This is a genomic window from Paenibacillus sp. JT22N15, from assembly GCF_059383755.1.
On record NZ_JBXENV010000005.1, the window covers coordinates 230,686 to 346,028 of the forward strand.

The 115,343-nt window shown below is 49.5% G+C and carries 111 protein-coding genes and 2 pseudogenes (2 of these 113 only partly in view); 89 read left to right on the forward strand and 24 right to left on the reverse strand.

Features of this window, described 5'->3' with window-relative positions; genetic code table 11:
- Positions 1–128: the beginning of a polysaccharide deacetylase family protein gene (locus tag AC50X8_RS11820; RefSeq protein ID WP_494879897.1), read on the reverse strand. It extends 724 nt beyond the left edge of the window; 128 of the gene's 852 nt are visible here — the first part of the coding sequence; its start codon is at positions 126–128; the stop codon falls past the left edge of the window.
- 141 nt (positions 129–269) lie between these two features.
- Here AC50X8_RS11820 and AC50X8_RS11825 point away from each other — a divergent pair, with 141 nt between their 5' ends.
- The 3 genes from AC50X8_RS11825 to AC50X8_RS11835 all read left to right on the forward strand — a co-directional run bounded on the left by AC50X8_RS11825 (position 270) and on the right by AC50X8_RS11835 (position 2,661).
- Positions 270–1,244 carry an alpha/beta fold hydrolase gene (locus tag AC50X8_RS11825; RefSeq protein ID WP_494879899.1) on the forward strand — a complete coding sequence of 325 codons (975 nt, stop codon included), beginning with the start codon at positions 270–272 and terminating at the stop codon, positions 1,242–1,244.
- Entirely contained in the window at positions 1,237–2,040 is an 804-nt protein-coding gene (locus AC50X8_RS11830) for a (2Fe-2S)-binding protein (protein ID WP_494859633.1), read from the forward strand. Before AC50X8_RS11825 ends, AC50X8_RS11830 begins: the two co-directional genes overlap by 8 nt.
- 201 nt (positions 2,041–2,241) lie before the next feature.
- Entirely contained in the window at positions 2,242–2,661 is a 420-nt protein-coding gene (locus AC50X8_RS11835) for a hypothetical protein (protein ID WP_056039207.1), read from the forward strand.
- Positions 2,662–2,784: 123 nt separating this feature from the next.
- Here AC50X8_RS11835 and AC50X8_RS11840 read toward each other — a convergent pair whose 3' ends face one another.
- Together AC50X8_RS11840 and AC50X8_RS11845 are read right to left on the reverse strand one after the other, a co-directional pair.
- Positions 2,785–3,687, reverse strand: coding sequence for a TIGR03943 family putative permease subunit (locus tag AC50X8_RS11840; RefSeq protein WP_494879901.1), 903 nt, complete (start codon positions 3,685–3,687; stop codon positions 2,785–2,787).
- On the reverse strand, positions 3,684–4,751 hold the full coding sequence (locus AC50X8_RS11845; protein WP_056039214.1) for a permease: 1,068 nt from the start codon (positions 4,749–4,751) through the stop codon (positions 3,684–3,686). The genes AC50X8_RS11840 and AC50X8_RS11845 overlap by 4 nt, the downstream gene beginning before the upstream one ends.
- A gap of 446 nt (positions 4,752–5,197) precedes the next feature.
- Between AC50X8_RS11845 and trpS the strand changes: the two genes are divergently transcribed.
- Positions 5,198–6,187 carry a tryptophan--tRNA ligase gene (trpS, locus tag AC50X8_RS11850; RefSeq protein ID WP_056039218.1) on the forward strand — a complete coding sequence of 330 codons (990 nt, stop codon included), beginning with the start codon at positions 5,198–5,200 and terminating at the stop codon, positions 6,185–6,187.
- Here the strand turns inward: trpS and AC50X8_RS11855 are convergent.
- Positions 6,184–6,366 (reverse strand): DUF5325 family protein, encoded by a 183-nt coding sequence (locus AC50X8_RS11855; protein WP_046228554.1) that lies wholly within the window; start codon positions 6,364–6,366, stop codon positions 6,184–6,186. The genes trpS and AC50X8_RS11855 overlap by 4 nt on opposite strands.
- A 137-nt stretch (positions 6,367–6,503) precedes the next feature.
- Between AC50X8_RS11855 and AC50X8_RS11860 the strand changes: the two genes are divergently transcribed.
- Positions 6,504–6,710 carry an alpha/beta-type small acid-soluble spore protein gene (locus AC50X8_RS11860; RefSeq protein ID WP_056039221.1) on the forward strand — a complete coding sequence of 69 codons (207 nt, stop codon included), beginning with the start codon at positions 6,504–6,506 and terminating at the stop codon, positions 6,708–6,710.
- A 159-nt stretch (positions 6,711–6,869) separates the two neighbouring features.
- Here the strand turns inward: AC50X8_RS11860 and AC50X8_RS11865 are convergent, their stop codons facing one another.
- Entirely contained in the window at positions 6,870–7,856 is a 987-nt protein-coding gene (locus AC50X8_RS11865) for a metal-dependent hydrolase (RefSeq protein WP_056039224.1), read from the reverse strand.
- 178 nt (positions 7,857–8,034) lie between these two features.
- On the opposite strand from AC50X8_RS11865, the gene AC50X8_RS11870 reads away from it, so the two are divergent.
- Positions 8,035–8,253: a hypothetical protein gene (locus tag AC50X8_RS11870; protein ID WP_494879903.1), complete on the forward strand. Its 219-nt coding sequence runs from the start codon at positions 8,035–8,037 to the stop codon at positions 8,251–8,253.
- 47 nt (positions 8,254–8,300) lie between these two features.
- Here AC50X8_RS11870 and gerQ read toward each other — a convergent pair whose 3' ends face one another.
- On the reverse strand, positions 8,301–8,846 hold the full coding sequence (gene gerQ, locus AC50X8_RS11875; protein WP_494859745.1) for a spore coat protein GerQ: 546 nt from the start codon (positions 8,844–8,846) through the stop codon (positions 8,301–8,303).
- Between the two features lie 53 nt (positions 8,847–8,899).
- Complete coding sequence (locus AC50X8_RS11880; RefSeq protein ID WP_056039230.1) at positions 8,900–9,322, reverse strand: cell wall hydrolase; 423 nt, start codon at positions 9,320–9,322, stop codon at positions 8,900–8,902.
- 212 nt (positions 9,323–9,534) lie between these two features.
- On the opposite strand from AC50X8_RS11880, the gene cyoE reads away from it, so the two are divergent.
- From cyoE to AC50X8_RS11895, 3 genes are read left to right on the forward strand one after another with little or no spacing between them, the layout of a single operon-like run.
- A complete protein-coding gene (gene cyoE / locus AC50X8_RS11885) occupies positions 9,535–10,434 on the forward strand; it encodes a heme o synthase (protein WP_081418958.1) in 900 nt (299 codons plus the stop codon).
- A 40-nt stretch (positions 10,435–10,474) separates the two neighbouring features.
- Complete coding sequence (locus tag AC50X8_RS11890) at positions 10,475–11,095, forward strand: SCO family protein (RefSeq protein ID WP_056039236.1); 621 nt, start codon at positions 10,475–10,477, stop codon at positions 11,093–11,095.
- A gap of 2 nt (positions 11,096–11,097) precedes the next feature.
- A complete protein-coding gene (locus AC50X8_RS11895) occupies positions 11,098–12,042 on the forward strand; it encodes an AEC family transporter (RefSeq protein WP_056039239.1) in 945 nt (314 codons plus the stop codon).
- On the opposite strand, the gene AC50X8_RS11900 is transcribed toward AC50X8_RS11895, so the two are convergent.
- Together AC50X8_RS11900 and AC50X8_RS11905 are read right to left on the reverse strand one after the other, a co-directional pair.
- Complete coding sequence (locus AC50X8_RS11900) at positions 12,039–12,395, reverse strand: ribonuclease M5 (RefSeq protein ID WP_056040085.1); 357 nt, start codon at positions 12,393–12,395, stop codon at positions 12,039–12,041. The two genes, AC50X8_RS11895 and AC50X8_RS11900, sit on opposite strands and share 4 nt — an antisense overlap.
- A 266-nt stretch (positions 12,396–12,661) precedes the next feature.
- Positions 12,662–13,828 (reverse strand): MFS transporter, encoded by a 1,167-nt coding sequence (locus AC50X8_RS11905; RefSeq protein WP_494879905.1) that lies wholly within the window; start codon positions 13,826–13,828, stop codon positions 12,662–12,664.
- Positions 13,829–14,055: 227 nt separating this feature from the next.
- Here AC50X8_RS11905 and AC50X8_RS11910 point away from each other — a divergent pair, with 227 nt between their 5' ends.
- The 16 genes from AC50X8_RS11910 to AC50X8_RS11985 all read left to right on the forward strand — a co-directional run bounded on the left by AC50X8_RS11910 (position 14,056) and on the right by AC50X8_RS11985 (position 30,493).
- Positions 14,056–14,517, forward strand: coding sequence for a hypothetical protein (locus AC50X8_RS11910; protein WP_237163324.1), 462 nt, complete (start codon positions 14,056–14,058; stop codon positions 14,515–14,517).
- A 53-nt stretch (positions 14,518–14,570) separates the two neighbouring features.
- Positions 14,571–15,746, forward strand: coding sequence for a transglutaminase domain-containing protein (locus tag AC50X8_RS11915; protein ID WP_494879907.1), 1,176 nt, complete (start codon positions 14,571–14,573; stop codon positions 15,744–15,746).
- Positions 15,747–15,764: 18 nt separating this feature from the next.
- On the forward strand, positions 15,765–17,825 hold the full coding sequence (locus tag AC50X8_RS11920; protein ID WP_494859647.1) for a peptidoglycan D,D-transpeptidase FtsI family protein: 2,061 nt from the start codon (positions 15,765–15,767) through the stop codon (positions 17,823–17,825).
- A 196-nt stretch (positions 17,826–18,021) separates the two neighbouring features.
- The gene (locus AC50X8_RS11925; RefSeq protein ID WP_046228565.1) at positions 18,022–18,990 is read left to right on the forward strand and encodes a metal ABC transporter solute-binding protein, Zn/Mn family; all 969 of its coding nucleotides are present in this window, start codon (positions 18,022–18,024) and stop codon (positions 18,988–18,990) included.
- Positions 18,991–19,018: 28 nt separating this feature from the next.
- On the forward strand, positions 19,019–19,798 hold the full coding sequence (locus AC50X8_RS11930; RefSeq protein WP_056039250.1) for a metal ABC transporter ATP-binding protein: 780 nt from the start codon (positions 19,019–19,021) through the stop codon (positions 19,796–19,798).
- 7 nt (positions 19,799–19,805) lie between these two features.
- Positions 19,806–20,744, forward strand: coding sequence for a metal ABC transporter permease (locus AC50X8_RS11935; RefSeq protein WP_056039253.1), 939 nt, complete (start codon positions 19,806–19,808; stop codon positions 20,742–20,744).
- The gene (locus AC50X8_RS11940; RefSeq protein ID WP_046228568.1) at positions 20,741–21,613 is read left to right on the forward strand and encodes a metal ABC transporter permease; all 873 of its coding nucleotides are present in this window, start codon (positions 20,741–20,743) and stop codon (positions 21,611–21,613) included. The genes AC50X8_RS11935 and AC50X8_RS11940 overlap by 4 nt, the downstream gene beginning before the upstream one ends.
- A gap of 188 nt (positions 21,614–21,801) precedes the next feature.
- On the forward strand, positions 21,802–22,554 hold the full coding sequence (locus tag AC50X8_RS11945) for a Cof-type HAD-IIB family hydrolase (RefSeq protein WP_056039255.1): 753 nt from the start codon (positions 21,802–21,804) through the stop codon (positions 22,552–22,554).
- A gap of 7 nt (positions 22,555–22,561) precedes the next feature.
- Positions 22,562–23,044, forward strand: coding sequence for a DUF456 domain-containing protein (locus AC50X8_RS11950; RefSeq protein ID WP_056039258.1), 483 nt, complete (start codon positions 22,562–22,564; stop codon positions 23,042–23,044).
- A 329-nt stretch (positions 23,045–23,373) separates the two neighbouring features.
- Positions 23,374–24,096, forward strand: coding sequence for a ThuA domain-containing protein (locus AC50X8_RS11955; RefSeq protein ID WP_494879909.1), 723 nt, complete (start codon positions 23,374–23,376; stop codon positions 24,094–24,096).
- A gap of 34 nt (positions 24,097–24,130) precedes the next feature.
- Entirely contained in the window at positions 24,131–25,792 is a 1,662-nt protein-coding gene (locus AC50X8_RS11960; RefSeq protein WP_494859657.1) for a putative polysaccharide biosynthesis protein, read from the forward strand.
- Positions 25,793–25,889: 97 nt separating this feature from the next.
- Complete coding sequence (locus AC50X8_RS11965) at positions 25,890–27,488, forward strand: copper amine oxidase N-terminal domain-containing protein (protein WP_494859659.1); 1,599 nt, start codon at positions 25,890–25,892, stop codon at positions 27,486–27,488.
- 17 nt (positions 27,489–27,505) lie between these two features.
- Entirely contained in the window at positions 27,506–27,856 is a 351-nt protein-coding gene (locus tag AC50X8_RS11970) for a thioredoxin family protein (RefSeq protein WP_494859661.1), read from the forward strand.
- Positions 27,857–28,023: 167 nt separating this feature from the next.
- Positions 28,024–28,950 (forward strand): COX15/CtaA family protein, encoded by a 927-nt coding sequence (locus tag AC50X8_RS11975; protein WP_056039274.1) that lies wholly within the window; start codon positions 28,024–28,026, stop codon positions 28,948–28,950.
- A 25-nt stretch (positions 28,951–28,975) separates the two neighbouring features.
- On the forward strand, positions 28,976–29,683 hold the full coding sequence (locus AC50X8_RS11980) for a Cthe_2314 family HEPN domain-containing protein (protein WP_056039277.1): 708 nt from the start codon (positions 28,976–28,978) through the stop codon (positions 29,681–29,683).
- Between the two features lie 36 nt (positions 29,684–29,719).
- The gene (locus tag AC50X8_RS11985; RefSeq protein ID WP_494859748.1) at positions 29,720–30,493 is read left to right on the forward strand and encodes an SDR family oxidoreductase; all 774 of its coding nucleotides are present in this window, start codon (positions 29,720–29,722) and stop codon (positions 30,491–30,493) included.
- A gap of 123 nt (positions 30,494–30,616) precedes the next feature.
- On the opposite strand, the gene AC50X8_RS11990 is transcribed toward AC50X8_RS11985, so the two are convergent.
- Complete coding sequence (locus AC50X8_RS11990) at positions 30,617–30,862, reverse strand: NifU family protein (RefSeq protein WP_046228577.1); 246 nt, start codon at positions 30,860–30,862, stop codon at positions 30,617–30,619.
- Between the two features lie 85 nt (positions 30,863–30,947).
- Between AC50X8_RS11990 and AC50X8_RS11995 the strand changes: the two genes are divergently transcribed.
- A complete protein-coding gene (locus AC50X8_RS11995) occupies positions 30,948–31,220 on the forward strand; it encodes a YuzB family protein (RefSeq protein WP_056039283.1) in 273 nt (90 codons plus the stop codon).
- Here the strand turns inward: AC50X8_RS11995 and AC50X8_RS12000 are convergent.
- Positions 31,217–32,284 (reverse strand): NAD(P)/FAD-dependent oxidoreductase, encoded by a 1,068-nt coding sequence (locus AC50X8_RS12000; protein ID WP_056039286.1) that lies wholly within the window; start codon positions 32,282–32,284, stop codon positions 31,217–31,219. The two genes, AC50X8_RS11995 and AC50X8_RS12000, sit on opposite strands and share 4 nt — an antisense overlap.
- Before the next feature lie 125 nt (positions 32,285–32,409).
- Positions 32,410–33,513, reverse strand: a complete 1,104-nt coding sequence (gene mqnE, locus AC50X8_RS12005; RefSeq protein WP_494859665.1) for an aminofutalosine synthase MqnE — start codon at positions 33,511–33,513, stop codon at positions 32,410–32,412.
- Positions 33,514–33,945: 432 nt separating this feature from the next.
- Here mqnE and AC50X8_RS12010 point away from each other — a divergent pair, with 432 nt between their 5' ends.
- A complete protein-coding gene (locus tag AC50X8_RS12010) occupies positions 33,946–34,308 on the forward strand; it encodes a HesB/IscA family protein (protein WP_056039292.1) in 363 nt (120 codons plus the stop codon).
- 197 nt (positions 34,309–34,505) lie between these two features.
- A complete protein-coding gene (locus AC50X8_RS12015; RefSeq protein ID WP_494879911.1) occupies positions 34,506–35,420 on the forward strand; it encodes a serine/threonine protein kinase in 915 nt (304 codons plus the stop codon).
- Positions 35,421–35,575: 155 nt separating this feature from the next.
- On the opposite strand, the gene AC50X8_RS12020 is transcribed toward AC50X8_RS12015, so the two are convergent.
- The gene (locus AC50X8_RS12020; protein WP_494879913.1) at positions 35,576–37,489 is read right to left on the reverse strand and encodes a vWA domain-containing protein; all 1,914 of its coding nucleotides are present in this window, start codon (positions 37,487–37,489) and stop codon (positions 35,576–35,578) included.
- Between the two features lie 572 nt (positions 37,490–38,061).
- On the opposite strand from AC50X8_RS12020, the gene AC50X8_RS12025 reads away from it, so the two are divergent.
- The 26 genes and pseudogenes from AC50X8_RS12025 to AC50X8_RS12150 all read left to right on the forward strand — a co-directional run bounded on the left by AC50X8_RS12025 (position 38,062) and on the right by AC50X8_RS12150 (position 67,705).
- On the forward strand, positions 38,062–40,230 hold the full coding sequence (locus AC50X8_RS12025; RefSeq protein ID WP_494879915.1) for a transcriptional regulator: 2,169 nt from the start codon (positions 38,062–38,064) through the stop codon (positions 40,228–40,230).
- 131 nt (positions 40,231–40,361) lie between these two features.
- The gene (locus tag AC50X8_RS12030) at positions 40,362–40,787 is read left to right on the forward strand and encodes a hypothetical protein (RefSeq protein WP_056039302.1); all 426 of its coding nucleotides are present in this window, start codon (positions 40,362–40,364) and stop codon (positions 40,785–40,787) included.
- A gap of 135 nt (positions 40,788–40,922) precedes the next feature.
- Positions 40,923–41,390: a J domain-containing protein gene (locus AC50X8_RS12035; RefSeq protein WP_056039305.1), complete on the forward strand. Its 468-nt coding sequence runs from the start codon at positions 40,923–40,925 to the stop codon at positions 41,388–41,390.
- 39 nt (positions 41,391–41,429) lie between these two features.
- Positions 41,430–42,002 carry an FHA domain-containing protein gene (locus AC50X8_RS12040; RefSeq protein ID WP_494879918.1) on the forward strand — a complete coding sequence of 191 codons (573 nt, stop codon included), beginning with the start codon at positions 41,430–41,432 and terminating at the stop codon, positions 42,000–42,002.
- Between the two features lie 113 nt (positions 42,003–42,115).
- Entirely contained in the window at positions 42,116–42,643 is a 528-nt protein-coding gene (locus tag AC50X8_RS12045; protein ID WP_046228588.1) for an FHA domain-containing protein, read from the forward strand.
- A gap of 13 nt (positions 42,644–42,656) precedes the next feature.
- Positions 42,657–43,517, forward strand: a complete 861-nt coding sequence (locus AC50X8_RS12050; protein ID WP_494880001.1) for a PP2C family protein-serine/threonine phosphatase — start codon at positions 42,657–42,659, stop codon at positions 43,515–43,517.
- 33 nt (positions 43,518–43,550) lie between these two features.
- Positions 43,551–45,434, forward strand: a complete 1,884-nt coding sequence (locus AC50X8_RS12055; protein WP_494879920.1) for a PP2C family protein-serine/threonine phosphatase — start codon at positions 43,551–43,553, stop codon at positions 45,432–45,434.
- Between the two features lie 54 nt (positions 45,435–45,488).
- On the forward strand, positions 45,489–46,781 hold the full coding sequence (locus AC50X8_RS12060) for a normocyte-binding protein (RefSeq protein WP_494859678.1): 1,293 nt from the start codon (positions 45,489–45,491) through the stop codon (positions 46,779–46,781).
- Entirely contained in the window at positions 46,772–47,467 is a 696-nt protein-coding gene (locus AC50X8_RS12065; RefSeq protein WP_494879921.1) for an iron-dependent peroxidase, read from the forward strand. The genes AC50X8_RS12060 and AC50X8_RS12065 overlap by 10 nt, the downstream gene beginning before the upstream one ends.
- A gap of 801 nt (positions 47,468–48,268) precedes the next feature.
- The gene (locus AC50X8_RS12070) at positions 48,269–51,025 is read left to right on the forward strand and encodes a molecular chaperone (protein WP_494880002.1); all 2,757 of its coding nucleotides are present in this window, start codon (positions 48,269–48,271) and stop codon (positions 51,023–51,025) included.
- Positions 51,026–51,098: 73 nt separating this feature from the next.
- Entirely contained in the window at positions 51,099–51,989 is an 891-nt protein-coding gene (locus AC50X8_RS12075) for a DNA and RNA helicase (RefSeq protein WP_494879926.1), read from the forward strand.
- Positions 51,990–52,032: 43 nt separating this feature from the next.
- Positions 52,033–52,611 carry an RDD family protein gene (locus tag AC50X8_RS12080; RefSeq protein WP_494879931.1) on the forward strand — a complete coding sequence of 193 codons (579 nt, stop codon included), beginning with the start codon at positions 52,033–52,035 and terminating at the stop codon, positions 52,609–52,611.
- A 113-nt stretch (positions 52,612–52,724) separates the two neighbouring features.
- Positions 52,725–53,324 (forward strand): hypothetical protein, encoded by a 600-nt coding sequence (locus AC50X8_RS12085; protein ID WP_494879932.1) that lies wholly within the window; start codon positions 52,725–52,727, stop codon positions 53,322–53,324.
- Positions 53,321–55,219, forward strand: coding sequence for a contractile injection system protein, VgrG/Pvc8 family (locus AC50X8_RS12090; RefSeq protein ID WP_494879933.1), 1,899 nt, complete (start codon positions 53,321–53,323; stop codon positions 55,217–55,219). The genes AC50X8_RS12085 and AC50X8_RS12090 overlap by 4 nt, the downstream gene beginning before the upstream one ends.
- Positions 55,216–55,902, forward strand: coding sequence for a hypothetical protein (locus AC50X8_RS12095; RefSeq protein ID WP_494879934.1), 687 nt, complete (start codon positions 55,216–55,218; stop codon positions 55,900–55,902). Before AC50X8_RS12090 ends, AC50X8_RS12095 begins: the two co-directional genes overlap by 4 nt.
- Positions 55,902–56,426, forward strand: coding sequence for a hypothetical protein (locus AC50X8_RS12100; RefSeq protein WP_494879936.1), 525 nt, complete (start codon positions 55,902–55,904; stop codon positions 56,424–56,426). Before AC50X8_RS12095 ends, AC50X8_RS12100 begins: the two co-directional genes overlap by 1 nt.
- A 102-nt stretch (positions 56,427–56,528) precedes the next feature.
- Positions 56,529–56,924, forward strand: a complete 396-nt coding sequence (locus tag AC50X8_RS12105; protein WP_494879938.1) for a DUF4280 domain-containing protein — start codon at positions 56,529–56,531, stop codon at positions 56,922–56,924.
- 33 nt (positions 56,925–56,957) lie between these two features.
- Positions 56,958–59,699: a deaminase domain-containing protein gene (locus AC50X8_RS12110; RefSeq protein ID WP_494879939.1), complete on the forward strand. Its 2,742-nt coding sequence runs from the start codon at positions 56,958–56,960 to the stop codon at positions 59,697–59,699.
- Positions 59,680–60,153: an SMI1/KNR4 family protein gene (locus AC50X8_RS12115; protein ID WP_494865700.1), complete on the forward strand. Its 474-nt coding sequence runs from the start codon at positions 59,680–59,682 to the stop codon at positions 60,151–60,153. Before AC50X8_RS12110 ends, AC50X8_RS12115 begins: the two co-directional genes overlap by 20 nt.
- Positions 60,154–60,566: 413 nt before the next feature.
- Positions 60,567–60,908 (forward strand): annotated as a pseudogene (locus tag AC50X8_RS12120) (SUKH-3 domain-containing protein); the annotation flags it as partial.
- Between the two features lie 133 nt (positions 60,909–61,041).
- On the forward strand, positions 61,042–62,475 hold the full coding sequence (locus AC50X8_RS12125; RefSeq protein ID WP_494879940.1) for a contractile injection system protein, VgrG/Pvc8 family: 1,434 nt from the start codon (positions 61,042–61,044) through the stop codon (positions 62,473–62,475).
- Positions 62,472–63,170: a hypothetical protein gene (locus AC50X8_RS12130; RefSeq protein ID WP_494879941.1), complete on the forward strand. Its 699-nt coding sequence runs from the start codon at positions 62,472–62,474 to the stop codon at positions 63,168–63,170. Before AC50X8_RS12125 ends, AC50X8_RS12130 begins: the two co-directional genes overlap by 4 nt.
- Positions 63,170–63,694, forward strand: coding sequence for a hypothetical protein (locus tag AC50X8_RS12135; RefSeq protein ID WP_494879942.1), 525 nt, complete (start codon positions 63,170–63,172; stop codon positions 63,692–63,694). Before AC50X8_RS12130 ends, AC50X8_RS12135 begins: the two co-directional genes overlap by 1 nt.
- A gap of 119 nt (positions 63,695–63,813) precedes the next feature.
- Positions 63,814–64,209, forward strand: a complete 396-nt coding sequence (locus AC50X8_RS12140; RefSeq protein WP_494879943.1) for a DUF4280 domain-containing protein — start codon at positions 63,814–63,816, stop codon at positions 64,207–64,209.
- 33 nt (positions 64,210–64,242) lie between these two features.
- Positions 64,243–67,179, forward strand: a complete 2,937-nt coding sequence (locus tag AC50X8_RS12145; protein WP_494879944.1) for a CdiA C-terminal domain-containing protein — start codon at positions 64,243–64,245, stop codon at positions 67,177–67,179.
- A gap of 1 nt (position 67,180) precedes the next feature.
- Positions 67,181–67,705: a hypothetical protein gene (locus AC50X8_RS12150; RefSeq protein WP_494879945.1), complete on the forward strand. Its 525-nt coding sequence runs from the start codon at positions 67,181–67,183 to the stop codon at positions 67,703–67,705.
- 614 nt (positions 67,706–68,319) lie between these two features.
- Here the strand turns inward: AC50X8_RS12150 and AC50X8_RS12155 are convergent.
- Positions 68,320–68,523 (reverse strand): hypothetical protein, encoded by a 204-nt coding sequence (locus tag AC50X8_RS12155; RefSeq protein ID WP_494879946.1) that lies wholly within the window; start codon positions 68,521–68,523, stop codon positions 68,320–68,322.
- 19 nt (positions 68,524–68,542) lie between these two features.
- On the opposite strand from AC50X8_RS12155, the gene AC50X8_RS12160 reads away from it, so the two are divergent.
- Entirely contained in the window at positions 68,543–69,715 is a 1,173-nt protein-coding gene (locus tag AC50X8_RS12160) for a hypothetical protein (RefSeq protein ID WP_494879947.1), read from the forward strand.
- 1 nt (position 69,716) lies between these two features.
- The gene (locus AC50X8_RS12165; RefSeq protein WP_494879948.1) at positions 69,717–70,232 is read left to right on the forward strand and encodes a hypothetical protein; all 516 of its coding nucleotides are present in this window, start codon (positions 69,717–69,719) and stop codon (positions 70,230–70,232) included.
- 385 nt (positions 70,233–70,617) lie between these two features.
- Here the strand turns inward: AC50X8_RS12165 and AC50X8_RS12170 are convergent.
- A pseudogene (locus AC50X8_RS12170) lies at positions 70,618–71,407 on the reverse strand (IS3 family transposase); the annotation flags it as partial.
- Between the two features lie 233 nt (positions 71,408–71,640).
- Here AC50X8_RS12170 and AC50X8_RS12175 point away from each other — a divergent pair.
- The 6 genes from AC50X8_RS12175 (at position 71,641) to AC50X8_RS12200 (ending at position 76,362) form a co-directional block, all read left to right on the forward strand.
- The gene (locus tag AC50X8_RS12175) at positions 71,641–72,819 is read left to right on the forward strand and encodes an IS110 family RNA-guided transposase (protein ID WP_056042052.1); all 1,179 of its coding nucleotides are present in this window, start codon (positions 71,641–71,643) and stop codon (positions 72,817–72,819) included.
- A 136-nt stretch (positions 72,820–72,955) separates the two neighbouring features.
- Entirely contained in the window at positions 72,956–73,183 is a 228-nt protein-coding gene (locus AC50X8_RS12180) for a hypothetical protein (RefSeq protein WP_494879949.1), read from the forward strand.
- Between the two features lie 33 nt (positions 73,184–73,216).
- Positions 73,217–73,417 carry a hypothetical protein gene (locus tag AC50X8_RS12185; RefSeq protein ID WP_494879950.1) on the forward strand — a complete coding sequence of 67 codons (201 nt, stop codon included), beginning with the start codon at positions 73,217–73,219 and terminating at the stop codon, positions 73,415–73,417.
- Between the two features lie 246 nt (positions 73,418–73,663).
- Positions 73,664–74,818 carry a suppressor of fused domain protein gene (locus AC50X8_RS12190; RefSeq protein ID WP_494879951.1) on the forward strand — a complete coding sequence of 385 codons (1,155 nt, stop codon included), beginning with the start codon at positions 73,664–73,666 and terminating at the stop codon, positions 74,816–74,818.
- 44 nt (positions 74,819–74,862) lie between these two features.
- Positions 74,863–75,294, forward strand: a complete 432-nt coding sequence (locus tag AC50X8_RS12195; RefSeq protein WP_494879952.1) for an immunity 22 family protein — start codon at positions 74,863–74,865, stop codon at positions 75,292–75,294.
- A gap of 579 nt (positions 75,295–75,873) precedes the next feature.
- The gene (locus tag AC50X8_RS12200) at positions 75,874–76,362 is read left to right on the forward strand and encodes a hypothetical protein (protein ID WP_494879953.1); all 489 of its coding nucleotides are present in this window, start codon (positions 75,874–75,876) and stop codon (positions 76,360–76,362) included.
- Between the two features lie 57 nt (positions 76,363–76,419).
- On the opposite strand, the gene AC50X8_RS12205 is transcribed toward AC50X8_RS12200, so the two are convergent.
- Both AC50X8_RS12205 and AC50X8_RS12210 read right to left on the reverse strand, forming a co-directional pair.
- Complete coding sequence (locus tag AC50X8_RS12205; protein ID WP_494864136.1) at positions 76,420–77,487, reverse strand: outer membrane protein assembly factor BamB family protein; 1,068 nt, start codon at positions 77,485–77,487, stop codon at positions 76,420–76,422.
- A 44-nt stretch (positions 77,488–77,531) separates the two neighbouring features.
- Complete coding sequence (locus AC50X8_RS12210; protein WP_494864135.1) at positions 77,532–78,383, reverse strand: helix-turn-helix transcriptional regulator; 852 nt, start codon at positions 78,381–78,383, stop codon at positions 77,532–77,534.
- Between the two features lie 149 nt (positions 78,384–78,532).
- Between AC50X8_RS12210 and fabF the strand changes: the two genes are divergently transcribed.
- On the forward strand, positions 78,533–79,777 hold the full coding sequence (fabF, locus tag AC50X8_RS12215) for a beta-ketoacyl-ACP synthase II (protein WP_494864146.1): 1,245 nt from the start codon (positions 78,533–78,535) through the stop codon (positions 79,775–79,777).
- A gap of 134 nt (positions 79,778–79,911) precedes the next feature.
- Here fabF and AC50X8_RS12220 read toward each other — a convergent pair whose 3' ends face one another.
- Positions 79,912–80,802, reverse strand: coding sequence for a LysR family transcriptional regulator (locus AC50X8_RS12220; protein ID WP_056039393.1), 891 nt, complete (start codon positions 80,800–80,802; stop codon positions 79,912–79,914).
- Positions 80,803–81,022: 220 nt separating this feature from the next.
- Between AC50X8_RS12220 and AC50X8_RS12225 the strand changes: the two genes are divergently transcribed.
- From AC50X8_RS12225 to AC50X8_RS12255, 7 genes are all read left to right on the forward strand, one after another.
- Complete coding sequence (locus AC50X8_RS12225; protein ID WP_494879954.1) at positions 81,023–82,243, forward strand: aminotransferase-like domain-containing protein; 1,221 nt, start codon at positions 81,023–81,025, stop codon at positions 82,241–82,243.
- A gap of 102 nt (positions 82,244–82,345) precedes the next feature.
- Positions 82,346–83,455, forward strand: a complete 1,110-nt coding sequence (locus AC50X8_RS12230) for an aliphatic sulfonate ABC transporter substrate-binding protein (RefSeq protein ID WP_494879955.1) — start codon at positions 82,346–82,348, stop codon at positions 83,453–83,455.
- Positions 83,456–83,478: 23 nt separating this feature from the next.
- Positions 83,479–84,822, forward strand: a complete 1,344-nt coding sequence (locus AC50X8_RS12235) for an LLM class flavin-dependent oxidoreductase (RefSeq protein WP_056040097.1) — start codon at positions 83,479–83,481, stop codon at positions 84,820–84,822.
- A gap of 6 nt (positions 84,823–84,828) precedes the next feature.
- Positions 84,829–86,178, forward strand: a complete 1,350-nt coding sequence (locus tag AC50X8_RS12240) for an LLM class flavin-dependent oxidoreductase (RefSeq protein ID WP_056039403.1) — start codon at positions 84,829–84,831, stop codon at positions 86,176–86,178.
- Positions 86,175–86,945: an ABC transporter ATP-binding protein gene (locus AC50X8_RS12245; RefSeq protein ID WP_056039406.1), complete on the forward strand. Its 771-nt coding sequence runs from the start codon at positions 86,175–86,177 to the stop codon at positions 86,943–86,945. The genes AC50X8_RS12240 and AC50X8_RS12245 overlap by 4 nt, the downstream gene beginning before the upstream one ends.
- A gap of 38 nt (positions 86,946–86,983) precedes the next feature.
- The gene (locus AC50X8_RS12250; RefSeq protein ID WP_056039409.1) at positions 86,984–87,748 is read left to right on the forward strand and encodes an ABC transporter permease; all 765 of its coding nucleotides are present in this window, start codon (positions 86,984–86,986) and stop codon (positions 87,746–87,748) included.
- Between the two features lie 111 nt (positions 87,749–87,859).
- Positions 87,860–89,332, forward strand: a complete 1,473-nt coding sequence (locus AC50X8_RS12255; RefSeq protein ID WP_056039412.1) for a gluconokinase — start codon at positions 87,860–87,862, stop codon at positions 89,330–89,332.
- Between the two features lie 125 nt (positions 89,333–89,457).
- Here AC50X8_RS12255 and AC50X8_RS12260 read toward each other — a convergent pair whose 3' ends face one another.
- Positions 89,458–90,654, reverse strand: a complete 1,197-nt coding sequence (locus AC50X8_RS12260; RefSeq protein ID WP_494879956.1) for a copper amine oxidase N-terminal domain-containing protein — start codon at positions 90,652–90,654, stop codon at positions 89,458–89,460.
- 226 nt (positions 90,655–90,880) lie between these two features.
- Here AC50X8_RS12260 and AC50X8_RS12265 point away from each other — a divergent pair, with 226 nt between their 5' ends.
- From AC50X8_RS12265 to AC50X8_RS12285, 5 genes are all read left to right on the forward strand, one after another.
- Positions 90,881–91,684 carry an alpha/beta hydrolase gene (locus AC50X8_RS12265; protein ID WP_494879957.1) on the forward strand — a complete coding sequence of 268 codons (804 nt, stop codon included), beginning with the start codon at positions 90,881–90,883 and terminating at the stop codon, positions 91,682–91,684.
- A gap of 244 nt (positions 91,685–91,928) precedes the next feature.
- Positions 91,929–92,792 carry an SDR family oxidoreductase gene (locus AC50X8_RS12270; RefSeq protein ID WP_235533244.1) on the forward strand — a complete coding sequence of 288 codons (864 nt, stop codon included), beginning with the start codon at positions 91,929–91,931 and terminating at the stop codon, positions 92,790–92,792.
- Between the two features lie 37 nt (positions 92,793–92,829).
- The gene (locus AC50X8_RS12275) at positions 92,830–93,648 is read left to right on the forward strand and encodes a substrate-binding periplasmic protein (protein ID WP_056039422.1); all 819 of its coding nucleotides are present in this window, start codon (positions 92,830–92,832) and stop codon (positions 93,646–93,648) included.
- Positions 93,649–93,673: 25 nt separating this feature from the next.
- Positions 93,674–93,814, forward strand: a complete 141-nt coding sequence (locus tag AC50X8_RS12280; protein WP_494879958.1) for a hypothetical protein — start codon at positions 93,674–93,676, stop codon at positions 93,812–93,814.
- Entirely contained in the window at positions 93,815–94,222 is a 408-nt protein-coding gene (locus AC50X8_RS12285; RefSeq protein WP_494879959.1) for a hypothetical protein, read from the forward strand.
- Positions 94,223–94,405: 183 nt separating this feature from the next.
- On the opposite strand, the gene AC50X8_RS12290 is transcribed toward AC50X8_RS12285, so the two are convergent.
- Positions 94,406–95,557 carry a metallophosphoesterase gene (locus AC50X8_RS12290; RefSeq protein WP_494879960.1) on the reverse strand — a complete coding sequence of 384 codons (1,152 nt, stop codon included), beginning with the start codon at positions 95,555–95,557 and terminating at the stop codon, positions 94,406–94,408.
- 152 nt (positions 95,558–95,709) lie between these two features.
- On the opposite strand from AC50X8_RS12290, the gene AC50X8_RS12295 reads away from it, so the two are divergent.
- The 3 genes from AC50X8_RS12295 (at position 95,710) to AC50X8_RS12305 (ending at position 99,572) form a co-directional block, all read left to right on the forward strand.
- A complete protein-coding gene (locus AC50X8_RS12295; RefSeq protein WP_099521380.1) occupies positions 95,710–96,030 on the forward strand; it encodes a YnfA family protein in 321 nt (106 codons plus the stop codon).
- A gap of 96 nt (positions 96,031–96,126) precedes the next feature.
- The gene (locus tag AC50X8_RS12300) at positions 96,127–98,292 is read left to right on the forward strand and encodes a DNA topoisomerase III (RefSeq protein ID WP_494879961.1); all 2,166 of its coding nucleotides are present in this window, start codon (positions 96,127–96,129) and stop codon (positions 98,290–98,292) included.
- 254 nt (positions 98,293–98,546) lie between these two features.
- Positions 98,547–99,572, forward strand: coding sequence for a dienelactone hydrolase family protein (locus AC50X8_RS12305; protein ID WP_494879962.1), 1,026 nt, complete (start codon positions 98,547–98,549; stop codon positions 99,570–99,572).
- A 214-nt stretch (positions 99,573–99,786) separates the two neighbouring features.
- Here the strand turns inward: AC50X8_RS12305 and AC50X8_RS12310 are convergent, their stop codons facing one another.
- Entirely contained in the window at positions 99,787–100,656 is an 870-nt protein-coding gene (locus AC50X8_RS12310) for an AraC family transcriptional regulator (protein WP_494879963.1), read from the reverse strand.
- A gap of 139 nt (positions 100,657–100,795) precedes the next feature.
- Between AC50X8_RS12310 and AC50X8_RS12315 the strand changes: the two genes are divergently transcribed.
- The 3 genes from AC50X8_RS12315 to sda all read left to right on the forward strand — a co-directional run bounded on the left by AC50X8_RS12315 (position 100,796) and on the right by sda (position 103,962).
- On the forward strand, positions 100,796–102,703 hold the full coding sequence (locus AC50X8_RS12315; RefSeq protein ID WP_494879964.1) for a beta-L-arabinofuranosidase domain-containing protein: 1,908 nt from the start codon (positions 100,796–100,798) through the stop codon (positions 102,701–102,703).
- A gap of 126 nt (positions 102,704–102,829) precedes the next feature.
- The gene (locus AC50X8_RS12320) at positions 102,830–103,504 is read left to right on the forward strand and encodes a YheC/YheD family protein (RefSeq protein ID WP_056039434.1); all 675 of its coding nucleotides are present in this window, start codon (positions 102,830–102,832) and stop codon (positions 103,502–103,504) included.
- A gap of 314 nt (positions 103,505–103,818) precedes the next feature.
- Positions 103,819–103,962 (forward strand): sporulation histidine kinase inhibitor Sda, encoded by a 144-nt coding sequence (sda, locus tag AC50X8_RS12325; RefSeq protein ID WP_056039437.1) that lies wholly within the window; start codon positions 103,819–103,821, stop codon positions 103,960–103,962.
- 4 nt (positions 103,963–103,966) lie between these two features.
- On the opposite strand, the gene AC50X8_RS12330 is transcribed toward sda, so the two are convergent.
- On the reverse strand, positions 103,967–104,206 hold the full coding sequence (locus AC50X8_RS12330; RefSeq protein ID WP_150131491.1) for a hypothetical protein: 240 nt from the start codon (positions 104,204–104,206) through the stop codon (positions 103,967–103,969).
- Between the two features lie 116 nt (positions 104,207–104,322).
- Positions 104,323–105,324 carry an NAD(P)/FAD-dependent oxidoreductase gene (locus AC50X8_RS12335; RefSeq protein WP_494879965.1) on the reverse strand — a complete coding sequence of 334 codons (1,002 nt, stop codon included), beginning with the start codon at positions 105,322–105,324 and terminating at the stop codon, positions 104,323–104,325.
- A gap of 294 nt (positions 105,325–105,618) precedes the next feature.
- Between AC50X8_RS12335 and AC50X8_RS12340 the strand changes: the two genes are divergently transcribed.
- Both AC50X8_RS12340 and AC50X8_RS12345 read left to right on the forward strand, forming a co-directional pair.
- Entirely contained in the window at positions 105,619–106,812 is a 1,194-nt protein-coding gene (locus AC50X8_RS12340) for an NAD(P)/FAD-dependent oxidoreductase (RefSeq protein WP_056039442.1), read from the forward strand.
- Positions 106,812–107,078, forward strand: coding sequence for a hypothetical protein (locus AC50X8_RS12345; RefSeq protein WP_494879966.1), 267 nt, complete (start codon positions 106,812–106,814; stop codon positions 107,076–107,078). The genes AC50X8_RS12340 and AC50X8_RS12345 overlap by 1 nt, the downstream gene beginning before the upstream one ends.
- A gap of 97 nt (positions 107,079–107,175) precedes the next feature.
- Here AC50X8_RS12345 and hemQ read toward each other — a convergent pair whose 3' ends face one another.
- A complete protein-coding gene (gene hemQ, locus AC50X8_RS12350; protein ID WP_056039448.1) occupies positions 107,176–107,922 on the reverse strand; it encodes a hydrogen peroxide-dependent heme synthase in 747 nt (248 codons plus the stop codon).
- Positions 107,923–108,084: 162 nt separating this feature from the next.
- Between hemQ and AC50X8_RS12355 the strand changes: the two genes are divergently transcribed.
- The 6 genes from AC50X8_RS12355 to AC50X8_RS12380 all read left to right on the forward strand — a co-directional run.
- Positions 108,085–108,372, forward strand: coding sequence for a YuiB family protein (locus tag AC50X8_RS12355; protein WP_056039452.1), 288 nt, complete (start codon positions 108,085–108,087; stop codon positions 108,370–108,372).
- Positions 108,373–108,717: 345 nt separating this feature from the next.
- On the forward strand, positions 108,718–110,226 hold the full coding sequence (locus AC50X8_RS12360) for a replication initiation and membrane attachment family protein (RefSeq protein WP_056039456.1): 1,509 nt from the start codon (positions 108,718–108,720) through the stop codon (positions 110,224–110,226).
- 19 nt (positions 110,227–110,245) lie between these two features.
- On the forward strand, positions 110,246–111,202 hold the full coding sequence (gene dnaI / locus AC50X8_RS12365) for a primosomal protein DnaI (RefSeq protein WP_056039460.1): 957 nt from the start codon (positions 110,246–110,248) through the stop codon (positions 111,200–111,202).
- A gap of 630 nt (positions 111,203–111,832) precedes the next feature.
- Positions 111,833–113,503: a peptide ABC transporter substrate-binding protein gene (locus AC50X8_RS12370; protein WP_056039463.1), complete on the forward strand. Its 1,671-nt coding sequence runs from the start codon at positions 111,833–111,835 to the stop codon at positions 113,501–113,503.
- Positions 113,504–113,681: 178 nt separating this feature from the next.
- Positions 113,682–114,617 carry an ABC transporter permease gene (locus tag AC50X8_RS12375; protein ID WP_046228634.1) on the forward strand — a complete coding sequence of 312 codons (936 nt, stop codon included), beginning with the start codon at positions 113,682–113,684 and terminating at the stop codon, positions 114,615–114,617.
- 2 nt (positions 114,618–114,619) lie between these two features.
- A protein-coding gene (locus AC50X8_RS12380) for an ABC transporter permease (protein WP_494879967.1) crosses the window boundary here: on the forward strand, positions 114,620–115,343 show its 5' portion. 194 nt of this gene lie beyond the right edge of the window; 724 of the gene's 918 nt are visible here — the first part of the coding sequence; it begins with the start codon at positions 114,620–114,622; its stop codon lies beyond the right edge, outside the window.

Sequence of the window (115,343 nt, forward strand, 5' to 3'; positions counted from 1 at the left end):
CCGCTGCTGTCTGTTATGGCCGCCGTCTGTACGCTTGCCTTGGAGCTGGCGTTCAGCTCTTCCGCAGATGTCAGGAAGGTGGCGATAACCAGCAGCAAAATCAACAATTTGTTCAGGCGTTGGAGCATTACATGACGTCCTCCATTCGGTCTGGCAAACAGCCGGAATAAACGTTATTTTCCCCTAAATAACGCCTTTCATCCGCTTTACAAGTGAAGGGCACAGGCTTAAAATTAACGGGATAAGAAGATAAGATGGAGGATGAAATAATGCCGCTATTAGATATGCCTGTTCATGAATTACATAAATATCAAGGCAGAAGTCCAAAGCCAGCGGATTTCGAGGCTTATTGGGATCGCGCGCTTGCCGAGCTCAATGCAACAGATGCGAATGTTGAAATGGTCCCGAGCGCTTTCCAGCCAGCTTCAGCGGAATGCTTTGACCTGTATTTTACAGGGGTGCGCGGCGCGAGAATTCATGCCAAATATCTTCGCCCTAGACAAGGCTCTCAGCAGCCTCACCCAGCAGTCGTTATGTTCCACGGCTACTCGGGTTCTTCAGGAGACTGGGCAGATAAGCTGAGCTTCGTATCGCTTGGCTACTCGGTGCTGGCGATGGACGTACGTGGACAAGGCGGCTACTCGGAGGATACAGGCGGCGTCAAAGGAACGACGCATAATGGGCATATTGTTCGCGGGCTTGATGGCGAAGCGGATAATATGCTGTTCCGTCATATTTTTCTGGACACGGCACAGCTCGCTCGTATCGCCATGGATTTGCCAGAGGTGGATGCAAATGAGGTATATGCAACGGGCTGGTCGCAAGGCGGTGCGCTCACGATTGCTTGCGCCGCACTGGAGCCGCGCGTGAAGAAGCTTGCTCCTGTTTATCCATTCCTCAGCGACTATCGCCGCGTGTATGAGATGGACTTGGCGATTGATGCCTATGCTGAACTGCGTACGTATTTCCGCCATTTCGATCCGCAGCATAAGCGCGAGGAAGAGATTTTTACAAAGCTCGGTTATATTGATATTCAATTTCTTGCGGAGCGGATTCGCGGAGAAGTGCTGCTTGGCGTAGGCCTCAGTGATTCGATTTGCCCGCCTTCGACCCAGTTTGCGGTCTATAATAAAATTCAGTCACCGAAGCGGGTGGAAATTTATCCGGATTTTGGCCACGAGGGTTTGCCAGGACTGCATGATCAAATTATGAATTTCTTCGTTCCGGGTTCAACAAATGGCTGAAGACATATATCGGCTGTTAAAGGAGCGGTTTAATCTTTGCGTAGTTGAGCCTGATGAAGTGGTTTACACAAGTGCTGCTGCTGCCTTGCTTGAACAGCCTGTGATGGAGGAGCTGCTTGCCGTATACCAGCCGCTTGTGATGGGGAAGGAGCAGATAGTGGCTGAAGTTTATGCAGCCTCCTGGTTTCGCAGGCCGATGCTGGCCCTCATTTATATGCTGGCGAAATACCGTATGGCACCAAATATGTCGCTGGATAATTTGACGCTTTATGTGTGCAAAGCGGACGGTTATTATAATGTGTATTTCAGGTTAAATAAGGCTGAGCTGCTCCAATCTCCGTCTACGGAGGAGGCGGCTGGCGAATGGGTGCGTGCACAGCTTGAAACGTTTTTTCATGAGACGATCGCTCCGTTTTTTCATAGCATAGAGCGTGCTGGATCGGCCAAAGCAAGCTTGTTATGGGGGCAGCTGCCCACTTCGCTGGAATATGAGTATGGCGTCATCATGGCTTCCTCGGAAAGCGAAGCGGTGAAGGAATCCATTGACTCGCTGTATAAAACGGCGAAGGCGCTTGATCCTGCGATTTTTCATCGCAAAAGAAATCCTTTGGATGTTAAATTCCAATATACGGAAGCTATTGATGACCCAGAGAAACAGATGCGCATTAAATATGCCTGCTGCCACTATTATAAAGTTGAAGGCGGCCGTTATTGCTATACGTGTCCGCGCAGCAGCGAGACGGAGCGGGTTCAGCGCCGCATGGAGCATCGGGCAAAGCTGAATCGAACAATTTGATTTTGAAGGATCATTGCTGCCCTTTCATAAAGGGCCCGCAATGATCTTTTTGGTTAAATTTAATTAACTGAAAATTGCGAATTTTCTTATTGTAACTTCATGATTTTTGAACTATAATGAGTCCCAAGAACTACACATATAGAGATATTTAGGGAAACGCTTATATATAATGACTATTTTACAACCAGGAGGAGTATGGGTATGGAATTGGAATCAATGTCACTAGCAAGACAAGTTGATTTTGTATTTCGGCAATTGGAAGAGGAATTAATGAATGCGATTGCAGGAACGGTATGTATACATATCCGCAACAATGCGGTTGGGAAATTTGGCATGAGGCATAATCCTCTAGAGACGAGAAACGGCCAATTTGAAAAGTTGAACTCAGGCATGACCGCTAAGCAGGTGCAGGATTTCAGAAAGATGGCGATCGAAGGCCTTAAATATAGACGCAATTGGACGCATGGCGAGATTATGTACGATTTTGCCGTAAAGCAAGGGGCGGGATCATGGTCGGCAAGCGTCTGCTATGAGTCAAATTACAATACGTCGAACTGGAGCTACCGCTACAAGCAGCCGCGCCAATCGAATTTGCGCGAGCTGTACCCAGGTGCCGAATAAAGCAGGGTGTAGCGCTGAAATTGAAGCAGCTGATGGCGATAGCTTGAAGAAGCCTCCGGAACCGCTGTTCGTGTAGCGGAATGAGCCGGAGGCTTCTTTTGATATTATTCGCATGCTGGATGGCTAAAAATCAAAATTCGCATAGACATAAGGCGACTCGGGCGCTTCAATACGTTTAATCGTGTTCAGCTTTAAGGTCAATATTTCGTTGCCGTTATACATGGAGGTCATCAGCTTGCCCGAGACGCTTACCCAATCATCCGCGGCAAAATCCTTATAATCGTCTGCATGGCTGACTTGAACCATTAATCCATACGGCACGGCATCCGCCGAGCAGCAGGTCATGGCGAAACGGCTAACGGCAAAACGCTGTTCTCCCATGTCATCCTCTTTGTAAATAAACCCGCTAATGTCAATTGTTTTGTCCATAAAATTATCGCGATACAAATCGAGTGTTGTCAGCGTCTCGATGTAGGTCGTTTCCGGGACGGCAATTTTCTGCTTCTGATACAGCTTCATGCCGTATTCGGCGTGAGCCTTCGTGTATTCATCGTAAGGGAAACGCTCCTCCAAAGTCAGCGGCTTCGGTGCAAGGGAAGAAGGCGGTTCAGGCAAGGAGACGGCGAGCTGACTAGGCTCGGTGCCGAGCGGCTGAACCGTAGTAGAAGCGGCAAAGCTTACGCCCTTTTTCGATGCGGCCGTACTGCCCAAAGCACCAGCAGGAGAGAGGAAGCCGAGCGCTAGCGGAAAAATAAAAAGGCTGTAGATGACCGTGTTTTTGAATACGGATGGCGATGGAGCGTGCACACAGCCGCATTCAGCCGTATGCTGATGCTGCTGGCGCCGTATTTTCAAGGCTAGAAACAGCTGATGGATGGCTGCAGCATACAATCCGAGAGCAGACAGCTTTACATAGAGCTCCATCCTTGGCGCAATATACAAGGAGAGCTGATTGGAACGGGATAAATAAACGATAAGTAGAGCAAATGCAGTCAAAATGAAAGCTCTAAGCAGGTGATGCTTCATAACGATACCTCCATAATCCAGGAGCCAAGCCCAATTAAAATGAAGCAGAGAAGGGCGAGCGCCAGTACAATTTTGAGCCGAAAAGCGGATAGCAGCATGAGCATATTTTTGAAATCAATCATCGGGCCAAATACGAGAAAGGCAAGCAGCGGGCCGCTTGTAAACACATTGCCGAAGGAAGCGGCGATAAAGGCATCCGATGTAGAGCAAATTGATAAAATAAAGGCAAAGGCCATCATAGCTATATAAGAAAGCATAGGCTGATCAGCTACAGAAGCAAGTACGCTTCTGTCCATAATGGTTTGAATTGCCGCAGTAATCAGAGCGCCGAAAATTAAATATTTTCCCATCTCAAAAAATTCATCCGAAGCATGTCCAAGCATGGCGGACAATCGGCTGCCGAGACTGCCTCGTTGCTCCTGATGATGATGTTCGTGAGAGTGGCTGTGATCATGCTTATGTGTGTGATGCCCGTGATGATCTCCATGACTGGAATGTACAGCAAGCTGCGGCGTGTGTTCGTCGCGAAGAGGGCTTTTGCGCATAAATAAATGCATAATCAGCCCAATAATGACTGCTACCGCAAACGCAAGAATAAGGCGGGCATAGGCCATTTCCGGAGCTGAGCGAAAAGCGGTAAAGGTAGCCGTGAACACAATCGGGTTGACGACGGGTCCGGCAAGCAAATAAACAATGCCAATGTAAGCGGGCATGCCTTTGCGGATAAGCCGCCTGACGACGGGAATCATGCCGCATTCGCACAGCGGAAAAGCAAGCCCGAGCAAGCCGCCGAACAGCACACCGGCAATGGGATTTTTAGGCGTAAATTTACGAATCATCTCATCTGTCACGAATACTTGAAGCAGACCGGAGAACAGCACGCCAAGCAGAATAAATGGTATCGCCTCTAAAATAATGCTCAGAAATGTAATTTTGAACGACTGGGCATGGGCATAATCGAGAAAGGTGAAAGCTGATGGGCGATTAAAAGCAAGGACGGCGAATATTCCGGCACAGCCAAGCGCCAATAGCACGGTTATGTAGCGAAATCTAATAATCGGCATAAAAAAACCACACCCGCTTTTCTTATAGTAATAATTACGATTATATCACAGTTTATGCGCCCGAAAAGCAGAATAGGACAACTTTATGAGCCAAAAGCGGATGCCCTGCAGCTTGACATTGGCTGTTAGGGCTGTATAATCATTGTAAATGCGATGACGGGAACAAGTACGTGCAGGTAAATTGCGTCCAGAGAGCCGGTGGTTGGTGTGAACCGGTGCAAGCCTGAAGCCGAATGGGCCCCCGAGCCGAAAGCGGAACGTAGCGACTCGCGCTGCCGATGCTTCTCCGGAAATTCCCCGTTATGGAATATTGAAGGCTAGTCCGATTGTTAAGTCGCCCTATAATGGCGGCTGCGGATAGCGAATTAGGGTGGCACCACGGTCCCTCGTCCCTTGCGGCGGGGGATTTTTTGCGTTGATTTTTAAATTGGAGAGGAAGATTGAAGATGAAAAAAGTATTATCAGGCATTCAGCCAAGCGGTCAGCTGACACTAGGCAATTACATTGGCGCGATGAAAAACTTCGTCAAATTGCAGCATTCCGAGCAATGTTTCTTCATGATTGTTGACCTGCATGCTGCTACGCAGCTGCCAGATCCAGCCGCGCTGCGCGAGCAGACAGAAGCGGTAGCCGCTTGTTATATTGCTGCCGGCATCGATCCGGCGAAAGCGAGCATCTTCGTCCAGTCGCATGTGCGGTCACATGCTGAGCTGGGATGGATTTTCACAACGCTTTCTTATATGGGCGAGCTGGAGCGCATGACGCAGTTTAAAGATAAGTCCCAAGGCAAGGAGTCGATTCCGGCAGGGCTGTTCGTATACCCATCCTTGATGGCTGCGGATATTTTGCTGTATAACGCTGATCTAGTTCCAGTAGGTGACGATCAGAAGCAGCATTTGGAGCTGACGCGCGATCTTGCGGGCAGATTCAATAACCGTTTCGGCGAATATTTCACCATTCCAGAGCCTTACATGCCGAAGCATGGCTCGCGCATTATGTCACTGGACGACGGCAGCAAAAAAATGAGCAAGAGCAATCCGAATGCCGGAAGCTTCATTGCCCTGCTTGATCCGCCAGATGTCGTTCGCAAAAAAATCAGCCGTGCGACAACGGATTCTGGCCGAGAAGTGAAATATGATGTAGCCAGCAAGCCTGAAATCAGCAATCTCATGAGCATCTATGCCAATTGTGCAGGCTTGACGATTGAAGAGGTTGAGGCGCGTTACGAAGGGCAAGGCTATGGACCGTTCAAAAAAGCGTTGGCCGAGCAAGTTGTCTCCGTGCTGGAGCCGCTGCAAACGAGATACCAAGAAATTCGCGCTTCGGGCGAAATCCATGATATTTTGAAGCAGGGTGCTGAACGAGCAGCGGAAATTGCAGATCGTACACTAGCCGATGTAAAAGAAAGAATGGGCTTCCTAGCGCCGAAGCGCTAGTTGTTTTGCTGCTTGAGCCGTCTAAGTCTCGCTTTCACAATGAAGCCTGCGCCGATTGAAAATAACGTAAGGACAGCAAATAGCAGGGCTAGCCAAGCATTATAGCTCATGGAAATGGCGGTAGCGCTCATCAAAAGTACAGCAACGACGGCAAAAAGCAGCGATAAAGGCTTGGACATAATGAGGGTCTCCTCTAGGGCAGTAACCGCCCGATAATATTTTTTTGAAAATCCGAATAGTTTCTTGACTCGTGCACATAATAAGCTTGCAAGCTTGCAACATATCACAGTGCCCATACTGAAAGGAGAAATTCCTCATGTCAAGTAACACATTGGTGGTACCACAAGCAACGCAAGCTCTGAATCAATTGAAACTAGAAGCAGCTCAAGAGCTTGGTGTACAACTTCCGGCAGACGGTTACTACGGCAATATTTCTACTCGCGATGCAGGTTCGTTGGGTGGATATATTACGAAAAAACTAGTTCAAATTGCCGAACAACAATTGTCTGGCGGTTACCGTTAATCGTTTTTTCTATACACAAAGCAATACAAACAGGAGCTCAGGGGAAACCCTGGGCTTCTTCTTTGTCCATTTGACATGCGGCCGCAAAAAAAAGGAAAGCTCTTTCCTTCTATTGTGAAGGAAGGAGCTTTCCGCCGTCAACCCATAAAGACTGGGCTGTTAATAAGTATTCATTCGCAGCCGCTTCATTAGCCGTTCGTCGCTTAGCCAGCCAACGTAAGAGCCTAAGGTTTTGTACTCCTTGTCCATTAATAAGACGCCGAGAAAAGGGTATTGCTTGCGATGCCTGTAGCGGACATCGGACCAGCGCACCTCATAGCCCCACTCATGCTCAGTAACATCGGCACAGGCAAACTTGGTTAAATAAAGGAAGGAGCGAATGGCGGGATCGCTTTTGGACCTGGCAGCTGCGGGATGATCCGAGCATTTGACCCGATCGACCCAGCGGAGCGAGCTATTACGCAAATCGCCAACTGCGAAGCTGCCATCCTTCATCAGCTTGACCACATTCCATATGCTGAGCGATACGGTCGGAATGAGCAAATATCCGTCTGCCGAAAGATTTTCTTTATCCAGCGTAGGCAGCTTCCGCATGATTGTCCGCTGGGCAAGCGTCCGCCATACAAAATAAGCGGCCGTAAATAAATAAAGAATCGGAAAAATGATGGTTGGGCTGAAGGCCCCGATTGCCCATAATAAAATAGCAATGATGTGGGTAATGAAGATTACGGGGTCAAAAATGTGTATAATGTTCCATGAAATCCATTTTTCCGTGAATGGCCGCATCGCTTGTGTGCCATATGCATTAAATAGATCGCTTAGCACATGGACGCATACGGCAAGCAGTACCCAGCCTCCTACATGGAGCCATGGCAGGCTGCCACGATAAAATAGCTCCAATAATCCGGTAATAACGACAGTCCAAATGGCTATGGCTGGAATCGAGTGGGAAAGGCCGCGATGATTGCGGATATAGCTGGCATTGCCCTTCAGCCGCAGCAGCGTATCGGAGTCAGGTGCTTGCGACCCAACAACCGTTCCAATCAAGACTGCCGTATGCAGCGTTTGATCAGCTGCAATAACGGGGTCAATGGTGGCAAGGCCCGCAAGGCCAATGCCTATAACTAGATGTGTTCCTGTATCCACGGTAGCAACCTCCTGTATCTTCATTCAAGCGTCCGTATACGGTAGTATCGACGGCTGAAAGCTGATTTATGAAGGAGAGTTTAGGAAATGAAAAGGGGACGTAACGATGTATATTTGCTTTGCGGAATATCGCATAAAATCCGAAAACAAAATCGAGTATTTACATTATATAGAGCAAATGAAAGCAGCAAATGCCGAACTCCGTGTTTATGAAGGAACAGATCAGCCTGATTTATTCGTTGAGGTATGGCAGGCAGAAAGCGCAGAGGAGGCGGAGCAAATAAAAAAAGAACGCCTGAATGAGCGTTCTTCTTGGGGCCAGATGGCCGATTGGGTGCCGGGAGGCGCAGCGAAGGTGCATGTGTGGACGTTTAAGCCAGTCGCTGCGCCGCAATAAAAGAAGCGTGATAATAGATGACTGCCATTAGCGGCGGCTTGTTAGCCTTATTCGCGGCTGGTGCTCAGCGGTGTAGTGTTTGTAATTTTGCCGCCTTGGAATGGATATTCATAATTGATTGGGCCATCAAAGGTGACATAATCAAGATTAATGGAAAGCAGCAGATAACGCATGCCTGTTGTTGGATCGCTAATAATAATATGGTCACGGCCAGCTGCCTCTATAATGCCGCGGAACGTTTTGGCGTTCCACTCGCGGTTGTTCTCATATGTCATATAGAAGGTAGCCATTTTGCCGCGGTTAAGCCGTAAAATATTTTCTACGTATGATTCCTCTACGATCGGAACAGTAACCACATTGCCTCCGGATGGTGTTACGAAGGAACCGCTAGGAACGTTAACCGGCATTGGCTGCATCGCCTGCATGCCCGCTACCTGCTGCATGGCAGGCATTTGGCCACCCATCATTGCCGGCATCGGTGTTGGCATCGGCGTTGGCATTGGCATCGGCTGCGCGCCCATCTGATAAGGGTAGCCGTAGCCCCCTGTGTTTGCCGGACTAACCGCTGTTTTGTAACCATAACCATTCGTCATGTGAAATTCCTCGCTCTCCAAATAAAAAATCAGTTGCTGCATTTGCGATGATGCTAATACACACTTGGACAATCAGCTGCTGTAGGTACGAAGAAGCAGTGGGCTTTGAAGCGGCCGCTGTTCGATTGATTGTACCAGGTGCCAGGACAGCCTGCGGCCGGCCTAAAAAACCACAGCGCATTCGACGCCGGATGCTGCCGTTCCCCGCCAATGACGCGCTCGGCGAGCCGGATGTCGCGATCGCGCGCTTTTTGATAGAAATATCCCTTCTGTGTAGCTTCAAAGCCTCCGGGGCTTTGAAACACCATCTGCGGAATGGAACGAATATTTCTAAAGTCGAGACAGTTGCCCAGAACGCGGTTGACGCCAACGTTGCCTACCATCAGCATGCCAAGCTCGCCTTCCCCTTCCGCTTCTGCGCGCATCAGCCTAGCCAGCATTTTCGTATCCTCTGCATTTGTCTTGATGACTGCCACAGGCAGGCTCCTTTCAACCCTCAATGACGCTCCGCCGATCGATAGGCGAATGATCATGGGCGTTAAACTACATACTTAGTGTATTGTGAGCCCAGAGAAAGGGTTCCAAAATTATTGTCACATTTTGAGTGGCAAATTGATGAATTATAAGCTTGAGCGTTGTCATAACGTGGTTTTTTCTGTATGATTAAGAACGATTGACCAATGAATGTATGGGCGCAACGTGCGCCGTGTCACATACCTGGGAGGCTCGCTTCGTGTTTAAAGACTTGATAGCATTGACAAAACCAGGGTTGCTCCGGCTCAATATGTTTGCAGCTGTTGGCGGCTTTTGGGTAGCTTCCAAATGGCATATTGCCTGGTTTGATCTGCTTTGGATGCTGATTGGCTCCACGCTCACAATGGCGTCTGCATGCGTCATTAATAATTATTGGGATCGTGAGCTGGATCAGAAGATGGAAAGAACGAAAGGACGCGCCTTGCCAACAGGCAGAATGAGCCCGATGTTTGTGCTTGGTTATGGCCTTGTGCTTGGCATCATAGGGGAATTGGTGCTGTTTATAGCGGTCAATCCGCTTACAGGCTGGCTTGGACTTTTAGGATGGTTCGTATATATCGTGATTTATACGATTTGGTTGAAGCGCAGCTCCACATGGAGCACGTCGGTTGGCGGAATTTCCGGTGCGATGCCTCCAGTTATCGGTTATTGCGCAGTAACGAATGAAGTAGATGCAGGAGCTTGGCTCATGTTCGCTTTATTATTTTTATGGCAGCCCGCTCATTTCTGGTCGCTTGGCATTAGACGGGTGGAGGAATACCGCACAGCTGGCTTCCCGCTGCTGCCGGTTGTGAAAGGGATTAGACGGACAAAGCTGCAGATGATTCCTTATGTGGCACTGCTTATACCTACTTGCTTTCTCATGTTTTATTATGGATACACTGGATATGTCTTTCTAATCCTGTCCATTGCAGGCAGTGTACTGTGGGCCGTACATACGATTCGCGGCTTGAAGGCGAAGGATACGGAGAAATGGGCGAAAACGAATTTTCTCATTTCGGTTAATTATCTAATGGTTATTTTCATCGTCATGATTGTTAATACGGTGAAATAGCGCATCATTTCTGGACAAGCTTCATGGGAGGATGGGGATCATGGATTTTTTGAAAAAGCATAGCTTCAAAATCGCTGTGCTGGCACTTTGCCTGGGGATGGGCATTTATTTATTAATGACCAATGTATTTAAGCCGGAAGCGCCGATGCCGGTTCTGCAAGAAGCGCCGGCCTTTGAGCTTACGGATTTGGACGGCAACATCGTGTCGAAGGAATCGACGAATGGCAAAGCGAGATTGGTTTATTTTTATTTTGCCAATTGCCCGGATGTATGTCCGCCAACGACGTTTCTGTTGTCACAGGTGCAGGAAGGTTTGGAGAAGGAGGGCATACTTGGCACAGATGCCGAAATGATCTCGATTACGTTCGATCCCGAGCGTGATACAACGGAGGTTATTAAGGCGTTCGCGGAGCGCAATTATGCCAAGCTCAATGAAGGCTGGACGTTTTTGCGTGGGGATGATCCGCAGGCGGCCATCAAGCTCGCCCAGGATTTTGGCGCCAGTGCCATTAAGGACAAAGAAGGAACCGGCTTTACGCATATGAATGTCATTACTCTGGTGGACAAAACAGGCCAAATTCGCAAATGGATTGCTGGAAGCAATGAGGATTTGACGCCGGAAAGCATCGTTGCGGATATGAAGCGGCTTGCGAAGGAATAGCGATGGCTATCTTTTATCATATTTTATGGAGTAATGTTGCGCCGCTTACATTGATGATAGCTATTGGCTTCTCAATGCAGCGGCTTTTTTCTTTGGACATCAAAACCTTATCCAAGCTGAATTTTTATGTTTTTTCGCCGGCGGTCATTTTTCAGCTGCTGCGTACGACGGAGCTAGAAATGAGTCTAATATGGAAGGTGCTGCTGTTTGTCGTTATTTTCATGCTGCTGCAGGCTTTAGCGGTAGAGGTCGTTGTGAAAATGCGAGGGCTGCAAGGTGGCATGCGCGGCTCCATGCGCAACAGCGTACTGTTCTACAATAGTGCCAATTACGGCATACCGCTCAATCAGCTGGCGTTTGCGGGGAACCCGGTGACGCTGGCGGTGCAAATATTGGTCATGACGACGCAGTCCTTTTTGCCGAATACGTTCGGCATTTACAGCGTGAATGCTCATAAGCTGTCATGGCGCGATACGCTGAAGACGATTTTTTCGATGCCGATTATTTATGTCATTCCGCTCGCATTTTTATTAAAAGGGCTGGACGTAGAGATGCCGCAGCCGCTGCAAACGCCGATTGAATATTTGGCAAACGGTTTTATTGGAACAGCGCTCATTACGCTCGGCGTCCAGCTGGGCAGCATGAAGTGGCGGTTTGACAAGCGCCTGCTTGGCAATGTGCTGCTGTCGAACGGGCTTCGGCTAATAGGAGGCCCGCTGCTGGCAGCTCTTGCTATTTGGTTGATCAGCGCCACAGGACTGTTCGTATTCGACAGGCTGACGACAGCGGCGCTAATCGTTTCGGCCTCGGTGCCGACCTCGCTGAGCAGCGTGCTGCTGGCGGTGGAATTCGACAATGAGCCGGAATTTGCTTCACAGGCGGTATTTTTGTCAACGGTGTTCAGTATTGTGACAGTATCATTCGTTATTTTTATACTTCATATTTAGTCTTGCGGGGCAGGAGCGGGAGGAGGATACAGAATATGTTCCTCTAATCCCGCTTTTTCCAATTGGGCGATAACGTATTCCTCGGGTGTATGCTCAACGCCTGAATAGCCGCGCCGCGTATACATATGTTCGGCATCAGGGAACACATCGCGCAGCATGCCCCGAATGCGTTTTCCTGAGGAATCATTGTCTGTGAAAATATAAACGTGACGCTCAGCGATTTGCTTGCGCAGCTTCTCAAGCTGCTCCGTTCCCGGGGTGCCGTAGGTACAATAGATCGGAATGCTTTCGTCAAGCACGCGCCTGACGCGGCTTTTATCATTTTTGCCTTCCACAATAATCGCAATGTCTATCATGCTGATCACCTTGTTTTTTTAAAATATAACAATTTATAAGCTTCACACTATAAATGGGCTTATATTTCAACGCGAAACGGCAGCTTTACCGCTAAAGGACGGCTTCAGCCGTTTACGCTTGAAATATAAGAATTTATAAGTTTCCCCTTTATAATTAGGCTTATATTTCTCGGACTGAAACGCGCCGCGCCGCCAAAAGACGGCAACAGCCGTTTCACCTTGCATCCAGTGTATCAAATTACAAGGGGAAAAGCTTGCAGCGGTCATGATGAAAAATGGGTTCGTGTGACGAGCGGGCTGCGGCGGTGGAAAGGGAGAATCGACACAGCGAGCATCAGGACTAGAAATGCGATATAGTACGGCGACATATAGTTGCGCAGCTGACCAGCAAGCATTGGACCGAGAAAGGCTCCAATCGAATAGGCAATGGACAGAGCGGAGAAGGTGCGGCCGTAGCGTGCGCCTCCACTTAGCTCAATAAGCAATATTGAAATGGCGGGAATGACAATCCCTTTAGCCATGCCAACCAGCAGCAGCATAATGGCGAAGGGCAGCGGCGAATCAGCGGCTATTGTGAAATAAATTAAAGCCAGTGCGAGCGCCCCCCATAAAGTACGGCGATAGGCGGAGAGACGGTTGAGAAACAGCATGCTGAGCGTAATCAATGCGCCGATGCTGACCACGGAAAAAAGCAAGCCTGTTGTCATCATGCCAGCGGTCGTTGTCGCCATGAGCGGCAGCTCAAAGGACAGGATGCCCTGCGCGCAGCTGATGCCAACCGGCAATACATAAATCAGCCAAGAAACCGACTTTGAATCGGCGGCCGCTGGGGACGGCAGCTTCTGATGCTGTGCTCCGGCAGAAGTGACAGGAACGGCAGCAGCCGGGATGTCGCGAATGAAAAACAGCGCGCATATCGCAGTAACGATTAATATCCAGCCCAGCATATAAAATGCGGTGGCGAAGCCGATTTTGGCCACCATATAAGCGCCTGCTGCTGGGGAAACGACGGTTGCCAGCGTATGCACGAGCCCGTTGCCGGCCATGAGCTTGCCCTGCTCGGTGCGATTGCTAGTCATGCGGGCGAGCAGGGCAAGGCATGCTGGCGAAAGGAAGGCGAGCACGAAGCCGCTAATGGACCGAAGGACAAGCAGCTGCCAAGGATTCGTCACTTGGGCTTGAAACAAGAGGATGACGCCGGCTCCAAGCAAGCTGAAGACGATAAACAGCCTGCTGCCAAAGCGGTCCACGCCATAGCCGGCAATGAGATTGCCAGGCAGATGCGTAATGGAATACATGCCCATCATCAGCCCAATGAACGAAGGCGCTGCGCCAAGCGAGATGGCGAAGGGCGTCAAAATCGGATATTGAGCATGCAAATCAAAAAAGGCGACGAACAGAAAAAAATAGAGCCAGATGGCGGTTTTCATCAGGCTTCACCTCCAGATTGTTATCAGCTTAGCAGGGAGTGCATCGATGACGGTCACGCTCGTTCCATTCATAGGCCATGCCCCTGAGCCATATAATTTACTTGTACGCCAAGGTCGGACAGGATATGTCTGCATAAAGCAAGGCGTCTAGCGTTTACGCTGGATTGCAGCTGGGGTATAATGTTTGATAATAGCAGTGTCCGCACGTTATAATAGGAGGGGTCAGGTTGGAGTTTTTGGATTTTTCAAGTTATGATTGGAATACTTGGAGCGATTTTCTGAAGGACCATTGGTTTGTGCTTGCTATTGCCCTTGTTGTGCTGCTGCTTGTTATCCGTATCGTCAAAACCGTTGTGAAATGGGCTTTAGTCGCCGTCATTGTGTTTGGCGTTATCGTCTACAGCGGGTATACGATGGAGGATTTGAAGGCATTTGGCACAAAGCTGGAGGAAACAACGGGAAGCCTTAAGCAGGAAGCGATTTCGGCTATGATCGGCGAAGCGAAGAACGCCAAGTTTACGACAAATGAAGACGGCTCCTATACGGTCGCTACAGATAGCGTAGCACTGACTGGCGTGCCGGGAACGAATGAGGTTTCCGTATCTTACCGCGGTAATGACTTGTTTAAACTGCAAATTGACGAGACGATTCAATCGATTATTGATCAAGCCAAACAAAACAAACAATAAGCACTTTTACTATAAATAAAGTTTTTGAGCAATGAATGAGGGGGATTATCGGAATGACGGAATGGATTCAGACAGGCGGCCAAAGCATGTTGGAGCCTGTCACAGCTGTCGTGCTCCTGGTGCTCCTCGTCTCGCTCATTCAGGGTTTGATTAGAGGCGCATCGGGATCGGCGAGGCGTCTTTTATTTTTTGTGTGGGAAAGCATCGTCATTGTGGCTTGTCTTGTCCTCGCGTCGCATTGGGCGGGAAAGCTTTCTCCAGTCGCAGCCGACATGCTGAGGAAGCATGTCATCGTCCCGGGCAGAGCGCTGGGGTCCATTGAGCAGGTTTGGTACACGTTGATAACGAGTATAAGGGATTTTGCGCTGCTGCGTTTTGTCGTGCTGTTTTTGTTCATTTATTTGCTGCTGCGAGTAGCTGCCTCCGGGCTGAACCCGTTGTTTGAGCTCATATTTAGGCGAAGGGCTCAAGCAGGCGAGGATGGACGACAGGAGCGACGGATGATGCTTCCAAGGCAGCGGGCGGCAAGCCGCGTTTTTGGAGCTGTGTTAGGAGGCATCCATGGCGCAGGCCGAGCCTTCATAATCATTGGCGTTCTGTTCGTGTATGTGTCCTTGCTGCCTAATGGCGTTGGCGCACAGACGATTAAGCAATCGCCTCTGTATATGCAGGCAGCAGTGCTGCTTGAGCCGGTGGCGGGCGATATGCTCGCTGGACGCGGGCCTGTTTTGGCCGAGGCGATGCAGGCGGAGTTCCAAAATATTTTACAGCGAAAATACGAAGTGATCGATTATGCCATTCCTGCAGACATTGAGCAGGCGGCGGTACAGGTCGTCAAGGATGCAACGACCGATGAGGAGAAGGCAAGAGCGCTGTATGCGTGGCTAGGTACGCGAATTGCTTATGATTGGGACAAGGCCCGCAATTACGAAGAGCAGGGCATTTGGCAGGAGCAGTCTCCGCAAAACACATTTGATACGAGAAAAGGTGTTTGCATCGATGTTGCGAGATTGTATGACATGATGGCGCGAGCGGTAGACGTCGAGGTACGGGTCGTAACGGGGCTTGGCGCAGATGGGAAGGGCGGCTTCGGCCCCCATGCATGGAATGAAGTATTAATCAACGGGAAATGGCTGCCGCTGGATGCCACTTGGGCTTCTTCGGGCGATTGGTTTAATTCGCCGGATTTTGACCAGACGCATATTCGGGATAAGCAGCTGAGTATTTAATTCATAATTGAGGTGAGCATGTTGACGGATGATCCACAGAAAAGGGAAATTAATAATAAACGCCATTTCTCCTTTCGCCTGAACTTATTTTTCTTTATTGTCTTCGGTTTGTTCAGCGTATTGATTATTCAATTGGCTATTTTGCAGTTTGTTGAAGGACCGACGCTTAGTGCGGCGGGCAGCAAGAAAAGCACACGCAATGTGAAAATCGCGCCGATTCGCGGCAATATTTATGACTCGGAAGGGAAAGCCATTGCGTATTCGACTTCGACGCAGTCGCTTTATTTCAGCATTCCGCCGAATTATAAAACGGCAGAGCTTAAGAAGCTTGCTACTGAGGAAGCGACCAGGCTCGTAGAGGTGTTTGATAAATACGGAGATTCAGAATTGAAAATGACAGTGGAAGATGTCATTATGCAGATGGATTTAGGGTTTAGGCTCAATACGATTTCAACGCCGAGACGGATTAAAACGGGGCTGACGAATGATGAAATTGCTTATTTTCTCGGCAATAAAAGCAGCTTTGTCGGTCTAGATATTATGGAGGAAAGCGTACGTCACTATAGTCAGGATACGACTGCGGTTCAACTGGTCGGTTACTTGAAAAAATATAAAGGTGTAAGAGAAAACTTGGATTTTTATGGGGAAAAAGCTCAGGAAAAAGACCCTCAGCTCCAATACTTGGAGGATGAAGAGGTTGGGTTTGACGGGCTTGAGTTATTGTACCAGGATATATTGCGTGGCAAAAATGGGCTGAAGAGCTATCCGGTCAACAACCAGGAGGTTATCGTTGGTCCTGTACAAATAACGAATCCGGAAAAAGGCGATGACCTTTACCTGACGATTAATCGGGGCGTGCAGCAAACTACAGAGCAGGCCATTATGGATCAGATTAAGAAAATCAGTACTTCATCATTATCTGCTGAACGTGCGCCTTATGCGAAAATCGGCTTTGCAGTAGCGATGGAAGTGGAGACAGGCAAAGTAGTCGCAATGGCTAGCATGCCGGACTATGATCCGAACATTTGGGCTGGAGGCAGCATTAGCCAGAAGGATTATGACAATATTGAAAATGTAGTAAACAATGGAACGATTACGGAGGTATATCCTAAATACGATTCGGACGAGGAACGCAAAAGCCATCCTTCTTCCCTCGTTCCACCTGGATCGACGCTCAAGCCGCTTTCCGTTTTGATTGGCTTAAACGAAGGTTTGTTTAGTACAGATTCGATTTACAACGATACAGGCTTGTTTACATTTGGTAAAGCAGGTCATGAGGTTCCAATCCGAAATGCTGGCGGTCACGTCTATGGGGCGCTTGATCCGGCAAGAGCGATTGAGAAATCATCCAACCCTTTTATGGCTTCAATGGTCGGCAGCAGGCTGAACCAAAAATATCCCGGTGTCGAAGGGATTGATGTATGGGATAAATACATGAAGCAATTCGGCTTAGGCGTTTCTACAGAAAGCGGACTTCGCATGGAGAAAAAAGGCAGCGTCGATTACTATCACGAATTTGAGACAGCAAGTGCGCAATCCGCACTTATTCGTGCCTCATTCGGTCAACAGGCTCGTTATACCGCCTTGCAATTGGTACAATATGTTTCAATGCTGGCTAATCATGGAAAGCGCATGAAGCCTCAATTCGTGAATGAAATCAAGGATTCCTCGGGCAATGTTGTGCAGGCTTTTGAGCCAGTGGTGCTTAATACAGTAGACCTTCCTGATGCGTATTGGAAAGAAATCGAGACAGGCATGGGGAAAGTTGGCGTGCAAGGCTTCGATGGTGTAAGCTACACCTTTAATCGTAAAACAGGGACGGCACAATCGTCCGTTAAAGGCAGAACCGCGGATAACGGTGTGTTTATCGCGTATGCTCCTGCTAACAATCCTAAGCTCGCGGTTGCAGTCATTATGCCGGACGGTGGTTTTGGCGGCTGGGCGGCAGCGCCGGTTGCCCGTAAAATTTTTGATGCCTATGATTATGAAGTTGGTCTGAACGGCACTCCTGGAAAGGCAAAGGATGTCGCGGCTTCGACCGAGACAGATGCTGCCGGAACGGAAACAACGGTGCAATAATCGAGATTAATAGCTTATTTTAAAAGACTTTTTCAACAGCGCTGCTGGGGAAAAGGTCTTTTTTTAAAAAAAAATGTTGCACTAGAGAAACTTTTTTGTATAATATAAACAAAGAGGCGCTTAGCTAACTTACATTCGCATAGGCAAAATAAAATCAAATCAATTAAAACAATTAGATGGATAGGAGATTGAAAGCATGAAGAAGCAGCGTAAAATGAATTCGGCATTAAAGAGGTTAATTATGACGTTAATGTTTTTGGCTTTATCGGCAGTTGTACTGGCAGGGTGCGCAAGCGGCGGTGGCAGCGAGACGGCAAGTGGAGATGGGAAATTAAAAATCACGGCGACGACCGGAATGATCGCTAATGTGGCGGCAGAGGTTGGAGGAGACGACGTAGTTGTAACAGGACTTATGGGGTCAGGCATTGACCCGCATTTATACAAAGCATCCCAAGGCGATGTGAAGAAGCTGGATGAAGCGGATATTATTTTTTATAACGGCTTGCACTTGGAGGGGAAAATGGGAGAGATGTTCGAGAAGCTGGAGAAGCAAAAGCCAACGGTTGCGGTATCCTCGCAAATTCCAGAGTCGGAGCTGCATGGCAATCCAAGCGGCGATTCGACATCGCATGATCCGCATATCTGGTTTAATGTAAAGCTGTGGATGTCTGCAACCGAGGTTATGCGCGATACGCTAGTGGAGAAGGACCCAGCGAACGAGGCGGCCTACAAGGAACGGGCGGAGGCTTACCTGGCGAAGCTTGAGGAGCTTGACCAATATGCCCGTGAGCAAATCGCAACGATTCCTGAAAAGGGAAGAATTCTCGTAACGGCGCATGACGCCTTCGGATATTTCGGCGCAGCTTATGGCCTAGAGGTCACAGGCCTACAGGGAATGAATACGATGTCTGAGTATGGGTCGAAAGATGTGAGCGAGCTGAGGGATTTTCTCGTTGAGAAACAAATCAAAGCGGTCTTCATCGAATCCAGCGTTCCGCGCAAATCCATCGATTCCGTTATCGAGGGTGCTCGTCAATTGGGACATGAAGTGACGATTGGCGGCGAATTGTTCTCCGACGCCATGGGCGATCCGGGAACGGAAGAAGGTACTTATATCGGTATGGTCAAACATAACGTAGATACAATTGTAAATGCACTCAAATAACAAGACGCAGTGAGAGGCGATGGCTACTATGAAAAATCATTTGAAAACGGCAGCTCCTTTGACCATTGAAGGCTTAAGCGTAGCTTACCAGAAAAAACCGGTGCTGCGCGGCGTATCTTTCTCCATAGAGGAAGGAGAGCTGATTGGCGTAATCGGGCCGAACGGAGCGGGCAAGTCCACGCTCATGAAAGCGGCGCTCGGCCTCATTCCTCGCCTCAGCGGGGAAGTACTGATCTATGGCAAGCCGTACCGCCAGCAGCGTAGGCTGATCGGATATGTGCCGCAGCGCGAGTCGGTCGATTGGGATTTCCCGACGAATGCGCTGGATGTGGTCATGATGGGCCGTTACGGCCATCTGGGCCTGTTCGGCCGCCCTGGAGTGAAGGAGCGCAGGCTTGCGATGGAATGTTTGGCGAAGGTCGGCATGGCGGATTTCGCCACAAGGCAAATCAGCCAGCTGTCCGGCGGCCAGCAGCAGCGGGTATTTCTGGCGCGGGCGCTTGTGCAGGACGCCAAGCTGTATTTCATGGATGAGCCATTTGCAGGCGTCGATGCTGCAACCGAGAAAGCGATTATTACTTTGCTCCAAGAGCTGAAACGGCAGGGCAAGACCGTTATCGTCGTTCATCATGATTTGGCGACGGTCGAGGAATATTTTGACTCCGTGCTGCTGCTTAATGTAGAGCTTCAGGCATACGGCAAAACCGAGCAAGTATTTACACAGCAAATGCTCCAGCAAACCTATGGCGGGCGGCTTGCCTTTCTTGAGCGTGGCGGAAATGCCCGGCTTGCTGTCACGAAAGGGTGAGGCTGAGATGGAAACGTTGTGGAGACTGATTCAAGATCCGAATATGCAGTGGATTTTTCTAAGCTGTACGCTGCTTGGCTTAAGCAGTGGCGTCATCGGCTGCTTCTCTTATTTGCGCAAGCAAAGCTTGATGGGCGATACGCTTGCCCATGCGGCACTGCCCGGCATTTGTATTGCTTTTATGCTGACAGGCACAAAATCACTGCTGTTTTTTCTGCTTGGAGCAGGGGCAGCTGGCCTTGTCGCGACGTTCGGCATCGGCTGGATTACGCGAAATTCGCGGATTAAGCATGATGCGGCAATGGGGATTGTGCTATCCAGCTTTTTCGGCTTCGGTATCGTATTATTAACGATTATTCAGCATGGCGAATATGGCAATCAATCAGGACTGGATAAGTTTTTATTTGGTCAGGCGGCCGCGATGGTTGGCTCCGATGTACTTACGATGTCGATTGTGAGCTTATCGCTCATCGCGGTCTGTACGTTATTTTTCAAGCAATTCAAGCTTGTATCATTCGATCCCGGCTTTGCGCGCGGACTTGGCTATCCGGTTGCTTTAATCGAGCAATTGCTTATGTTTTTGATGGTCGTGGCTGTAGTAGTGGGCATTCAAGCGGTCGGTGTTGTGCTAGTGGCCGCGCTGATTATTACACCGGCGGTGTCGGCTCGTTATTGGACGGATAAGCTTGGCTTCATGGTTGTCATCTCTGGCGTGTTCGGCGCTTTAAGCGGCGGAATCGGCACGATTATTAGCTCGCTTGGCTCGAATTTGCCAACGGGCCCGCTGACGGTGCTTGCGGCAACGGCATTATTTCTTATTTCGATTTTGTTTGGCCCTCGTAGAGGATTGCTCGCGAAACGGATGCTGCGGCTCAAGGTTGCACGGAGCATCCATGAGGAGCAGGGACATAAGGAGCGGCAGCTAGAAGGGGGAGCGACGCTATGAGCGATTTTTGGATACTGCTAACGGGCTCGCTTGTCGCCAGCTGCTGCGGCATATTGGGGGCTTTTCTCGTTTTGCGAAAAATGGCGATGATCGGCGATGCGATTAGCCACTCGGTTATGCCGGGTATCGTTATTGCTTTTCTGATCAGCGGCTCACGGGATTCGCTCGTCATGATGCTGGCTGCTATGGCCTGCGGCTTGCTCGCTGTGTTCCTTATTCAGCTGTTTCAGCAAAGCGGCATTCAATCGGATGCTTCCATTGGTGTTGTATTTACCGCGATGTTTGCTACCGGGGTGCTGCTGGTGAGCTTGTATGCCCGCCAGGTGCATCTCGATCAGGATGCGATTTTATATGGTGAAATTGCCTATGTGCATTGGAATACGTGGACGCTGAACGGCGTCAGTATGGGGCCGATAGCAGTATGGCTGCTTGGCATTACGTTAACGGTCATTTTAGTCGTCATTGGGCTGTTCTATAAGCAGTTCAAATTATGCGCCTTTGATCCTGCGCTTGCGGCAGCTTGCGGCATTCCCGTTGCCTTGTTCCATTATTTATTGATGGGACTCGTGTCGATGGCGACGGTCAGCTCCTTCGAGAGCGTAGGGGCTATCCTCGTTGTCGGGCTGCTGGTTATTCCTGCTGCGACCGCTTATTTATTAACGGAACGGCTGAGCGTCATGATCGCCATGAGCGCAGGTGTGGGCATTGCCAGCACGTTCATTGGATATGGCGTGGCGACTGTGCTCGATGCCTCGATTGCAGGCTGTATCGTTAGTGCTGCCGGTGTGCTGTTCATCTTGGCACTGCTGTTCTCGCCTAGCCACGGCGTCATTTGGAAAAAATGGCGTTTGCGCCGATTAGCACAGTAGTACGCGATATGCGAACTTTTCTGAAGCTGCGTTTAAAAACGCAGCGGGGATGAAGGTCAACCGGAATTTTGCGGTTGGCCTTTATTTTTTTGAAGTGGAGCAGGATCGTTTGGCTTACGCTTAAAATATGATAAAATGGCTGTATTGCATCAAGATATGATGTTATGCAGCAAATGCAGGAGGTAACGATGGCAGATTATAAATTAGTAGCACTCGATATGGATGGGACGCTGCTGAATGAACTGAGTGAAATTAGCGATGAAAATGCTTTGTGGATTAGAAAGGCGCTTGATGCGGGTATAACGGTCAGCTTCTCGACGGGACGCGGCTTCCGCAGCGCCTTGCCGTTTGCTGAGCAATTACAGCTTGAAACGCCGATGATTACGGTAAATGGTGGAGAGATCTGGAAGAAGCCGCATGTGCTGCACCGCAGAGCGCTGCTTGATCCAGATTATGTGCAAAGGCTGCATAAAATTGCCCAAAAGCACGCAGGCACCTGGTTTTGGGCGTACAGCACGAAGGACATTTATAATTTGGAAAAATGGATTACGCCAGCGGATGATTATGAAGCTCATCATTGGCTCAAATTCGGTTACTACACCGAAGATGATGTCGTGCTTAAGAAGATTTACGAGGAAGTCAGCGAGTGGGATGCGCTTGAAATTACGAACTCCTCCACGAGCAACTGGGAGATGAATCCGAAAGGCATTACGAAAGCAAGCGCGCTGAGCGAGCTTTGTGAAGTTATGGGCATCGAAATGTCACAGGTCGTTGCGGTTGGCGACAGCTTGAACGACATCGCAGCTATTCGCGATGCTGGTCTTGGCGTGGCAATGGGCAATGCCCAAGATGCAGTTAAGGAAGCAGCTGACGTCATTACGTTGTCGAATAATGAGCATGGCGTTGCCGAAATTATTAAGAAATACGTATTGAAGGGATGAAAACAGCTTGGACATCTTAGGCTGGTCGCTCGTTATTATTTTATTTATTGTCGGCATGGCGGGTACGGTTTATCCGATTTTGCCGGGGGCGCTTGCCATTTACGCCGCTTTTTTTGCGTACGGGCTGTGCATTACGTTTGAGCCGTTCGGCTGGGTCTTTTGGACGCTGCAGACGCTCATCGTCGTTGCCTTGTTCGTAGCGGATTATGCGGTCAGCGCCTGGGGCGTCAAGCGATATGGCGGCTCCAAAGCCTCTATAATCGGCAGCACCATCGGCCTTATTTTGGGACCATTCGTTATTCCAGCATTCGGTCTAATTATCGGTCCGTTCGTGGGCGCGGTTATCGGCGAGCTGTTCGTCGTTCAGGAATGGAAGCATGTAACGAAGGTCGGCATCGGCTCGCTGGTCGGGCTGCTGTCGAGCGTTGTGGTGAAGGTTATTTTGCAATCCATCATGATTGTGCTCTTTATTGTTTGGCTGGTTGTTTAAAGGGCGATTGATGAAAATAGTGCTGCGCTGCGTAAAAGATTTGGTTTTCGATCGCTGTTGCCCCAGAAATTTTGAATATATCCGCTCAGCGGTATAATTTCTGGGGCAAAGGCGAACGCTCCGCTTCTCAAATCCAAACCTTTTACTCCGCTCCGCCCTTTTCATCAACAACCTTCACTCAAAACAGCTCGGACAATCCGTCGCTGTTTTAAGGGGAAAATCAAAAACTTTAAAAGATCGTACAAAAGACAAAACCATAAACTATTAAGATAAACATGTCCAACAACGTTTTGAAATCGTTTTATTATAATTGGGGGAGCTGACAATCAATGATTAAGGTGACGGTCTGGAATGAGTTTTTGCATGAGAAGGTGCACGAAGAGGTGCAGCGCATTTATCCGGATGGGATACATAATGCTCTGGCAACCGGCATCGCCACCGATTCATTTGAAATCGCTACGGCTACACTCGATCAGCCAGAACACGGGCTGACCGAAGAACGCCTGAACAACACAGATGTCCTGATCTGGTGGGGACATATGGGCCATGATCAAGTCGATGATGCGATTGTTGAACGTGTGCATGGGCGGGTCATGCAAGGCATGGGGCTCATTGTTTTGCATTCCGGCCATTTTTCGAAAATTTTCAAAAAATTGATGGGCACTACCTGTGATCTGAAATGGCGCGAAGCAGGCGAGAAAGAACGTATCTGGACCGTGAGTCCAGCCCATCCGATTGCCGCTGGATTGCCTGAGTACATTACCATCGAGCATGAGGAAATGTACGGCGAGCATTTCGATATTCCCGCACCGGATGAGCTCATCTTCTTGAGCTGGTTCGAGGGCGGCGAGGTGTTCCGCAGCGGCTGCACCTTCTATCGCGGCCAAGGAAAGATTTTTTACTTCCGTCCCGGTCATGAAACGCATCCGACATATTACAATGAACAAGTGCTCCAAGTGATCAAAAATGCGGTTCATTGGGCGAAGCCCTCAAACGCCGGTGTACCATTCCGTGGCAATCACCAGCCGCTTGAACCGATCGTGAAACCATAATCCTGCATTCGAAAGAAAGAGAGACATACCCGCTATGAAGAAAGATTCACTTATTAAAGGAACGCTGATTTTAGCCATGGCTGCGCTGGTTGCCCGTATGCTCGGTATTTTCCAGCGTGTGCCGCTGGAGCATATGCTGAGCAAAGAAGGCTTGGCGAGCTTTACCGTCTCCAACAATTTATATTTAACTTTACTTATTGTAGCAACAGGCGGTATCCCAAGTGCCATTAGCAAAATGGTATCCGAGCGTTACGCGCTCGGCCGCCAGCAGGAAGCGCAGCGCATTTATAAGGCGGCGCTTTTGTTCGGTTTGGTAACAGGACTCATCTTGTCTACGTTGTTGTATGTTTTTGCAGAGCAGCTGGCCGTTTCTCAAGATTTGCCTGATGCGGTATTTGCTATTCGGGCGATAGCGCCAACGCTGCTCCTATTTCCTCTAATCGCCATGATGCGCGGTTATTTTCAAGGCCGCCAGCTGATGATGGCGGGCGGGCTCTCGCAAATTATGGAGCAAATTATGCGCGTTGTGGTCGGCGTCGGCCTGGCGATTCTCGTACTCGCCTGGGGCTGGGGAGATCAGCTGGCAGCAGCAGCAGCGTCCTTCGGCAACTTTTTTGGAGCGATAGGTGCTATTCTGGTCATGGTGTGGTACGCAGTCAAGCTGCGCCGGACCGACAAGCTGGAAATGGATACATGGCCAGCGGAGAGCGAAGCTGCAAAAACGATCGCTTTACAAAAAGCGGAAGCGTCCCGTATTCCTTTTCGCGCCATTTACCGGGAAATATTTTCAATTTCAATCCCGATTGTCGTTACCGCTATAACGGTACAACTCATTTATATGGTTGATAATTACCTGCTCATGAAATTGAGAGCGGGAGTTTACAGCTATGATCAGGCAATCGAGATATTGGCGGATTTTGGGGGAAAAGCGCAATCCATTGCCGGCATTCCACCGATTTTGGCGATAGCGCTAAGCACTTCGATTATTCCGGTTATATCTTCTGCCTTTTCCGTGCGAAATATGTCAGAGGTGAATCGCCAAACGTCGCTCGTTATGCGTATTGTGCTGTTTACCGGCATTCCAGCAGCGCTGACGCTTGCGGTTCTGGCCTATTCAGTTACAGGGCTGCTGTTCACAGGACCGCAAGGCAGCGGCATTGTGGCGGCATTGACAGCGGGTACGATCTTCCAGGCGACGATGATGATTAGCAACTCGGTATTGTCGGGGCTTGGCAGGCCGCGGTTAGCGATGTATAACACCTTAATTGGCATTGGACTCAAGCTGGTGGCCAGCTTCGTATTGGCTCCGATATTCGGTATTTACGGGCTTATTGCTGCATCAACGCTTTGTTTTATTTTTATTACTTGGTTTAATTTGCAATCGATTCGCACCTATGTGCAATTCAACGTGCTCGGTCGCCGCTGGATGCCTTATATCGCTGCCGTACTCCTTTCCATGGCAGCAGGCTGGGGAGTGGACAAAGGACTCAGATGGCTGTTAGAAGGCTCTGAGCTGCCGGCTAGGCTGGCCTATCTGATTTCTCTCATTGTGGCGGGCGTCGTAATTGGCGGTTTGTATTTGGGTCTGCTTATCTTGCTGCGCGTCGTGACAGCGGAAGATGTGAAAACATTCCCAGGACCGCTTCGCAAGCTGTTTGCCAAGCTGTTCAGGCTGACTGGCCGCGCTGCGGTGTAAAACGTAAGTTTCCATACATTTACATGGGTCCTAGGCTCCTGTACAATGAAGAGGAATTTATTCATTTTTATTTTGTTGGCGAGAGGGGTCACGTACATTGAAAAAGCTGGGGAGCATAAAAAAAGGGGGCGCCCTGCTGCTGGCATTGGTGCTTGTGTTTGTCGCAGGCTGTCAGGCTATTAGCGGTGTCGATCTAAATAAGGCGATTACGAACTCGCTTAAGGTTACTTCTTATGAGGGCGAGCAGACGTTGTCTCTGCAATTGAATTTGAGCGAGGAAGACCTTGAATACATGGACGAAGATGAATTGGCGATTATGAAATTGATCAACAGCGCAAAGCTTGAGCTTACAAACATCAAGGTACAGGACGACACACATGTATCTTACAGCGGTAAGCTTCTGCTGGCTGACACGATTTCCATTGGCTTTTCACTCAAAATGTCCGATACAACGGCGGTCGTAGAAATTGAAGGGGCGAAGCAGCCCTTTGCTCTGGATATGAGTGAAGCCGGCTTGCCTTCGTTAATGGGCGTTTCCGGCGCGATTGGACAGTCCGTAACGGGTGGTCCGGCAGACGCTTCGCTCGTAGAGCTGGGCAAAGAAGTGATCGATGCCATAAGCGGCTATTTTATTAATAATTTGCCTAATCCCGATCAAATTTCTGTAAATGCGGTGCAGGAATCGATTAATGGCCAATCGGTATCCTTGATGAAAGTTCATACGGAGCTGGATGGTCCGGCTATTTGGACTTGGATTAAAAAATATGTCGATGTTCTCGTAAACGATCGTGCGGGACTGGACAATATGGTTAAAGGCTTCGTTGAAGTGCTTTCCAGTCATCCAGAAGTATGGGAAGCGATCGGAGAAGTAAATCCTTTTGACCAACCGGTTGTGCTTGATGGCCCTACACAAGAGGATACGATTAAAGAAATGGCAGACAGCCTTGCAGAAGAGCTTGCATACTTGCAGGAGGAGCTGCAAGCGTTGGAGGAAGAGGAGGACGGCTATTTCCTGGAATCTTTCTTCAACAAGAATACATCGCTCAAGACAGATGTTTATGTGGACAGCAAGCTGGACATTCGCAAGCAAGTAGTCGAGGCAACCATTACGCTTGGCGATACCGAGCCTGAGACGCAAATGAGCATCGTCATTCGCTCCGAAAGCCAAAAATGGAATGTGAACGAAGCGGTGAAGGCGGAAGCTCCAGTCGTGAGCGAAAATGCCATTAATTTGGATGATATGTACGACCTGAACGGCTATGAAACACTGCAATGGTTTGATAAAAGCTCATATGCTTATGATCTGCTCAAAAATACGTTCCATGTAGGTGTCCAGACGGCTACATTATATACACAGGATTATGGCAATCCGCCGATCATAACCCCTACGAATATTACGCTTGTGCCTTTGCGCGATGTGGCGGAGCAGCTTGGAGCTACGATTTCTTACAACAAGAAGACGAAGCAGCTGACGCTATTTGACAAGGCGACTGATACGACGATTACAGTGAAAAATGGCAGCGATACCGCCATTGTGAATGGCAAGTCGGTGAAATGGTCGTATCCGGCAACTACGGTAAGAGGTGCGGTTTATGTTCCTGCCCGCAACCTTGCAAAGTCGCTTGGCGCATCTTTGAAATGGGAATCTTATTATGATACAGAGAAATATTTAGTCATTGAACGTGAAGTTGGATAAGAAGGAGGAAGGAACAAATGATTAAATTAACGACTGATGCTTCCTTTCGGGAAGCTGTACAGGCCGATGAATTGACGGTTATCGTATTCAAAACAACTTGGTGCAAAGACTGCCATTACATTGAGCCGTTTATGCCGGAGCTTGAACAGCAATATGCGGGCAAAGCTGTTTTTTATGAAATCGACCGCGATGATTTGCCGGATCTGTCCTCCGAGCTGAACATTCTCGGCATTCCAAGCTTCCTTGCTTTTCGCAAAGGCCAGGAAGTTGTGCGGTTCGTCAATAAGCTTCGGAAGTCGCGTGAGGAGATCGAACAGTTTGTCGATCGCGCCTTGCAAGTAAGCGATGCTTTGGCGGAAAACCAATAAGCACAATTTGCAAAGTCCGTGCGGCGCCGTCGCACGGATTTTTTTATGGTCACAGAAGCATCATAATTAGAGCTTTGATGGACAAGTGTCACATTTTCAACATGGCTTTTGGCATATTTTATGGCTATAATGAGTGGTAATTCAAACGAAAAAAGGTGATTGTACGAATGGTTTCAAGCCGTTTTCGCAAATTTTCAGTTGCAACATCTGTAGGCATGCTTATCATACTGCTGAACGGTGCACTGGTGACGAACATGGAGGCTGGCAGAGGCTGTGGAGATGACTGGCCCTTATGCCATGGGAAATTTATACCTGCTTATACATTAGAATCGCTTATCGAATACACGCACAGGCTTACAACGGGTATTGAAGGAATTTTGGTCGTGGGCATGTTTATTGCATCGTTTCTTTTGTTTAAACGCGACAAAATCGCCTTCAAGCAGCCGCTCGTTTTCGCAAGCAGCTCCTTGTTTTTCACCATCCTGCAAGCTTTGATGGGCGCTGCTGCTGTCAAATGGCCGCAATCGCCGTGGGTAATGGCCATTCATTTTGGCATATCGCTTATGGCATTCGCCTCGACGCTGCTGCTCGTCTTTTGGGCATATCGCAATCGTGATGGACAAGCAGTGGAGTTTTCTGTGCCAAGATCGTTTTTTCCACGGCTCTTGGGGCTAGCGGTATACATTTACGTAGTTATTTATTTAGGCGCTTATATTCGTCATACGGATTCCGGTGGCGGCTGTCTGGACTGGCCGCTTTGCAACGGGAAAGTCATTCCTGATTTTGAAGGTGCCGAGACGATCGTATTCATCCATCGGATAGGTGCAGTTATATTGTCTCTTGCAATTGCTGGCGTATTCGTGCACATTCGCAGGAAAAGCGGAGCAAATAAGGGACTTGCACCAATGGCTAAGCTTGCGCTCATTCTCGTGCTGACGCAAGTGTTAAGCGGGGCTCTGCTCACATTGACGATTACAAATTCAAACTGGTTTGTTTTTACAAATTTATTGCATAATCTCATTGTTAGTGCACTATTCGGCGTTATAATGGATATGTTGGTGCGTTCTTGGAGGCTGCGGGAAGGCGCTAGATAGCCAGGGGAAGGGACGGAGGCACACGATGTTGCGATTTCTGTTTGACGAGCCAGAGCGGGCATTAGAGGGACGACACGGTGAGACGGTGCGTTTAATGGAGCAGTTTATATCGCAGCTTCAGGGCAAGGTAGAGGCGGGCAAGGATGTGGATCATAAGCTTCGGACGTATGAGATATGGACGCGCGGTTTGATTTCTTCCTTGAATGAGCTGGAGCAAAGCCATTATGCAACCATTCGCTTCAAGCAGAAAATCAAATCCAGCTCAGTCAGCCAAATGCAATCTGATGAGTACCTTATGTATCAGCGTTATGTTTATTTTGACAAAAATGCTTTCATTCGCGTATTTGCTTTGCTCGATAAAATAGGCATTTTGCTCAACGATTTGCTCGCCATGAAGACAGAGCGGATTAAACCGCATTTTTCCTATTTTACGGTGCTGCGGAATATGCGGGATCGCGGTGTCCATCGGACGCTGACAGGTGGACTTGATGAGGTCAAAGGCTTAACGCAGGAGCCAATGGCCCGCCTGAGGAAACGGCGCAATGCCGAAATCCATTATATGAATTCTGAAATGCTCGATGATCTTGTTCAAAGCCATAAAGGCTATGGACTCGAAGTAAAGCTTGAAAACATCATGGCGCAGTCACAGGACCTGGCGGCTGGAGTAGCAATGGTGACCGACACATTATATCTTACGTTCCAGTACGCTTGCGGTTATATACGAAAAAGATAGTCGATTCGTAATCGCAAGGAGGAAGCACAATTGGAGTTGAACGGGAAAACGGCGCTTGTCACAGGAAGCGCCAAAGGGCTTGGCAAAAGAACCGCATTGCAGCTTGCGCAGCAGGGAAGTCATATCGTCATTAATTATTTTAAGAGCGAACAGGAAGCCCAGCAAACGAAAAAAGAGATCGAACAACTCGGCGTAAGCGCTACCATTGTGCAGGCGGATCTTTCAACGCCGGAAGGCGCGACGAAGCTGGCCGATGAAGCGGCAAGCTGGAGAGGCGGCATTGATATTTTGGTCAACAATGCGGGACCGTTTGTTAGGGAGCGGCGGCTGTTTGCCGATTATGATTTTGCCGCTATATCGGACATGCTTAACAGCAATTTGCTCAGCGTTATGCTGCTCGATCATAAGCTGCTTTCAGGCATGCGCAGCCGTGGCTGGGGAAGGATCATTCATTTCGGCTTTGGACACGCGGGTGAAGCACGGTCATGGCCCCACCGAGCAGTATATGCGGCAGCCAAAACCGGACTCGTCTCCTTTACGAAATCGCTTGCCGTTGAAGAAGCTGCTCATGGCATTACCGTCAACATGATTGGGCCTGGCGATATTCGCGGAGCGAACAAGGAACGGACGATTGCAGAGGTCGAAGGCCAGGAGGATGAGGAATCGCCGCTTGGCAGACCCGGAACAGGGGAAGATGTTGCACGGGTGATCACCTTTCTATGCGAACGGCGGTCGGATTTTTTAACGGGGAATATTATTAATGTGACGGGCGGATTTGATCCGATTCGACCTAATATTAAAGGACTGTGAATAAAATAGATGCAAGTGCTTGCCCGCAGCTGAATAGAACATGAATAGTACATGCAAAGAACGAAAGCCCGGTTGTCCTCTGAGGACACCGGGCTTTCGCTATAGCTTTGCTTTAGTGTACGCTTAGAATACTTGAACGACTTCGACTACGCCCTCAACCTCTTCAAGCAGTGCGCGCTCAATACCAGCTTTCAGCGTGATGGTGGAGCTTGGGCAGCTGCCGCATGCACCCATCAGGCGAAGCTTAATGATGCCGTCCTCAACGTCTACGAGCTCAACGTCTCCTCCATCGCGCTGCAGGAACGGACGCAATTTATCCAGTACGTCCAATACTTCATCGTACATTGTGCTTTGTGCTTGTTCACTCATTGCAATCATCTCCTTTCTGTCTTATTATAGTACAAAGTCGTGCAATTGAAAATGGATACCTACAGCAAGGTAAGGTGTAAAGCTTATGTTTAAGACAATGATTGAATATTGTACAAGCAATGCCCACCATGGAACCGTGGACATTATGCAGAAATTTGAGCAAGAAGATCTCTACGAAATTACAGAATATGGCTGTCTCGGCAACTGCGGCGAATGCTACTTAAAGCCGTTTGCCCTCGTCGAGGGGGAAATTGTCGCCGCCGATACCATTGATGAATTATATGGCAAAATTCATGAAGCTATTATTCGCCAAGAGACCGATCGTGACGCACTAGACAAGCTGCTGGACGATCTTTAACCGAAGTGCCGCTTGGACCGCCATAAAATGCCGCTTTTTACGAGGCGTGGTACACGGCCCATAAGCGGTGTGCCGCCCATAATGCCGAAGCCGCTCTTTTTGCCGAGCGAACCGAGAACGCCCTTGAGCTTGATTTTGCCAAGCCGGGGCGTTTTGTCATGCCAAATGGCCTGCATCACTTCAGCAATTTGTTTGCCTTGCGCGCCAGCCGCCTGTCCGCTTGGGGAGAAGGGCAGTGCAGCACAATCTCCGACAATGAATACGCCGCTGTGGGAAGGAAGCTGATGATGCTCATCAATAATTAGCCGTCCTTGATTATCCTTCGGCAAATCCAGACGCTGTACGATCGGCACCGGCTGTATGCCTGCCGTCCATACCGTTACATCGCTCAGCAGCGGCTTGCTGGAATTATGATCGTGCAGGACGCCCTGCTCAAGCTTGGAAAGGGAAACATTGCCGAGCATTTCCACTTCATGGCCTTTAAACCATTCCGCGACGAACAATTGCAGCTTGCCTGGAAAAGCGGACATGACGCCTGCACCGCGGTCAATAATGCGAATGTTCAAATCGGGACGGCTCTCGCGCAGCTCGGCAGCTACTTCAACGCCGCTGAGTCCGCCGCCTACGATTGACACCTGTCCATAAGGCTTGACGTCATTAAGCTGCTGATACGTTTTGCGTGCCGCAGAAAACGTTTGAATGCTCGTAGAGAACGTCTCTGCTCCTTCAATGCCATGGTATTTGTCCGTACAGCCAAGGCCAATGACGAGCCAATCGTAAGAGATCGGGTCTTGCTGCTCCAGATAGACCAGCTTATTTTCAAGATCAAGATTGTCAACTTCGCCATATACGGTACTGACTCGCGAGTCCACCGGGAACTTGACGCGCAGCTCAAGGTCGGACACGGTACCGGCAGCTAGAGCATAATATTCTGTCTTCAGGCCTTGAAACGGCATGCGGTCAATAAGAACGATAGACACATCCAGTGGAATATGCTTCTCGATCAGTTCTTCAACAATGGCGAGGCCGCCGTAGCCGCCTCCTAAAATAACTAATTTTCTCATTTACGCCTCAACCCCGCATTATTATTAATCTGATCAGTCATGGATGCTGCAAGGGTGTGCATGTAAACCGGAAGCCAGTCCTGCGCTATGCATACACGCCTTAATATATGTGATTGGTCAGATGATTACTCATAAACCTTAACTTCGTTGTAGAAGGTATCGCGTTCAACCGGAACGCGTCCTGCACCTTTAATCAGCCAAATCAAATCCTCACGAGTAATGCCTTCTGGCGTAAGTGCGCCTGCGGCGTGGCTAATGCGCTCCTTCACAATTGTACCGTGAGCATCGGAAGCGCCCATCGTCAGTGCGACTTGCGTCAGCTGTGTGCCAATATTTATAAAATAAGCTTTGATATGCTGGAAGTTATCGAGCATGAGACGGCTAATCGCGATCGTCTTTAAATCCTCGAAAGCGGAGTTGCGGCGTCTAATGCCCGCTTTAGGATTTATCGGCTGCATGGACAAAGGAATGAATACCAAGAAGCCATTTGTTTCATCCTGCAGCTCGCGGATTTGAATCATATGCCTTACGCGGTCCTCTTTGCTCTCAATGGAGCCGTACAGCATCGTTGTATGTGTTTTTAACCCTAGGTTGTGCGCCGTGCGGTGAACATCAAGATACTGCGACACGTCGGCTTTCGTTACGCGCATTTTTTTGCGGTATTGGTCAGATAAAATTTCGGCACCGCCGCCTGTCAGGGATTTCAGTCCTGCATTCATCAATTCCTGCAGCACTTCTTTATACGTCAAGCCGCTAATCCGCGAGAAAAAATCAATTTCCGCCGCTGTATAAGCTTTCAGCGTGACATCTGGATATTTCTTATGCAAAGCTTTTAGAGAATCGACATAATATTGAAAAGGCACATGCTGGTTATGACCGCCAACAATGTGGAATTCGCGTACGCCCGGGTGAATATGCTGCTCGACGTATTCAATCATTTGCTCCCCAGTCAGCGTGTAGGAGCCAGGCTCGCCTTCATCTTTGCGGAAGTTGCAAAATGCGCAATGCGCTTCACATACATTCGTGAAATAAAGGCTCATATTTTCAATAAAATAAACCTTATTGCCATTTTTGCGCAAATTCGCTTCGTTCGCGAGTTGGCCAATCGTCAGCAAATCGTCTGACTCATAGAGAAATACGCCATCCTCCAGCGTCAGCCGTTGCCCATTTCGAACTTTGTCAATAATTTCCTGCATGCGCTTCTGTTCTGTAGGTACCGCGATAAACATATCGGCATCCTCCTTCATTTTTTCCAAGTGGTATTGCTATTAAAAAGACATAAAGGCCGGCGAATGCGATCGTCAGCCACAATCGGGTCAACCTCAGATAAGGACATCACTGTCGGTACTGATTGGGCTAATTGTGAAAAAAATAACTTGCTGATCCGATTTTGTTAAAAATATAAGACTGGTATAAGTGATTCGTTTATGTCAGGCTTATATTTCTACGCGCAACGAAGCTTTACTGGTTAAGTATAGCATCAGTCGTTTACGCTTGAGATGACATTATTATAAACCTCTATTGTTGCAGCGGCAACTATTAAGTCATAGCTTTGCCATATATGAAAGCGGGCAAAGGACTCTTGAGCTGTTTCGTGAAGAGGAGTATACTAGACGTATAAGCATGCATTAGAATCGTATTTTGCAGGGAGGTAATGAATGATGATTACAATCAGTGAATCGGCAACTGATAAAATAAAAGAAATGCTGGAATCGGAGGGAACTCCGGAAATGTTCCTGCGCATCGGTGTGAAGGAAGGCGGCTGCAGCGGCTTTTCCTACAGCATGGGTTTTGATGATGAACAGTCCGCGGACGATCAGGAAATGGATATGACGGGTCTGAGAGTCGTCGTTGACCAAAGCAGCCTGCGCTATCTGAACGGCCTGGAGATCGATTGGAAGGAATCTGCTATGGGCGGAGGGTTTACGATCGAAAATCCGAATGCGAGCGCTACATGCGGCTGTGGAAGCAGCTTCCGCACAGCGACCGACGCGGGCAAGCCTGCTGAAGCTGGCGAGTGCTAAACCATTTTTTAAATCATGAATGAAATAAAGCTTCATTAATAATGAAGTAAGCCATCTTATAGGCGATAAACAGGGAGCAGCTAATCGGCTGCTCTTTTTTATAGAAAATTTCCTTCTCCTTGTGACAATAACTGTATGCGCAGCCGATAACATATATAAGAGGCGAAATAAAACTTTTGTAAGATGGGGACGAGGTTATGGAGCAGGAAAAAACGACGGAAGCGTTAATTCGCAATACGCGAATTGGCAACGTTTATCAGGTGAAGCAGGCCATTCATCAAAGCGAGCTTTCCATTGTCTATAAAGCGCGGCAGACGGAGACGGGCGAGCTGAAGCTCATTAAAGAGTTTTTCCCCCAGCAGCTGGCGAGGCGAAAGGCGGATCATATAACGGTAGGCTGCGGTCCGGCCTTTGCCGAGAAATTTCGCGAGCTGCTTTGCGTCTTTGCGCAGGAAGCGATTATTTTGAAGAAGCTGAGCCATCCGCAAATAGTAGGCTACACGGATTATATAGAAGCAAATGGCACGGCGTATTTAGTTACGGAGTTTTGCCGCGGCCTCACGCTGGAGCATTATTTGCAGCAGGAGGACGTCACCCGAGCGCAGCCAGAGCTGCTGTCGATTGCTGGTGGAGTAGTAGGCGCGCTGAAATATGTGCATGATCAGGGCATCATTCACCGCGATGTAAAGCCGGGCAATATTATGATTGACGAAGGTGGCGGGGTGAAGCTGATTGATTTTGGCTCGGCGATTCCTTATGGGCATCCTGGAAAGCAGCTTATTTTTACTTCAAGCGGCTATTCGCCATTGGAGTTTTATTCGGAAACGTCGCGGCAGGAGCCGGTATCCGATATATATAGTTTAGCGGCTACGCTTTATTATATTTTTGCAGGGAAAGCGCCGCTGGATGTCAGGCAGCGCCTGTTCGAGGATAACCTTGCTGCGGTAAGATCGTATAACCATCGCCGCATTAGCGCTCCCTTCGATAAGCTGATCCACTGGGGACTTGCGATGTCGCCGGAAAAAAGATGCCGCTCTCTCGGCTGGTTCGCCATGGCACTCCGCTGGGAAAGCCTGTTAACAGCTGGCAAGAAGCGGGACAGGCAGCTTTAGCGGGCAAAAATAGCATCGTTTCTTCTATTATAATTAGCAAAGCAGCAGCATGAAAAAGCGTCTACGACAACGAATTGTCTTAGGCGCTTTTTCATTTGGAACTTGTTATATAAGCTTCATTATAAAAATCAATTGGTAAATCCTCATTCTCTAGCTCAATCCGGCCTTGTAAAAATATTCGTATTCGCCTTAATCGGCTTGTAGCGCAGCTCAATCTCCGTAATGCCGTCCTCGAACGTAATATACAGCTTGTCGCCATATTGCAGCGGCTCTTTGCGGTCTTTGCGCAGCGCGGTTTTGCCGCGTACGAGCGTGCAGCGTGACGTATGCTTCACGAACAACGTTCCTTTTTTCCCTGCATAAAAGGTAATTGCTGCTGCTTCAGGCAGCGGCTCATTAATATCAAGCGAATGGAACAGCTGCTGCAGCGTAATGGAATGCTGCGGGAATGAAGTCAACGGCCAATACGTCACCGGAATTTCATTGCCGCTCGCGGTGTTCAGGAAGAAGCCTTCCAGTCTGCCGGCAAAAGGCGGCTTCGGACGCAAGACGAAATAAAGCACCGTTCCAATAATCGCGAGTATCAGCACACTAACTGCAATTTGAAGGTACAGCGTCCAGACGGACGTAACTTCCACTTTAATCGTCCGCGTCAGCGTTCCGCCTTCCGTATCTGCCGCTTCAATAACCAAGTCGGACGTTCCGGTTTTGAGCGGCTCCAGCTGCAAAATGCCATCGGCTGTAATAGCAGCATCATAGCGGTTAGAAGCAGCAGTAGACGCAAGCTTGAAGGTTAAGGGATCATTGTTCGGATCCGTGAACAATGTGCTTAGCGCAATGTCAGAGCCGCCATCTTCCTTGCTGAGCTTGATGCGGCCATCGCCTGCTTCCACAGGAGGCAAATTAGTAACGGTTAACGGACCGCCCGGCATAACGCGGTAAAAATCCGGCCCTTCCATTCGCACGCGCCAGCTGTAATTGCCCGAGATCGGAAAGCTATAGCCAGCCTCCAGCTTATCCTCTGTCAAAGTCATCGGAATTTCCTCTGATTTTTTCGTATCTTTGTTAGTAATCGTAAGCACCGCTTTGACCGTTGCATAAAAATCGGCATCTGCCAGCGGCGAGCCGTCTGGATGGAATAGCTGTGTTTCGAACGGTGTAGGCTGGCCCTTCACAATATCTTTATCAGAAGACAGCTTTGCCTCACCATTCAGCTCATAGTTGGCCAAAACATAAATTTTAACCAAGTCGCCCGAGACTCCGCGGAATTTCAAGTTAAAGGTGCCTTTGAGCGGCGACGTAATTTTCAAAATCGTATATTTGCTCGAATTGTACATCCGAATATTGCTCGATTGATAAAAGAGCTGCGTCTCATTAATCGGTTTCTCCGAAATGAGAATAATGTTGGCCTCGCTCATGCTCCCGTTCGCTATCGTGACCGGAACCTCCTGCAAGCTGCCTTTCGCTGTTAGAGCGGCAACGGGGAGCAAAATCGACTGCACCTGATCGGCATAAATTTGGTTGAAAATTTCCGGCAAATCCTCGGCGCTGCTCGTCATAAACGATTTGCCGCCCGTTTCTTTCGCAATGCGGGCAAGCTCCGCTTTATTGACCGTGCCGTCATGATTAAGCCCAATCGTATAAATCGGGAAGCCATTTTTTTTCGCAAGATTGATTGCTGCGGTTACATCCTCCCCTGAATCCTGCACCGTGCGATTGCTGGAGTAGATGCCAAGATCTGTAGCCCCGTCTGACAAAAGCACAACATAGGCTTGGCTGTCTTCCTTGCGCTGCTCGGCGAGCATATTCGTCCCCTTGAGCAGGCCAAGTCCGATATCGGTATAGCCTTTGCGCTTCAGCGACTCGATCGAGCTTTTCAAACGGGTGCGCTTCTCCTTGACCGACATATCCGTCAGCGGCTGGCTGTCCACAATCGAATGGTTGTAGGCGACGTATCCGATGCGTGTACGCTCGGCCTCGCTCATATCCATCAGCATATGGATAACTTCCGCAGACGTATTGCCAGGATCGGTTTCCGTCATCGAGTAGCTTGTATCAAGAACAAACATCGCATCAAATTGGTTGGCAGGTGGAGCAGCTTCCGCGGCGGCGGAAGGTGGGAGGGAAACAGAGAGACTTAGCAATAAGCTGCCTATGCATAAAAATAACAAAGAACGTATAAATGGTTTTTTTATCATAATTGTATGTATAATCCCTTTCTTTCTAGTTATTTATGGGTTGAATAATTGATCGAATATGGAAGAACAGGGCGGCGCGGAGGCGCTTATAGGGCGGGCGGCTTATGGGAAAAACGAAGTGATTTACATTGTTTGGGCATTACCCTAAGAATGTTATCGGAATCCATCTAAAAATTAGTAATAGATTTCGAAAAATAGAGACTTTAGTTCTATTTATTATTGTAAATAAGTATAAAAGTCCTAAATTGTATTTATTGACAAACAAGGATTGGAGTGTTTAGTATTATTGGTGTAAAGTCTAACTTTGTAATAATTTGTATGAAGATCGAGCCTATTGCAGGAAGGAGGGGCGCTATTTTTGCTGAAAAAGGTAGAATCTTCACCGATTTTGCTAGAAATACAAGCATTTGCTTGTTTCAGCCTAAACTTAAGCGCCATGCCTAATGGACATTATTAATCAGACGAACCGAACTATTCTTTTTGAGGAAATTAATCCCGAAAAACTGGACTTGATAACGCTGGTAGGCGACGTGAAAGGCATTGATAGCCTAAGCGACGACAAGGTAAGGGAACTGAATACGAACCTGCTCGTTCGCAGCTTCGATGAGTTTCTGGACAAGTTCTCGCCTAGCGTCTATTCCTTTTTCAACGCAGCGAACCAGAAGGTCGTTTATTCCTTGAAGAAGCCGGAGGGGCTTGCCGAGGATCAAATTTCAGAAATCAAGATCGACCAGCACAACGATTTTCTGAAAATGCTGTTTACGCTCATTGATGCGAAGCGCAGCCAAGGCATCTCCAACGTAGATTTCAAATTCGAGCATTTGCTCGACATGATTTCCCCGAAGAAGGTAATGGACGATATTCGCCAAGTGCGTAAAGAAATCCATTACTTGTACAGCCAGTACGAGAAGCTCGACGATGGCGATCCGAAGCAGCTGGATATGGGCGACAAGCTCAATGTGCTCTTCGAGGAAGCAAGCAAGAACTATAACAATGTTATGGCGATGCTTCCACTCGCAATCGAGGATATTAAGACGCGGCTGCTCCTTGGCGGCTCGCAGGAAGAAAATGCAAGCGAAGCGGTGCAAATCGGTTTGCTTACGATCGGCGAAAGCGGCGAGCTGAAGATCATTGAAGCACCGAAAAGCGACAGCCAGGAGCTGATGCTGCTTGATGAGAGCAGCGGCAGCGCACTCTCCGAAGTGTTCGCGGATGATTACGGTTCGGTGACGGATTCGCCGTCGGCCTATGTAAAGGATTTGGTTGTGCGTACGTTCTCGCCGCTGCCAGCTGTTCAAGCAGATGTGGATACAGCGACAGAAGTGAGAAACTACAACACGTACCTGGAATTTTACAAAACGGCGAAGGATGATTTCGTCAAAACGGTTAAGCCGCTTGTGGAGAAAATTTTGGGCGTGAAAATGTTTTTCGACCAATACACAAGCAAAAACAAAGGTATGGCGCCGTCCCTGCTTATTACGAACAATAAGCTCGACATGACGGTGAAAAGCAGCAGCATTACAAGGCTGGAAACGTACCTGAACACCGTGAATGCGAAAAATGATTTTTCCGATACGATTTGGTTCGGCATCGTGCCTTCCGTCGAGCTGGAAACAGCCGGAAAAGTAAAAGTATCGCGTGAGCGCTTCAAAGGCAACGAGCAAGTAGTGAAGCAGGACGGCAACAGCATGGAGTCGTTATCTTCCTTGCTTCAAGTGTTGGGTGAATATAAAATTCAAGTCTTTTTCAGCTTTGAGACAGGCGAAGAGACGACCTTCAGCAACATTGCCACTGCGGGCATCGACAAGTATTTGGACAAATGCAGCGTGCTGACCCGCAAATCCTACAGCGAATTCGCTATTCCTACCGTACCGAACTTCACCATTATTCCGAAGGACAAGTCAGGCGTTGTCATTGACAGCCGCATGCTGCAAACCGAATATGGCGTCCAACTGTCGCAGGAGAAGGAAGACATTTTGCGCCTGTGGATTGAGGGCGTTTATGTAGGCGCAGCTTATGTTGCCGCCGGCCTTGTTTCCGCTTATCAGTGTCCGGAATATTTGCGCGACCAATACAAAACGGTCAGCCGCGAATATCCAGGCGTCCGCTTCGACATTGAAGCAGGCGACAATGCGCTTCGCGTTCCGACGACGATGGCGAAGGAAATTTCCGGCTTCACCAACAATATCAAGGATGCGATTAATCGCAAAAACTTCGGCTTTATTTTCTCCTCGGAGAACGCGCAGCTGCAAGCGAAGGACATCAGACGCATTACGGTATACAAAGCGAGAAGCCTTGCCACCTCGGAGGACGGATTCGACTCCATCTATAAGACGCTTGTCAGTACTTATGTTGAGCGTATTCTCCGCTTCCAGACGGGCGACTTCAAGCATGAAAATATCGTGAAGTTCTTCAGCAACAATCCAAGCAGCCAAAAAAGCAAATGGCTTGGTTCGCGCGGCTATACGAACTCGATTATTCACGATGGCGATGATATGAGCTTCATCATTGATGAGAAGAGCAATCTTTGCCACATTGATCTTGTGTTCAACGGCAATGTGAAGAACCTTGAAGTGATGATTACAAAAGGAACAACGCCAGTTAAGGCGTAACGATTCCGCTTAAAGCAAGTCCCCAATCGGGTGTTAAAGGAGAACGCCTTCGGGCGCTCCCCTTTCAACATATATAGAACTCGTCAGGCGCTAGCACCTGCGGGTACACCATTTCAAGGAGGAATTTTAATATGGGATTTAAGTTGACGATTGAAGGCGCAGAAAAAATCGAGCTGGGCTTGGACAACATCCAAACCGTAAAGTATGACACAGATACACCGGATGATTCCAATGCACGCTCCACTGATGTAGGCGCAACGCTTCGCATCAGCGGCAAAATCATTACAGCAACAGACGGCGACGCTTTTGACGACACGCTCAAACTTGCTAACTGGTCGCTTGTTCCTGCTGAAAAAGCAGACAGCTACCGTAAAGTAACACTGGAAGTTATTTCTGCTGACCAAGTGGTTCGCAAAATCCACTTCCCGAACGCATTCGTTGTTGATTACACAGAAAGATTTGGCGACACAGAAGGTGTCGGCACTTTCGAACTGTACATCAAGCAAAAGAAAGACAAAACCGAATTTACAGCTATCGACGGCGGTTACCCGCTATAAGGCCTGAATTCGGCAGTGCCCGCTCGCGGGACCCGTTTCCTATAGAGCAGGCTAGCAAATTCAAGAGGCATATATGCCTCTTGAATTTGATTAAAGGGGTATTTCCCATATTTTGAAAAGTGATGAGGGAGCCGAATGAACAACTATTATGACGTTTTAGGCGTCCCGAAAGAGGCAGACGCAGCAGCGATCAAGCAGGCTTATCGCAAGCTCGCCAAGCGCTATCATCCTGATACGAATGGCGGCAGCTTGGATGCGGAGCGCAAATTCAAAGAAATTCAGAAAGCCTACGAAACACTGGGTGATCCGGATAAACGGAGCAGCTACGATGAGTCGCTTTCCGGCAGAGGGCATGCAGGCGGAGCGAAAGGCAATGCTGCGGGCATGGGCACGAATGCTGGAAGGAAATCGGCTGGCGGAGCAGCAGGCATGGCAGGTATGGCAGGCGTGGGCGGCGATGGAACACCGCTGTCGAAGCAATTCGAGCAGTTTTTCGGCTTTAAGCCGCAGGGCAAGGAAGGCATGACGGAGAAGCCTGGCGGCAAACCAAGCAATCCGCTGGATACGACGGATTTATTCAATCGCTTTTTCGGCAAAAAATAAAGCGGTGCCAAGTGTTCAAGGAAGCGGGAGAACGGAGGAATGACGGTGAAGGCGACGGCTGTTTCAGGTCGTAACCCGAGCGGCAGATCGGCAGGCATTATAGCCCTGGATATCATTATCGCCATTCTGGCTATTGAAGCTTTATATTATGCCTTCTTCATCAATGAAGACAAAATGCTGCAAGGGGCAACCGGCGTAATCGCAGGAATTTTAATCGTTATATGGCTGGCGTTCAAATGGAGGCCGCAATGGAAAAGTGCAAGCAAAGCAGCAGTGATTACCCGGCTCGTCATGATAGACGAGGAGGGCGAGCGTTTGAAGGAATGGTACATAGATGGAGAAACCTCGCTATTAATCGGCAAAAGCTCAAGCCGTAGCGATGTGGATGTAGACCTCTCTGATGCCGAATATGCGTCGATTATCAGCCTGCAGCATGCGGTGCTGAACCACTCTAAAGGCATTTGGTATTTGGAGGATTTGGATTCGACAAACGGCGTGGGATTGCGCAAGTACAACAATAGCGTCATTACGAGAATTGACAATGAACAATCATACCGCATAGATAGCGGCGATCTGATTGTCATTGCGAATACGAGGCTGCTCGTTAAATAACGAGAGGCAGCTGTACATAACGAAGAACATACCGCGAGACGCGCGTGCAAGCAGCTGTGGAAGCAGTGGCAGCGGCGTGCGTTTACGATTAAATAGACGGGGGAAGAGCTTAGATGAGTTTGACAAGATGCCCGAACGGCCACATGTTCAGCACCAGAAAGCATGGCAATTTATGCCCTTATTGCAGTATTAGCGTCGAGCCTGCGGCAGCCAAGGGTGGCGACCGCAAAGCGGCACAGCAGCCGGAGACGGATGATAAGACGATGCCTTATTTGGGCGAGACGAAGGGAATTCATCCAGTAACGGGCTGGCTTGTCTGCATCGAAGGTCCGCAGCTTGGCCAAGATTACCGCATTATGGCGGAGAAAAATTTTATCGGCCGCTCGGAAGAGATGCATATTCGCATTATTGGGGATAACACCGTCTCCCGCCGCAATCATGCCGTTATCGTCTACGACCCGAAAAAACGCAATTTTTATTTGCTTCCGGGCGATGCTTCCGGTCTTGCCTACCACAACAATGAAGCGGTTTATTCCCCTGTCGAGCTGACCTCCTACGATGTCATCCAGCTTGGCCATAGCAAATTTATTTTCATTCCGCTGTGCGGCGCCCATTTTGAATGGGAAGACAGTTCAGGTTAAGCCGATGATTATGATGAGGCTGATGGATATTCCTCCGGTCATTATATTGCTGGCTTTTCTGGCTGTTATAGCAGCGCTGCTGCTCATTCGGCGGCGCCTGCTTGTAAACAGCCCGGCGGAAGCGGAGCCCGCGCATTCCGTACAGGAGCTGCCAATTGGCAACGGCCAGACGATTGGCGCAAGAAATGAACAGGATGATTATTTTGCCAGTGCCGAGACGCCGCAAGGGGTTGTAGCGGTGTTGGCCGATGGGATAAGCGGCCTTTCCAACGGCCGGATGGCAAGTACGGTGGCGGTCACAACTTTTATGCGGCAATTTATGAATGTCTCCGCTGAGAAGGAGATCGTCCCTTTTATTTCCAAGGCAGCTAAGCTTGCCAATAGTGAGATTTTGCGGCAGCTGGGCGGTGCAAGCGGCGGGACGACTCTTGTCGTTGCGGTAATGCGCGGCCTGAAGCTGTATTGGGGCGCAGTGGGCGACAGCATTTTGCTCATCTACCGAAATGGCGACTTCATCCCGGTTAACCAGAAGCATACGTATGCAACGCTGCTGGAGGAACGTTATTTGTCCGGCGAGATTTCCAAGGAAGAAGCACTGGCGAATCCTCAGCGCAAGCAGCTCATTAACTATTTAGGCTATGAGGGCTATCAGGAGATGGAAATCGGCGAGAAGCCTTTCGAGCTGCGGCAGGGCGATAAAGTGCTGCTGTGCAGCGACGGTCTATACAATACCTTGTCGGAGGTGGAAATGGAGGAGGCGCTGAAAAAAAGCCAGAGCCCCCATGAAGCAGCCGAATACATGATTGAAGCGATCGAGAAAAAACGTTTGGTCAATCAGGATAATGCCACCGTCATTGTGCTGGAGGTCTGGTGATCGGCGGCAAGCGACAAGGATGCGGAGGTACAGATGAGAAAGGAAAACAGCAGCTTCAAAACGGATTTCCTGTCGGAGGCAGGGACGTTTATGGAAAATCGGGATTATTTTGCTTACGTCGAGCTGGATGACAGAGCCTGCTGGATTGTCGCGGATGGCTGCGATAACGATGTCGAGGTCCGCAGCGCCGAAATGGCAGTGCAATGCCTGCTTGAAAATTTCACGCATAGGCCGACAATGTCAAAGCGCAAGCTGGAGTCTTATTTGCAGGAAGCGCAGGATTGGCTTCGCCTCGAAAGCCGGCGCGTACGGCTGAAGGTGAGCTTAATTATGGTCGTTACGGATTATACCCGCATCGTATGGGCGGTAGCGGGCAATGCGCGGCTTTATCATTTTCGCGGGGGACGGCTGCTTGGGCAAAGCAAGGATTTGTCTTTAGCACAGGCGATGGCCGATCGCGAAAGCATTTCCGCCTATAAGGTGGATCGTCACGAGGAGCGCCACAATTTGCTGCAATACGTCGGCAAGCCGGAGGGCTTAGAGCCGTTTATTTCGAAAAAGACGGCGCTAAATGACGGCGATGTGCTGCTGCTCGTTACGCCCGGCATGTGGGAAAGCGTGGACGTTCCTGAAATGCTGGATTCGCTGGAGGATACCGAGGACCCGACCGCGCTCGTCGATACGCTTGAGGAAGTGCTGCTCAGCAAGCAGCAGCCAGTCATTGGCAATTATACGGCGGCCGCTGTCTACGTAGATAAAGTGTACAAGGAAGACAAGAAAAAATGGAGCAAATGGGTGAAGCGGATTGCGCTGGTGATGATTCCGGTCATCATTGCGGCCGGCTTCGCTATTTATTATAAAAGCCGGACTGCGGCGCGGATGGCGGAAAGCCTTGCCAATATGCTGGAATATGAGCAGACGGGCGACACCTACGTCGAGGAGCGCAATTATGCGCAGGCGCTGAAATCGTACAGCGAAGCCCGTGCCGAAGCGAAGAAGCTTAAGGATAAAGTACATATCGCCTTGTATGGCGTGAAATACAAGAAGGTCGATCTAATCGTCGCCGGAGACGGGTTTCTGAAGGAGGGCGATTACGAGAAGGCGCTGACGCAATACAAGAAGGCGAAGGAAGAGACGAAAAACGACGGGCTCTATGACCAGCAGGAGCTGGATCAGAAAATAAGCCAGATCGATGAATATGTCCGCATCGCCGCGATTGTGCAGGAGGCGGATTTGAAGGCCGAGGGGCAGGATTATTCGGCAGCGGTGCTGCTCTACAAGCAGGCGCGCAAGGCTGCGCTTAATGTGGGGTTTGTGGAAGGCGAGAAGGAAATCAAGACGAAGCTGGATGAAGCCGAGGCGAAAATTGCCGAGCTTGTGAAGGAGCAGAAGCTGCTGAAGGCCGAGAATTTGGAGAAGCGCGGCGACCGCAGCTTTGCCGCTGGCAATTATGAGGCGGCGATTGACGCTTATACGCAGGCACAGGCGATTTATCAGGAAATCGCGGTGCTGGAGCCGGTGCTCAAGCTGGAGCGCAGCATCGGCAAGGCGGAGGATAAGCTGAACCCGATGCCTAGCCCGGCAGCGGGCGGCGATGCCGGCACGGGGGATGGTGGCGGAGCGGGCAGTGCCGGAACGGGAAGCGGCAGCGAAGTGAATAGTGACGCTGGCGGAAGCAGCTCGGGCAGCGGCAATGCGAGCAGCAGCGCGGGCAACAATAGCGGAGCAAGCGGCAGCGGCGCAGATGCTAGCGGTGCAGGCGGCACCGCGAATAGCACTGCCGATGCGGGTTCGTCAGCCGGAAGCGGAGCGGGAACGAGCGGCGGTACGGTGGCAACTACCCCGGCGGCAACGCCAACGCCTACTTCGGTGCCGTCAGATCTGGAAGCAACGGAGCAGGCGAATACAACGGGCTAGCTGCAATAGCTAAGCCAAAGCAAAGCACAGCAGCCAGCAGGGAGGGAGAACGGAATGAAGGATATCATACAGGATCGGCTTAGCCGGATGGAGGATTTGGAGCAGCGAAAAATATTAAAGCAGCTCATGACCAGCATGTTCAACGGGGTCGTCGATTATCAGGAGAAGATGAACCGCGAGCTGGAGCAGCGCATCTTCGGAGAGCTGGGAGCCGGTGACGACAAAAATGATATTTTCGTCACCGTCTGCGCGCGGGAGGATATCGATCCGATCCATGATTTTTTGTATCCGATGCTGCCGGGAGACGCCAAACAGCCGGAAATTCCGCTGCATGACATTATTGCAGGCCTAAGCCGCAAGCAGGAGTGCAAGCTGCTGACAGTGTTTATGGAATGCAGCTATCCCGAGCTGAATGAGCTGCTGGCACGGCGCCGTATTTTTCAAGGGAAGATGGAAACGAATCGGGGGAGCTATGCAATAAGCGCCCGCGTGGAGCGGAGCCAGACGTATACGGGCGAGATCGAGCGGCTGTATGATGTTTTTCAAAAAAATGGCATAGCGTGGAAGACACTAAATCATCCTTACGCCTATAAGTTTATTGATCTCGTGCTGACCGGAAGCGACCGCATTCCGGAGGAAGACGAGGAGATTGTAGAAATTAGCGTCGATCTGGAGCAGTATGAGCGCTTTAAAAAACCGGATATTGTGCCGCTATGGAACATTGAGCGTCTGGAAATTCGCAACAGCGGCTTTCCGGTTCCGGCTGCGGACCGCATCAATTACGAGCATGTGCTGTCCTTGCACAAGACTGGAGCGGGTCACGGCTACCTGGTAGACGCCGATGAGCAGGATGTCCGCTACATCAAGCGTTCCGCCGAGGATTTGACGGTCGTCAGCCCGAAGGAGGCATCCGGCGTATGGAGTGTCTGGAAGCTGACCCAGCCTATTATGTCGCAGGTTGGCAAGCTTGATTATCCACTGTTCTCCAACCGCAAGCGTGAAGGCTTTATTGGAAAATATGCCCGCCAGCAGTCGGTGGCGGTGCGCGCAGTCAGCGAGCTGATGCGTCTCGTGCATTCCTTCGAGGCCGCGGATGCACTGGAGCTGGCAAGCGCCGAGGTAGATGGCAAGCCGCTCGGCCGCAGCGGGCAGACGTATGGGATGAATCCTTTCATCAGCGATAATATTCGCTCGGAATCGGGCAAGAAGCGGCTGAAGCTGACCTTTCGGGGGCGCGGGGCGACGCAGGCTGGAGCTGATTTTGTGCTGAATGATGTGATGAGTTTTATGGTATCTGAAATTCAAATGCATTTTCCGGAATACAGCTGTGAAGGAGAATGGGCTTGAACTACGTATGGGATTTAGTCATCAAAACCGAGCAGAAGGGGCTTGAGCGGAAAGGGCTTTATTTTACGCCGGCCAAAGTGTATTCGCCTTATATGGAGCTGAGCTTGCCCGATCTGAATGCGACGCTTGTGGATCGGGACATTGAGGTTAATGCGGATTACCGTTTTACCGATATTTTTGATGGCATGTTTGATTTGGATTACGAGGAATGCGCAGAGCTGAGAGTGGCGCTGTTCGATATTATGATGCATTTTCTCGCTGATGTGGATTTATCGCAGGGGATGAACCTGAGGGAATATTATATCCGCTTTATTTTGCGGGATATTGAGGACGGCCTGTTCGGCGACGAGGTGAAGCATGGGCTGACGCTGTTCACCCGCGACGAGCGGGAGGTTATTGCGGCGAATTTGCTGCGGCTATATGAGACAGGCGAGGCGGTTTATCTATTGAAGGATACGATGCGCAAGCTGTTCAAGCGCTCGACGATATATGTGAATTGCGAGGAGAAGGACGAGCTGGTGTTTTACGTCGGGCAGAAGCGGACGGAGGCAGTCGAGGCGCGAATTGAGCTGGTGCGGCGGCTATTTCTGCCTGTACGGTTTGTGACCGAAATTTATTGGGAATATCATTTTGGCCTGCTTGATGTGGAAGAGACGATGCAAATCGACCGCATTGCGCTCTATTAGAGACGAAGGAGGAGGGCTGTCATTATGCGCAGCTATACCTATAAATTAACGAAGCCCGGTGCTGAAAATAACGCAGGAGCACGGCCCCACGACGAAGCGGCGGCGACCCGCGAAGCGGAGCAGTCCCGGGGCAGCTACGATGAAGGAGCCGCAATGGCTGGCGGGGACAAAAGTGTTGGAGGCCCGAAAGGCTACGGGCAAGGGAAAGTGCAAGGGCAAGGCCCAGCCCAAGGCGATCAAGGCGGGTATGGCCAAGGCGCGGGAAACAACGATGGTTATGGTCAAAGCCAAAATCAAGGTTATCCGGATGGAAACGGGCAAGGTGCTGGCAATCGTGGTGGAAACAGTGGATACGGCGGAAACGCTGGGTACGGTGGAAACGGGCAAAATCAAGGTCAAGGCGGCCGCGGCGGGAACCCCGATCGCTATATGGATGAAGCGGCGGCAGGCGGAAATGGCTATGGCCGTGGAGCGGCAGATGGCGGCCGCGATCTAGGCGGTGCAGGCAATAGCCGTGGGCAAGCAGGCGGTTATGGAAATGGCGGCTTGGATGATGGCGGCTATGGCAATGCCAATGGCAGTGCGAACGGAAATGGCAACGGGAATGTTAACGGTAACGGAAGGGCGGCTGGCAATGGTCCGGCGGCAAAGCTCGGCGGCAGCTACTTGGATAAAGAGGATGCAGCTAACACTGCTAATGGGAGCGGAAATGGGAGTAGTAATGCCCGTTATTCGAGTAACGGCGCAGGCGGCAGAGACGATATGCGGGGACCTTCGGGAGCATCGCGCCAGCCATCCGGCATGAGAACGCATTATACGCCGCCAGGAGCAAAAGGTCTCGGCCCGCAAGCTGGGCAAAATGCCCGTGGTGCAGCGGCAAGACGCTATTCGCTTGCTGAGCTTGAGCAAATGACGACGCATCAACTGCGCAGCATTTGTCATCAGGAGCGCATCGTCAAAGGTGTTGTTGAGGCGCAGAGCCGCGAGGAGCTCGTTCGCATTGTGCTGAAATATCGCGGTGCAGATGAAAGCCTGTTTATTGATGAATATGAGGAGCAGGGCTTTGAGAGGCTGGAATATGCTTTGCAGCATTATTTAAATACGCCGCTGCGCGATGCGGCAAGCATCCACATTCCGGCGAAAATTACGATCTACAACGGCCTGCCGCTGGGTCGGCGGGATGGCTATCAGGTGCGTGCGCCTCATGTGCCGAGCGTTTGCGAATCGAATGTGCTTATTGTGAATGAGCAGGAGGAAGTGTGCGGGATTTTGCGTCTGGTAAAAGATGGATTAGAGCCAGGCGTCTTTATGCTGTGTGCAGATAAAAATACGGTGTATCGCCGGACGGCGAACCGCAACTACAGCCTGCTGCTGTTCCGCAAGCAGGATTCGGAATATTTATACAAAGCCTATTACAGCAATCGGCTGATGCCGCCTGCTAATTTGCATTACTGGCGCATGCCGGTGTCCGAGCTGGACATTCGCGAGGTAGAGCAGACGCAGGCAGTGCTCGCGATTGACTTCGGCACGTCGAATACGACGGCTGGCGCTTTTCTCGATTATGGCTTTATTGCCGAGCCGAGCAGCCATGATATTTTGAACGGCAAGCTGCGGCTTGGATCGATTAACTATGTATCCTTTGCCAAAACGGCGGAAGGTGACGCGGCTGGCGGGGACTTCCTCCATTCTGGCGGCAGTGGAATGGGCGTTGCGTCCACGGCTGGCTGGATTGAAATGCTGCCGACGGCGATTGGCGTAGCCGATTGTGCGGATTTAGGCGATATCAAATACACCTATGGGTATGAGGCGATGCGCCAGCTCAAGCATAACGCACATGCGGGAAAAACGAGCGTTTTTCTCGGGATGAAGCGTTGGGTGAATGGGATCGGCAAAATGGAGGAAGTAAGCGATGCAAGCGGCAATACCGCCGTGCTGAGACGGAGCGAGCTCATACGCGCATATTTGCTGCATGTCATTCAAACGGCAGAGCATCAGTTCAAATGCCGCTTCAAGCATTTGCATTTTACAAGCCCGGTGAAGCTGAAAGAGCCGTTTATGGCGATGTTCAAGGAAGTGCTGCAAGATGACTACGTCATTGAAACGGAGCATGCGCTCGATGAGGGCATGGCCGTGCTGTACAACACGATAGCTGACCAAATCGAGCAGGATCGCTACATGGAGGGCGAGACGTTCGAAGCGCTGGTTATCGATTGCGGCGGGGGAACGACCGACCTGTCCTCCTGCCGCTTCCGCATTGAGGAAGGACGAATCTCGTATAACATCGACATTCGCACCGCCTACGAGAATGGCGACACGAATTTTGGCGGCAATAATCTCACGTACCGGGTGATGCAATATATCAAAATCGTTTTTGCCGATTATTATGCCCGCGGCCGCGTCTTGACGGATCTCGATGAGCTGATCGGCATACCCGGCGCGGATTTATTCCGCCATGTGGATGAATATGGCGTTGCGGCGGTATATGAGCCGCTGGAGCAGCGGTATCGGGAAGCGGAGCGGGTGCTGCCGACGCGCTTCAAGCAGTATGAGAACCGGACGCGTGACGATTATTGGCGCGTGCGGCGCAATTTTTATTTTTTATGGGAGCTGGCAGAGGAGCTTAAGGTTGCGTTCTTCCGGCGGACGAGCACGTTCCGCAGAAAGTTTGACATTGCGGAGCAGACGCCGCGTTCGGGGCGAATGGATCGCGCGGACAATGACCTCGAAGTGATGCCGATTGCTGGCTGGTGCTTGTCGCTGAATGAAGGCGGCAGGTTCACCGATCGCCATGACAGCCCGGACGCGGTGTTCACGGTCAATGAAATGTCTAAGCTGCTGAGGGCAGATATTTACAATATTGTACGGGCGTTTTTGGAGGATTTTTATGAGGATGGGCGTTTGCAGCAGTACGCGATGATCAAGCTGACCGGGCAATCGTGCCGGATCGAGGCGTTCCGCGAGGCGCTGAAGGAATTTGTGCCGGGGCGCAGCATTGAGTTTGGGCTGAAAGCCGATGAGGCGGGCAAGGTGCCGGAGCTGAAGCTGGCATGCCTGCGCGGGGCAATTCGGTATTTGACGGCGCGCAAGCTGGGCCAAATTCAGACGACGGTGACGCGGAGCGCGCCAGTCGTGCCGTATACAGTGACGGCCTATACGCATCAAGGCGGCGAAAAAGTGCTCATCAGCAGCATGGAGCAGCTTAGCCGGATGCGGGGCGCGGTGTCGCGGCCGATGCATGTATCGGAGGTCGCTTTTTATCTCAAGAGCGGGGACGACAAGCTGCAGCGCAAATACGTGTATGATAACAGCCGCAGCGTTTACAATGCCGCGTTATATGAAGAAATCGCCGCCTTGTACGGCGAACAGATTCCACAGGAGGAAACGGATTTAATCGTGAATGGAGAAGTGAAATTTTTCGTTGTGACGGGCGAAAATCAATGGGGCTTCCACATCGTTCCGGTCGCACGGACGCAGGAGCAGCTCTTGCTGGGCGAGAAGCGGCTGTTCACATTCGAGGATGATCTGTCGGAGCTGGATTTCTTTGACGGGCTGAAATAGATAGAGAAATAGATAAATAGAGAAGTGCCAGGAGATTAGAAGGGTGAAATAGACAGAAAGGAAGTGAGCGGGCATGTTTGCAGACCGCTATCCCAGCTTTCAGAAGGGCCGAATTCTAAAGACGGAGATGCTCAGTAATTTGCGGGATTACCCGCGGCATATGTTCGACATCCAGTACAGCAGCTATTCGGATGGCATTATTTGCGGGGCCGAGGTGCTGGTGGGCGAGGAAACGCTGACGATCAAGCGCGGCATAGTCAAGCATGACGGTCGGTTGTTCAGTCTGGAGCAGGATTATGAGCTGCCTTATTCGGCATCGGGAAATGAGACGCTGATTAAAATCCGTTTCCCATCGGAGCCGAGTGTACGCAGTGATATTACGAGCTATGAGACGGAAATCGTGCTGGAGCCTGCTGGCCAGCTGCGCGGGAACGAGCTTGAGCTGGGACGTTACAAGCTCAAGCCGGGCGCAAGGCTGCGCCAAAGCTATGAGGGGTTCCATGATTTGATCACCGAATACAACACGGTGCAGCTCATTCATGTGGAGCATGCCGCTTACGGGCGCAGCACGATGGACCCGATCGTCATGCGCCTGTACGGGGAAGAGCTGCTGATGCGCGGCTGCTCTGATCCGCATGATATCTCGTTTGCGATGCTGTGCCTGAATGAAGGAACAGTGGCGATGCCCGTCATTGAGCATTATGTAGCCGCAAGGCTGGGGCTGGAGCGCCGAGGCGTGCAGCGGGGCTTTCATATGGGAGCGAAGGGCGGTTCGGGTGCTGGTGCTCATTCAGCGGCTGGCCGCGAACGGATGAGCGATACGGGGAAATTCGATGACCCGCCTCCAGTAGACCGTGACCAGCTGTATGGCCATTTGCGCCGAATACTCGGCAACGTGCATCGCGGCGGAGCGGCGAAAGGCGATCTTCGCTCAGGCGGCATGCGGCGGATGCTGGTGGATTAAGGGAGTTCAAATACAGGAGAGATCAGACACAGGAGGCCATATTTTGGTTTATGCAGGTTTTTGGAAAAGGTTGTTCGCGTACATTATCGACGACATTATTTTATATTTGTTCACCTACATCGGCTTATTAATAATCATGCTACTATTCAGCATGCCGATAGCGGCACTTCAATCAGATTCTTTGTATAGTCAATCGTTCGATGGCTTATTTTCATTGATAGTGCCGAGTATGTTCCTGTTCTACCTTGTGTTGAGATGGCTCTATTTCACCTTGATGGAAATGTCGCCTGCTCAAGGGACGCTGGGCAAAATGACCCTTGGCATCATTGTAACCGATGAGCGATTTGAACGCGTAACGTTTGGCCGTGCGACGGGAAGATTTTTTGGAAGAATCTTATCTGGACTGATTTTGTATGTCGGTTTTCTTATTATTCCGTTTACAAGCAAAAAGCAGGGGCTTCACGACAAAATGGCAGGCACCTATGTGGTGGACAAGAAGGTGCTGCTGCTGGCCAAGCAGCTTGGATTGGATGTGCATCAGCCGCCGTTTGTGCAGTATCCGACGTATACCCCTATGCATCAGCCAGTTCAACCGCCGTTGGCGCCGTTTGGGAAAGAATGAGCGAGCGAGCGAGCGCTCGTAACAGGCTCCCTCTTTTAACAAAATAGTAGATTAGAGACTTAGAAGCAGGTTAGTCCAAGAATAGGCTAGATGACTTGAAGGAGGACGACAAGTTGGAACATGCTGATGAGAAAATACTGAAATTGCTGCAAGAGATGGAGACATTGGAGCACCCCAAAACGATTCATGCTGAGAGCATTCGGATCGGGGTGGAAAACTATGTGTTTGAACCGGTTTTCTTTTTCGATGAGCGTTTATCAGTGCATCTGCCAAGCCAGTTTACGGATATGGATGAGCAATCGCGGAAAGCCAAATATCCGTATGAGGAGCGTCCTGAGATCATTAAGGCAAATGTGGATGGAAGCATTGCTTTTACACTGAAATATGTGGATGAGGACTTAAGCGATCCATGGGTAGATGAGCTTACGAATGGCATGAAGGGCATGGTTAAACGGGCGAATCCGTCGAATGTTTTTTATACGACAGAGGTGGAGGAAATCAATGGGAAACGCATTGGTTTCTTCGATTTCAAAAGCTCGGCGCTCGACGGCTATCTGTATACGATTATGTTCTTCCTCGCGCTGGACGGCCAGGCGGTTATTGGGTCTTTCACATGCCCATACAGCTTGTATGCCGATTGGCGGGAGATTGCTTACCAAATGCTGCAAAGTATCCGGGTATACGAAGAAGCAGAGGAAGAGGTGCAAGCATGAGTGAACGTACAGAAAGACCAGCAGAACGAGTAGGACGTATGGAAGCACGCGGAGCAAGACAGGAATCCGGTGGCATGGATTTTATGGCAGGCCATGCTGTGGCAAGGCCGATGGCTCGCAAGGAGCTGGTAGAAGGAAGAGCGGCTAGACCTCAGAAACAGGCGGAGTGGATGGAAAAGCACGAAGCTAAACCATCGGCTCAAATGGGGAGTGCGGATCATCGTGAGGCAAGGCCGTCAGGCCATGCAGAGCGTGCGGAGAGTCGTGCTGCAAGACCATCAGGTCAAGCCAAACATGTGGAGAACCAAGAAGCACACCCAGCAGGCGCAATGGCGCGCATGGGAAGCATGGCATCAGGTATGTCAGGTCTAATGGAGCGTGCGAAGGGCCGTGCAGAAAGACCGGGAGGTCGAGTGGAGCGCCCTGAAAGTATGAGGATTCACCCAGCCGCAGCCACCGCTATACAAAGCGAGAGTGCAAGCAGCCAAACGGCCCACCCGATTTACACCCTCGCAGATATCTATATGACCGAAAGCCCCTATGAGCAAATCACCGCCCTGACGATCGTAAAAGAAGTGAATGAGCATATCCAGCTGACGCTGAGCGGCATCGTGCCAGAGAGCAAGCTGGATGTCTATATCGAGCGCATCTCGGACAATGAGCCGATTGAAGTCTATACGCAGACGGAGGAGAGCGGCAAGCGGACGCTTTTTCACGGCATCATTACGAACGCCCGCATTCAAGTGGTGCAAAACGTGCGCACGCTGACGATCGAAGCACAAAGCCGCACGTTCCTGATGGATCTCAAAAAGGAAACGCGCTCCTACCAAAACGGGCAGCAAACGTATGAGCAGATTTTGAACCAGCTGGCGTCGGATTATCCGAATGCGAATGTCGTCGATGAAGCTTCTAAAGGCAAGGCCATAGGTGGCCTAATCATGCAATATCTAGAAACCGACTGGGCGTTTGCGAAGCGGCTTGCATCGCATTTCCATATGCCGCTGCTGGCGATTAGCGCGATGCCGGGCATCCGTTTTTATGCGGGCGTGCCGGAGGCGGGCGGCGAGGTCGTGCTGACAGAGACGAACTATTCGATCCGTAAGGAAATGGGCGTCTATAAGCAATTGGCTGAAAATAGCAAAGCGAGCTTTACCGAGCAGGGCCGGATGATCTATGAAGTGACGAGCCATACTGCCATTGAACTGGGCAGCGCCGTTCAATTTCAGCGTCGCTCCTTGTTCGTATACCGGGTGGAAGCGCGCACGGAGCAAGGACTGCTGGTCTACCATTACGATCTTCGAGAGCGGGAAGGATTTCGCTGCGGCACCCGTTATCTGGAGGAGATTACGGGTATTTCGCTATTCGGCACGATTGCTGGTGTGGAGAAAGACAAAGTAAAGCTGAAGCTGAAAATTGACGGCGGCGGAGCAGATACGTGGTTTCCGTATTCGACGGTGTATTCATCGCCAGACGGGAGCGGCTGGTACTGCATGCCGGAGATCGGCGATGAGGCAAGGCTGTATTTTCCGGATGCAGAGGAGAAAAATGCGTTTGCAGCGAGCTCGGTTGATGTCGCATCTTCGGATACGACGAAGCGCAGCGACCCGGCGGTGAAAAGCATCAGCACAAAATATGGCAAGCAGATTGTATTTCAGCCGGGTGCGGTGGAGATTATCGGGGGCGGTCAGATGCTGATGCGCTTGACCGATGACGGCGGAATTGAGATCAACAGCGATAAGAAAATTATGCTCACGGCTGTGGAAGATATTGAGATTACAAGCGAAGCGAATATTTTGATCCAAGGAGAGACAGGCATCGATTTGAAGCAGGGCGACGCGATGCTGACGGTGCAGGATGAAGTGACGCTGAGCGGCGGAAAGGTCAACATCGTATGAGTCAGGTGATGACGCGGGAAGAGGCGCTGGCTGATTTTTTGGAGCGTTATGTGTTCGATCGCTGGCAGGAAGATGTGCTGCTCGTGAATGACCTTTACGAAGAACATCAGGAAGCGATTGATGCGGAGCTGGCGCGAGCGTTTGAGGCGTTATGCGTGCGGGCAGCGGAGCTTCAAGCAGCGAAAAAACAAGGGAAGCTGAAATATATCTACATTTCCTATTTGCGCACGAGCATCATGGAAGGCCACTGCACGTACCGGATGGATGCATATGATGAACGCTGGCTCATGGATACGTCAGGCTGTACAGCGAGCTGGGAGCCTGCGTTTCTGTTCGAGCCGATGTTCGAGCGAGTCAAACAGCTGGAGCCGGAGCGAGTCGCTTACGCACGAAAGGTCACGATTATGGATATCGACGACATTCGCCAGCTTGAAGCAGAGAAATGCCACACGCTGGCGGTGGAATTCGTGCGTGGGCAGATGGAAAAGCTGATCGAGCTTGAAGACTTCACCACGCTTGCGAAGGCGGAAGGCTGGGCGATTGCGATGGGAGAGTACCGCGATCAGACGGAAATATTGGCGGAGGATGGTCATGGGGTACGCGCACTGGATGAGCCTAGCGATAGCGAAAGCGCGGAAGAAGAGCGTCAAGAGCAGCAGGATGGAAAGGACGGTGCGTCCTGATGGACTATTTTGTACTGAAGCAAGATAGCCGCTACACGAGTACGCCGATGCTGGAAGGTCTACGGGAGAAGCTGGACATGCGGGATATATATGCGGCGACTTCGTACAGGATACCGGACAAGCTGCTGTTTCAAGTCAAGGGAGAGAAGGACAGCGTGTTTACGGATGTGCTGGATCGGCAGCTTTTTTTGCTATCGGATGGATTGAAGCGGTTAGTGGAGCTGTACGAGCCGAGAGCGGTATACAAGATGGTCATTTTGATGCATATGCTGACTCGCCGCCAGCAAACGTATTACTTGCCCTTTTTTGAGGAGCTGCCGTGTTTAAGTCCGTATGCCGAGCTGCATCAGGATCAGCGGACGATTAAGCATTTGGTGCTGGATCGGGAGCGTCTGAAAGGGAAGAAAATTGTGCGGGTGAGCGAAAGCGAATTGCCGATGATTGTTGTGCGGCTGGATGTAGCAGAGAGCCTGCTGCGGCGGGAGCCTGTGGGCATTCGTTTGGAACGGGTGGAGCTGGCTTAGACCAAACGAGTCGAGTCACGATTATTCAAACGGTTTGCAACCAAATGTAGCTTCTTGCAAGAAATAGAATAGGAAACGGTGATTGAAAAGGAGGAGAAGAGAATGGGAGGACAACCCGCGTATGTGGTACGAGGGGCAACCATGAGATGTACGTGCGGCACGCATTCACGCCGAATCAACTTGCCAGAGAGCCATGGGTCGTATGTGAATGGCAAGCCGATGATGAATGAGGACGATAACAGCCCGGAGAACGTGCCGTATTTTGGCCTATGCCGTAGTCCTAAAATGGCAGCCGGGGAAGTCGTGTACTTGATTAATGAGCAAGGCATTACCGAGGGTGGCCCGCCCTGTATGCCAGAGATTTTTAATAAGTGGGTGCTGCCAAAGGAAAATGCGAAGGTAGATAACAAACCAGCGCTGACGACCCAATCGTTTCTTACGTGTGCCATGGATGGTCAAATCTATTTTCTCTCGGACGGTCAGCACGATTCAGATTAGGTAGACAAAGGACAACGGGGAGGAGGGATGCAGATGATCGGTTATGATCGATTGCGGGTAGAAGGCCCCTGCAAGCTGAAGCATATCACGGATGTGGCGATGAGCTGGAAGCCGGGCGAGCATGGGACGCTACGGATTAGCGGAATGGTCGAGGAAGAGATGCGAACGAACGCCACGCTGGAAGCGGTATGGCAGGATAAAATCGCGTTGTACGACGAAGAAGAGGGTAAACGGAAACCTCTGTTTAAGGGAGTCGTCACATCTGTGCAGACGGTGCATCGCAATGGGGTGTACACAGTCGAGATCGAAGCGGTGTCGGGAAGTATCTATAGCGATCTGAAGAAGCGGAAGCGATCTTTTCAGGATACGAGCCAGACGTACGAGAAGATCATAACTACCGTACTGCGTGCGTATCCAGGCGGGGATGTGCTGCTTCAAAAGGGAGAGAAGGAAAAGCCATCTGAGCCTGTCATTCAATATGAGGAGACGGATTGGGAGCTGACGAAACGACTAGCGAGCCAGTTCCAGTCGGTGGTGGTCTGTGATATATTGGAAGAAACGCCGAAGCTGTTTATTGGGATGCCGGAGGGGAAAGAGCATAAGCTGCCTGAAGGAGCATCGTATACGGTGAGCAAGGATTTGGCGGCTTTTCAAAAAGCAGGCGGGGAAGCAGCGGGCCTGCATGATACGGATTTTTTCGGCTATGAAATACGATCCAAAACGTTCTATCGTTTGGGTGATCGCTTTAAAATTCGAGGCTATATTGAACTGATCGTATCGTCGATGACGGCACGTTTAGAGAAGGGTCAGCTGATCTACCATTATCGGCTGTCGCGGGAAGCCGGAATACGAGAGCTACCCATGATGAATCGCAGGCTGTCAGGCCTGACACTGCAAGGAGAAATTCTGGCAGTGAAAGGGGAACAGGTGCAGGTGCATCTGGCGATCGACGATAAGCAGGACAAGGGAACAGCGCACTGGTACCGTTATGCCCCAGAGACGGGAAGCGCGATGTACAGTATGCCGCAGGTGGGAACAAAAGCGAATCTGTATCTAGCCGATGCTGGCGGACAAGAAGCGATCGTCACGGGTGGTGTACGGACGAACGGAGCAAGTGCGGAAAAGACGGCCGATCCGAATAACCGTTATTTTGGCACGGAGCATGGCAGTGAAATGAAGCTGTCGCCGACGGGAGTTGAGTTCACAGGCGGAAGCAAGGAGCCGCTGTTTTTGAAGCTGGACGATGCCGTAGGCATTATCTTGAGCAGCCCGCGCAAACTGACGCTGACAGCGAAGGAAGAGATTTCGCTGTTCACGCCGAAGCGCGTAGTTATTGGCGCGCAAGCGCTGCTAGTTGCGAAGAAGACGAGCGCGCCAAGCGGAATTACGCTGGAAGGCGAGTACAACCTGATGGGGGCGCAGATCCGAACGGAAGGGAAAGATCGGACGAGCTATGCGCCGTATGACGATGCACCAGTAGAAGGCGAGCCGCCTCCCCCACCGCCACCACCAGAAAAACCGCCGTTTAGTTGGGGAAAACTAGCGAGGAATGTGCTGGCAGGATTGGCTGTCGTCGCAGTAGTCGCGGTAGCAGCAGCCTTCACGGTAGCGACACTAGGAGCGGGAGCGGTCGTTGTCGGTGCAGTGCTAGCTGGAGCGGCCATTGCGGGAACCGCCGCAGTCGTGAGCCAAGCGGTATCGGATATTGCCCGCGGCGAGGTCAGCGATATGGGCACGTATGTGTCAACAGCCTTTCGAGAGACAGTCATCGGGGCGATATCTGGGGCGGTGTTTGGCCCATTTGGTCCGATGGCGAACCTAGGTGGACGTATGGCATTTGGTGCGGTGCAGAATGGGTTTGAGAGTGTCATTCGCCAGACAATGGAAGGCAAAGGGTTTAGCTTTGGCACACTGGCACTAGATATGGGAATCGGCGGTTTAACCGGTGGTATAATGGATTCGCGGCTCACGAAGGCGATTGGTAGCAAAATTGCAAATGCGAAAATTGTTAAATCCTTGGGCAACGCATTTGGCGATTCGCTGAATAAAATGACGGGCTGGATTGGGAATGCCGCAGATGCGGTTAAAGCGAAACTGATACGTGATGCATTGGATATCAAGGATGCAGCAACTACGGGCTGGAAGAAGCTTCAGAATGCCTTGACGATTAAGAAGGTGGGGGATGATCTTGTTCCCGCGGGTCCTGGAGGAAATGTTAAACTTCATGATAGTCCTGATTCTGTACCTTCAAGTCCGTCACAGCATCATAAGGATTTCTTTAGCGAATCCGAGGCTGGTAAGAAGGAATTGGCGGATCGTTTGAAGAATGAGGCTGAGGGGACGGGTAAACCTTCTGTAAATAGAGTGTCTAGAACAGCAACTCCAGAAGATAATGAATTAATTGATACTTTAAGAAAGAAATACACAGCAGGTAAGAAAAGGAATGTCGCGTTTTCAAAGGGACAAATTGGTGACGATGCTATTGATTTAGAATGTGTGAGTGGTAGAGTACATCTTGATAATCCGCAAAATAAGGGAAACTTTATTCCTCCAAAAGAAAACTACTATCAAGGGCCATTAGGCTACGAAACCGATACCGAGCAAAAAATTGTAGAATATCTAAGAGCGAAATATAAAGATACTCCTGATATTAAAGGTAGGATTGAAATTGTTTCAGAAAACCCATTTTGTGACAACTGTATAGACATTGTTGATCAATTTCAAAAAGATTTTAAGAATATAGAGGTGATAAGAGTTGAAGTACGAACAAAATAATGAATTTAGTTTAGAAGATTTCATAAGAAGACTCAAAAATGATGATAATGAACTCGAACCGTGTAATGAAGAAGAGTTACAGGAATTATTATTATTTGCAGGTGGGGAATTACCAAAAACGTACATTGAATTTATGAAGAAAATGGGTAAAGGTGTACAATTTTTAAGGGGAGAATCTTGTTTGCTACACGATATCTTTGACTTGAAAGAAGCAGCAATTGAATTACTGGAAGAAAATAACTTTGAAAAAAAACTATCGAATGATGAATTTGTATTTTGGATGCATCAGGGGTATATGTTTTGTTTCTTTAATCTAACAGAAGGAGATAATCCCTCTATCTATTTTTATTCTGAAATGAATGATCAAGAAGATTTTTATAAAATTGCAGACTCATTCACAGAGTTTCTATATCGTTTCTATGATAGGGATAGATTTCTCTTTAGTCCCAAATAGTCAACTATGCCGCCGCTAATCACCATCGGGGGGATGCAATAATTTTTTTCAGAATAGCTATGCCTATAAATTAATTGTGGCGGATGAGGGAATAGACCTCAGCCGGTACTGATTAAACCCATTATCAAACCCATGTAATACCCGTATAAAGATTTCTTCATTTCGGTTGTACGCACATCAAATGCTTTAATTTTATAACCCAAATAACGCTACTTCGTTACATTGAACAGGTCGATTATGGTCAGATACCACCATAATGGATCTGTTTTTTGTTATGTTCGCTTTCTCAATTTTAAACTTTATGATAGTCCTGATCCTAAGCCTTTCGATCCATCTCAGCATAATAAAAATAGTTCAAAAGAAAAATTGGAAATCAAGACAAGAAGTGAAAAAATAGAAATAGCTGCGCGAGAACTAAGAGGCAATTACTTCGAGTGTTTGGTGAATTAGAATATTCTTACTTAAAATTGGATGGGAAATTTGAGTCTTTTCATTTTAAACCCAAGCTTGTATTGGGAGACATAATAGAAAGAGAAGATTATTCAGAATTTGAGTATTGGTTTAACGAACCGTTAGTTGTAATTAGCGAAGCCTATCGTCGCAACATGAATATGTTTATGTCAGAAAGCGGGAAAGTTTATGGTGAATACGGAGGATATCAATTATTCAAATTTGGTGAAAATATTTATGAAGCCTTAGAAGCGCTCTGCCAACCTAAGCCTATAGAGGAAATAAAAAATCCAAGTGTACCCTGATTTTTGTTCGTAAGAACTGTGGAGTTTTTTGATTCTTTTTTATAAAATGTCTTCATCTATTAAAACAAAAGATTTACTTCGACTTAAAAAGTTGAAGTAAATCTTTTTTATTTATAACCCAGAAGCCATCGCTATGAGAAGCGAGAGTGCAAGCAGCCAAACGGCCCACCCGATTTACACCCTCGCAGATATCTATATGACCGAAAGCCCCTATGAGCAAATCACTGCCCTGACGATCGTAAAAGAAGTGAATGAGCATATTCAGCTGACGTTGAGCGGCATCGTACCGGAAAGTAAGTTGGATGTCTATATCGAGCGGATCTCGGACAATGAGCCGATTGAGGTGTACACGCAGACGGAGGAGAGCGGCAAGCGGACGCTTTTTCATGGCATCATTACGAACGCCCGCATCCAAGTGGTGCAAAACGTGCGAACGCTGACGATTGAAGCACAAAGTCGCACGTTCCTGATGGATCTCAAAAAGGAAACGCGCTCCTACCAAAACGGGCAGCAAACGTATGAGCAGATTTTGAACCAGCTGGCGTCGGATTATCCGAATGCGAATGTCGTGGATGAAGCGTCGCAAGGCAAGGCCATAGGCGGCCTAATCATGCAATATCTAGAAACCGACTGGGCGTTTGCGAAGCGGCTGGCGTCGCATTTCAATATGCCGCTGCTGGCGATCAGCGCGATGCCGGGCATCCGTTTTTATGCGGGCGTGCCGGAGGCGGGCGGCGAGGTCGTGCTGACGGAGACAAACTATTCGATCCGCAAGGAAATGGGCGTCTATAAGCAGTTGGCTGAAAATAGCAAAGCGAGCTTTACCGAGCAGGGCCGGATGATTTATGAGGTGACGAGCCATACTGCCGTTGAACTGGGCAGCGCCGTTCAATTTCAGCGTCGCTCCTTGTTCGTATACCGAGTGGAGGCGCGCACGGAGCAAGGACTGCTGGTCTACCATTACGATCTTCGAGAGCGGGAAGGATTTCGCTGCGGCACCCGTTATCTGGAGGAGATTACGGGTATTTCGCTATTCGGCACCATTGCTGGCGTGGAAAAAGACAAAGTAAAGCTGAAGCTGAAAATCGACGGCGGAGGAGCGGATACATGGTTCCCATATTCGACCGTGTATTCGTCGCCAGACGGCAGCGGGTGGTACTGCATGCCGGAGATCGGCGATGAGGCAAGGCTGTATTTTCCGGATGCAGAGGAGAAAAATGCGTTTGCAGCGAGCTCGGTTGATGTCGCATCTTCGGATACGACGAAGCGCAGCGACCCGGCGGTGAAAAGCATCAGCACGAAATATGGCAAGCAGATTGTGTTCCAGCCGGGCGCGGTGGAGATTATCGGAGGCGGGCAGATGCTGATGCGCCTGACCGATGACGGCGGAATCGAGATCAACAGCGATAAGAAAATTATGCTCACGGCTGTGGAAGATATTGAGATCACGAGCGAAGCGAACATTTTGATCCAAGGAGAGACGGGCATCGATTTGAAGCAGGGCGACGCGATGCTGACGGTGCAGGATGAAGTGACGCTGAGCGGCGGAAAGGTCAACATCGTATGAGTCAGGTGATGACGCGGGAAGAGGCGCTGGCTGACTTTTTGGAGCGGCATGTGTTTGATCGGTGGCAGGAGGATGTGCTGCTTGTGAATGAGTTTTACGAGGAGCATCAGGAAGCGATTGATGCGGAGCTGACGAGAGCGTTTGAGGCGTTATGCGTGCGGGCAGCGGAGCTTCAAGCAGCGGAAAAACAAGGGAAGCTGAAATATATCTACCTCTCCTATTTACGCACGAGCATCATGGAGGGCCATTGTACGTATCGGATTGATGCGTATGATGAACGCTGGCTGATGGATACGTCCGGTTGTACGGTGAGTTGGGAGCCAGCGTTTCTGTTCGCTCCGATGTTTGAGAGAGTGAAGCAACTGGAGCCAGAACGAGTCGCTTATGCACGCAAGGTCACGATGATGGATATCGACGACATTCGCCAGCTGGAAGCAGAGAAATGCCATACGCTAGCGGTAGAATACGTGCGGGGTCAGATGGAAAAGCTGATCCAGCTTGAGACCTTCACCACGCTTGCGAAGGCGGAAGGCTGGGCGATTGCAATGGGGGAGTACCGCGATCAGACGGAAATATTGGCGGAGGATGGTCATGGTGTACACGCACTGGATGAGCTAAGCGATAGCGAAAGCGCGGAAGAAGAGGACGGAGATCAGCGTCAAGAGCAGCAGTCAGGAAAGGACGGTGCATCCTGATGGACTATTTTGTACTGAAGCAAGATAGCCGTTACACGAGTACGCCGATGCTGGAAGGGTTGAGGGAGAAGCTGGACATGCGGGATATGTATGCGGCGACCTCGTACCGGATACCGGACAAGCTCCTGTTTCAAATCAAGGGAGAGAAAGACAGCGTGTTTACAGATGTGCTGGATCGGCAGCTCTTTTTGCTATCGGATGGATTGAAGCGGTTAGTGGAGCTTTACGAGCCGAGGGCGGTATACAAGATGGTCATTTTGATGCATATGCTGACTCGCCGCCAGAAAACGTATTACTTGCCCTTTTTTGAGGAGCTGATGTGTTTAAGTCCGTATGCCGAGCTGCATCAGGATCAGCGAACGATTAAGCATTTGGTGCTGGATCGGGAGCGTCTGCAAGGGAAGAAAATCGTGCGGGTGAGCGAAAGCGAGTTGCCGCTGATTGTTGTGCGGCTGGATGTAGCGGAGAGCCTGCTGCGGCGGGAGCCTGTGGGTATTCGTTTGGAACGGGTGGAGCTGGCTTAGAAGAAACCAGTCACCAATATTGGAGTGTTTGGAGAGCGTAGACCAAATGATTCGCAACCAGTTTTAGCTTTTAACAAGAAAGAGAATAGGAAACGGTGACCGAAAAGGAGGAGAAGAGAATGGGAGGACAACCCGCGTATGTGGTACGAGGGGCAACCATGAGATGTACGTGCGGCACGCATTCACGCCGAATCAACTTGCCAGAGAGCCATGGGTCGTATGTGAATGGCAAACCGATGATGAATGAGGACGATTACAGCCCGGAGAACGTGCCGTATTTTGGCCTATGCCGCAGTCCTAAAATGGCAGCCGGGGAAGTCGTGTACTTGATTAATGAGCAAGGCATTACCGAGGGTGGCCCGCCCTGTATGCCAGAGATTTTTAATAAGTGGGTGCTGCCAAAGGAAAATGCGAAGGTAGATAACAAACCAGCGCTGACGACCCAATCGTTTCTTACGTGTGCCATAGATGGTCAAATCTATTTTCTCTCGGACGGTCAACACGATTCAGATTAGGTAGACGAAGGACAACGGGGAGGAGGGATGCAGATGATCGGTTATGATCGATTGCGGGTAGAAGGCCCCTGCAAGCTGAAGCATATCACGGATGTGGCGATGAGCTGGAAGCCGGGTGAGCATGGGACGCTGCGAATTAGCGGGATCGTCGAGGAAGAGCTGCGGACGAATGCCACGCTGGAAGCGGTATGGCAGGATAAAATCGCGTTGTACGACGAAGAAGAGGGTAAACGGAAACCTCTGTTTAAGGGAGTCGTCACATCCGTGCAGACGGTGCATCGCAATGGGGTGTACACGGTCGAGATCGAAGCGGTATCGGGAAGCATCTATAGCGATCTGAAGAAGCGGAAGCGATCTTTTCAGGATACGAGCCAGACGTACGAGAAGATCATAACTACCGTACTGCGTGCGTATCCAGGCGGGGATGTGCTGCTTCAACAGGGAGAGAAGGAAAAGCCATCTGAGCCAGTCATCCAATATGAGGAGACGGATTGGGAGCTGACGAAACGTCTGGCGAGCCAGTTCCAGTCGGTCGTGGTCTGTGATATATTGGAAGAAACGCCGAAGCTGTTTATTGGGATGCCGGAGGGGAAAGAGCATAAGCTGCCTGATGGCGCATCATACACGGTGAGCAAGGATTTGGCGGCTTTTCAAAAAGCAGGCGGGGAAGCAGCAGGTCTGCATGATACAGACTTTTTCGGCTATGAAATACAATCCAAAACGTTCTATCGTTTGGGTGATCGCTTTAAAATTCGAGGCTATATTGAGCTTATCGTATCGTCGATGACGGCGCGTTTGGAAAAAGGTCAGCTGATCTATCATTATCGGCTGTCGCGGGAAGCTGGGATACGAGAGCAGCCTATGATGAATCGCAGGCTGTCGGGCCTAACCCTGCAAGGAGAAATCCTTGCGGTGAAGGGAGAGCAGGTGCAGGTGCATCTGGCCATCGACGATAAGCAGGACAAGGGAACAGCGCACTGGTACCGCTATGCCCCGGAGACGGGAAGCGCAATGTACAGTATGCCGCAGGTAGGAACAAAAGCGAATTTATATCTAGCCGATGCAGGCGGTCAAGAAGCCATTGTCACTGGCGGCGTGCGAACCAATGGGGCGAGTGCAGAAAAGACGGCCGATCCGAACAACCGTTATTTTGGTACGGAGCATGGCAGTGAAATGAAGCTGTCCCCGACGGGAGTCGAGTTTACAGGCGGAAGCAAGGAGCCGCTGTTTTTGAAGCTGGACGATGCCGTAGGCATTATCTTGAGCAGCCCGCGCAAGCTGACGCTGACAGCGAAGGAAGAGATTTCGCTGTTTACGCCGAAGCGCGTAGTCATTGGCGCGCAAGCGCTGCTAGTAGCGAAGAAGACGAGTGCGCCAAGCGGGATCACGCTGGAAGGCGAGTACAACCTGATGGGGGCGCAGATCCGAACGGAAGGGAAGGATCGGACGAGCTACGCGCCTTATGATGATGCACCAGTAGAAGGTGAGCCGCCTCCTCCACCGCCACCACCGGAAAAACCGCCATTCAGCTGGGGAAAACTAGCGAGAAATGTGCTGGCAGGATTGGCTGTCGTCGCAGTAGTTGCGGTAGCAGCGGCGTTTACGGTAGCGACACTAGGAGCAGGAGCGGTCGTTGTCGGTGCAGTATTGGCTGGAGCAGCCATTGCGGGAACTGCCGCAGTCGTGAGCCAAGCGGTATCGGATATTGCCCGCGGCGAGGTCAGCGATATGGGCACGTATGTGTCAACGGCCTTTCGAGAGACAGTCATCGGGGCGATATCTGGGGCGGTGTTTGGCCCATTTGGTCCGATGGCGAACCTAGGTGGACGTATGGCATTTGGTGCGGTGCAGAATGGGTTTGAGAGTGTCATTCGCCAGACAATGGAAGGCAAAGGGTTTAGCTTTGGCACACTGGCACTAGATATGGGAATCGGCGGATTAACCGGTGGTATAATGGATTCACGTCTTACGAAGGCAATCGGTAACAAGATCGCTGGTGCGAAAATCGTGAAGACTTTGGGCAACGCATTTGGCGATTCGTTGAATAAAATGACGGGCTGGATTGGGAATGCGGCAGATGCGGTTAAAGCGAAACTTATACGTGATGCATTGGATATTAAGGATGCAGCAACTACGGGCTGGAAGAAGCTTCAGAATACTCTGACGAATAAGAAAATGGGTGACAATCTTGTTCCCGCAGGTCCTGGAGGAAATGTTAAACTTCATGACAGTCCTGATTCGATACCTTCAAGTCCGTCACAGCATCATAAGGATTTCTTTAAGGAATCTGAAGCGGGTAAGAAGGAATTGGCGGATCGTTTGAAGAATAAGGCTGAGGGGACGGGTAATGATGCACAGACACCAAGAACCGGACCAGAATGGGATGAGTATTTCCGTTCAAAATATGGAGATGAAAATGTAGATTGGAAAACTAGTTCTGAATATAAGCTATATGGTGATAAGTATATTCCATATACACCTAAAATCAGACCAAATTCTATAATTACTAAACCATCATTACCTAAGGGTGGAAAACCGGAAGGGAATTATGCCAAGATCCCACCAAAAGGTGATAGAGGATTAGAAAGACAAAATGAATCTGCTGATGTACTTGCAGAACAAGGATATCGTACTATAATGCTTGATGAACTTCCAAACGGAAATGGTTTTGGTGGAAATGGCTATGGTATTGATCCTAAAAAAAGTCCAGATTTTATTATAGAGGGACAAGTATTTGATTGTTATGCTCCTGATTCAATTATTCTAAAAAATACTCTTGACATGCTTAGAGAAAAAACTACAAAGCAAGCTAGAAGAATAGTGTTAAATTTAAATGATTATCCTGTTGAGAAAAGGACGGAGCTTATTGATCATTTAATAAGTCAGACACACAAGGACTTAAAACATTTAGATGAACTATTAATTATTGAAGATCGTCAAGTAACTAGAGCGTACTGGAGGTATGAGTAATATGGATTTTAGGTTATCTATTGGTTTTGATTTACCTAGAGAATCCTTAAGAAAGTTGCTTTATGATATGATATGTGAAGTATTATTTGTAGAATTAATTGACTATGAGGCAGAAGTGCGAGATAGGTCTGATAATCGAGAAGTGAGTATTGGTTGCACTTATTTTTCAATGAGTATTGATTTAGATAATGAGGATGAATATTTGGAGCGTTTTCGAGAAATGAATTTTGAAGCGTATGGTGTGACTACAAATGTTCTTATTAGTATTCAATTTATAACGAGCACTTTTGATATTGGTTGGTTAAAAATGTTGGAGTTAATTGGTAAAATATTGCGAATGAACAATTTGGATTTAGTTATTGAAGATCATACCTCATATCCACTATTTAAAAGAATTAAAGGGCGTTTAATTATTAATAGTAATTTAGATTATCGGACATGGTATCTGGAAAAAGAAAATCTAGCACTATTGAATTATCCATATGAAGAAGAGGATTTTTTAAAAGATAGTGAAGAAGAAAAGTAAAGGATTGTTAAGATTTTTTTGGTATATCAATAACCATATTAACCACGCCACAATACGAGTTAAAACTCCCGTGTTGTGGTCTTTTTTCGTTCTTTAATGTGGATGGTGGGAGTTGGTGGAGTAGACCCCACCCAGTGCCGAATGAACCTGTCATTCAACCAATAACACATCTAACCCATGTAATACGCGTACAAAGATTTCGTCAACACGGGTGTACGCACATAAGATGCTTTAATTTTATAACCTAAATAACGCTAATCCGATACATCAAACAGGTTGATTATGGTCAGATGTCACCATGATTGACCTGTTTTTTGTTATCTTCGTTTTCTTGCGTTATTTTTCAAATTTACTCACAACTGTAGAATGGGCCGCCCCGATAGGGAAAATGAAATAACAATAATCGCATCTTATAGGGTAGATACCGTCACTATTAAGAGTAGGACGGCTAAAACGAAAAAAATTTTTCATATCGTCCGCAACTTAATTGAACCTTTCAGCGATTGTTAAAGCGAAGAAAGAACTCTGCTGACGAGCAGTTGACATAGAAAAGGTAGGATACGTATAAGGCAGGGGCGCAGATCCGAAGGGAATGATCGGACAAGCTATGCGCCTTATGACGATGCGCCCGTAGAAGGCGAACCACCTCCCCCACCGCCACCACCAGAAAAACCGCCGTTTAGTTGGGGAAAACTAGCGAGGAATGTGCTGGCAGGATTGGCTGTCGTCGCAGTAGTCGCGGTAGCAGCAGCGTTCACGGTAGCGACACTAGGAGCGGGAGCGGTCGTTGTCGGTGCAGTGCTAGCTGGAGCGGCCATTGCGGGAACCGCCGCGGTAGTGAGCCAAGCAGTGTCCGATATTGCCCGCGGTGAGGTCAGTGATATGGGTACGTATGTTTCAACGGCCTTCCGAGAGACGGTCATTGGGGCGATATCTGGGGCAGTGTTTGGCCCGTTCGGACCAATGGCGAATCTAGGTGGACGAATGGCGTTTGGTGCGGTGCAGAATGGGTTTGAGAGTGTCATTCGCCAGACGATGGAAGGCAAAGGATTTAGTTTTGGTACACTGGCGCTGGATATGGGAATCGGCGGATTAACCGGTGGTATAATGGATTCACGTCTTACAAAGGCAATTGGTAGCAAGATTGCTGGTGCGAAAATCGTGAAGACCTTAGGCAACGCATTTGGCGATTCGCTGAATAAAATGACGGGCTGGATTGGAAATGCGGCAGATGCGGTTAAAGCGAAACTGATACGTGATGCATTGGATATCAAGGATGCAGCAGCTGCTGGTTGGAAGAAGCTTCAGAATGCCTTGACGAATAAGAAAATGGGTGACAATCTTGTTCCCGCAGGTCCTGGAGGAAATGTTAAACTTCATGATAGTCCTGATTCTGTACCTTCAAGTCCGTTACAGCATCATAAGGATTTCTTTAGCGAATCTGAAGCGGGTAAGAAGGAATTGGCGGATCGTTTGAAGAATGAGGCTGAGGGGACGGGTAATGTTCCACCTATTAAACCTATCGAACCACGGGGCGAACCAATAAAATTTATCCCTAGTTTCAAGCAGGAAGAGATTGCGTTAAAAACATATGAGAAATTAAGAGCATCAGGATTAGATATGCAGGAGATAGAAAAGTTCGCCGGAAATACCGGTTTAAGTTTAGAAAAAGCGGTACAATTAAAGAAACATATGATATTGACTGAGCACATTAACTTAGTAGACACAATTAATGGGAAGTATTATTATAAAGGTTATTTTGATCCCGTAATTGACGTTGCTTATGGATGGGAGCAGGCATTAGTAAGAGAGTTGAATGAAGCGGAAAAAGCGTGGTTTAGGAAACTAGCTGATCATGAGATACCAGAAAGTGAAATGATGCAAGATGGATTACCTTACCGCGATATAAATGAATTTAATGGTGGTACGCAGAACGAAAGTACAAAGGGTGCTCACGAGTTGGCACCACCACAGCCTGAAGGTTTCCCAGGTTTCAAACCAAAAATTTGAGGTGATAGAAATGAATGTTAATTTTGAAAAGGCAAAGAAAAGGGTGCAAAGTATTAATTGGGAAATAAGGGATTATGATAAGCCTTCCCACGCTGTTTTAGTAACTGAGTTTATTAGAAGGGGTAATATTTTTTTAGATTCTAATTCCATAGGTGATAACAGGCGTGCAATTTTTAATGCAGTTGAAATTGTTCAGTTTGATGTACCAAGTCATATAAAGGAGAATTATATTGAACAAGACAATTCTAATATTGACTGGGTTGTTGAATACCTTTGTACTTACTATATTGACTGGGCATATGCAGTTGACCAAGAATTACCTATTGCATTGAAATTTCATGATTTATATGATCCAATAATTAAACTTTTTGAGAGGGGCGGAAGAATCGGCTACCACCATAATGAATTAGTATGCGGTACACGTGGATGGCCGCGAAACTCTGGGGCAATTACTAGAGAACTACTGCCACAAGACATAAGCGATGAGGCCCTTAACGCTCTTGATGCGAACAGTTAGGTTCTATAATACGATTAATTTAGTTATTATCCTAAGTTACCATTAGTTCAGTTTATAAAATAATTAGTTAATTATACGCCACAATACGAGCTAGCCGCCGTGTTGTGGTTCTATTTTTATCCACTGCTATATGCTAAAAAAATAATCATACAAGTGGTGGCTATTTCAAAAATACCCCACCCAGTACCGAATGAACCCATCATTAAAACAGTAACACTTCTAACCCTTGTAATACCCGTATAAAGATTTCTCCATTTCGGCTGTACGCACATCAAATGCTTTAATTTTATAACCTAAATATCGCTATTCCGTTACATTGTACCTCTGTCAATAGAGTAGACATAAGAAACCGAGAGAGTTAAGCAGTCTTTCGGTACCTGCGTTCTCATTCATTGGGTGTGAGATACCCGATGGTCGAATGAATACGTTTAGCATTGTAAAAACAGAGAATGTATTCATTTGTCATAGCAGTTGCCTTTTCGACTCATACTTGCCTTCATATTGTAGGTTTTTAGACGGGCCTGGTAGTCATGAGAAGCATACTGACTGCCTCGATCAGAGTGATGCAAGACTTCACCAGTTGGACGCTGCTGCTGATGCGCCCGATCAAGCGCCTGAAGGACTAATTCCTTTGTCATCCGATCACTCATTTGAAAGCCCACAATTTTGCGGCTATACAAGTCCATGACGCTCGCCAAATAGAGCCATCCTTCATCCGTGGCGATGTAGGTGATGTCGGTCACCCAAGCTTGATTGGGTGCCTTGGGCCTGAATTGGCGGTTGAGTACATTCTCAGCAACGGGCAGGTTATGTTTGGAGTTCGTTGTCGCTTTATATTTTTTAACGGTTCGGGATTTCAGCCCCTGCTCCTTCATCATTCGAGCGACGGTCTTCTCCGAAACGTTCCTGCCTTGTCTATGAAGCATCTGTGTAACCTTCGGGCTTCCATAAAGCCTACGGGAATCCAGAAAAATTCGCCGAATACGCTGTTCCAGCTTTTTACGGCTTTTCTCTCGTTTGCTGACTTTACGTGTGGTCCATTTGTAATAACCGCTTCTGGAAACGCCCATAGCAGCACATAGCTTTGCGACACGGCACTCGAAGCGGTGATTGTGGATGAAGGCATAGATCAGCGCCGGTCTTTTGCAAAGTAGTGCATGGCCTTTTCGTATTATTAGGTCAGCCAGAGATTTCTGGTTGGCTTATTTTATTAGGCACTTTAAGATGGCAGAGTCGGGAAGAACGTTGGCCTTTTAGGGAGTATAGATCCCGTTCTTAAAACTGTTCTCCCCACCACCCTCAATCACCATGTTTGAGCTGGTAGAGGCAAGTGACCTCGTATCACAAGCGAAGCTATGGGACGTGGAAAAGCGTGGGATTACCGACAAATTGTTAGGGGGAGGTTGTTATGGAACCGGTTGTAGGAATAGACATTGCCAAGGGTGCTAGTGTGTTGCAGGTTTTTTTTAAAAGGAATGAACCTTACGGGAAAGCCGAGAGCATTTCGCATGACGAAATCGGATTCAAACGTTTAGGAGAACTTTTGACAGAATTACAAGCAAAAACGTTGGTCGCTCCCGTAGTTATCTTAGAAGCAACGGGACATTACCACCGTCCACTCGTGAGTTATTTAGTAGACGGTGGCTGGAAGCATTTCGTCATTAATCCCTTGCAGTCAAAACGGGCTAAAGGAACTCAATTACGCAAGGTCAAGACAGACGCAATGGATGCCTGGCACTTAGCAGATATGTATTATCGTGGAGATGTCAAACCTCATCGAACATGGGAAGAGACGTATACCGAACTTCAACATGTGACGCGGCAGCATGAGTTCGTCACAGATATGTTTGTGCAAGCCAAATTGAACGCGAGAGCTTTGCTCGATCAGGTCTTTCCAGCCTACACAGAGGTGTTTTACAACCTGTTCTCTGTAACGGCTTTGAACGTGCTACAACAGTGTTTAGACAGAAAAACAGAGGGGCTAGTCGAATTAATCCAAACGTTTGCGGGGAGATCTCACACTAAAAGGTGGGCTTACGAGAAAGCAGAGCAACTTGATCGGTTGTTGCTTACTTGGAACAAACAGACGAAAAGCCCGTCTCAGACAGCCATGCTCTCGAGCATGATTCAACTTCTGCTGGCGTTCATCAACCAACTCAGTCACCTAGAGAAACAGATGAATGAAATCTCCTCATTCCTACCTGAAGTAGCATTAGTGAAAAGTGTACCGGGTATAGGGGATAAACTTGCCGCAGCCATTGTAGCTGAAATGGGTAACGTCAAGCAATTTACAAGCGCCAAACAACTCGTTGCCTTTGCGGGGCTCGATCCCGGTATTTTCAGTTCGGGAAAATTTACAGCTACGAGTTCCCGTATTACCAAACGGGGTTCAAAACGGCTTCGACGCTCCTTATATTTAGCGGTTCAATGTGGACTAAGACGGAGCTCCAATCGGAAAATCAAGGAATATTACGATAAAAAAAGGAACGAGGGCAAGCCCTACAAGGTGGTCGTGATCGCCTGCGCCAACAAGCTTCTCCATCACGTTTACGCCATCCTTAGTAAAAGCCAGCCCTATAAAGAGTAATATCCATATTTAACCATAACCTTCAAGCCAATGAAGGTTATTTGTGTTGCACAAAAAGTATAACATTCTATTTGACTTTAACCAAGCGATAATGCTTGACAAACATTAGCTGGTTTTATAAGAAGGGATAATTTTTGTGGAAGAAATTAATTTTTTAAGTAAAGACGAGGTATTGTCAAAAGGGTTAGAGTTTGCGGACGATGTTTGTTTTTCAGGAGAGTATGGCCAGCAAGTCTTTTATAAACCAATGGAAGTAGGAGGAGTGGCTGTAAATGGGCTTTTATATGAAAAACATAGAAATGGAAATTTAGCTTATTATTGCTATTATGAGAATGGTATCCCTGAAGGTGTTTTTGTTACCTAATATGAAAGTGGTAAGGTAGAGGGTTTTCGGAATATGAGTAAGGGAACAGTGATTGGTGAGTGGGTTTCTTGGTTTGAGAATGGGGCTATTAGATCCGTTGCGCAATGTATATATAGTTTTAAAAAAACGTATAAAGAGTGGGACACAAATGGGCAATTAATAAAAGAAAAATTAGGACCAAATGATTTCGAAAAAGCTATGATTGAAAAATGGACTAAACAAGATGAAGAATAAAATGATAGCAAAAGTTGATGAAATACAGGGGCAGGGACGTCCAAAAGCTTATTCCTTCTGACTATAGGGTGGAATAAGCTTTTTCTTATGTCAAAAAACAGGTTTTTTTTTGCATAAGGGCTAAGTAAATATTTTTACATTTAATTACCGATATATAGTGAAAGACGGTAACATTACTAGAGAAGGAGATTTCAATTATAAATCTCAAAAAAATTCTCTAACACTAACAAGGAGAAAGTAACACATATGGATAAAATTCAAATCGGAAAAGAAATACGCTCTGCAATCAAGCGTGGAGATACTCAAAGAGTAATGGAGTTAATAGGGACAAATGCTGAATTACTTCATATGATGACTCCTTTTGGAACGTGGCTTCACGTAGCTGCATCCAAAGGACAGCTTGAAATTGTTAAGCGACTTATAGACATTGGTGCTGATATGAACAAGCAAGGCGGGGTATTTAATGGCGGGGCCATAAATGAAGCCGCCTCAAATGGACATTTTGAGATAGTTAGATATTTCGTAGCTAATGGTGCTGATTTAGATGTAAGTGAGCCAGAGAAAAATCCTTTGTTCGGTGCCATTAGCAATGGACATGTACATATTGCAAAACTTTTAATAGAGAGTGGCATGGATACTAGTGTCAAGTATAGTGGTGAAGTGATGAAAAACACAGATGCCCTAGCTTTTGCACGTAAAATGGGACAAACGGATATTGTTCATTTATTAAACGTTAACGATATCAATGAAAATGAAATAGATAGCACTACTATGATCGAGCAAAATAGTCATGATGAAATCATTAAGCATGTATCCGAATTTTTCGGAGAGACCATGAAAACCATTAGCGAAATTGTGCCCGGAAGCAGAGTAGCCATCAATATCCATATAATACCGCCATCTAATGAAAGAGATTTCGCAACTCTTTTTACAACAGGTATGAGCGATCTGCCTATGGATGATTCCGATGAGGCTAAAGATTTTAAATATGCAGAATTGTTACTGAAGCTGCCGTCAAATTGGACCATAAATAAAAAGGCAATGAGTGATTCTAATCAATACTGGCCATTAGGGTGGTTAAGAAAAACAGCGCATATCCCACATATGTATGATGGTTGGTTAACGGATGGCGTTATATTGCCTAATGGAGAGCCTCCCCAGCCATTTTCAGCCAATACAAAATTGTCGTGTATGATGGTTTGTAATCCTCAGGAACAGGGTTTGAAAAATTTATTAGATAAGCAAGGGAGATTAATTCATTTTTATACGTTAGTGCCTATATTTGAAGAAGAAAGAAAGCTTGCTTTGGAAAAAGGGTGCGATTATTTAATCGGCTTATTGTTAGAAAAAGGAATAATGGATGTTCTTGATATTAATAGAGAAAGTGTGAGTATTACATGATTGGTGAAGCCCATCGCCGGCATATGACTATATAATGATTTTAAATGCTTCCCGATCAAAATGAATTTCAGGAGGTTTTAATAATAGATAGTCCAGGAACAGTATCACTATGGTTTGGAAAATGTGATAGTGAAGATGAAATGAGACACTATTTAGCAATAAAGTTTGACGAACAAGGTGACAGAATGAAATCGAAGTTTATGATTGATTTCCATTTAGATTTTATAGATTACAACGAAGATTTAGTAGAGTTTACTTATCTTAACCTCCCCACAACTTCCATTGCAGAATTATTGAAAAATGCATCATATTCAGAGAACATGACAAATGAGCTGGTTGATTTTTATGGGGACGAGTTATCAGAGGAATGTAATGTAGTTATTAGATTATATGATGTCGAGTATGAAGGGGCTGTAGAAGAAGCAATTCTTCATGGCGAAAAAATTGAATTTATGGGTTCTGTTATTTACGAGTGAGACACCTAATGTACTAAGGCGTGTAGGAAACTGTAAGCGAGCCAGATTCTGATCGAAGCCAGCTACAATTGTATTCCGGCTACTACCAGGAATGTTATCCCTCATTAATGTTAACTTTCTACGTAACGAAAGGCAGTTTTATGCCCTTCGTTTCAAGGTGCCTCTCCCTGCACTAAGAAAAATTTGGCGGACACAGCAGCAGCTATTTCAACCGAATCAAGGGTAAAGGCACAGGCTGCGGACACAGGGGCCGCTAATACGCTGCCGTAAGCCATTTTGCAGGGGAATTGAGGGCAATAGCGGATTTCCTGTCCGCTTACGTCCTAAAATTGGGTTAAAAGCCAGAATAGCGGAACCTCAGTCCTCCAAAAGAGCAGGCAGCCTCCCGAACTGCGTGGTGTTAGCCCCAGCCATAGACACCGCCCCAATGATCTCAGTAACAAATGCAGGCTGCGATCCCTTTAGCCATGAATCGTCAGATGAGATTGGCCTCGAATAAGCGCTAAGCAACCAGCAGCAGACCGTCTCCGCTTTGCATACACACCCTAAAACAATAAAATCGAATTCAAAGGAGAATTTATGAAAACAGTAAAAGAATTCTACGATGAACAAATTGCTGAAATAGCTTGGTTTAGCAAGTGTGGGGAAGGGGCGGATTTTACCCTCCATTCTGAGTATTCTTGTCTAAATAACTGGAGAGAGGCAGAAAAAAGCCTCAACTCTAGATGGGATAACTTCAAATTAGAAATTAGAAACGGTCTAACCGTAGCTCTGCATAAGGAACATCTTGACGCCTATAGACAGTGGAATAGCATAACAATTGAAGCCAAAAAGCTTTTGAAAAATGGAGTCTTGAATGATATCTCCTTGTACGCCAAAAATAATCATCTAAACGAATCGGTATATGAAAGTGTGGAGTGGGACCTGCTTGCAGCTATGATGGAGCATGCCTATAGCCCTTATATCAAGCCTGGATTTTATACGCAACTGTTAAAAGTATATCAATCAGGTCATATCCCATGCGGCTGGAAAGGAAAATGGCCAGAAGGCCAGTTATTAGTATTTTAGAATTTAGTATTTTAGTGTTTTGGCAATTTATTATTTTAGTGGATTATAGCAAGCTGGCTATTTGTTGATGACAATGAGCTCATTCGGTCTGAAATTCGTAACGATACAGCGTTCATCCTCATAAATGGCAACGCCGCTCCAGAGATCATACGGATACAGGCTCCAGTCGCCCTCTCCAAACGAGGTGACGTAGCAGATAAGCTCGCCGGTCAGCATGTCAAAGCGCCCTAGGTTAAAGGTTCGATCAGCCGTTTGGCATACGACAAGAAATTCGGCTTCACTGCGAATATGGCAAGCCTGCATGCGGGTCAGCTGTCTGGACCAAAGCTTTTTCTTCGGAGATAGCTCCACAAGCTGGAGCCTATGATCCGTATTTCCGTCGTAGAACAACGCTTGTCCTGCGAAAAAAGCTTGCTGCGGCCGCGAACCGGCCTTTTTCTTCATTTTCCATTCGGGCTCATTGCTCTCCAAATTGAAAGCGATAATCTCGCCCGCATAGCTGCTGGAAACCATCAGCTGCCCGTGAAAATGCGGAGCTGCAGCGATCGCCCAGCCGCCCGCATACTTGAATTCATGGGCGATGTCCCATTGGTTTGGGACGATCTCAATGATTTTAGAGCTTCCGGTAGCTGCGAAGTATCTGCCTTGATGCTTTTGAATAGCAGAGTCCAGCCATTTAACCCGATGTTTTCGTTTAGACAGCGTTTTGCCAGTCAACGGGTCAACGGTTTGGATTTCCGTGCCGCGGCAGCAGAAAAGCGTACCGTCGATTAAAGACAGGTTATTGCTATTAAGCTCTTTAAAAGCTTTGGACCAAAGTTCGGCGCCGGTATCCCGATCAAGCGAGCTCCAGCTGTAGCGGGAAGCGATAATGATCCTATTTTCCAACAGTAGAGGGGCTGCGTTGATTTCATCACATAATCCCGCATGATTCGGCAGCGTATAACGCCAGACGATTTCACCAGTCAGCCTATTAACAGCGGCAAGCTCGCCAGCAAGCACTTGGGGCGCTTGCGGCTTATTTTTGTTCAAAGCGACATAAATGATGTCTCCATCTACCGTAAAATAAGACGGCTCACAAAAGTCATCGTTATCTCCAACTAGCGAAATCTGAAATACGTTCATGCTCCACGATCAGTCCTTTCCTATCCATCGAAAATAAGGGGCTATTATGTAGTACCCAATAATCGCCGCAGCTTCTCCTCCGTCCCTGATCCTTCCAACGGGGTATAGACGGTGCAGCGCAGGTCTACGCTGCCGAGCACTTGGAAGGACGTCAGCGCGAACAGCATTTTGCTCGTTTTGGAGTGGCGGAATTCGATCGTGACCTCCGGTGAGCGGCTGACCTGGCTGCGCTGCCATAATGCTTCAAATTCAGGATGGAGCCGCGACATTTCCTCGATAAAATGGTCATACCATTCATCGCCCATATATTGGCCGTAATAGGTGCGGAAGATCGCAAGGTAGCCTTCCACGAACGTTTCCCAATTGACAGCCAGACTGCGCAGCTCCTTGCGGGTAAACAGGAGGCGAATCAGGTTCCGCTCGGCATAGGGAATCGATTTGAAATCGACAAATACATGCGCCGCAGCCTCGTTCCAGCCGACAATATGGCAATGCCGATCGGAAATAATCGTTGGACAATAGCGAAGCTCCGTTAAGATTCGCTGCAACGAAGGGCTAAGCTTAAGCTCCTCCTCTTCCAGCTTCAAGCCGCCTCCGCCCGTCCCCGCATGATGGCCAAACGCCAGCCCAAAAATATAGTCGCGTTCATCCGCTGTCAGCAGCAGCGCGCTTGCAATCGACTCCAGCACTTGGGTGGACACATGAATGTTACGCCCCTGCTCCAGCCACGTGTACCAGGTTGCGCTGACGTTCGCGAGCTGCGCCACTTCCTCCCTGCGCAGTCCCGGCGTGCGACGGCGAATGCCAGCCGGCAAGCCCACTGCCTGCGGCTTAATTCCAGCGCGCTTCGCCTTCAGAAAAGACGCAAGCGCTTCTAGCCGAATACGATCGGACAAAACTCTCAAACCCTTCCCATTACGCTGTTATTTGTTATTGTAGTATAGCCAATACTAGGATAAACGACAACTTGTAATAGGATAATTCGTTTGCCATAATACAATCAATCGAGATAAGCAGTTTATGATTGGAAAGCGGGGAACAAATGATGAATAGAGTCGTTGTGACAGGGCTTGGTGTCGTATCGCCATTAGGAGTAGGAGTAGAGACGTTTTGGCAAGGAATGCTTGCGGGAAAATCGGGCATTGGCCCTATCGATACATTCGATGCATCGAACCATAAGACGCATTTCGCCGGTCTAGTGCGGGATTTTAATCCGGAGGAGCGGTTTGGGAAAAAAGAAGCCCGCAAAATGGACCGCTTCACCCAGTTTGGCCTCGCGGCAGCGGAAGAGGCGCTTGCCGATTCGGGCTTGCAGCTGGAGCAGCTGGACCGTGAGCGGCTTGCGGTATATGTCGGCTCTGGCATTGGCGGTCTGCAGACGCTGCAGGATAACGAAGGGCAGCTGCGCCAGCGCGGGCCAGGCCGGGTCAGTCCGCTGCTCGTGCCAATGATGATTGCCAATATGGCAGCTGCGCAAATCAGCATTAGGCTTGGCTCGCTCGGCCCGACGCTTGCGCCAGTTACTGCCTGCTCTGTGGGCAATACCGCCATTGGCGAGGCGTTCCGCCTCATTCGCGGCGGCTGGGCGGACGTTGTGTTTGCCGGAGGCTCAGAGGCAGCCGTAACGGATATTGCGGTTGCAGGCTTCGGCAATGCGACCGCGATTTCAACTCGCAACGAGGAGCCGGAGCGGGCAAGCCGTCCTTTTGACAGCGGCCGGGATGGCTTTGTGATGTCGGAGGGAGCGGGCATTATGGTGCTGGAATCGCTTGAGCATGCGCAAAGCAGAGGAGCACGCATTTATGCAGAGGTAGTAGGCTATGGAGCGACCTCGGATGCTTATCATATCGTAGCGACCCCGCCTGATGGAGATGGGGCCTACCGGGCAATGAAGCTTGCGCTGCAGGAAGCGGGACTAGCACCTGCGGATGTGGATGTGATTAGCGCGCATGCCACTAGTACTGAGGTTGGCGATCGCTCGGAGGCTTCGGCGATTCGCCGCTTGTTTGCAGCCGATGGCAAGCAGCCGCCAGCTGTCACGGCGACGAAGTCGATGCTGGGGCATATGCTCGGGGCATCGGGAGGCGCCCAGGCGATTGCCCTCGCCAAAGGCTTGCAGGAAGGCGTCATTACGCCGACGATCAACTACGAGCAGGCGGACCCGGCCTGCGGAGATTTAGACATCGTAGCGAACGAAGCGCGCCGTGCAAATATAAAGGTCGGCCTCACGAACTCCTTCGGCTTTGGCGGCCATAATGCGGTCATTGCGATGCGCAAATTTGAGGAGTAACCATAAACACTAGGAGAAATATTCTAAATGAACAGCTGTAGCGCAAGGTCAAGCTGAGCTTCTATATGATTTTTTTGTTCCCCCAATGAGCAGCGGCTGAATCGCCTGCTGCTCATTGGGGGCTCTTTATTTCTTCAAGCATTCATCCGCATAAATTGGGGGATAAGCACATTCAGCTCTTTAATAAAAGCTTCGCAAGCGAGCGATTGCTTCTTTTTGGCATGCAGCCAGTAAAAATCGACGGGATGCTCGACCTGAAGCGGGATCGGAACGATATGCCCGGTCATGACGTAAGGATCATTTTTCAAGGAAATATCCAAATAAAAGCCGATGCCGAGTCCCTCGCTGATGACCCGTTTAGAAACCTCGGAATGCTTGGAATGAAAAATTTCCCGGCTCGTGCCATACGCCTGAAGCTCCTCCTTCATACGCTCCGAGGTGCTGATAATCGAATGCTTCCCAATTTCCTCCATGGAAAGGCTCTCTTTGTAGGCCAAAGGCGACTTGCCTCCAACGCATGCCATAATTTTGCACGTTAAAAACTTTTCGGCGACCAGATTTTTAAAGGACATTTCCTCCGGCGTTCCAATAAGTCCCACATCCCAATCTCCGCTCAACAGCCGCTCTTCTATTTCGCTAGGATGGCTTTCTGTAATTTCCAGCTCAACAAGCGGATATTTCTCTGAGTAGTGGGTGAGCAGCTTGGGCAAAAAGCTGGTGCAAGCCCCGAAGGTCGCCCCGATGACAAGCCGTTCGTTCAGAAGCGAGCTGTTCAGCTTGGCCGTCTCTGTGAAGTTATCCCAGCGCGACAAAATATCCTCAGCCATCTGAATCAGGTTATTGCCCACAGCAGTCGGGCGGGTTCCCGAGCGGGTGCGGGTAAAAATCGCCAGGCCGATCTCATTTTCCAAGGCGGCTATCGAGTTGCTGATGTTGGGCTGCGACAAGTGAAGCTTCTCCGCAGCCAGAGTAATGGAACCGCTATGCGCTACCTCGACTAAATATCTCAATTGTTCAATACGCATATTAGATCACCTCTTCTGTCATAAGCTCGGGTTATGGAAACATTGTTTTTATATATTTTACATTGTAATTAGGAATGTGTAACATTTCAATTAATAAATCCTTGCAATCCAATCGGAAATTACAAAATTACGATAAGGCTTAAGACTGTTAACAGGAAAACGCAAGACTGGCAGCCATTCAGCAGCATGACATTCATTAGAGAGGTTGTGAAAAATAGTTATGGCAGACAAACTCGCTCCTTTTCGTTTTGCCAAAAGAGTGCCGCAGCAGGCGCCGATGGGGGCGGCGCAAGCGTCCAATCGCACCGATGTCGTTCCGCTATCCTACGGTTCTCCGGCATCGGCATCATTTCCCTATGATGCGCTCCAGCAGGCGGCATCTGATGCCATTCTGACGCAAGGCCACGCTGCCCTGCAATATTCGGGAGCGGATGGCCCGGCTGTCGTTCGACAATGGATTGCCGAGCGATCCGTCTTGCGGGGAATCCATGCCGCTCCGCAGGAGGTGCTCGTCACCTACGGCTCAGGGCAGGCGATCGATTTTGCTTGCCGGGCTATTTTGGAGCCGGGGGATCACGTCTGGGTAGAGGCCCCAACCTTCTTCGGTGCTCTGAATACGTTTCGCTCCAGCGAGGCGGTGCTTACCTCGTTCCCCATTGATGAGCAGGGCCTCAGAGTCGATTTGGTGGAGGAAGCGCTTGAGCAGTCGGCCCGTGCAAATTTGCCGCTTCCGAAGCTGCTGTACTGCATTCCGAATTATCATAATCCGGGCGGAATCAGCTTATCCCTTTCCCGCCGCAAGCGCCTTGCCGAGCTGGCGTTGGCCTATAATTTTTTCATTCTGGAAGATGATGCCTACTCGGAGCTGAATTTTGGAGCTGTCTATTTGCCAGCTATTTATAGCTTTGCCCCGCAAAGAACGATTTACTTGGGCACATTCTCAAAGACGATTGCTCCAAGCATAAGGTTGGGCTGGGCGATCGCGTCGCAGGATACCGCAGGCAAGCTGGGCTCCTTCTTTCATGGAAGCCGGGCCAGCGCATTTACCCAGCAGATTATCGGAAATTTACTAAGCGGCTATTCGCTTGAGACGCATATCGAGCAGCTCATTGCCCGATACCGGGAGCAGCGTGACAGCATGCTTGCTGCACTGGACAAGCATTTAAATGGAGTGGTGGAATATGCGGTTCCCGAAGGCGGATTTTTCGTCTGGCTTCGGTTTAAGGAAGAGGTGGACACCGGGGAGCTTGTAACGTATGCCGCTGAGCGCGGAGTCAGCTTCATTGATGGTCGGCAGTTTTATTTATCGCCGGAGGACGGGAAGCGCTACGCCAGATTATCGTTCAGCTACTGCGATGGGGATGCGCTTGAGCTCGGCATTATCCGGCTAGCCGAAGCGTATCAGGATTATCGAGACGATCAGGCAGCTCAAATCGTTTGAAAAGCTTGAAAAATTTAAAAAGCATACAAAGTATAAGTTTTGACACAGAAATTACTACATCCAAAGGCGGCGTTTCAGCCAGCAAATCAGGAGGAATTATAAATGAAAGCAAAATGGACAACTAGAATGAGCTATTTAATTTTTGCAGCTATGGTGCTGCTGCTAGCGGCATGCGGCAGCCAGCAGCAGGAAGCGGCGGGTACGAATGCTGCGGCTTCGGCAGAGGTAGCCGCTGCACCTGCAAGTGCGGAGCCGGCTTCATCATCTGCGGCGTCGGAGCAAGATGCAGATAAATACAAAGGCGTTGTCGTCCACCTTGAGGGCAGCCAGGTCGGCCCTATGATCGTAGGCAAGGAAAAGGGCTGGTTCGCGGAAGAGATCGGCAAATACGGCGCAACCGTCGAGTTTCAGACGCTTGCAAGCGCGTCCCAATACAATGAGGCATTGGCGGCGGGCAGACTGGATATCGTCCGTACAGGCTATATTGGCACAATTACAGCTCAAGCGGCCGACATTGCCTTCAAGTCCATTGCCGAAGGCAGCAGCGGAGCGCCTGATGCGATTCTTGTTCCGCAGGCAAGCGGCATTCAATCCATTAAAGATTTGAAGGGTAAAACGATCGCTGTTGCGAAAGGAAGCAGCTCATGGGGCTTGCTCCAGCATGCGCTCAAGAAAGAAGGCATTTCGCCAGATGATGTCAAGCTGGTCAACCTTCAGCCTAGCGACGCACAGGCGGCGTACCAAGGCGGACAAGTTGACGCTTGGGTTATTTTTGAACCGTACCGGAGCCAGGAAACGAGCAGCGGGTCATCCCGAATCGTAGCCGAGTCGTCCACAATCGGCTTGTTTACCCCGGGCTATGTCGTTTCTCGAACAGAATTCGCGGACCAATATCCTGAGCTTGTAGAGGCTTTTCTCAAAGCCTACCAGAAATCAATTGACTGGCAAAAAGCGAATTTGGACGAGGCGGTTGCCCTGAACGCCAAAATCAAAAATGTGAGCGAGGATACAATTCGGGCATCCATGGCGAATCCAAGCTCTGAGCCGACAAATCTTCCGATTTCGGAGGAAGCGACGAAATTTCAGCAGGAAACGGCCGACCTCATGTTCGAACTGGGTGAAATTAAAACGAAGGTTGATGTGTCCAAAGTTATTGATAACACCTTCATTACGAAAACATTGGCAGATATAAAGGCAGCAGTGAATAAATAATGCAGGATGGAAGTGGCAATGACATGAAGCAATTGAACGAACAAATGAACCTGGGCGCCTTTGTGTTTACTTTTGGCCATCATTTTGCGGCCTGGCGCCATCCGGGTACGGATACGAATGAAATCATTAGTATGGATTTTTACAAGGAATTGGCGGCAAGCGCGGAACGCGGCAAGCTGGATATGCTGTTTCTGGCGGATTCCGGATCAATCCCGCTGAGCGATGCGGAATCGAGCGCCCGCTTCGTCTACCCGGAAGCGACTGCCGTGCTTGGCGCGCTCGCTGCGATCACGGATAAAATCGGCATTGCGGCAACCGTATCTACGACATTCAATGATCCTTACAATGTCGCACGTCGGTTTTCGACGCTGGATCATCTCAGCAAAGGGCGCGCCGCCTGGAATGTGGTCACCTCGACCAAGGAGGGAGACGCGCTGAATTACAGCATGGAGAGGCTGCCGGAGCATGGCAGCAGGTATGATAGAGCGCGGGAATTTTTAGATGTAACGAATGCGCTATGGGATAGCTGGGAGGATGACGCCCTTCTATGGGACAAGAAAGCAGGCTTGTTTGCTGACAAGGAGAAGGTGCATCTGCTGGAGCACCGCGGCGAGTCCTTCTCGGTGCTGGGGCCGCTTAATATTCCAAGGTCTCCGCAGGGACGCCCGGTCATTATTCAGGCAGGGACTTCCCCTGCTGGATCACGGTTCGCAGCAAGCGGGGCGGATGTTGTGTTTACAGCATGCGAGGATAAAGAAGAATCGATCCGCTTCTATAAGCATGTGAAGGGGCTGCTTCCCGAATTCGGGAGAGAGGCAAGCGATGTGAAAATATTGCCCGGCCTGATGTATTTTGTAGGTGCGACTGAAGCCGAGGCAAAGGCGAAGGAAGAGGAGTTTTACGAGCTGATATTGCCATCCGCAGGCGTCACGTATTTATCACGAATGCTGAATGTGGATTTATCGGGCTATTCCATTGATGAGCAGCTGCCGGATATCCCGCTTGAGGGCAATACTAGCCGGGCGAAAATCATCGTGGAGACGGCGCGGAGAACGAAGCAGACGATTCGCGAGCTTGGCTTGCATTTTGCCGTAGCCCGTGGACATATGAAGGTGCGAGGCACGCCGGAGCAAATTGCCGATGTCATGGAGGATTGGTTCCGCAGCGCAGCCTGCGACGGCTTCAATATTATGCCGCCGCTACTGCCGGGGGGCATGGGAGAATTTGTCGATCAGGTCGTTCCCGTCCTGCAGCGCAGAGGCTTGTTCCGCACCGAATACGCGGGAAATACGCTGCGGGACCACCTGGGGCTCCGCCGTCCAATCAGCCAGTTCGCAGCAACCGTCAATACGGCGAAGGAGGGATAGCTGAAAATGAGCGATACGCCAAAACAATTAAAGCTGGGCTTGTTTATTCAAAGCACGGGGCATCACGCCGCTGCATGGAGGCATCCTGAGACGGCTACGCTCCAAAGCCACAACGTTCGCTATTATCAACAGCTTGCCAAGACGGCAGAGCGAGGGAAGTTTGATCTGATGTTTCTGGCCGATGATCTCGCCGTTCCGCTGCCATACAAATCGGCCTTGACCGACCGCTATGGCAAGCTGGAGCCGCTGACGCTGCTGTCGAATCTGGCTGCTGTAACGGAGCATATCGGCCTCGCGGCTACCTTCTCGACTACCTTTAATGAGCCCTATCATGCTGCGCGCAAATTCGCATCCCTTGATCATATTAGCGATGGCAGGGCGGCCTGGAACGTCGTAACGTCGGCGCTGAATGACGAAGCCCACAATTTTGGCCAGGATGAAATTCTTGATCATGAGCTTCGTTATGAGCGGGCGGATGAATTTTTCCAGGTGGCGTCCGGTTTATGGGATAGCTGGGATGAGGATGCGGTGCAGGCGGATAAGGAGAGCGGCGAGTATTTTGACTTGGATAAAGTACATGTGCTGAACCATCAAGGGACATTTTTCTCCGTACAGGGGCCGCTGAACGTAGCCCGTCCCGTGCAAGGGCGTCCGGTCATTATTCAGGCGGGATCATCCGGGACTGGGCAGCAATTCGCGGCAAAAAATGCCGATGTCGTATTCACGGTGCAAAATCAGTTGGACAGCGCAAAGAAATTTTATAAGCAAGTAAAAGAACTCGCGGAAGCAAACGGCCGCTCCCGTGATGACATTAAAATAATGCCCGGCTTGTTCCCTATTATAGGGGACACACAGGAAGAAGCCGAAGCGAACTACCAGCAGCTTCAACAGCTGGTGGACCGCAAAATCGGTACTGCCTTGCTAGGCGGCGTATTCGATAATATTGATCTTTCGGGCTATGGCGACGACGAACCGTTCCCAGAGCTGCAGGAGGCTGGCGGCACTCGCAGCCGTTTTCAGCTGGTGATGGAGACGGCTAGAAGAGAAGGCTTGACGGTGAGGGAAGTCTATTTGCGGTTTGCTTCGGCAAGGGGTCATCTTACCGTGATTGGAACGCCCGAACAAATTGCGGACCAGATGGAAGTATGGCTGCGCGAGGAGGCGGCAGATGGCTTTAACATTATGCCGCCCTACATGCCTGGCGGACTGGATAGTTTTGTAGAAAAGATTATTCCGGTGCTTCAGCGGCGCGGCTTGTTTCGCACGGAATATGAAGGCGGCACCTTGCGCGAAAACTTGGGGCTGCGTCGTCCTGCCAGCCGCTATGCCCGGCAAGAAAGCGGCGTGGACGCATGAGCGGCAGCGGCAAGCTGGAATTGATTGCGGTGGACAAAACCTTCAGGGCGGAAAAGCAGAATCATGTGCTCGCTGACATTCATTTGAGTCTGAGTCCCGGCGAATTTGTTACCATCATCGGGCCGAGCGGCTGCGGCAAAAGCACATTGCTCAAAATTATCGCCGGACTCGATGCCGATTACGAGGGTTCCGTGCTGCTTGGTGGGGTCGATACAGGCAAGCCCAGCCGCGACAAAGGGTTTATTTTTCAAGAGCATCGCCTTTTCCCGTGGCTTACGGTGGAGCGGAATATTGCTGCTAATCAATCGCTAAGAAATAAAGAGGTTCGCGGGCAGGTGGATGCGATGATTAAGCTGGTGCGTTTGGAAGGGTTTGAGAAGGCGTATCCGAAGGAGCTGTCTGGCGGGATGTCCCAGCGGGTCGCTATTGCAAGGGCACTTATGCAAAGCCCGCAGGTGCTGCTGCTGGATGAGCCCTTCGGCGCGCTCGACGCATTCACCCGCACGCATATGCAGGAAGCACTACTGGACATTTGGCGCAATAATCGGGCGACGATGCTGCTCGTCACTCATGATATCGACGAAGCGGTTTTTTTATCCGAAAGAATCGTAGTTATGGATGCTCGGCCAGGGCGAATCAAGCAGATTGTTCGCAATGATTTGCCCTATCCGCGCACGCGGCATAGCCAAGGCTTTCAAGAGCTGCGTTCTCAAGTCATGCGAGTGCTGGAGAAGCAGGAGGAGCCAGAGGAAAACTGGGTCATTTAAAGATAGAGGCATCGTGATACCAACATGAAGGAGATAATATGAAACAATCAGGAAAATGGTGGAAAGGGGCTGTTATCCCGGTCTGCGTGCTGCTTCTATGGCAGTGGGCGTCTTGGTCGGGAGCGGCAGACCCTAAGCTTTTTCCAGCACCAAGCTCCATTTTTGGGGATCTGTTCGCGATGCTCCTTTCAGGGGAATTGTACTATCATATCCGCATTAGCGTCGTGCGCGCCGCGCTCGGCTTTTTACTGGGCGGGAGCTTGGGGCTGCTTATTGGCTTATTGGTTGGCATGTATGTAAAAGTCGAGGAATTGGTTGATCCTACCGTACAGATGCTGCGGACCGTGCCTTTGCTCTCAATTACTCCTTTGTTCATTTTGTGGTTTGGTTTTGGCGAGCTGTCCAAGGTGCTGTTGATTGCAATGGGTGCGTTTTTCCCGCTGTATGTGAACACCTTTCTCGGTGTCAGGGGTGTCGATAAAAAGCTGTTCGACGTAGCGCGCGTGCTTGAGTTTAGCCGTTACAAGCAGGTGACGAAGCTGATGCTCCCCGCCGCCTTGCCCAACGTGTTGCTGGGCCTTCGCCTATCGCTCAGCATAGCATGGCTGTGCCTCGTTGTAGCTGAATTAATGGGAGCCGACAGCGGCGTCGGCTATCTGATTCAGGATGCCAGATCGTATGTGCGGACAGGCGCCGTGTTCGTTGGCATTTTCGTGTTTGCCGCTGTTGGCAAGCTGGCCGACTCGGCCGTACGATTGCTGGAGCGCCGACTGCTGAAGTGGCAGGATAACTACCGGGGATAATGCAAAAAAACAACCCATACCGCTCATTCGTCCCGCAAATCAGTTATAATAAAACGATAGCAAGCGGAAAATACGGCCCTTCGGAGCTGGAGACGAAAAGGACGATGAGAGATGGGAAGAGAGCTGGTAATCGGGCTTGATCTGGGGACAACCAGCGTGAAAGCTTGTATTTTTGATCGAAACGGCCATTTGGTCGCAGATGTGGAGAAAATGAATACGTTCTACTACCCGCAGCAGGGCTGGGCGGAGCAAAGCCCGGTGGAAATCGAGCGCTCGGCCGTGCTCGCTATTAGAGAAGCGATTGAGAAGGCGAAGGTAGAGGAAGGCGAGCTGCTGGCGCTCGGTTTTTCGGCGGCGATGCATGCGATTCTGACGCTTGACGCAGCTGGGAATCCGACTTCTCCGGCGATTATTTGGGCGGATGGAAGAAGCGCGGGCCAGGCGGAAGCGCTGCTGGAAGCAAGCGGGGAGCAGGTGTACAAGGCGACGGGAACGCCGATTCACCCGATGACGCCGCTCATGAAGCTGCTGTGGATGAAAGAAAATAACTATGAGCCTTATGAGCAAGCGAGCTATTTTATGTCGATTAAGGAATATTTGCTTTATTGTTGGTTCGGACAACGCAAAATCGATTATGCGATGGCTTCGGCAACCGGCTTATTCAATCCAGCCAAGCTGGACTGGGAGCCAGAGCTGCTGGCGTTAACGGGCATTTCAGCAGCGCAGCTGTCCGAAATCGTGCCGCCAACGGAAATTCTCTCGGGGCTGAATGCGGATATTGCTGCGCAAATGGGCGTCTCAAGGGACTTGCCGTTCGCGATTGGATCTGCGGATGGGCAGCTGTCGAACCTCGGCATTGGAGCGATTCTTCCCGGCGAGGTTGCCGTATCTGTTGGGACGAGCGGGGCAATCCGCCAGCTCACGCATCAGGCGAAGGTGAGCGATAGCCGCGAGACGTTCTGCTACTCTTTTACGAAGGACACGTATATCGTCGGCGGCCCGACGAACAATGGCGGCATTGCGCTGCAATGGCTGAAGGACACGCTGAATTATGAGGGCGGCTACGAGGCTTTTCTGGCTGAGGCTGAAAAGATTGCTCCCGGCGCGGACGGCCTGCTTTTCCTGCCGTATTTGAACGGCGAACGGGCACCGCTGTGGAATCAGCGGGCGAAGGGCAATTTCTACGGCTTAACGATGACCCATGAGCGGGCACACTTAATTCGCGCGGTGCTTGAGGGTGTAACGTTCAACCTGTATCAAATTGGCAAGGCGCTGGAGAAGCTGGCGGGCGCGCCGCAAAAAATGTATGTGAACGGCGGGCTGTCCCGCTCGCCGCTCTGGCTGCAAATGATGGCGGATATTTTCGACGCCGAAATATACGTTTCGGAAAACCATCATAGCGCCGCATGGGGCGCCGCTTGGACTTCACTAGTAGCAACTGGCTATGCGAGCTCCTATGAGGAAATTAAGCAGCATATTCCAATGGACAAGCCTGTTGTGCCGAACCCGGAGATGAGCAAGCGCTACAAAGAAATTTATGCGAATTATGAAAAGCTGGCGAAGACGATGGCAGCCTTTTTCTAAAGGGCAGCCTAATCATTAAGCCGCGCCATTTAATAGGCGGGCAGCCGCCAATAAAACAAGCCCCGGCAGCGGTAATAAATCGCTATCGGGGCTTGTTTTATTATTTAAACATAAGCATTAGCCGTTTACGCTTTATTCAGCGAATAGCTGTAGGTATAGCTTTTGCCATCGAGGGCGCTGCGATAGGAGAAGCTGAGGACGCCTTTGGACGTTTCGCCAGTGAAAGCAAGCTCATCGCCATAATAAGGAATGTCGTTCTTTTCCGCATATTCCTGCTCGGCAGCAGACAAGAACTGTTTATAAAGAAGCGTAGCGTTGCCCGTCTTCAAATCGACTAAAGTAAGCAGCCCTGTTTGGTTAGGACGAATAATTAGGTAGCCTTGGCCCATGCCTAGCACGGCATACACTTCATCTTTGCCACCCAGCTTGGGAAGATCATATTCCTCCAAAGTGGCTCCGCTGCTGTCCAGCAGAGATAACGTTTTGCCGTCCGTCAGCAAAGGGTTGTTGTTCATGGCGACGATGTTAGGCTCATAGCGCTTGAAGTATTTCGCAGCAGCTTGCTTGACCAGCTTATGATCTTTAATATAAGCGGCGTGGGATTGGAACTGAACGCTAGGCTCGCCATAGTTGAAGAGAATGGATACCATAAGGCCGCTGGTCCCGATTGCTTTAGTTGAAAGGCCCCAGTAGCCGGCGATGTCTGCATCCAGCTTAAGCTTGCCCGCAAGCTGGGGAATATCGGATTTGCCAAGCGCCGTATACAGATTGCCAGTTGCCGTATCTAGCCATGCTGCGCCGGATTGCAAGCTGCCACCCGTTTGATAAGTGACCTTCTGGTTAATCCCTACTGTGTTATCGGCCTGTTTCCAAGTCACGCTTGCCCCAATGGATTCCGAGAAAAAGCGCAGCGGTACGTAGACATGGCCTTTAATCACTTGCAGCGGGGTGTTCAGCTTGATCTGCTTGCCGTTGTTGATCGCCTCCGTGGACCCGACCTTCAACGTAACCAGATGTCCCGGGTAGCTCATCGTGACGGCTTTGGCTGCTGCATCCCAAGACACAAGGGCTCCTAGCAGCTCGCCAACCTCACGAAGCGGCATATACACCGAGCTTTGTGATATAAAAGGGGCCGATTCGGTCACATAGGAGTTTCCGTTCACCTTAAGCGTTATTTTCTTGGCGGCTGGTGCAACTGCCGCCGCTGTTATGTAATCGCTGCTGCTTGCTGGAAGTGCTGCTGATGCAAGAGGCGCTCCCATTAACGAAGCTGCGAGGCTGATTGCTGGAATGACTGTAAAAGCAGTGCGTAAACGTTTCATCCTTATTCCTCCTATTTAAGGTCGTTGCTATTGCCATGCCTTCTAAGCTTAGTCTAAAATTAAAGACGCAGCCACACTACAAATAGTTACAATTTTGGCTGAATAAAATTCGATTTAGTTGTCTAACGTGATGAAGGAATTGACATACTCCAAGTGGAATTCATGTATAATGGCTTTGAAGCAAGGGCTATCATTAGCATAAAATGTTAATTCGGAGGTTTCGCATATGACGGAAATAGCATTATGGCCAGAATCAGCTTATGAAAATGTGGAAGGTGAGCGCCCGTATTTAGTGCCTCATCTTATCAAGTCGGGTAAGCCACTAGCAGCAGTCATCGTGCTTCCAGGCGGCGGTTATCGCTATCGTGCCGATCATGAAGGAGAGCCAATTGCTAAGTGGTTAAATGATTTAGGCTTGCATGCATTTGTTCTTCATTACCGTGTAGCTCCGCATAAGCATCCTATTCCGCTCGGTGACGCGAAGCGCGCCATGCGGATCGTCAGAAGCCAGGCAGCTGAGTTCGGCATTGATCCCGCGCGTATTGGCATACTCGGCTTCTCGGCTGGCGGTCATCTGGCTTCCACAGTCGGCACGCATTTTGATGCCGGAGACAGCAGCAGCTCCGATCCGATCGAACGTGCAAGCAGCCGCCCAGATGCGATGGTTCTGTGTTATCCGGTTATTTCGCTAGGGGAGTTCCGTCACGATGGCTCCTTGGTCCATTTGCTTGGTGATGATGCGCCTGAGGAGCTTCGCAGGGAGCTGTCGAACGAGCTGCAAGTTACGGAGCAGACACCGCCGACCTTCCTCTGGCATTGCGCAGATGACGGGGCCGTTCCGGTCCAGAACAGCTTAATGTTTGCAGCAGCGCTTGCTAGCAGCGGCGTTCCTTATGAAATGCACATTTATGAGAGCGGCGGACATGGCATCGGCCTTGCCTATGACCATCCTGAAGCGCATACTTGGAGCTTATGCTGCGGCAACTGGCTGAAAAAACACGGCTTTACGGAAGATTTAGAGGTTCAGTAACGATAGCTACAATAGCGAACAGCATGAGTACAGCAGCAGGGCGCGGGAGCGAATTATTCATTCAATCTGACGATTGGTCCTAAGGGCTTGCTGGCCTGCTGCTATGGGCTTGGGCATTTGGTGCAGCAGCAGTCACAGGGTCTCCGGGAAAAGCCGGAGGCCTTTTTATAAATATAAGCCATTATAAGCGTCACCCTTATAATCGGCTTATGACGATATAGATAGAGAAGCGGAGCTGAGAAGCATGATGCAAATGAGAGGGAAAATCGTACTTGTTACCGGAGCAAATGCGGGCATGGGATTGGCATCAGCTACGGAGCTGGCTAAGGCTGGCGCGGACGTTATTATGGCTTGCCGCAGCCTGGAGCGCGGCGAAGCCGCAAGGCAGCAGGCACTTGCCGCAAGCGGTGCTGCGCATATTGAGCTGATGGCCTGTGATCTTGGAGATTTTGCGAGCATTGCTGCCTTTTGCGAAGCTTTCAAGCAGCGGTACGACCGGCTGGATGTGCTGCTAAACAATGCAGGCGTTGTATCGCTGAAGCGCGAGCTAACCAAGGATGGTTATGAAAGTATGATCGGCGTTAATCATCTGGGCCATTTTTTACTGACGACATCGCTATTGGAGCTGCTGGAGCGATCACCGCAGGGCAGAGTAGTCAATGTATCCTCGGGCGCATATAAAGCGGGGAAAATCCATTTTGAAGACATAAATCTGACTCGAGGCTTTAGTGTAGTAAAGGGTTATGCCCAATCGAAGCTGGCCAATATTTTGTTCACCAAGGAGCTGGCTAGGCGGCTGGCGCATACGAAGGTGACGGTTAATTGCCTGCATCCAGGAGCGGTAGGAACGTCGCTCGGCGTTAACCGCCAGACGGGATTCGGCAAAAGCATGCATGCGCTGCTGCGGCCTTTTTTCTTAACTTCGCTGCAGGGGGCGCAGACGGCGCTGTATTTGGCGAGCTCGGAGGAAGGCGGAGCGGTAAGCGGGCACTATTTTTATAAGCAAAAAAGGGAGGAAGTGTCTGCTAAAGCAATGGATGAGCAGGCTGCCAAGCGGCTTTGGGAATGGAGCGAGCAGCAGCTTGAACACAGAAAGCAAGCGAAATAAAGCGAGCTGGGGGGCGTTATCGTGGGAGGTTGTTTGAATGTTTGAGAAAGCAGCTGTCAAGTCGGCTATCGCGCTGCTTGCGTTGTTTAGCCTCATGCTGGCTGGCTGTACGAAGGATGCGCCGAAGCCTGAGAGAAGCAACCCTGCCATGCTGCAATGGCTGCCAATCATTAAACAGTCGGGCAAGCTGGTTATCGCCACAACCGAAAATTACCCGTTTGAATATACGGATGAAGAGACAGGCGAGTTTATAGGGTACGATGTGGATTTGGCGCAAGCGATTGCAGACGAAATTGGCGTAGACATTGAATGGAAAAAAATGCCCTTTGCTGAGCTGCTTAACGCCTTGCAGCTGGGTAAAGCCGACATGGTTATAGCCAGTATGTATATTACCGAGGAGCGGGAACGCACCGTCGATATGTCGGATAAATATTTGGATTCCGGCATGGCAATCGTCAAGCGGATGAGCGATCATTCGGTACGCTCGCTTAATGATTTGACTGGCAAGACGATTGGTGTAAAAACGCAGGCGACCAGCGAGCGGGAAGCAGAAGCGCTTATTGCGCAGGGCAAAGAAATTAAAATACGATCGTATGCTTCGGTAGCGGAATGTATGGAAGCCTTGCGCTCTGGCGAGGTAGATATCGTATTTAACGATTATTTAAAGCAGGTCAGCTACAATCAGCATTATCCCGAGGCACACTTGGAGCTGGTAGGCGGCGCATTTACCCAAGAAGGCTTCGGGATAGCTGTCGTCAAAGGGCAGACCGAATTGCTTCAGGTCGTCAATCAGGTCATACACAGGCTGCAGGAAAATGGCGATGCGGATGTGCTGTACAGCAAATGGCTGCAATAATGGGGAAAACGAAGGAGGAACACACATGAAACAACGGCAATTTGCTTTTACAGCTATTCGCGTGTTGGCGATTTATTTTTTGGTAGCAGGCATTGGAAGGCTGATGGATGTAGTAGCGCCTATTATGCTGAGCGGCAGCGATGCTCATGTATCGGCGTGGGCGTAGTTGTCTCTGGTACTGCCAGGCCTCGTTTATGTGGCGGCAAGCGTTTTTCTATGGTCGAAGGCAGAAGGCCTCGTACTGCGTATTGTGCAAGGCCAAGTAGAAGACGCCGCAGAGGCGCTTCCAGCTACTCGATTCGCCAGCGGCGAGCTTTACAAGCTTGCGTTGTCGCTTACAGGCGTCATCCTTATTGTGCTAACCTTGCCTACGCTCGCGTCAACGATTATTCAGCTTCTGCAAGTTAATGAAACGAGCTATACAGTAACGCAGCCGTTTCTTTATTCCAACTGGGCTGTCATAATGGAATGCATAGTGAAGCTGGGGCTAGGATTAATGTTAATCATTAAAACACAGGTTATTTTTGGCTGGGTGGGGCGCACCTTTCAACAGGTTCGGACGAACAACCAATAAACGAATGATCAATAAGCGTGCAATCAATAAACGCATGGGCATAAAAAAGACTGGCGACGCATCGGGCTGTGCAAGAAGGCACCCGATAAGGTCATCGCCAGTCTTTTTGTTTTTTTGCTAAAGTCAGCAGCAATCCATCAGGTAAAATCCAGCAGGTAAAGTATAGCGGCAAGCGTGTGCAGCTTATGGACGGAATTCGACGTTGAGCTGAATAATTTCGGCGCGGCTGCCGATGCGAAGCGGCGGTCCCCAAGTGCCGAAGCCGGAGGAGACGATGGCATGCAGCTGTCCTTTTTTCAAAAAGCCCCAGTCCAGCTCGAACAGCCGTCTTGTGAACAAGTGGTTCGGCATCATTTGACCGCGGTGGGTATGGCCGGACAAGGAAAGATCAATGCCCTGCAGCGAAGCCTGCTCCAGATCGGAGGGCTGATGATCCATCATGATGAGCGGCAGGGTAGCGTCAAGCGCTGCGACGAGCTCCTTCACGGATTGACGGCCTTCCGGGTCTGATCGCTTCGCGGTTAAGTCCTTGCGGCCAATGATGTAAAAGCCGTCGTCAATTTTCACGCTCTCGTCCAGCAGGACGCGTATGCCGACAGCATCCATCTCCGCAATGAAGCGGGCAATGTGTCCGCCATAATATTCATGATTGCCAAGCACAGCGTAGACGCCGAGCGGCGCACGCAGACGCTTCATGACCTCGGACATATTGTCATCCAAATAGGGGGCAATATCATCATCGATGACGTCGCCAGGCAGCAAAATCAAATCGGGCTTCATATGCTCCATAGCCTTCGCAAGCCGCGCCAAATGGCGTTTGCCGACGATGGTGCCGAGGTGGATGTCAGAGGCCATGCCGATACGCAGCGATGTGCGTGGTCCTGCTGGCTTGGCAATCGTAATGGAATAAGTGCGAACGACCGGCGACCACGCATTCCAGCTCCCGCGCAGCAAAATGGCCAACATGATAACGGCGACTGCGCTGCCTACTGCAAGCAGAGCTGTAGAGGCGGAGATACCAAGCTTCGTCAGCAGCCAATAAATCAGATTTGCTGGAGGAAGCAGCAGCACCGCATATTCCATTACCGCGAGCCAGTAGGAGCCGATGAGCTTGAACACACGCCCTATTTTGCGCAGAGGTGCTACAGGTTGAAGAAGTCTTCCAATGATATAAGAGATAGAAATAATGGCGACAGCGAAGGCATAGGGCAGAGGATTGTCCAGAGAAGTCAAGGCCGATAAATAAACCCATCCATTCCAGCCAATATAAGCGTTAATAGCCACAAAAATAAATAATACTAAAGCGATTGTACCGATCAAACGCGGTTTCAACATTTGCACTCCCCAGTCATTATCATTGTGCATGAGATTAAGTCAAAGCATCTATTATCCTTCATGGTGACAATACTATAGCATAACGGCAATTGTCAGGTAAAATAGAGTCATAGACTAGAGGGAAAAAGGGGGCTTTAGCGTTGCCTTTAATTATGCAAATTTTATTGTTTATTGCTGCTGGGCTTGCAGAAATCGGCGGCGGCTATTTGGTGTGGCTTTGGCTGCGCGAAGGAAAGCCTTATTGGTACGGCATATTGGGCAGTGGGATCTTGGTGCTGTACGGGATTTTGCCTACGCTGCAATCGTTTCCGACCTTTGGCAGAGTGTATGCGGCATATGGCGGCGTGTTTGTCGCAATGGCGGTGCTTTGGGGGTGGCTCGTAGACAAGCGGACGCCTGATCTTTACGATTGGATTGGCGCTGCCGTATGTCTGGTCGGCGTATCGATTATTTTGTGGGCGCCGCGAGGATAGCTGCTTAGGCGTCATGCTTGAACTATTTTTGACAACATTAGCATTTGTAAGGATAATATAGCTTTACAAGCTGGACGAATGGGGCGAATGGAAGAGATGAAATCATTAGTGCTCGCGGAAAAGCCAAGCGTGGCAAAGGAAATTGCCCGTGTGCTCGGCTGTACGAACAAAAATAAAAGCTACATAGAAGGCCCGAAATATGTGGTAACCTGGGCACTTGGCCATTTGGTTACCCTCGCGGAGCCGGAGGAATATGATCCGAAATACCGCGCCTGGAATTTGGAGGATTTGCCGCTGCTGCCTCCTAAAATGAACTTGAAGGTGATGAAGGAAACGTCGCATCAGTTCAAGGCGGTAGCGCAGCTGTGCAAGCGTTCTGATATTAGCGAGCTTATTATCGCAACGGATGCCGGGCGTGAGGGCGAGCTGGTTGCCCGCTGGATTATGGAGCTGGTGCATTGGCGCAAGCCGTTTAAACGGCTCTGGATTTCGTCGCAGACGGATAAAGCGATCAAGGATGGCTTTAGCAGGCTGAAGCCGGGAGCGGAATATAACCATTTGTATGCATCTGCGGTATGCCGCGCCGAGGCGGACTGGCTAATTGGACTGAATGTCACCCGTGCCTTGACGACCAAATACAATGCACAGCTGGCGGCAGGACGCGTGCAGACGCCGACGCTCGCTGCGCTGATGGACCGGGAGAAGGAAATTGAGCAGTTCCAGTCCCAGCCGTTTTGGACGGTATCTGCCGATATGGGCACTTTCCAGGCGGTATGGCGCGAGCAGGATGGCCATGATGGACGTGTATGGGGCCGTGATGAAGCAGGGGCAGTCGTCGCCCGCTTGCAGGGAAAGGGCGCGAAGGTCGACAAGCTGCGTACAGTCGAAAAGTCGGAGCCGCATCCGGGCGCCTATGACTTGACGGAGCTGCAGCGCGACGCGAACAAGCGGCTGGGCTTCTCGGCGAAGCAGACGTCGGTTGTGCTTCAGAAGCTGTATGAGCAGCATAAAATCGTCACTTATCCGCGTACCGACTCGCGCTATCTATCGAGCGACATCGTGCCGACGTTCAAAAGCAGGCTGGAAAGCGTGGCGGTCGGGCCTTATGCGCCTTTTGCCCGCAAGCTGCTGCGCGGTCCGCTAACTGTGACGAAGCGATTCGTTGATGACAGCAAGGTGAGCGATCACCATGCGATTATTCCAACGGAGCAATACGTTAATTTGTCTGCGTTAAGCGCGGAGGAGCGCAAGCTGTATGATCTGATCGTCCGCCGTTTTCTAGCCTTGTTCTCGCCAGCGTACCGCTATGATGAGACGAGCGTTACGCTGGCGGTTGGAAGCGATAAGCTGTACGCCAAAGGCCGGGTGCAGAAGGAAAGCGGCTGGAAAGAGCTTTACAGCGGAGCTGGCAGCGGAAGCTTTAGCGACGATGACGATGAAGACGACGATAAAGCACGCAGCGAGGCGGATCGCCAGCCGGAGCAGCTGCTGCCGGCCATGAGCATGGGGCAGACGCTGCCGATTAAGCAAGCCCGCTTCAAGGAATTGCGGACGCTGCCGCCTGCAAGATATACGGAAGCATCGCTGCTTGGCCGAATGGAGAAGTATAGCTTGGGCACGCCAGCGACGCGCGCGGATATTATTGAGAAGCTGCTCGGAACCGACACCATTGAGCGTCGGGGCAATCAGCTGTCGCCAACGGGAAAAGGCAGGCAGCTGATTGAAATTGTCGTTGAGGAGCTTCGCCGGCCGGAGCTGACTGCTGAGTGGGAGCGGGAGCTGGAGCGGATTGCGCTTGGCAAGGGCAACCCAGCGAAATTTATGGCGGGCATTCGCGAGCAGGCGAGCAAATGGGTGGCAGAGGTGAAAAATGAGACAAAGGAATACAAGCCTCATAATCTGACGCATTCGCGCTGCCCGGAATGCAGCAAGCACTTGATGGAAGTGAAGGGCAAGCGCGGCAAGTCGCTTGTATGTCCAGATCGGGAATGCGGCTATCGCCGCTCGGCTGAGCCGGCGCTGTCGAACAAGCGCTGCCCGCAATGCCGCAAGAAGATGGAAATTCATGACGGCAAAGCCGGAAAATACGCACAGTGCCGACCATGCAACGTCATTGAAATGCTGGGCGATAAACAGGGCGGCCGGATTAATAAGCATCAGGAGAAAAAACTGATCAATCAATTCAGCGATAATGTGTCGCTCTCGAACAGCTTGGCGGATGCCCTCAAGGCAGCTATGAGCAAGCAGGAAGACGACAAGTAAGGAATCAAGCAAGTTAGCGAGCAAGCTAATAAACAAGATAGCCAGCAAATAAGTATGGGGATAACCCCAAAAAGCTTCGGCCTGCGATAAAAAAGCAGGCTGGAAGCTTTTTTCTTATAAATAGGCTTGACTAGTGTTATCGTTGGCTTTAGCGTTATAGGGGCATAGGGAATATAATCGTTTTCGTAAGCGTTTTCTTTGAGAAAGAACGCGGTTGTGAAGCAACTATTTTGGCAGTGGCAGGAGGAACGTTCATGTGGAAAGCGGATCAGCTATTAAATCGGCTTTATGAGGAAGCGCTTGATGCGCATCGTGAAGCGGCGGAAGCAGAGAGCAGGGAAGGAAGAAGGCTGCAATTAAAGAGAGAGCTTGCATCAGCGATAGGTTCTTTTGAATCAAACTATGGGCATGAGCCTGTCGTGCTCGAACGGGTCCAATGCGATGGATATACGAGGGAACGGGTGGAGCTATCCGCTACACCGGGGCTGTCCTTCGCAGCGTATGTGCTTATTCCAGACGGCGCAAAGAGCGGGCAGCTGCCCGGTGTATTGGCGGTGCATGGACATGGTTATGGCAGCAGGGAAATCGTCGGTTTGCTTCCGGACGGCACGGAAGACCATGGAGAGCCTAACATTCATCAGCATTTTGCCGTCCAATTGGTGAAGCGCGGCATGGTTGTTATTGCGCCCGATGTCGTCGGCTTCGGTGAACGGAGGCTGGATGCGGATTTGCAGGAAAATCCCGATGCACCAAGCTCCTGCTACAGATTGTCCACCCAACTCATGATGCTGGGCAAAACGCTAACGGGCCTTCGGACGGCCGAAGTGCTGGAAGCGCTTAACCATTTGGCGGTCAGGCCAGAGGTAGATGCAGCCCGCATAGGGGCGATGGGATTTTCCGGCGGAGCACTTATCTCATATGTAGCCGCAGCGCTGGATGAACGAATAAAGGCAGTTGTTTTGACTGGCTTTACGAATACGTTTAAGGAAAGCATATTTGCGGTGCATCACTGCATCGACAATTATACCCCAGGCCTGCTGGCCCACGCCGAGCTTCCCGAGCTGATCGGGCTAATTGCGCCGCGTCCACTGTTTCTGGAATCTGGGCAAAACGATCCGATTTTCCCGGTTGAGGGCTTTAAAAAAGCGGCAGCAGAGCTGCAGGCGATTTATGAACGCGAAGGCGTGCCGGGGCAGCTGCAATCCGATATTTTCCCGGGTGTCCATGAAATTAGCGGGCGGGTTTCCTATAATTGGCTGCGTGAAACGCTATCCATGTAGGGGAGGGTGAAAGGGTAATATAGGCAAAGTATAAGCGAAAAATGCTATCCTACCCATCAAAATAGACCATTTAGAAAGAACAAAGAGGCTGCCGCCGGGCTGCCTCTTTGTTCTTTCCGCCAGCCAGTGAATAGCGGCTGCATGCCTACATGCCTACACGCCTACATGCGTAAAGCCGCCCTGCAATGGATGGACAATACCATCGACATTGTCCTTAATAGGGACGGTAAAATTGCTTTAGGTAAGAGGAGGGAGATTCGCCGTACATTTTTTTGAAAACTCTGCTGAAATAAAATGGATTTTGATACCCGAGCCGATCGCTAATATCAGAAATGTTTAAGGAACTGCTGCGCATTAGCGCTACGGCGTGCTGGAGCCTTAGTCTGGTATGCGCCTCAATGATGGTTTGTCCGGTTACGCGCTTGAATGTAGCGGAAAGATAGCTGTAATTCAAGTTTAAGGCAGCTGCCAAATGACTGGCTGAAAAAGGCTCGCAGCTATGCGACCCCAGAAAAGCGATAATCCGCTCGGAAATTTCCTCAGCCCCTGTGCTTTTTCTTTCCAGTGTAGACGCTTGGTGAAGATCCAGAAGCAGCTCGTATACGCTGAGGCTAGTTCTCGTCATTTGATGAGATCGCACCTTCTGGGGCATCTTCATCAGCGCGTTCAAACGGTTTTCCATGCCTGGAAAGGCAGTGCCCTGCTTTGGCAAAGTGAGCCTATATTGATAATGATCGGGATAATAAAGGGCCAGCTCCGGCAGCGGGGCCTTTTCTTTATAAGGGGTATTTTCATGATCCTCACTATTTTCCATATTAAAATGAATCCAATACCACTGCGTACCCGCAGCCGTTTTATGCCGTCCCCAATGATGAAGTCCTTTTTTCAAAAATAAATATTGCTTGGCCTGGATTAGGAAGGGTACTCCCTCCTCCTCCACCTGCATGCTGCCGCTTGCCACGTACAAAAAAACATGATAATCCAGCGTGCGATCGGGATGCGTGTATAGCTCCTCTGTCTGGTTCCAGCCAATGTCCCGTACTAATGGAAAACGATCGGCTGTTAAGGTAAGGTGGGCATCCATAGAAGCCTCCATATGTTCGATTTATTTGATTGGCACAAAAAAAGGATAGGTTTTGCTAATCGATGTGCATGTACGCCTTTTATTATATCGTTTTAGACTAAGGAGGAAAAACAAATATTGTGCTGGAAGGGTGCAGACGATGAATAAGAGGAACTTATCTGCCAAGCATGCGCTGAGCGAATTTGCCGCTGGCAAAGTGAAGCTATCTCCGGGGCCGCTTAAAGCCCGCTTTGAGCTGAACAAGAAATATATAATGAGCCTCACGGATGAGAATCTGCTCCGCAATTTTTATTTGGAAGCCGGGCTGTGGAGCTATAGCGGGAATGGGGGTACAACGAGCGCGACTACGACGAGCAGCGATGGCCCTGAGCATTGGCATTGGGGCTGGGAATCGCCAACCTGCGAGCTGCGCGGACATATGATGGGGCACTGGCTGTCTGCAGCTGCCCGGATCTACTCGCAGACGGGAGATGCTCAGGTGAGAGCGAAAGCCGATTTTATTGTAGCGGAGCTTGAAAGATGCCAGCAGGCGAATGATGGACAGTGGCTGGCCGCTTTTCCCCAGACGTATATGAATCGCATGGCACAAGGAAGATTTGTGTGGGCGCCGCATTATACCATTCACAAGCTGCTTATGGGATTGCACGAGATGTACGTGTTGACTGGCAATCAGAAGGCATTGACCATTATGAATGGCTTGGCGGCATGGTTCCACAAATGGACGGCACGCTTTTCCGAGCAGGAAATGGACGAGCTGCTTGATTTGGAGACGGGCGGCATGCTGGAAGCATGGGCTGATCTGTATGGCATTACTCGTGATCCGAAGCATCTGGCGCTCATTAAAAAATATGACCGGCGGCGATTTTTCGATGCGCTGCTTGAAGGGCAGGACGTGCTGACGAACAAGCATGCCAACACGCAAATTCCTGAAATATTGGGTGCTGCGCGGGCATGGGAGGTAACGGGCGAGGCAAGATATCGCAAAATAGTTGAAGCCTTCTGGAAAAACGCGGTAACGGATAGAGGATATGTGGCAACGGGTGCGGGTGATAATGGCGAGCTGTGGATGCCTGCTGGAGACATGGGGGCAAGGCTTGGCGTCGGTCAAGAGCATTGCTGCAATTACAATATGATGCGGCTGGCCCATACGCTGCTGCGCTGGACCGGTGAGGCAGCGTATGCCGATTATTGGGAACGGCGTTTTGTAAATGGTGTTCTGGCGCACCAGCATGGCGATACTGGCATGGTTTCCTATTTTCTTGGCATGGGAGCGGGCAGCCAAAAGGCGTGGGGATCACCAACTCAGCATTTCTGGTGCTGCCACGGGACGCTGGTGCAGGCCAATGCTGCCTACGCTTCGCAGATTTTTCTGGCAGATCAGGAGGGGATATCGGTATGCCAGTGGCTTTCATCGGAGCTGGTCTATGAATGGGAGGGCTGTGCCATTCGTCTTCAGCTTGAGCAAGATGGTCAATATGGGGACTATCCGCTGAATAATTGGTCGGTTACGGGGATGGAGGCTATTACAAAAGTAAATACCCCGCCGCTGCCCATCCATCGTCCGAATGCCATGAAGTATAAGCTGACTATCCGCACGGAGCAGCCCATCGCCTTCGCGCTTAAGCTGCGTATGCCATGGTGGCTGGGCGGGCAAGCGAGCATTTCTATTAATGGGCGCCCAGCAGAAGCGGACTTATATGCGCCTTCCTCCTTCGTTAAGCTGGCCCGCCAGTGGGAGGATGGAGATATCATCACGGTGGAGCTGCCGAAGGAGCTGAAGGCTGAGCCGCTTCCGGGCGACGATGGAAAAGTTGCTTTTCTCGATGGTCCTGTCGTCCTTGCAGGCTTGACAGCGGAGGAGCGCCATCTTGCTGGTGATCCAGCCCATCCGGCTGCGCTGCTGACGCCTGACCGCGAGCGCAATCACAGCTGGTGGAATAGCGGCTATTACCGGACGGCAGGCATCGACCGCGGTTTTCGGTTCATCCCGCTGTACGAGGTTAAGGAAGAGGCGTATACGGTTTATTTTTCAATTAAGCCAAACTAAATAAAGGTCTAGCTGGCATTCGCAGCCTTTACAAGAGGGGCTTCTTACCTGCGTCAATCATCCAAGAGACAGACGTCTTGCCGACATATGCTATGGAGGAGGAAGCAGGAAAGGAGCTGGTAGTTTTTGAGCGAGCATCAGGGCAGGCAGTTGGCGAGCAAGTGGGCGAAGACGGCCGTATTATTGTCACACGCGGGTATTGCCCCGCATATTCCCCCTACCAGACGGTATACTGGGGAAAACTTGAGGAGCATGCTGCAAACGCATCGAATGGTTGTCATCAAGCCGGTTTGCGGAGCAGGCGGGCACGGGGTTATTAAGGTGACGCAGGATGGAAGCGCAAGCTATTCTTACACCTACTATGCAAAGAAAAAGCAATTCAGCAGCTTTAATGCTCTGAAGAGCGCGCTTGATAAACAACGCAAGGGAAGGGCTTATATTATACAAAAAGGCATCCTTCTTGCGTCCGTCGGCAGCAGGCCGATCGATTACCGCGTGAAATATGTAAAGACCGATAGAGGCTGGGTTTATCGCTCCATGGTAGGAAGAATTGCTAGAGAGGGCTTATTCGTAACGAACCTCTGTCGAGGCGGAACGATGGTTAGCGCGGCAGAAGGCATCAGGCGCTCGATTTCCGGTACAGTCGTTCGGGCAAAAAAATCGAAGATGAGAGAATTGACGGTGCAGGCGACACAGCTGCTGGAAAGCCGGTTTCCGGGCATTGGACAGTTGGGCTTCGATTATGGCATCGACAAGAGCGGGAAGATATGGATTTTCGAAGTGAATACGCGGCCGCAATAAACCCGAAAGGGTTTATTTTTTTGCTTCCTAACTGAATTTCCATAAGAGGGAAAATTAACTAATGGCATTAAACGATAAGATTGATAGATTAAGAGATTGTAATTAAAGTTTTTTATGGAAATGGTAAAATTTGAGACTGTGTATAACCGTATCCACAATGTACACAGCGCGAATCCTCAAGATTCGACGTTTATACACACGCCATGCACACCCTGTCCACAAGCAGTTGTGTATAACCAGAACGGTTGTTCTATCGTTTATACCCGTGATAATATGGTGAAGCATTAGAAAAGCCAAGAAAGGAAGTGCCGATTATGGAGCTTATGTCCGACGATTTTCTTAAGGACACCTACTATGCGGCGGTCCAGTCTAAGCTAGATCAGGAATTTATTCAAATGCTGCTTTATGAAATGAAGCGAAGGCAATTGACAGACGAGGATGTGCGCATTACAGCCTGAGACGTTATTCCTGCCATTCACTTATGCACACTTCTATCGTATGCGCGCAGCTTGGGCACAGTGCCGTATGTAAACAACTTGCATCGCCTATCTGATTGCGAGCGGAACCGGAGATGGATACAGGCTCGTATGGAGCATAAGGATCACTCCATTCCAGCGTACGCCCGCAATCGTTCATCGCTTCATTGCACTTGTCACAATTTACTTCCACTCTCTTGATGCCATTGCAGACTGGACAAAACATAAGGGTATCCTCCTTGGCATGCACCGCTTAATGCTATGCATCGCTCCAAGGTAGAATACCCTTATTTGTGTGTATTTACTTCCTTGCATGTATGGAAGGCTGCGAGCGTCTCCGGCTTACAGCTTCATATTGCTGCTGTGGCCCGGGGAAAGCTTCGCTTCCGGATCTACATATACTTTAGCATTATTAATCGCTGTTGGAGCTTCTCCAAACCCGACAGCAATCAGCTTGAGCTTGCCTGGGTAAGTCGTAATATCGCCTGCGGCGAACAATCCAGGAATATTCGTTTCCATGCGGGTATCCACAACGATGGAGCCGCCCTGAATCTCAATGCCCCATTCGGCAATTGGGCCAAGGGAGGAAACGAAGCCGAAGTTGACAATAACGGCGTCGACATCAAGCTCTGTCGTTTCTTTCGTTTTCACATGGGCAAGCGTAACTTTCTCGATTTGGTCCTCGCCATGCAGCGCGGTAATTTCCATCGGAGTCAGCACATTGACCTTGGAATTCATCAGGTTCTCCACACTGTGCTCATGCGCGCGGAACTTGTCTCTGCGATGAATGAGCGTCACGCTCTTTGCAATCGGCTCCAGCATAAGCGACCAGTCAACCGCGGAGTCGCCGCCACCGCTGATCAGGACGTTCTGGTCTTTAAAGCGCTGCAGATCGCCGACAAAATAATGCAGATTTTTCTTCTCGTAAGCGGCAGCCTCTGGAAGCTCCAGACGACGCGGCTCAAACGCGCCTACGCCAGCTGTAATAATAACGGCCTTCGCATAATGGGTTTCTGTATCAGTCGTAATTTCAAACAGGCGCTCATCTTTTTTGACGACCTGTGTAACTTTTTGCTCTAGGCAAATCTCAGGCTTGAAATGGTTGAGCTGCTCCACAAGGCGGTCAACAAGCTCTTGCGCCGTAACTTTCGGAAAGCCTGCAACGTCATAAATATATTTCTCTGGATAAAGAGCAGCCAGTTGTCCTCCAAGTTGGGGCATGCTTTCAATAAGCTTAACGGATGCTTGGCGCATGCCGCCGTAAAAAGCAGCGAACAGGCCAGCGGGACCGCCGCCAATAATTGCGATATCGACAATGTTTTCAGGTAGTTCAGTTTGAGACAACGTAGGCACCTCCATATATTTGTATCTATCCTTATTATTATAAACTTACGGAGACAAAGAAGGAAATAACTAATTTGTATGCCCTTCTAAACTTTTTCGTATAAAATGCCATTGAACTTTTGTTTAAAACTCTGTAGTATGTCTGTTGTATGTTAAGGTTGGTACAGCTGGAAATTGGCGAATTAAAGGGAGACTAAGTTGCACATTTAATCCTCGTAGATCATAAATGTAGAAAGAGGTTTGTGTAATTTTTCACAATATAATTAAACGCATAGGAATGGAAGGGATCATACGATGAGCAACATACCTAAGATTGTTATTCTGGGTGCGGGATACGGCGGAGTGCTGACGGCGTTGCGTTTGCAGAAGGAGCTTAACTACAACGAAGCAGATGTTACATTGGTAAACAAGCATGACTATCATTACATTACTACACATTTGCATATGCCGGCGGCAGGAACCGATAATCCTGAAAATGCCCGTGTCAGCATCTCGAAGCTGATTGATGAATTTAAAATTGATTTTGTGAAATCGACTGTTGTACAAATTCGCCCGCAGGACAAAAAGGTCATTTTGGAAGACGGTACGCTGTCTTACGATTATTTGGTTGTGGGGCTGGGCGGAGAGCCTGAAACGTTCGGCATTCCTGGTCTTGGCGAGCATGCGATGAACATTCGCAGCATTAACTCGGTCCGCCTTATCCGCGAGCATATTGAATATCAATTTGCCCGCTTCAAGCGCGAGCCGCATCGCACCGATTATTTGACGTTTATTGTTGGCGGAGCAGGCTTTACCGGCATTGAGTTCGTCGGCGAGCTGTCCGACCGCATTCCTGAGCTGTGCAAGCAGTTCGATGTGGACCCGGCGCTTGTGAAAATCTACAATATTGAAGCGGCTCCGACGGCGCTGCCAGGCTTTGATCCAGAGCTTGTCGAATATGCAATGAATGTGCTGACGAAGAAAAACGTCACGTTCCGAATTGGCACAGCTATTAAAGAGTGCACGGCAGAAGGCGTCGTTGTTGGCGAAGGGGAAGAGATCAAGTCGGCAACGGTTATTTGGACGGGCGGCATCCGCGGCAATCGCTTGATTGAGGATGCAGGCTTTGAAACGATGCGCGGACGCGTGAAAATCGACGACCAGCTGCGCGCGCCAGGCCATGAGAATATTTACATTTTGGGTGACAACTCGCTCATGTTTAATCCGGAAGGCCGTCCATATCCGCCAACTGCGCAAATTGCGATGCAGCAGGGCGTCGTGTGCGCACATAATTTGGTTGCTTCGATTCGCAACCAGCCGCTTAAAGCATTCGCGTTCAGCAATAAAGGTACAGTAGCGTCCCTTGGCAAAGGCGAAGCGATCGGCCTTGCTTTTGGCAAAAAATATAAAGGCCGGGTAGCGGCATGGCTGAAGAAAATGATCGACCTGCGCTATCTGTTCATTATCGGCGGCATTCCGCTCGTTCTGCGCAAAGGGAAGTTTTTCTAATGCGTCACTGCAGCGTGCAGGTTCGGGGGTTGCTGACGCGGGATGAGCTGGATCGCTATAATGCTCTAATGGAAGTAGGCTCGTTTCTAGAGTCGCAAAATCGGTATGATCTGGCTTATCCGGTACAAAAGGAAGTCGACCTGCTCATCCAGCCGGCCATTGAACGGTTGAAGGATAAGGGCCGCGAGCGCGACCGTGCGACGCAGGAGTATTTGGAAGCGAAGCGCCTAGGCCTTGATGAAGAGTACGACGAGGAAGAAGATTAGGCGAAGCGAATAAACAAACAACCGCCCCGGCTAGTGACGAGCATTCGTCAGCGTGCCGGGGCGGTTATGCATTATTTTCAGAAGGAAGAAAAAAGGTCTACACTTTCAGCAGAGCGGTGAATTTCTCCGAATCAAGCAAATTGCCGACGTAGAAGTCGCCAAAGTCGCCGTAACGCGCGCTGACTTCATCAAAGCGCATTTCATAGATCAGCTTCTTGAACTGCAGTGCGTCCTCTGCGAACAGTGTAACGCCCCACTCCCAATTGTCGAAGCCGACGGAGCCGCTAATAATTTGCTTCACTTTGCCCGCATATTTGCGGCCAATCATGCCATGGCTGCGCATCATCGTGCGGCGCTCGTCCATGCCGAGCATATACCAATTGTCGCTGCCATCGCGGCGCTTGTTCATCGGGTAGAAGCAGATGTGGCGCGCTTTTGGCAAAATCGGCTTGAGGCGGGCGAGAATTTCCGGATTTTCCATCGGATCAACGCCTGGCTGGTTCACATAGTTGCTGAGCTCCACAACGCTTACATAAGAATAGGTCGGTGTTGTAAAGGAAGCGAACGCTGTTTTATTGAAAGCCGTCTCGATTTCATTCAGCTCCTCCAGCGTTTCGCGCAGGTGCATGAATACAAAATCAGCTTTCTGTCCAACGATGGAGTAGACAGCTGTGCTGCCTTGCTTGCTTTCCTCTACATCTGACCATTGCTTCAGAAACGTATTCAGCTCGTCGAGCATGCGGTTTTGCTCTTCGGTGGTGCTCAGTCTCCATGCAGCCCAATTGACGCTGCGGAAATCATGGAGGCAGTACCAGCCTTCTAGTGTAATTGCTACTTCACTCATATCAGCGATAACCCCTATCTTTGGCATATTTTGCTGTGAACATTGTATCGTAGTTTAGGGCGGTAGGGCAAATGTCGGACTTGTGACAATTGGCAGATCGGAATTGACTTCCTTAAGCGGTTTCATTAAAATGTTATCGAGAGTCTGAGAGGGGAATCGTACATGCTTCAACTGATTATTGCGACGGTGCTGTTTTTGGTCATGATGTTCGGCATCGGATTTATTCTGAATATGCTATTGAAAACAACATGGTTTCCCATTTATATGTTTATTATTGTTCTTGTGCCGTTCTATGTGTGGAGCACTTGGGATAAGACGCTCTCCGCTTCTGAAAACTTTACGAGTTTTACTTTCATTGATTTAGTGCCTGTATTTGGCGCATTAATAGGCGCGTATTTAAGCGGCTGGACGATTCAAGCGCTGCGCAAGGGCGGCTACAAGATGTTTTAAGCGTATAATCAAATCCCTCACTTGGGGGATTTTTTCTATTCTTCTCTATATTTCCCGGAATGAAACGCGCTGTGCTGCCAAAGGACAGCGACAGCCGTTTCACCTTGAAATATAGGAAAGGATATCTTAATGCGATCCTTTCTCTATATTTCTCGGAATGAAACGCGCCGCGCTGCCAACGGATGGCGACAGCCGTTTCACCTTGAAATATAGGAAAGGATATCTTAATGCGATCCTTTCTCTATATTTCTCGGACTGAAACGCACTGCGCTGCCAAAGGACAGCGACAGCCGTTTCACCTTGTGTTAAACTGATAGAAAGTATGGACAGGATGGAGTAGATGCCATGCGCATCGGTAACTTATTGCAGTATACGGAGCATCACCGCTATTATATTTTTCGTGATTTTTCATTAAGCAGTTTGGATTATAAAATATTATCGCTCATCTATCAGCCGATGATTGGCGCCTTCGCGGTTGCGTTGTACCAGCAGCTGTACCATGGCATATCGGATGGGGCTTCCGGCTATTCCTCGCTGGAGCCGCAGCGCAAGCTGTTTCTCGGGCTAGGGCTTGAGATGAATGAGCGCGGCCGCAAGCATCTTGTCGAGCAGGCGTCGCGCCTCGAGGCAGTTGGTCTGCTGCAAACGTCGCGGCTGGCACTGCCGGAGCAAAGCGACCTGATTTATGAATATGAGCTGGCTAAGCCGCTCACGCCGGGCGAGTTTTTTCAAACCCAGCATTTGGTTATGCTGCTTCGTGACAAGGTTGGGAAATACGCGCTAATTGCGTTAAGGGAATCATTTGGCGCGCAGGAGCCGGACGAGCTGGCCAGCGTACAGCTGAGCAAGGAGAACATTTCCGTACCGTTCTATGAGCTGTTTCAGCTTAATCCCCAATCCGTGGACCCGGAGCTGGAGCAGGCATTAAGCGAGGTGGCGCCATCTCGGCAAGCAGCACCTAGGCTTAAACAGGAGACGGCAGGCATTCCTTATGGGGAAATTATTTTGCGGTTTCCGCGCAATTCCGCTAACCGCAGCTATGTAGAGCGGCTGCGCGGCGATGGCGAGCAGCTTGGGCAGCTGAATTACGTCGCTTACAAATACAGCTTAAATGCGAGCGATCTTTGCCGTCTGCTGGATGAGGATGGCGTATTTGCGCCTGACGGGCTGCTGCTCATTGACGAGCTGCAAATGCGGGCCAATCAAATGTACCGCCAGGATAAGAAGCGCGAAGGGGATCGCCAGCGTACGATTGCCCGCGTGCAGCAGTCTCAGGCGGAAGTAACTGAAGACAATATTGAAGAGTTTGGCGTTCAGGAAGAATATTATTTAAGCGTGCCTAACTTGCTTGATGGCAGATGCGACATTCATCAGTACAATATGCTGATGCGCAATGAGCCGCATACCCGCTTTATGCAGCGCTTTTTCCCTGGGGCTGTACCGGATTGGATTGAACGCTCCTTCGAGCGCATCGATCTCAATTACCGGCTGCCTGCTCCTGTTATTAATGTACTCATTCATTATGTTATAGGCATGAACGACGCCCATCGGATGACGAAAACCTTCGTTGAAGCGGTCGTATCCAATATGCTCGTCAAGCAGATAGATACGTTTGAGAAGGCTGTTGGCTACGTGCGCGAGCAAGGGAAGGTTGAAGAGGGCAAGGAACAGCGTCAAGAAAATGCGCGTTCTGTGGGCGCAACGGGGCGCGGAGGGTCCCGTGCTGGCGCAAGAGGCGGTGCTTCCCGTAAGCCAAGCATCCCGATTGTGCAGGATACGGAATCGGCTAGCCAAGTATCGCCCGAGAAGCTTGAAGAAATGCGACAGCTGGCAAGGAAGCTGGATGGAAAATAAGATTGCGGGGTGATTAAGAATGGAATCGCTGGGTGAGCTTCTGAAAGCATGGCCTGCGGGCAAGTCATTAACGGATCAGGCGGACCGCAAGCTGGAAGAGCTGCTTGCCGATCCGCTTGTGCATCGGCTGCGGGAGAAGCATCCCGAGCTGGATGAGCAGGCGGTTCGTCTTAATTTGAACCGGGTCTATCAATATGTAACGGAATATCGGAACTGTACGAACTGTCCGGGGCTTGACCAATGCCCGAATGACTTTGAGGGCCATTATACGCTGCTTTCATGCGATATCGTGCAGGAGCGCGTACAGCTGCATGACCGCAAAGTGGCCTGCAAGAAAATGATTGCCCGCAGGAGCGAGGAGCGGATCAGGAAACGGATTCGCAGCTTCTATGTAGATGACCGGGCGCTCAAGAGCGGCTATTCGGCGCTCGAAATTTTGGACAAGGACCCTACCCGGGCTGAAGCAGCTTACCGCGTCATTGAATATATTGACCGGACGAAGGAGCAGGGCCTTCAGCCAAACGGCCTGTATTTAGCCGGGAAGTTTGGCACAGGGAAGACGTTTCTTATGTGCTACCTGCTGCATGAGCTGGCGAAAGCCGATTATTCCGGCGTCATCGTCTACATGCCTGATTTTGTCGAGGATTTGAAGTCGATGATGCACGAGCCGGCGAAGCTGCGGGAGACGGTAGAGATGATGAAGGAAACCGACCTGCTTATCTTCGATGATATCGGCGCCGAAAACTTGAATCCTTGGGCAAGGGATCATGTGCTTGGCTCCATATTGAATTATCGGATGAACCGCAAGCCGACGCTGTATACGTCCAATTATGAGCTTGATGGGCTTGAGCGGCATTTTAGCTTCACAAGCAAGGATGGCGATGAAGTGTATAAAGGGCAGCGATTGATGGACCGGATTCGGCCCTATGTCGATGTGATTATGGTCACAGGCGACAATAAGCGAGGATTAAAATAAAAAATTTGTTTAAAATTTTAGCCTTTAGGTTACTCTATTAAACCTGTCGAGAACGATTCGACAGGTTTTTTTGCATCTGTAAACATTTATAAATGTTTTACTTTTATAACGAATAATCAATGATGGTGCAATCGCGGGGGCAATACCCAAAAGACTGGGATACAACGGTTCATGGCAAATGAATAAAAGTGTATGAAGCGAATTTTCGCTCTAAAAATGTAAACGCATTATTGGTAGTAATTGTTAATTTATACGTAACTTAAATTAAAAATGTTTGCGTTTTCATTAAAAAATTTTTAAATTAATTTTTTGTGTCGTTTTTAATCAAATGCCGTATTTTCGGACATAATACCTTACGCAAAACAGCCGTAGTATGTGATATTGCTCAGTTTTACCGAAATGGGTAGTTGATTAAGTCTGATTTTATGCTATAATCTCTAGCATCAAATAGAGAATCTCAAACTATTCATAATTATTCCTTATGCCAAATATATATTCATCCTTACATTCAGTGGATAATATTTTTTTATTTCGGTTCTACGCAAACATGAACGTATGTTCACTGTATAAGGAACAAAGGAAGAATAATAGAGATTCATATTGAAATATTAATTGGGAGGAAATAAACGCATGAAAAAGAAGTATTCGTTTTTACTCAGCACGTTGCTTGTCATGACTTTGATCATCAGCGCTTGTGGCAATGCAGGCACTAACACAGGCACCAATAATCCGGGAGAGGCTAGCCCAGAGGCTACCGCAACCGAAGTGAAATTGGCTGATAATCAAGAGATCAGCGTGAACATTGCATCTGAGCCCCCGACACTTAACCCTGGTAAAGCAAGCGACTCCACATCCGGTACGATTTTGCGCCAAACGTTCGAAGGTTTGACACGTATTGGACAAGACGGACACCCTGAAAATGCAGTAGCATCGAAAGTTGAAGTTTCTCCTGACCAAACGGTATACACATTCACTATTCGCGACGGCGCTAAATGGTCCAATGGCGATCCAGTAATTGCCGGAGACTTTGAATATGCATGGAAATGGGTTCTAGACCCAGCTAACGCAGCAGATTACGCTTATCAGCTTTATTATATTAAAGGAGCAGAGGCTGCTAACCTCGGCAAAGGAAAAGTTGAAGATGTAGGCATTAAAGCGGTCAACGACACTACGCTTGAAGTTACGCTTGCTAACCCGACTTCTTTCTTCCTTGAATTGACAGCATTCTACACATACCTGCCAGTAAACAGCAAAATTGCTGCAGCCAACAAAGATTGGGCTAACGATGCAGGCGACCAATACACAACGAACGGTCCTTTCCACATGACCGAATGGAAACACAGCGACAACCTTATTATTGAGAAAAGCGACACGTATTGGGATAAAGACAACGTGAAATTGACTAAAATCAACTTCTCGATGATCAATGATTTCAATACTGAGCTTTCGATGTTTGACAATGGCGAGCTGGACTGGGCTGGACAGCCTAACGGCCAATTGCCAGTTGATGCCATGCAAGCTTTGAAAGACCAAGGCTCTTTGCATACACAACCAATTGCTGGTGTGTACAACTACAAGTTCAACACGAAAGTGGCTCCTTTCGACAACAAAAACATCCGTAAAGCATTCGCTTATGCGATGAACCGCCAAGAACTGATCGACAACATTACACAAGGCGAGCAATTGCCAGCGATGGCAATGGTGCCTCCGACGATGTTTGCTGAAAACGAAAAAGGTTATTTTGCCGATAACGATATGGCGAAAGCAAAAGAATATTTGGCTGAAGGCTTGAAGGAAATGGGCCTGAAAGACGCATCTGAGCTTCCTCCAATCTCTATTTCTTATAACACGAATGAAGCGCACCAAAAAATCGCTCAAGCCATTCAAGACATGTGGTCCAAAAACCTTGGCGTAGAAGTAACGCTTGATAACGCTGAGTGGGCTGTATATATCGAGAAATTGCATGCTGGCGACTACCAAGTAGGCCGTCTGGGCTGGCTTGGAGATTTCAATGATCCAATTAACTTCCTTGAGCTGTACCGCGATGCTGATGGCGGCAACAACGATACAGGCTGGGAAAATGCAGAATACAAAAAATTGCTGATTGATTCCGCATCTGAGTCAGATGCTGCGAAACGTACGGAAATGTTGAAACAAGCAGAAGCAATCTTCATGGAAGATATGCCTGTAGCGCCAATTTATTTCTATACGATGAACTGGGTTCAAAATGAAAAATTGAAAAACGTTGTAATCAGCGGTCTAGGCGACGTAACTTACAAATGGGCCTATATTGAAGCTTAATACAGGTAGGATGTAAAAAAGAATAGTCGACCATAACCGGATGCAGCGGTATGGTGGGCGGAACATCCCGGATCACATTTTCAAGTGGTTCGGGGTGTTCCTTTGTTATGAAAATGCGGGGCTATACTCCCCTTATATGTAAATAAAGCTCGAAACTAATAGGAGGTGCCAGACTATTATGGTGAAATATATTGGCAGACGTTTGCTGTATATCCTTTTGTCGTTGTGGCTGATTATTACAGCTACCTTTTTCTTGATGCGTCTTGCTCCGGGTAACCCGTTTACGTCGGAGAAGCAACTGCCGCCGGAGATTAAAGCTAATCTGCTGGCTCACTATGGTCTGGATCAACCGTGGTATGCGCAATATGGCGATTATTTGCTGAAAGTGCTGCAATGGGATTTTGGTCCTTCATTCAAGTATAAAAGCCAGACCGTTAATGATTTGATCAATACCGGTTTTCCTGTTTCACTCGTGCTTGGCTTGGAAGCGATCTTCCTGGCGCTTGCCGTTGGTGTCATTCTAGGTGTTATTGCTGCGCTCAAGCATAATCGCTGGCAGGATTATACCGCGATGATTATTGCGGTGGCGGGGATTTCGGTGCCTTCCTTCATTATGGCAACGGTGCTGCAATATGTGCTTGCCATTAAATTTGGCATTTTTCCTGTCGCAAGATGGGGAACGTTCATGCATACGGTTTTGCCGGCGATTGCACTCGCTTCCACGCCAACGGCATTTATCGCTCGTCTGACGCGCTCCAGCATGCTTGAAGTACTTAGCAATGATTATATTAAGACTGCGAAGGCCAAGGGCCTAAGCGAGTTTATGATTACAATTAAACATACGCTTCGCAATGCGCTGCTGCCTGTCGTTTCTTATATGGGGCCGCTGTCGGCTGGTGTCATTACAGGAAGCTTTGTTATTGAGCGTATTTTCGGCATACCGGGCCTTGGCTCCCACTTCGTTGTAAGTATCGGTAACCGTGACTACACGGTTATTATGGGTGTTACGGTGTTCTATAGTATTATCCTTCTCTTTAGCGTACTCTTGGTTGACATTTTATATGGATTAATTGATCCCCGTATTAAACTTGGGCGCGGGAAGAAAGGGGCTTGACGATGGAACCAATATCTAATGACCGCTTTAAGCTGGTAGGCTTGCAGCAGCAAGGAACAGATAATGTGGCGAAGGCAAGCCTTACTTTCTGGCAGGATGTCGTTCGGCGCTTCGCACAAAACAAACTAGCCATGGTCGGGGTTGTGCTGCTCGTTATTTTGGTCTTTATGGCTGCGTTTGGCCCATTAATGACCGAATTTGATTACCGTTCCAACGATCTAGGCAACAAAAATCAAGCACCGTCTGCTGAACACTGGTTCGGCACGGATGATCTGGGACGCGACATGTTTGCCCGTGTCTGGGAGGGTGCACGAATTTCCCTGTTTATCGGACTTGCGGCCGCACTTATCGACTTGTTTATTGGCGTCCTTTGGGGCGGAATTGCCGCTTACAAGGGCGGACGTGTAGACGAAGGCATGATGCGTTTTGCCGACGTTCTCTACGGTATTCCCTATTTGCTGCTTGCGATTATTTTGATGGTCGTATTCGGGCAAAGCTTGGGAACGATGATTGTAGCGATGACTATAACGGGCTGGATTAATATGTCGCGTATCGTTCGGGGACAAGTGTTGTCGCTGAAAAACCGCGAGTATGTGTTAGCCGCTCGTACACTGGGCGCAACGATGCCTTGGATTATGAGAAAGCATTTGATTCCGAATGCGATGGGCCCTATTCTGATTACGATGACGCTGACAATTCCATCGGCGATTTTTACAGAGTCGTTCC

What these genes read in the sequence shown, in the direction of transcription:
- AC50X8_RS11825 (WP_494879899.1), top strand. Translation starts at nt 270, where the DNA reads ATGCCGCTATTAGATATGCCTGTTCATGAATTACATAAATATCAAGGC.
- AC50X8_RS11830 (WP_494859633.1), top strand. Translation starts at nt 1,237, where the DNA reads ATGGCTGAAGACATATATCGGCTGTTAAAGGAGCGGTTTAATCTTTGC.
- AC50X8_RS11835 (WP_056039207.1), top strand. Translation starts at nt 2,242, where the DNA reads ATGGAATTGGAATCAATGTCACTAGCAAGACAAGTTGATTTTGTATTT.
- AC50X8_RS11840 (WP_494879901.1), bottom strand. Translation starts at nt 3,687, where the DNA reads ATGAAGCATCACCTGCTTAGAGCTTTCATTTTGACTGCATTTGCTCTA.
- AC50X8_RS11845 (WP_056039214.1), bottom strand. Translation starts at nt 4,751, where the DNA reads ATGCCGATTATTAGATTTCGCTACATAACCGTGCTATTGGCGCTTGGC.
- trpS (WP_056039218.1), top strand. Translation starts at nt 5,198, where the DNA reads ATGAAAAAAGTATTATCAGGCATTCAGCCAAGCGGTCAGCTGACACTA.
- AC50X8_RS11855 (WP_046228554.1), bottom strand. Translation starts at nt 6,366, where the DNA reads ATGTCCAAGCCTTTATCGCTGCTTTTTGCCGTCGTTGCTGTACTTTTG.
- AC50X8_RS11860 (WP_056039221.1), top strand. Translation starts at nt 6,504, where the DNA reads ATGTCAAGTAACACATTGGTGGTACCACAAGCAACGCAAGCTCTGAAT.
- AC50X8_RS11870 (WP_494879903.1), top strand. Translation starts at nt 8,035, where the DNA reads ATGAAAGCAGCAAATGCCGAACTCCGTGTTTATGAAGGAACAGATCAG.
- gerQ (WP_494859745.1), bottom strand. Translation starts at nt 8,846, where the DNA reads ATGACGAATGGTTATGGTTACAAAACAGCGGTTAGTCCGGCAAACACA.
- cyoE (WP_081418958.1), top strand. Translation starts at nt 9,535, where the DNA reads ATGGGCGCAACGTGCGCCGTGTCACATACCTGGGAGGCTCGCTTCGTG.
- AC50X8_RS11890 (WP_056039236.1), top strand. Translation starts at nt 10,475, where the DNA reads ATGGATTTTTTGAAAAAGCATAGCTTCAAAATCGCTGTGCTGGCACTT.
- AC50X8_RS11895 (WP_056039239.1), top strand. Translation starts at nt 11,098, where the DNA reads ATGGCTATCTTTTATCATATTTTATGGAGTAATGTTGCGCCGCTTACA.
- AC50X8_RS11905 (WP_494879905.1), bottom strand. Translation starts at nt 13,828, where the DNA reads ATGAAAACCGCCATCTGGCTCTATTTTTTTCTGTTCGTCGCCTTTTTT.
- AC50X8_RS11915 (WP_494879907.1), top strand. Translation starts at nt 14,571, where the DNA reads ATGACGGAATGGATTCAGACAGGCGGCCAAAGCATGTTGGAGCCTGTC.
- AC50X8_RS11920 (WP_494859647.1), top strand. Translation starts at nt 15,765, where the DNA reads ATGTTGACGGATGATCCACAGAAAAGGGAAATTAATAATAAACGCCAT.
- AC50X8_RS11925 (WP_046228565.1), top strand. Translation starts at nt 18,022, where the DNA reads ATGAAGAAGCAGCGTAAAATGAATTCGGCATTAAAGAGGTTAATTATG.
- AC50X8_RS11930 (WP_056039250.1), top strand. Translation starts at nt 19,019, where the DNA reads ATGAAAAATCATTTGAAAACGGCAGCTCCTTTGACCATTGAAGGCTTA.
- AC50X8_RS11935 (WP_056039253.1), top strand. Translation starts at nt 19,806, where the DNA reads ATGGAAACGTTGTGGAGACTGATTCAAGATCCGAATATGCAGTGGATT.
- AC50X8_RS11940 (WP_046228568.1), top strand. Translation starts at nt 20,741, where the DNA reads ATGAGCGATTTTTGGATACTGCTAACGGGCTCGCTTGTCGCCAGCTGC.
- AC50X8_RS11945 (WP_056039255.1), top strand. Translation starts at nt 21,802, where the DNA reads ATGGCAGATTATAAATTAGTAGCACTCGATATGGATGGGACGCTGCTG.
- AC50X8_RS11955 (WP_494879909.1), top strand. Translation starts at nt 23,374, where the DNA reads ATGATTAAGGTGACGGTCTGGAATGAGTTTTTGCATGAGAAGGTGCAC.
- AC50X8_RS11960 (WP_494859657.1), top strand. Translation starts at nt 24,131, where the DNA reads ATGAAGAAAGATTCACTTATTAAAGGAACGCTGATTTTAGCCATGGCT.
- AC50X8_RS11970 (WP_494859661.1), top strand. Translation starts at nt 27,506, where the DNA reads ATGATTAAATTAACGACTGATGCTTCCTTTCGGGAAGCTGTACAGGCC.
- AC50X8_RS11975 (WP_056039274.1), top strand. Translation starts at nt 28,024, where the DNA reads ATGGTTTCAAGCCGTTTTCGCAAATTTTCAGTTGCAACATCTGTAGGC.
- AC50X8_RS11980 (WP_056039277.1), top strand. Translation starts at nt 28,976, where the DNA reads ATGTTGCGATTTCTGTTTGACGAGCCAGAGCGGGCATTAGAGGGACGA.
- AC50X8_RS11990 (WP_046228577.1), bottom strand. Translation starts at nt 30,862, where the DNA reads ATGAGTGAACAAGCACAAAGCACAATGTACGATGAAGTATTGGACGTA.
- AC50X8_RS11995 (WP_056039283.1), top strand. Translation starts at nt 30,948, where the DNA reads ATGTTTAAGACAATGATTGAATATTGTACAAGCAATGCCCACCATGGA.
- AC50X8_RS12000 (WP_056039286.1), bottom strand. Translation starts at nt 32,284, where the DNA reads ATGAGAAAATTAGTTATTTTAGGAGGCGGCTACGGCGGCCTCGCCATT.
- mqnE (WP_494859665.1), bottom strand. Translation starts at nt 33,513, where the DNA reads ATGTTTATCGCGGTACCTACAGAACAGAAGCGCATGCAGGAAATTATT.
- AC50X8_RS12010 (WP_056039292.1), top strand. Translation starts at nt 33,946, where the DNA reads ATGATTACAATCAGTGAATCGGCAACTGATAAAATAAAAGAAATGCTG.
- AC50X8_RS12015 (WP_494879911.1), top strand. Translation starts at nt 34,506, where the DNA reads ATGGAGCAGGAAAAAACGACGGAAGCGTTAATTCGCAATACGCGAATT.
- AC50X8_RS12020 (WP_494879913.1), bottom strand. Translation starts at nt 37,489, where the DNA reads ATGTTTGTTCTTGATACAAGCTACTCGATGACGGAAACCGATCCTGGC.
- AC50X8_RS12025 (WP_494879915.1), top strand. Translation starts at nt 38,062, where the DNA reads ATGGACATTATTAATCAGACGAACCGAACTATTCTTTTTGAGGAAATT.
- AC50X8_RS12030 (WP_056039302.1), top strand. Translation starts at nt 40,362, where the DNA reads ATGGGATTTAAGTTGACGATTGAAGGCGCAGAAAAAATCGAGCTGGGC.
- AC50X8_RS12035 (WP_056039305.1), top strand. Translation starts at nt 40,923, where the DNA reads ATGAACAACTATTATGACGTTTTAGGCGTCCCGAAAGAGGCAGACGCA.
- AC50X8_RS12040 (WP_494879918.1), top strand. Translation starts at nt 41,430, where the DNA reads ATGACGGTGAAGGCGACGGCTGTTTCAGGTCGTAACCCGAGCGGCAGA.
- AC50X8_RS12045 (WP_046228588.1), top strand. Translation starts at nt 42,116, where the DNA reads ATGAGTTTGACAAGATGCCCGAACGGCCACATGTTCAGCACCAGAAAG.
- AC50X8_RS12050 (WP_494880001.1), top strand. Translation starts at nt 42,657, where the DNA reads ATGAGGCTGATGGATATTCCTCCGGTCATTATATTGCTGGCTTTTCTG.
- AC50X8_RS12055 (WP_494879920.1), top strand. Translation starts at nt 43,551, where the DNA reads ATGAGAAAGGAAAACAGCAGCTTCAAAACGGATTTCCTGTCGGAGGCA.
- AC50X8_RS12060 (WP_494859678.1), top strand. Translation starts at nt 45,489, where the DNA reads ATGAAGGATATCATACAGGATCGGCTTAGCCGGATGGAGGATTTGGAG.
- AC50X8_RS12065 (WP_494879921.1), top strand. Translation starts at nt 46,772, where the DNA reads ATGGGCTTGAACTACGTATGGGATTTAGTCATCAAAACCGAGCAGAAG.
- AC50X8_RS12070 (WP_494880002.1), top strand. Translation starts at nt 48,269, where the DNA reads ATGAGAACGCATTATACGCCGCCAGGAGCAAAAGGTCTCGGCCCGCAA.
- AC50X8_RS12075 (WP_494879926.1), top strand. Translation starts at nt 51,099, where the DNA reads ATGTTTGCAGACCGCTATCCCAGCTTTCAGAAGGGCCGAATTCTAAAG.
- AC50X8_RS12090 (WP_494879933.1), top strand. Translation starts at nt 53,321, where the DNA reads ATGAGTGAACGTACAGAAAGACCAGCAGAACGAGTAGGACGTATGGAA.
- AC50X8_RS12095 (WP_494879934.1), top strand. Translation starts at nt 55,216, where the DNA reads ATGAGTCAGGTGATGACGCGGGAAGAGGCGCTGGCTGATTTTTTGGAG.
- AC50X8_RS12100 (WP_494879936.1), top strand. Translation starts at nt 55,902, where the DNA reads ATGGACTATTTTGTACTGAAGCAAGATAGCCGCTACACGAGTACGCCG.
- AC50X8_RS12105 (WP_494879938.1), top strand. Translation starts at nt 56,529, where the DNA reads ATGGGAGGACAACCCGCGTATGTGGTACGAGGGGCAACCATGAGATGT.
- AC50X8_RS12110 (WP_494879939.1), top strand. Translation starts at nt 56,958, where the DNA reads ATGATCGGTTATGATCGATTGCGGGTAGAAGGCCCCTGCAAGCTGAAG.
- AC50X8_RS12125 (WP_494879940.1), top strand. Translation starts at nt 61,042, where the DNA reads ATGAGAAGCGAGAGTGCAAGCAGCCAAACGGCCCACCCGATTTACACC.
- AC50X8_RS12130 (WP_494879941.1), top strand. Translation starts at nt 62,472, where the DNA reads ATGAGTCAGGTGATGACGCGGGAAGAGGCGCTGGCTGACTTTTTGGAG.
- AC50X8_RS12135 (WP_494879942.1), top strand. Translation starts at nt 63,170, where the DNA reads ATGGACTATTTTGTACTGAAGCAAGATAGCCGTTACACGAGTACGCCG.
- AC50X8_RS12140 (WP_494879943.1), top strand. Translation starts at nt 63,814, where the DNA reads ATGGGAGGACAACCCGCGTATGTGGTACGAGGGGCAACCATGAGATGT.
- AC50X8_RS12145 (WP_494879944.1), top strand. Translation starts at nt 64,243, where the DNA reads ATGATCGGTTATGATCGATTGCGGGTAGAAGGCCCCTGCAAGCTGAAG.
- AC50X8_RS12150 (WP_494879945.1), top strand. Translation starts at nt 67,181, where the DNA reads ATGGATTTTAGGTTATCTATTGGTTTTGATTTACCTAGAGAATCCTTA.
- AC50X8_RS12155 (WP_494879946.1), bottom strand. Translation starts at nt 68,523, where the DNA reads ATGGCCGCTCCAGCTAGCACTGCACCGACAACGACCGCTCCCGCTCCT.
- AC50X8_RS12175 (WP_056042052.1), top strand. Translation starts at nt 71,641, where the DNA reads ATGGAACCGGTTGTAGGAATAGACATTGCCAAGGGTGCTAGTGTGTTG.
- AC50X8_RS12185 (WP_494879950.1), top strand. Translation starts at nt 73,217, where the DNA reads ATGAGTAAGGGAACAGTGATTGGTGAGTGGGTTTCTTGGTTTGAGAAT.
- AC50X8_RS12190 (WP_494879951.1), top strand. Translation starts at nt 73,664, where the DNA reads ATGGATAAAATTCAAATCGGAAAAGAAATACGCTCTGCAATCAAGCGT.
- AC50X8_RS12195 (WP_494879952.1), top strand. Translation starts at nt 74,863, where the DNA reads ATGCTTCCCGATCAAAATGAATTTCAGGAGGTTTTAATAATAGATAGT.
- AC50X8_RS12200 (WP_494879953.1), top strand. Translation starts at nt 75,874, where the DNA reads ATGAAAACAGTAAAAGAATTCTACGATGAACAAATTGCTGAAATAGCT.
- AC50X8_RS12205 (WP_494864136.1), bottom strand. Translation starts at nt 77,487, where the DNA reads ATGAACGTATTTCAGATTTCGCTAGTTGGAGATAACGATGACTTTTGT.
- fabF (WP_494864146.1), top strand. Translation starts at nt 78,533, where the DNA reads ATGAATAGAGTCGTTGTGACAGGGCTTGGTGTCGTATCGCCATTAGGA.
- AC50X8_RS12220 (WP_056039393.1), bottom strand. Translation starts at nt 80,802, where the DNA reads ATGCGTATTGAACAATTGAGATATTTAGTCGAGGTAGCGCATAGCGGT.
- AC50X8_RS12225 (WP_494879954.1), top strand. Translation starts at nt 81,023, where the DNA reads ATGGCAGACAAACTCGCTCCTTTTCGTTTTGCCAAAAGAGTGCCGCAG.
- AC50X8_RS12230 (WP_494879955.1), top strand. Translation starts at nt 82,346, where the DNA reads ATGAAAGCAAAATGGACAACTAGAATGAGCTATTTAATTTTTGCAGCT.
- AC50X8_RS12235 (WP_056040097.1), top strand. Translation starts at nt 83,479, where the DNA reads ATGAAGCAATTGAACGAACAAATGAACCTGGGCGCCTTTGTGTTTACT.
- AC50X8_RS12240 (WP_056039403.1), top strand. Translation starts at nt 84,829, where the DNA reads ATGAGCGATACGCCAAAACAATTAAAGCTGGGCTTGTTTATTCAAAGC.
- AC50X8_RS12245 (WP_056039406.1), top strand. Translation starts at nt 86,175, where the DNA reads ATGAGCGGCAGCGGCAAGCTGGAATTGATTGCGGTGGACAAAACCTTC.
- AC50X8_RS12250 (WP_056039409.1), top strand. Translation starts at nt 86,984, where the DNA reads ATGAAACAATCAGGAAAATGGTGGAAAGGGGCTGTTATCCCGGTCTGC.
- AC50X8_RS12255 (WP_056039412.1), top strand. Translation starts at nt 87,860, where the DNA reads ATGGGAAGAGAGCTGGTAATCGGGCTTGATCTGGGGACAACCAGCGTG.
- AC50X8_RS12260 (WP_494879956.1), bottom strand. Translation starts at nt 90,654, where the DNA reads ATGAAACGTTTACGCACTGCTTTTACAGTCATTCCAGCAATCAGCCTC.
- AC50X8_RS12265 (WP_494879957.1), top strand. Translation starts at nt 90,881, where the DNA reads ATGACGGAAATAGCATTATGGCCAGAATCAGCTTATGAAAATGTGGAA.
- AC50X8_RS12270 (WP_235533244.1), top strand. Translation starts at nt 91,929, where the DNA reads ATGATGCAAATGAGAGGGAAAATCGTACTTGTTACCGGAGCAAATGCG.
- AC50X8_RS12275 (WP_056039422.1), top strand. Translation starts at nt 92,830, where the DNA reads ATGTTTGAGAAAGCAGCTGTCAAGTCGGCTATCGCGCTGCTTGCGTTG.
- AC50X8_RS12280 (WP_494879958.1), top strand. Translation starts at nt 93,674, where the DNA reads ATGAAACAACGGCAATTTGCTTTTACAGCTATTCGCGTGTTGGCGATT.
- AC50X8_RS12290 (WP_494879960.1), bottom strand. Translation starts at nt 95,557, where the DNA reads ATGTTGAAACCGCGTTTGATCGGTACAATCGCTTTAGTATTATTTATT.
- AC50X8_RS12295 (WP_099521380.1), top strand. Translation starts at nt 95,710, where the DNA reads ATGCAAATTTTATTGTTTATTGCTGCTGGGCTTGCAGAAATCGGCGGC.
- AC50X8_RS12300 (WP_494879961.1), top strand. Translation starts at nt 96,127, where the DNA reads ATGAAATCATTAGTGCTCGCGGAAAAGCCAAGCGTGGCAAAGGAAATT.
- AC50X8_RS12305 (WP_494879962.1), top strand. Translation starts at nt 98,547, where the DNA reads ATGTGGAAAGCGGATCAGCTATTAAATCGGCTTTATGAGGAAGCGCTT.
- AC50X8_RS12310 (WP_494879963.1), bottom strand. Translation starts at nt 100,656, where the DNA reads ATGGATGCCCACCTTACCTTAACAGCCGATCGTTTTCCATTAGTACGG.
- AC50X8_RS12315 (WP_494879964.1), top strand. Translation starts at nt 100,796, where the DNA reads ATGAATAAGAGGAACTTATCTGCCAAGCATGCGCTGAGCGAATTTGCC.
- sda (WP_056039437.1), top strand. Translation starts at nt 103,819, where the DNA reads ATGGAGCTTATGTCCGACGATTTTCTTAAGGACACCTACTATGCGGCG.
- AC50X8_RS12330 (WP_150131491.1), bottom strand. Translation starts at nt 104,206, where the DNA reads ATGTTTTGTCCAGTCTGCAATGGCATCAAGAGAGTGGAAGTAAATTGT.
- AC50X8_RS12340 (WP_056039442.1), top strand. Translation starts at nt 105,619, where the DNA reads ATGAGCAACATACCTAAGATTGTTATTCTGGGTGCGGGATACGGCGGA.
- AC50X8_RS12345 (WP_494879966.1), top strand. Translation starts at nt 106,812, where the DNA reads ATGCGTCACTGCAGCGTGCAGGTTCGGGGGTTGCTGACGCGGGATGAG.
- hemQ (WP_056039448.1), bottom strand. Translation starts at nt 107,922, where the DNA reads ATGAGTGAAGTAGCAATTACACTAGAAGGCTGGTACTGCCTCCATGAT.
- AC50X8_RS12355 (WP_056039452.1), top strand. Translation starts at nt 108,085, where the DNA reads ATGCTTCAACTGATTATTGCGACGGTGCTGTTTTTGGTCATGATGTTC.
- AC50X8_RS12360 (WP_056039456.1), top strand. Translation starts at nt 108,718, where the DNA reads ATGCGCATCGGTAACTTATTGCAGTATACGGAGCATCACCGCTATTAT.
- dnaI (WP_056039460.1), top strand. Translation starts at nt 110,246, where the DNA reads ATGGAATCGCTGGGTGAGCTTCTGAAAGCATGGCCTGCGGGCAAGTCA.
- AC50X8_RS12370 (WP_056039463.1), top strand. Translation starts at nt 111,833, where the DNA reads ATGAAAAAGAAGTATTCGTTTTTACTCAGCACGTTGCTTGTCATGACT.
- AC50X8_RS12375 (WP_046228634.1), top strand. Translation starts at nt 113,682, where the DNA reads ATGGTGAAATATATTGGCAGACGTTTGCTGTATATCCTTTTGTCGTTG.